Origin of the sequence: Pseudonocardia sp. CA-142604 (assembly GCF_050948475.1) — a bacterium.
GTDB lineage: Bacteria > Actinomycetota > Actinomycetes > Mycobacteriales > Pseudonocardiaceae > Pseudonocardia > Pseudonocardia alaniniphila.
The window spans coordinates 8,801,479-8,915,034 of sequence record NZ_CP192045.1 but is presented as its reverse complement, the minus strand read 5'-3'; the positions used below and the strand labels follow the sequence as shown (position 1 = coordinate 8,915,034).

The window sequence follows — 113,556 nt, the reverse complement described above, 5'->3', positions numbered from 1 at the left end:
GAACAAGGCCACCGGCGCCGAGATCGGCCGCATCCCGGTCGACTCCATCTACTCGCCGGTCCTGAAGGTGACCTACAAGGTCGAGGCCACCCGTGTCGAGCAGCGCACCGACTTCGACAAGCTGGTGCTCGACGTGGAGACCAAGCCCTCGATCACGCCCCGGGACGCGCTGGCCTCGGCCGGCAAGACCCTCGTCGAGCTGTTCGGCCTCGCGCGCGAGCTGAACGTCGACGCCGAGGGCATCGAGATCGGCCCGTCGCCGCAGGAGGCCGACACCATCGCGGCCTTCGCGATGCCGATCGAGGAGCTGGACCTCACCGTCCGCTCGTACAACTGCCTGAAGCGCGAGGGCATCCACACCGTGGGTGAGCTGGTGGGCCGCAGCGAGGCCGACCTGCTCGACATCCGCAACTTCGGTGCCAAGTCGATCGACGAGGTCAAGATGAAGCTCGTCGGCCTCGGGCTCGCGCTCAAGGACAGCCCGCCCGGATTCGACCCGTCGGCCGCTGCGACCGACTTCGGCTCCGAAACGTTCGACCCCGAGCACTTCGGGGATGACGGCCAGGACTACGCAGAAACGGAGCAGCTGTAGCCATGCCTCAGCCCACCAAGGGGCCTCGTCTCGGCGGGTCGCCTGCGCACCAGCGGCTGATCCTGGCCAACCTGGCCACCGCGCTGTTCGAGCACGGCCGGATCACCACCACCGAGGCCAAGGCCCGGCGGCTGCGGCCCTACGCCGAGCGCCTGATCACCAAGGCCAAGCGTGGCGACCTGCACAACCGTCGCGAGATCCAGAAGGTCATCCGCGACAAGACGGTCGTGCACCGGCTCATCGCCGACATCGGCCCGTTCTTCGCCGACCGCGACGGCGGTTACACCCGGATCACCAAGACGCTGCCGCGTAAGGGCGACAACGCCCCCATGGCCGTGATCGAGCTGGTCCAGCAGAAGACGGTCACCGACGAGGCGGATCGCGCTCGTCGTGTCGCGTCGTCGCAGCGGAAGCCTGCCACCCCGGCTCCGGCCGAGGCGGCTCCGGCTGCCGACGAGACGCAGGCGACCGACAAGACCGAGGCGGCCGAGTCCACCGCGGTCGAGACCGAGGCCACGAGCACCACGAGTGCTCCGGCCGAGGAGAGCGCCGCTCCGGCTGCCGAGTCCGGTCAGCCCGCGTCGAAGCGTGAGGACAACTCCACCGAGGAGTCCTGATAGTCGCGCAGCACCCGCACCACCCCGTCGAGCCCGCCGTCCTCCGTGACGGCGGGCTCGCGGGTCTTCCGGGGGATCTCGGGCCCGCGGAAGAGGCGACCCGTGAGCGGGAAGCGGGCGACTCGCGGAGGTTCCGGCTGGACGTCGCCTACGACGGCACCGACTTCTCGGGCTGGGCGATACAGCCGGCACGCCGCACGGTGTGCGGGGTGCTCACCGAGGCGCTCTCGACGGTGGTGCGGGCGCCCGTGCAGCTGACCGTCGCCGGGCGCACCGATGCCGGGGTGCACGCCACCGGCCAGGTGGCACACGCCGACCTCTCGGCCGACCTCGACGGGACGTGGCTGGTGCGGAGGCTCGCCCGGCTGCTGCCGTCCGACGTCCGGGTGCGGGCGGTCACCCCCGTTCCTGCGGCCTTCGACGCCCGGTTCTCGGCGCTGCGTCGCCACTACCGCTACCGGGTGGCCACCGCGCCGCACGGCGCGGAGCCGCTGCGTGCCCGTGACACGCTCTCCTGGCCGCATCCGCTGGATCTCGCGGCGGTCACGGACGCGTCCGAGCGGCTGCTCGGCGAGCACGACTTCGCCGCGTTCTGCAAGCGCCGCGAAGGAGCCACCACGGTGCGAGCGTTGCAGCGGTTGTCCTGGACGGAGGCCGGCGGCGGCGTCGTGGAGGCGGCCGTGTCCGCCGATGCGTTCTGCCACTCGATGGTGCGGAGCCTGGTCGGTGCGCTGCTCGACGTGGGCCGCGGGCGGCGCGCGGCGGCGTGGCCTGCCGAGCTGCTCACCCGCGGCGAGCGCGCGAGCGAGGTACCCGTCGCCCCGGCCCACGGCCTGACGCTGGCGGCCGTGGACTACCCGCCGGACACCGAGCTCGCCGCCCGCGCCGACGCCACCCGCCGCAAGCGCGTGCTCGGCGCGCAGTAGAGCACGGTGGGCGTGCTCGGCGCCGAGAGATCGTTCCGAGCTCTGGCGCCGGTGGCCCCTGGCAGTCACACTGTGCGCCCCACCCATTGATTGATCTTGTCGTCGACCAAGCGCGTAACTCCCTCGGGCGACCCCCCTATCCCCATGGGAGTGGGTGCTCTGCGCCCAGACCGTGATCGATCCGGCGTGTCCGGTATCCCGGCCCGCCCCCGTGCCTGCAGACCAGAACGGAGATGCCGTGCTCACCACGCCCCCCACGCGGCTGATCGCACCCGCCGACTCCGCGGTTCCGCCGTGCGCAGCGCCCGCGCACCCGGCAGCCATGACCGCGCACCAAGCAGGAACAGCGCCGGCTCACGGACCGGCAGCGTGCACCGTCACAACGGAACAGGTGGAGCGCGCAGTGCTCCAGCTTCGGGAGCGGCCCGGGATGTCGGCGGTGGAGCAGATCCACGCGATCCTGCGCGAGCTCGGCCTCACCGTCGCCCCGCCCGCGCGGTGAGAGTTCCCGTGCCGACTCTTCGTGCGATGCAGCTGGTACTGACGTGACTCCGGAGCCCGCGCCCGACATGGTGCCCACGTCGCGCGACTACGGCGAACGCGTGATCGCCGTGGAGCCGGGTGGCAACGAGCCGATCCCGGCCGAGGAGCGGCACGGCCGCCCGCGGCAGCTGTTCTGGACCTGGACCTCACCCAACCTCGAGTTCGCCACGATCTTCGTGGGCGTCCTGTCCGTACAGGCCTTCGGGCTCACGTTCGCCCAGGCCGTCGCGGCAGTGCTGCTCGGCAACGGCCTCGCGGCGATCGCGCACGGCGTGCTCTCGGCCCGCGGACCCCTGGCGGGCGTGCCCCAGATGGTGCTGGGCAGGCTCGCGTTCGGCTATCGGGGCAACGCCCTGCCGGCCGGACTGATGACGATCACGTCCGGGTTCGGCTGGTTCGCGGTCAACAGCGTCAGCGCAGCGTTCGCGCTGAACTCGCTCACCGGACTGCACCCGGCGACCTGGCTGGTGGTCGTCGTGCTCGTGCAGATCGGCATCGCGTTCGTCGGCCACAACCTCGTGCAGGTCTTCGAACGCTTCGCCTTCCCCGTCCTCGCGGTGGTGTTCGCGATCGGGGCGGTGATCGTGCTGGCGCAGTCGGACCCGTCGGCCGTGCCCGCCGGCGGAGGCACCGGAGGCGTCGGAGGGTTCCTGCTCACCGTCGGCGCCGTGTTCGGCTACACCGCGGGCTGGAGCCCGTACGCGGCCGACTACGCGCGTTACCTGCCGGCCGACTCCCCGCGCCTGCGCACAGGGCTGGCGGCAGGCCTCGGGCTGTTCGGCTCCACCACCGTGCTCATGATCGTGGGAGCGGGATCGGTGAGCGCAACCGCGGCAGCGGGCGTGCTGTCGGACAACCCGACCACGGCGTTCGTCGGCGTGCTCCCCGGGGTGCTCGCGAGCCTCACGCTGCTGGCCATCGCGCTCGGGGCGATCGCAGCCAACGTGCTGAACGTCTACTCGGGCGCGATGTCGTTCCTCAGCATGGGCGTGGACGTCCCGCTGCGGTGGGCCCGGGCTGTGGTGGCCGCGGCGTTCGGCGTGGTCGGCCTCGTCATCGCGCTGCTCGCGCTCGGCGATGCCGCCCACAGCTACGAGGGCTTCCTGCTGGTGATCGTCTACTGGATCGGGCCGTGGCTGGGCGTGGTGCTCACCGACCAGTACCTGCGCCGCAACCGGCTGCCGATCGAGCTGCTCTACGACCGCGGCCACCGCAACCCCGCGGGCATCGTGGCCCTCCTCGTGGGCATCGTCGTGTCCGTGCCGCTCTTCTCCAACCAGGTGCTGTTCGTCGGGCTGATCCCGCGTCTGGTGCCCGGCGTGGGCGACGTGACGTTCCTCGTCGGCATCGCGCTCTCGGCCGCCGTGTACGCGCTGCTGTTCCGGCGACAGGCGGGACGTGCACGAGCGCCTGTTGCGGGGGCGGACGGTAGCCGCGCAGAGTGAGCGGGTGACCACCCTGCCCGAACCGGCGGTGTCCGACCCCGCCGTGTTGCTCGACGTCGCGTTCGGTGAGGCCGAAGCCGGCCTCGCCGCGGGCGGCATCCCCATCGGCGCGGCCCTGTTCGCCGCCGACGGCACGCTGCTGGGACGCGGGCACAACCGCCGTGTCCAGGACGACGACCCGTCGATGCACGCCGAGACCGCCGCGTTCCGAGCTGCCGGCAGGCAACGCGACTACCGTTCGACGATCATGGTGACGACGCTGTCGCCGTGCTGGTACTGCTCGGGGCTCGTGCGTCAGTTCGGCATCGGCACGGTGCTCATCGGCGAGGCTCGTACCTTCCACGGCGGCCACGACTGGCTGGCCGAGCACGGGGTCTCCATCACGGTGCTCGACGACGACCGCTGCGTCGAGCTCATGACCGACTTCATCGCCACCCGTCCGGACCTGTGGCACGAGGACATCGGGGAGCCCTCATGATTCCGACGATCGACCTGGCTGCGTGGCGCAGCGGTGACGCAGGCGTCGGTCCCGCCGTCGATGCCGCTCTGCAGCAGGCCGGGTTCCTGCTGGTCACGGGCCATGGCGTGGACGACGCTCTGCGTACCGAGGTGCGCGCGGCTGCACGGGCGTTCTTCGCGCTGCCCGCCGAGGTGAAGGCCCGCTACGCCGTGCGGATCGGCGGGCGCGGCTGGCTCGCGCCGGGGGTGGAGGCCAACGGAAACGTCGAGGGGGTGGAGACGCCGCCGGATCTGAAGGAGTCCTTCGCGGTCGGGCCGGCCACGCCCACCGGTGATCCGAAGGTCGACGACGTGTGGTTCCTGCCGAACGTGTGGCCGCCCGAGGTGCCGGAACTGGAGCGCGCGGTCGGCCGCTACGTGGCTGCGATGACGACGGTGTCGCGCGAGCTGCTGGAGCTGTGCGCGGATGCGCTGGGCCTGCAGCGGGAGACGCTCACCGCGTTGGCAGGCCACCCGACATGGACGTTCAACATCAACCGGTATCCGCCGCTCACCGAGGTCGGCCCGCCCGAGCCGGGGCAGTTCCGGATCGGATCGCACACCGACTTCGGCACGGTCACCGTGTTGGACCGGGAGCCGGGTGCGGGGGGTCTGCAGGTCGACATCGAGGGCATCGGCTGGACCGACGCGCCGTACGACCGATCCGCATTCACGGTCAACATCGGCGACCTGCTCGAACACTGGACGGGCATGCGCTGGCGCTCCGGACGGCACCGCGTACTGCCGCCGCAGCTCGAGTCGCCGGACGAGGAGCTCATCTCGCTGGTGTTCTTCTTCGAGCTCGACCACGACGCGCTGGTCACCCCGCTGGCGCCGCCGATCGGCCGCCGCGCGGACCTGGCTCCGGTCGTCTCGGCCCCGTTCCTGCGGGAACGGCTCGACGCCATCTCGGTCGGGTAGGGGCCGCCAGTTCTTCCGAACGGCCACGGTGGGGCGACCTGCGCGGTTAGCGTCTGGCCGTGCCCCGACCGAGCGCCGTGCGGGCTCCCGCCACCCGCGACCAGGCCGACGCGTACCGGTTCGGCCTGCGCCGCATGGAGGCTGCGCTGGTCCGCGGCGATCCCGTGCCGTTGCACGAGCAGATCCGGTCGCAACGCCGCGCCGCGATGGCCGGTGTGGCGCTGGGGCTGCTCGGGATCTGTGTCGCGGCCCTGTTCGCGCGGATGGCTCCGAGTCCGAGGTGGACCGACGCCGCCGTGGTCGTCGGGGCCGACTCCGGGGCGATGTACGTGGTGGCGCACGGGCCCGACCGGCTCGTCCCGGTCGCCAACCTCCCCGCCGCCCGTCTCGTACTCGCGGCACTGCGCTCCGGTGGCAGCACCGACGCCGACCCGGCGAAGGCCACGCCCGTCACGGTGCCGGACAACTCCCTCGACGGAGCCCCACGCACCCCGACCGCCGCGGTCCCGGGCGCGGTTGCCGTCCGGCCGGACTCGACCGTGCCACCCCGGTGGGCGGTGTGTGACCGGACCATGGCCGACGGCGCGCTCGTCGGCACCACCGTGGTGGCGGGCATGCCGACAGCCCCGGAGCCGATGCCGGCGAACGACGGGGTGCTGCTCGACGGGCCCGACGGTGTGACATGGCTGGTGACCGGCGGCCGCCGCCACCGCGTCGACGCAGGCGACGGGAGGGTGCTCGCCGCGTTCGGGCTCACCGCCCGCGTGCCCCGGGCTGCCGCTCCCGATCTGGTGTCGCTGCTGCCCGAGGGAGTCGCCTTGGCCACGCCCGAGGTGGCAGGCCGGGGCAGTCCCGCTCCGGTCGGCCTGCCCGGGCGGATCGGTGACGTCCTGACGACCCGGCCGGTGGGTGGTGAGCAGCGGCATTTCGTCGTGCTGACGGGTGGCCTGCAAGAGGTGCCGGACGTGCTGGCCGAACTGCTGCGCGTGGCTGCGGGACAGGCACGGGACATCCCCGTCGGCACCGACGAGCTGGCCACGGCCACGTTCGTCGGCGATCTCGCCGTCGAGGGCTGGCCTCTCGGCGCCCCACGGCTGCGCGAACCCACGGATGCGCCGGTGGTGTGCTGGACGTGGACCGCCGACGGGGAGCCGTCCGGTGCTGTGTGGGCGGGCGGAGCGGAGCCGGCACAGTCGCAGCCGGTGAGCCTGGCGCAGGCCGACGGGTCAGGGCCGAAGGTGGACGCCGTCGTCGTGGGCTCCGGCGGTGCGGTACGGGCGACCGGACCGGGACGCTCGCCCGGCGGCGGGCCGTTGTGGCTGGTGTCGGCCACCGGGGTCGCGTTCGGAGTGGCCGACGACGCCACTGCCGCCGCTCTCGGAATCACCTCCGCGGAGCCCGCGCCGGAGGCCGTGCTGCGGTTGCTCCCGAGCGGCCCGGCTCTGGATCTCGCGGCGGCGGGCCGCATGGTGGATGTCCTGCCGGCGGGCTGAGCCTGTCCCTGGCGCGGAGGGGCCGCGAGCGGACGCCGGTCAGCGGGTGCGCCGCGGGCGGTTGCGCAGCAGCACCGCGGCCATCGCGCCGGCCGCCAGCAGCAGGCAGGCCGCCGCGAGGTCGAACGGCGGGCTCGCCGGTTCCGGCGCAGCAGAGTGCGGCGCGGTGCCGAGCAGTGGCGCGACCGACCGCGCGGTGGGCCGTTCGGCGGCCGGTTCGAGCACGGCGGGCACGGCCGTGAGCGCGCTGACGGGGTCGATCACACCGTGGCCCAGCCGGTCGTCGTGGCCACCTGCCGGTCGGCGGGCCGTGGCGATGATGCGGTCGGCCACCTGTCGAGCGGTCAGGTCGGGGAAGCGTTCGCGCACGAGCGCGGCCAGGCCGGCCACCCACCGTGCGGCGAAGCTCGTGCCGTCGCCGCCCGAGCCCGTGGTGCCGCCACCGACGGCCAGCGAGCGCAGCCCGGTGCCGGGAGCGGCGACGTCCACCCACGGGCCGGGCACCGTGAACGGCGCAGCGCGGTCGTCCGGGCCGACGGCCCCCACGGCGAGCAGCGTCTCGTCGTACCAGCCCGGGAGCGACACCTGGCCCGTGTCTCGGTCGGTGCACGAGCCCGTGCCCACGTTCCCGGCCGCCGCCACGACCACGACATCGGCCTCCACGGCGTAGCGGAGTGCGGCGTGCAGTTGGGCGCCCGCCGTGGCCGCCAGGTCGGCGCGCAAGCACACCGCTCCCGAGATGTTGATGACGTCGGTGCCTTCGCGGACCGCCAGCACCACAGCCTCCGCAAGGGTGCGGGTGTCGCCCGCCGGACGTGTGGTGCCGCCTGGGGCGGAGACCTCGAACGACGAGCTCGACTGGCGGATCGCGAGCAGGTGTGCGCCGGGCGCGATGCCGATCGGTGTGCTGCCACGGCCGGTCGGTTCGGCTGCCGCGGCGAGCAGCCCGGCCACGGCGGTGCCGTGCCCGTCGCAGTCGTCGAGACCGTCGCCGCCGGTGAGGTAGTCCCCGCCGCCACGCAGCCGGCCGCCGAGCAGCCGGTGCGGGAAGACACCGGTGTCGATCACGGCGATGAGCACGCCGCGGCCGGTGGCCAGCCGATGGACCTCGCGCAGCTGGAGACGGGTGGCGGTCGCGTCGTCGGCGGGTCGGCCGTCAGCCGCGGGAGGGGTGCAGCGCTGTGGCGGGCGGAGACCGGGTGCGGCCCCGGGCGGACGGCCGCTCGGAGGCTCGACGCCGACCGGGGGTGGCGCCGGGTCGGCCGCGGCGGGGACCGGAACCCCGGTGAGCGCGAGCGCCGCGACGATCGCGCACACCGCCCGTCTCACAGGCCCCGGACCAGCCGGAACAGATCCATCGTCGCGAATGCCAGCGGGATCGCGGCAGCGATGAGCAGACCTTCCAGCAGGTCGACCGCCCGTCGGGAGACGGGGGAGCCCAGCGGGGTGCTGCGGCCGAGCGTGAGTGCGCCTGCTGCCGCGGCGACGAGCAGCGCTGCCGCGATAGCGAGCCGGAACGCCGTGCCCGCGTGCACGGCTGCCATGACAGCAAGCCCGACGCCCGCGGCGATCGCGCTCGTCAGCAGGATCCGGACCGGGCCCCTGTCGGCGAAGCTGCGCGCGCGGAGGCCGAGCACCGCCACGACGACCGTGGCGAAGACCGGGCCCGCCCAGCCGCCTGCCGCGGCTGCCGGCAGCGCGGCACCTGCCGTGACCACGGCACATCCGCCGACCAGCCCGGCGAGGTAGCCGCGGGCCAGGTCGGCCCGCTCCGCGAGCTCGTCGGGCGGGAGTAGATCCGGCCCGTCGTCGGCGTCCACGAGCTCACTCCCATCGGCCGGAACGACCGGACGGGGCAACCCGGCGAGCCGCAGCGCCACCCGCGGCAGCACGGGGCCGATGGCAAGGCCGACCGCACCGACGGCCGTGGCCGCGGCGGCTGGGGTGACGCCGAATCGCAGGATCACGAGAGCGGCCACGCCCACAGGTACGGCTGCCACGACGATGCCGACGAGCACCGGAGCCACCACACGCAGCGCGATCTGAGCCACCGCGGCCGTGGTGCCCGCCGCCACGGTGGCCAGCAGCAGCTGCGCTGCTCCACCGGACGCGGACAGTGCCGCCCACCCTGCCGCGCCCCCGAGTGCGACGGCTGCCAGCGCGGCCGCACCGGCGGCCGGATGCACCGATCCGCCGTCCTGCTCGTCGGCACGGCGGGCCAGGCGAGCCGCCAGGGCCACGGTGGCCACCGCGCCCAGTGCCGCGACCACTGCAGCCGGCGTCCGGGTGGCGCCCGGTGCGCCCGCCAGCACTGCCGCCGCGGCAAGCGCCACCGCGAGCACCGCCCCCGCCGCGAACCGCCGGTCGCCGGACGTGGCGGAGGCCGCCGTGGCCGCCAGCGCGTCCACCGGGTCGTCGAAGACGGGCGAAGCCGGGGCCGGGCCCTCCGGGGCGATGCGCAGCAGATCGCCGTCGAGCACGCCGAGGTCGGTGAGAGTGGCTTCCGGCGGCAGCGGCCCCCCGGCTACTCCCGACAGCCGCCACGGCAGGGGGCGCAGGCCGAACACCGGCTCGCCGATCAGCTCCAGCACCATCGGCACCAGCTCCGCCACCGGCACGTCGGCGGGCAGCGCCACGTCGACCCGGGCACGTGGGGCGAGCACCGTGAGCCGGCAGTAGGCCGCATCGGCGGCGGGCGCGCGCATGGTCGTTTCTCTCCCCCCGAGCGACGGGACAACTTCTCCGGAACGGCCCCGGCGGCCCCCGTCGGCTGCCTAGCATCGCAGCGCCGAGGCCCCGGGCGGGCCCGTTCGGTGGAAGTCGTCAGGGGTCGGCGGCAACGGCGGGGAGGGGTGCCGATGGGCACGGTGGGGGTCGTCCGGCCGAGGCGTCTGCCGCCGCGGATGCCCGGCGGAGAGCTCACGCTCGAACCGCCCCCGGAACCCGAGCGGATCGTTCCCGCGGGTGTGCCGGCTCGGTTGTTGCCGGTCGTGATGCTCCTCGGGTCCGTCGGTTTCGTCGCCGTGCTCGGGGTCGGCAACCCGACGTCGTGGCTGTTCGGTGGCATGTTCGCGATCTCGACGCTCAGCATGATGCTCACCGGTGCCGGCCGCGGCGGAGCGGAGCGGTCGGCAGGCCTCGACGAGGACCGGCGCGACTACCTGCGTTACCTGTCGGTGCTGCGCCGCCGGGTGCGGGGCATCGCGGCGGACCAGCGCACCGTGCTCGAGTCGGTGCACCCGGATCCGGCGGCCTGGCCCGCGGTACTCGCGGCCGGTCGCCTCTGGGAACGCCGGGCCGCAGATCCGGACTTCGGGCAGCTGCGCATCGGACGTGGGGCACAGCGGCTGGCCACGCGGCTCGTCTCCCCGCAGACCGGGCCGGTCGAGGGCCTCGAGCCGGTCACCGCGCTCGCCCTGCGCCGGTTCCTGCTCGGCCACGCCGTCGTGCCCGACCTGCCGGTCGCCCTGTCGCTGCGGGCCAGCTCCACGGTGTGGCTGAAACCGGCCGACCCCGCCGCGGGACTCGGGCCTGCCCGCGCGCTCGCCCGCGCCGTCGTCGCCCAGTACGCGCTCTGGCACAGCCCGTCCGATGCGCTGCTCGCCGTCGTCGCGCCGCCCACCCTCGCACCGGAGTGGGAGTGGGTGAAGTGGCTGCCGCACGTCGGCCACCCACGCCGTCGCGACGCCGTCGGTCCGCTGCGGATGATCTCCGCCGACGCCGACGACGTGCGCCGCTGGTGGGTGAGCGAACTCGCAGGCAGGCCCGCCGGACCGGGGATGGGCGAGCCGCACCTGCTCGTCGTCGTCGACGAGGTGGCCGAGGGGCCGGGCCCGTGGGCGGGCGTCGCCGGGGTCACGGTGCTGCGGGTCGGCGCGCCACCGGGGCGGCGCCCTGGTCCGTCTGTCGTGCGGCTGCTCGTGGGGCACGACGGGCTGCACCGCGTCGGCGGCGATCAGGCGCCGCATGCCGGCGACGAGCAGCCGGCGCTGATCGGGCGGCCGGACGGGCTGGGCGTTGCCGAGGCGCGTGCACTCGCGCGGCGGCTCGCCCGCTACCGGCCCGGAGGTGCGGAGCCGGTGGGCGAAGCGACCCCGCGCACCGCGCCGGGCCTGCCCGCCCTGCTCGGGCTGGAGCCCGGCCAGGCGGGCATCGCGGCGCTACGCGCTCGCTGGGCCCGCTCCGAGACCCACCGGCTCCGCGTCCCGATCGGGGTGGACGAGCGCGGCGGCCCGGTCATGCTCGATCTCAAGGAATCGGCGCAGGGCGGCAGCGGGCCACACGGGCTGTGCGTCGGCGCCACCGGGTCGGGCAAGAGCGAGCTGCTCCGCACGCTCGTGCTCGGTCTCGCGGCCACGCACTCGCCCGCCGAGCTGAACCTCGTGCTCGTCGACTTCAAGGGCGGGGCAACCTTCCTCGGGCTGGCCGGGCTGCCGCACGTCTCGGCGGTGATCACCAACCTCGCCGACGAGCTGACACTGGCCGACCGCATGGCCGACGCGCTGGCCGGTGAGATCACCCGCCGCCAGGAGCTGCTGCGATCGGCGGGCAACCTCGTCGGGGTCGCCGAATACGCCGCGGCGCGCCGGGCGGGGGCCGATCTACCGCCGCTGCCGGCGCTGTTCGTCGTGGTCGACGAGTTCTCCGAGCTGCTCACCCAGCGTCCCGAACTGATCGAGCTGCTCGTCACGATCGGCAGGCTCGGTCGCTCTCTCGGAATCCACCTGTTGCTCGCGTCCCAGCGCCTCGAGGAGGGACGGCTGCGCGGGCTGGAGTCGCATCTGTCGTACCGGATCGCCCTACGTACGTTCTCCGCATCGGAGTCCCGTGCGGTGCTCGGCGTGCCCGATGCCCACCAGCTCCCGTCAGCGCCCGGGTCGGCCTTCCTCGCCACGGGCACCGACGAGCTCGTGCGGTTCCGCGCCGCCTACGTGTCGGGTCCGGGCAGCGCACCAGTGCGAGGGGGAGGGGTGGCGGGGCAGACCGCCGCGTATCCGTTCCGGGCCGGCCCGGTTCCGGTGATCGCCCCGGTGGAGCCCGCCGCGCCTGCCGAGGAATCCGACGGGCCCACCGTGCTCGACACCGTGATCGCGGCGATGGCCGGCCAGGGCCCAGCGGCCCACCGTGTCTGGCTCCCGCCGCTCGAGGTCCCGCCGCCGTTGGACGAGGTGCTGGGCCCGATCCGCGCGGTGCCCGGTCGACGGCCGATGGCTCGCCGGGCGGTGCCGCTCCGCGTGCCCGTCGGTCTGATCGACCGGCCCTACCAGCAGCGCCGCGACCCCCTCGTGATCGACCTGGCCGGTGGGTCCGGGCACCTCGCTGTGGTCGGCGGCCCGCGCACGGGCAAGTCCACCGCGCTGGCCACCGCCGTGCTCGGGCTCGCGCTCACGCACACACCCGACGAGCTGGGTGTGCACGTACTCGACTTCGGTGGCGGAGCGCTCCTTCCGCTCGCCGCTCTCCCGCACGTCGGCACGGTCGCCGCACGCCAGGAGACCGACCTCGTCCGGCGTACCGTCGCGGAGCTCACCGCTGTGCTCGCTCGCCGCGAACGCCTCTTCCGCGAGGCCGGGATCGCCTCGGTCGAGGAGTTCCGGGCCCGCCGCGCAGCCGGTGCTCACCCGGGCGAGCCCTGCACCGACCTCCTGCTCGTCGTCGACGGGTACCTCACGCTGCGCGGCGAGTTCGACGACCTCGAGGCGCGGCTGCTCCCGCTGGCCGCACAGGGCCTGTCCTACGGGCTGCACCTCGCGGTGTCGGCCACGCGGTGGAGCGAGTTGCGCCCTGCTCTGAAGGACCTACTCGGTGGCCGCATCGAGCTGCGGCTCGGGGAGCCTGCGGAGTCCGAGGTCGACCGTCGCCGAGCCGCCGAGGTCCCGGCCCGGCCCGCACACGGTCTCGCGCCCGATGGGGCCCCGGCCGTCGTCGCCGCGCCCCAGCTCAGCACCGGGGCCACCGATCAGGCCGCGCTGGTCGCCGCGGTCGCCGCGGCATGGCCCGGCCCGGGTTTCGCACCGGTCCGCTTGCTGCCCGAACGCATTGACCACGACGCGCTTCCGCCTGCACCGCCCGGGTCGGCCGGAATACCGATCGGCGTGGACGAGGAGGGGCTCGACCGCGTGGAGCTCGACCTCGCCGCGGAACCCCACCTGCTGTGTTTCGCCGACGCCGAGAGCGGCAAGACCAACCTGCTGCGCCTCGTCGCGCGGGGAGTCATCGCCCGGCACGGGCCGGAGGCCGCTCGGATCGTGGTCGTCGACCACCGCCGCGCGTTGCTCGGCGTGGTGCCGGAGAGCCATCTGATCGGCTACGCGAGCACAGCAGGCGCCACCGCCGAAGCCGCCCGTGACGTGGCGGCCTCGCTTCGTCGCAGGATGCCCGGCCCCGACGTGACGCCGCGGGCCCTGCGGGAGCGCAGCTGGTGGACCGGGCCCGAGGTCTACGTGCTCGTCGACGACTACGACCTGGTGGCGCCCGGCGGCGGTGCCGAGCACCCACTGCTGCCGCTGGTGGAGTTCCTGCCGCAGGCCAAGGACGTGGGCCTGCACCTGATCGTCGCCCGTCGTTGCGGCGGTGCGAGCCGCGCGCTGTTCGACCCGTTGCTGGGGCGGCTGCGTGAGCTCGGTGCGCCCGGGTTGGTGATGAACGGCAGCTCGGACGAGGGCGCGCTGGTGGAGTCCGTCAAACCCTCGCCCCTGCCTCCCGGCCGGGCCACCTTCTTCGACCGGCGGCGCGGGGCCCGGCGGGTCCAGCTCGCCTGGCTACCGCCGGATACGGGGGACGAGCCGTGAGCCGCAAGGTCCGCCGGCGCGCGAGCCGGGTCGCCGGTAGCAACGTCCATGGCGCAGGCTCTGCTGCAGCCGGGGATCGTGAGCCTCAGCGGCCGCCGGCGTGGGGGCGGGCCGTGGGTGGTTGGGCGGCGCTCTGGTCGATCCGCGAGACCGCGCCCCGCGCTACCGGAGCGCTGCGGCCTGCGCCACCGATCGCCGCGCCATGAGCGGCACGCCGGTCCGCGTCGCCGTTCAGCTCGGCAGCACCACCGCGCGGATGGCGGGCGCCGGTAGCGACGGGGAGCCGTGGTTGATGGCGCGCCCAACGGCTCCCGGTGCCACCGTGGCATCCCTGCTGGCTGAGCTCGCACCGGCGCCCGAGGAGCTCGTTCTCGTCCACCCGGCGAGCTGGCCATCGTCGCGGATCGCGTCCTGGTTGGGCGAGTGCGCGGGGCTCGGCAGGCAGGTCCGAGCCGTCCCGGCCCCGCTCGCCGCCGCGGGGCTCGGCGCCGTGGCAGTGCTCGACGTCGGACGGACCACGGCGGAGGCCACGCGTTGGGACGCGGCCGGGCGCCTGCTCGCCGTCACGTCCCGACCGGTGGGTGGGGTCGATCTGGACGCGGTGCTGATGCAGCTGCTCCGACTTCCACAGGGGGACCCGACCGCGAGGGCGGAGGCGCAGCGGGTGCGGGAGGCCCTGTCCCTGCTGCCCGAGGTCTGGACGCAGGCCCCGGATCCGGTCCGGGTGGTCGTCGACGAGGTGCGCGAACCGCTGGCGAGGGGCCTCGCTGTGGCGATCGATGCCCTGCGCGAGGTGGTGTACCGCACCGGACCGGCACGGGTGCTGCTCGTCGGCGGGGTCGCACGCACCCCGTTGCTCGCGGAGCTGCTCGACGAGGCCGGGATCGGCGGCGAGGTCGCTGTGGCGCCGCGGCCCGACGTCGCCGCGGTGCTCGGGGCGCTGATGCTGCCCGGCGCGGTCGGCCGGGCGGCGCCCATACGCGGGGCTGCCCTGTCCGGCTCGCCCTCCGTCGGTCACGAACGGGCCGCAGAGCCGTTCGTGACCCGCAGGTTGCCGCCACCGCCTCCTCGCGCTCGCGGGCCGCTGCGTGCGGTCCTGCTGCTCGTCGCGGCCGCCGGTGTCGTCGCAGGCCTGCTCGGCGTGGGCACTCTGTTGCCATCGCCGTCGGCCGCGGTGCCGGCCGGGGTGCTGGTGCAGTACGGCTACCGGTTGGACGTGCCGTCGGGGTGGGAGCACACCGGCGGCCTGCCTGAACGGCGTCGCACCCTGCTCACCCCGGCCGGGGCACCGGAGGGCAGCGATCTCATCGCGATCGAGCGGAGTCCGCTCGGCTACGACACCGGTGCCGAGCCCGAGCGAGCGCGGGCGGAGCTGCGGGCGGAGTTCGACGCGGCCGTGGCGGGCAGGTCCCCGCTCTCGGACTTCCGCATCACCAGCGTCGGAGGGCGCGAGGTCGCCACCTACCGGCAGCAGGAGGCAGGCCCCACGGTCGTGGAGTGGTTCGTGCTCCTCGACGGTGACGCTCAGCTCAGCGTCGGCTGCCGGCAGACGGCGTCCGGGAGGGCAGCGGTGCGGGCGGCCTGCGCCGTCGTCGTCGCCTCGGTGCGACGGGCCTGAGCAGGCGAGCAGCCCGCTCGCGTCCTGCCGTTCGCACCCGCACACGATCTCGCTGGTTCGGCCCCGCGCCGTCGTCACCCCTGCGACGGTGGCCCGGCAGCAGATGGCTGGAACGGGAACAGGGGTGATCGACATGGCCGACGGGTTCGGCACCACCGTCGAGGAGATGCAACGGGCCGGGAGGCACGTGTTCGCGGTGAACGACGCCGTGCAGGCCGATCTCGCCACGTTGCGCGGCAGGCTCGCCCCGTTGGCGGGGGCATGGCGGGGAGAGGCATCCACGGCGTTCACGGCGCTGATGGCGCGATGGGACGCCGACGCCCGCGCCTTGAACGAGGCCCTGCGCACGATCGGAGAGGCGATACAGGGCACGGGCGCGAGCTATCAGGCACAGGAGGAGCAGCGCACCGGAGAGCTGTCCTCGATCCGTGCGGCGCTGGGCTGAGGGGAGCGAGCAATGCCTGAGATCAAGGTCACGTTCGGGGCGCTGGAAGTGGCGCGGACGGACGTCGGCACCACCGCCGGCCGCATCTCCGGCCAGCTGGAGGAGCTCAAACGGTTCCTGGCACCGATGGTCGCAGGCTGGGAGGGGCAGGCGGCCACCGAGTACCAGGCCACCCAGCGCCGGTGGGACACGGCCGCGGCCGATCTGGCGGCGGTGCTCGCCCAGATCGGGGTGGCCCTCGGCACGGCCAACGAGAGCTATCAGCAGGTCGAGCGGGCCAACGCGGCCCGCTGGAGGTAGCGTCAACAGCAACGGAACAGGGTGCCCGGCGGTTGGAGGGGGCGTTTTGACCCCGCTTCAGACCGGCGGGTACCCTCGTTCTTCGATGTGCGGTGGGTGGAGACCCGTGGTCGCTTTCAACGGCGGCCCGCACGGCCCCATCCGGGCCCGGCGCCTTCCTCCGCACCCGCGACCAGAGGCAGCTCCCGAGCATTCGACGAGCACACGACAGCGACGAGGTAGGTCCGTGCCCACGTACAGCCCCAAGCCCGGCGAGATCACCCGCGCCTGGCACGTGATCGATGCTACGGACGTGGTGCTCGGCCGCCTCGCCACGCACGCCGCCACACTCCTGCGCGGCAAGCACAAGCCGACGTATGCCCCGCACATGGACACCGGTGACTTCGTCATCATCGTCAACGCGGAGAAGATCGCCGTCTCCGGCAACAAGCGGGACGACAAGTTCGTCTACCGCCACAGCGGCTTCCCAGGTGGTCTCCGCCAGCGCTCGGTCGGCGAGATGATCGAGAAGCACCCCGACCGCCTCGTCGAGAAGGCGATCAAGGGCATGCTGCCGAAGAACCGCCTCGGCCGGGCCATGAGCAAGAAGCTGAAGGTCTACGCCGGGCCCGACCACCCGCACGCCGCGCAGCAGCCGGCCGCGTTCGAGATCACCCAGGTCGCGCAGTGACCACCGCAGAGAACGAAGAGGGACAGCCCGTGACCACCCCCCCGGAGCCCGGGAGCGAGGCCGCCGAGACGGCAGCCGCCGAGATCGAGGCCGTCGAGGAAGCCGCGCTCGCCGCGGACCACGCCGACGAGTACGACGTCGACTCCGAGGTGGAGATCGACTCCGACATCGACGCGGTGCCCGCCATTCCGGCGGTGTTCTCCGACCGGCCGATCCAGACCGTCGGCCGCCGCAAGGAGGCCGTCGTCCGCGTCCGGTTGGTGCCGGGCAGCGGGGTGTTCCGCCTCAACGGCAAGTCGCTCGAGGAGTACTTCCCCAACAAGCTGCACCAGCAGCTGATCCGGGAGCCGCTCGTCACGGTCGAGAAGACCGAGCGCTTCGACATCTACGCCAACCTCAATGGTGGTGGCACCTCGGGTCAGGCCGGCGCGCTGCGCCTGGCGGTCGCCCGTGCGCTGATCGAGGCCGACCCCGACGACCGCCCGCCGCTCAAGAAGGCCGGCTTCCTCACCCGTGACCCGCGCGTCATCGAGCGCAAGAAGTACGGCCTCAAGAAGGCCCGCAAGGCTCCTCAGTACAGCAAGCGCTGACCCATTGGGCGAGCGACGTCTGTTCGGTACCGACGGCGTTCGCGGACTGGCCAACGGCGACCTGCTCACTCCTGAGCTCGCTGTCGCGTTGTCCGCGTCCGCTGCGCGGGTGCTCGCCGAACGGGACCGTTCCCATCGGCCGGTGGCCGTGGTCGGGCGGGATCCGCGGGCGAGCGGAGAGATGCTGGAGGCCGCGGTCGTCGCGGGCCTGACGTCGGCCGGAGCCGATGCGGTACGCGTCGGGGTGTTACCCACCCCGGCGGTCGCCTTCCTGGTCGGGTCGCTCGGCGCCGACCTCGGCGTGATGATCTCCGCGTCGCACAACGCGATGCCGGACAACGGCATCAAGCTCTTCGCGGCGGGTGGCCACAAGCTCCCCGACGCGGTCGAGAGTGCGGTCGAGGAGGGCCTCGACACCCGCGGTGAGCGTCCGACCGGTGCGCGGATCGGCCGTGTCCACGACCTCGTGGACGCCGCTGACCGGTATCGCGATCACCTCATCGCCGCCACACCGGGCTCGCTCGCCGGTCTTCGCGTCGTGGTCGACTGTGCGCACGGTGCGGCATCCGTCGTGGCGCCCGCGGCGTACCGCAGGGCCGGGGCCGAGGTCATCGCGGTGCACGCCGACCCCGACGGCCTCAACATCAACGACGGCGTCGGGTCCACCCACCTCGGGCCGCTCCAGAAGGCCGTTCGTGAGCACGCTGCCGATCTCGGTATCGCTCACGACGGCGACGCCGACCGCTGCCTGGCCGTCGACGCCACGGGCGCCGAGGTCGACGGCGACCAGATCATGGCCGTGCTCGCTCTCGCCATGCGAGAGGCCGGTGAGCTCACCCATGACACCCTCGTCACCACGGTGATGAGCAACCTCGGCCTGCATCTCACGATGCAGGAGGCGGGTATCGCGGTACGCACCACCCAGGTCGGCGACCGGTACGTCCTCGAGGAGCTGCGGACGGGCGGGTTCAGCCTCGGCGGCGAGCAGTCCGGGCACGTCGTGCTGCCGCAGCACTCCACCACCGGCGACGGCCTGCTCACCGCGCTGCGGCTGATGGCGCGGATGACGGCCACGGGTTCGTCGCTCGCCGAGCTCACCTCGGTGGTGACGCCGCTGCCGCAGGTGCTGCGCAACGTGCAGGTGGCCGACAAGGCCGCGGTCGCCGGCTCCGACGCGGTGCGTGAGGCCGTCGAGGCCGCGCAGGCGGAGCTGGGTGGCACCGGACGCGTGCTGCTGCGCCCGTCCGGCACCGAGCAGCTGGTGCGGGTAATGGTCGAGGCACCCACCGCGGAGGTCGCGGAGGCCGTCGCGCTGCGGCTGGCCGACGTCGTCGCCGCCGCGCACTGATTCTCCCGTTCCGCCCCGCCTGGCCGGATCAGTGCGGCACGATCGCGTCGTGCCGCCCGAGCTGCGCCTGCAACCTGATCGGCTGCGATCCCACGCGTTCACGGCCGCCGGTCTCTCCGAGGACCTGCGCGGGGTGCTGCCGCCATCTTCCGGCGACGCGGCCGGCGGCCCGGCCCTCGTGGCCGAGCACGAACGGCTGCGCGCGGTCCTGCTCGGTGCCGTCCGCGAACTGACAGAGCTCAGTGCCGCGCTCGCCGGTGCAGCCACCGCGTCGGCGTCCGCCGACGGCGCGGTCGCCTCGACGATGCTCCGGATCCAGGATGCGCTCGGCGCCGCACGCCCGGCGTCGTCGTCCGGCGGGGAGTGGACATGACCCGGCCGGTCCCACCGCCCGGTCCCGCCGACCCAGTCGATGCCGAGACCCTGTCCCGTACGGCGCGGTGGTGGGCTGAGCTCGGCGACACTCTTGCCGACATAGGGCGCCGCGTCGGCCGGTTGTCCGAGCAGATCAGCCACGACTGGCCGGACGGCCGTGGCCTCGAGTGGGCGGAGCGGGTCGGGCGGCTGGGTCAGGAGCTGAGCCGGGAGGCCGGATCGGCTGCCGAGCTGGGTGAGGCGTACGCGCGACAGGCCTCGGATCCCGTCCGCTTGGGCCTGCCGTCCTCGAGGATTCCCGGGATGCGCCTCGGCGGCACGGAGGCGCAGCGCGCCGACAGCGAGCGAGGGATGCGTATCGCCCAGCTTCCCGCGGAGGACCCGGGGACCAACTAACCGCCCTACGCCCGAATCCCTTCCGGCGAGTCGCTCCTTCGCGTGCGCGAGTCGGCATCCTGCCTGCCCGAATTGCCCCTTTCGGCTGGGCGAGTCGCCCTTTCGGCTGCCCGACCGCTTGCGAGAGTCGCGTTGCCCAGTGGCCTGGGTCTCGGGAGCCGGCCGGGCCTGCGGGCCATGTTCGACGTCAGCCAACCGGAAATAGGCCGGGCTCTTCGTGTCGGCGAAGAGCCGCACCGGCACTGAGATCTTGCCCAGCCGCTCGTCGGCGACGAACGCCCCGACGCACTCCACTTCACGCGGGATCGTGTGCGCCGCCTCCACCCGACGGCGGACTGAGGTAGCCGGATCGGCGGTGGGGTCAGCCGGGCCTGGCGAGATCCACGGCCCGCTCCGCGATTCCGTAGACGGTGGCGTTGGCCGACGCGATGGAGGGCATGACGGAGGCGTCGGCCACCTGCGGCCCGTTCCGGCTGTGCGACAGTCGCGACCCGCTGGGCCCGGCCGGCTCCGATGCCTCCCTGCGCGAGGTCGCCCGTCCGGCGGTGCGAGCCGCCCGTTCCAGCCGTGCCGGTCGCCCATCCTGGTTGCGCGAGCCGCTTGTTCCAGCGGGGCGAGTCGCTTGTCCAGTTCCGGGATCGCCTGTCCTGGTTGCGCGCGTCTCTCGATCCCGGTCCTGCGGGCCTCCCATTCCGGGAGTGCGAATCGCCGGTTCCCGGTCCCGATCGTGCGAGTCGCCCGCCGGGCAGCGCGATTCGCACGTTTGCGAGCGTGAGTCGCCGGCCCTGATTGCGCGAGTTGCGGTCTGCCGGTGCGGGATCAGCGGCGGTCGGCGAGCGTGGTGCCGGGGACTTTCCCGTCGATGAGCATGTCGACGCGGTCCTCGTCGCATAGGTGGTGCAGCAGGAAGGCCGTGACCAGGGCGCGGGCGAGGCGGCGTGCCTTGGCGTCGGGGTTGCCCGAGAGCACGAAGTCGCTCCAGTGCAGGCCTTCGAGGAACCCGGTGTGGGTGGCCTTGGAGAGCGTGCGCAACCAGACGGGTCCGCCTGCTGCCGCCGCGATGGGCTCGGCGTGCCCGGCGGCGGGCGCGACGGTGTCCTTGCCCGCGGCGAGGTGCAGTACGGGGATCGTGAGAGCACGGGCGGCGTCGATGGCGGAGGGCCGCGTCTGCGCAACCGCGATCGTGACGACAGCCCGGACGCGTGGACGGTCTTGCGCCGCCAGCATCGCGATCCCGCCGCCGATCCCGTGACCGGCGAGTGCGGTGCGGCGGGAGTCCACGCTGATCCGACCCTCGCCGAGCCGTACCCCGGCGCAGACGTCGAGCGTGGTGCGCAGGTCGGTGGCGAACCCGGCGTGGCTCGGCAACGGGCCACGGTGGCTCGACGGGGCGGCCGCCACGATGCCCCAGGACGCGAGGTGCCGCAGCAGGTCGGCGTAGCGCTCGGCGGGCTGCAGCCAGTCGTGCCCGAACGCGACGGCGGGCAGCCCCAGCCCCTCCTCCGGCGCGAACACGACGCCCGGAATGCCGACCATGCCGAGGTTGCCACGCAGCACCTGGTGCGGCCCGGGCCGCGAGAGCTGCTCCAGCGCCTCCTTGGCGTTGCGCATCTCCGGTGGCCGGGCGAACGGGCGGGTCCGGGTCACAGCGCAGCACCGTAGTCCTAGCGACGTCGGGCGGGCGAACGCAACGCGGCGACGGTGCATCGTGCGAGCGACAACCGACGACGCCAGTCGCTTTCTCCGCTACTCGTCGATGCGGAAGGGGATGCGTTCGGTGACTTCGCTCGGTGCGTCGTGCCCGAGCCGGCGGTTGATCGCATCGGCGCCTCGGACTCCGAGTAGGCAGCCGCCGACACCGGCGGGGATGGCGGCGAGGAACAGCAGGAAGTCGAGCCAGGTCCATGCGGGGAGCGCGAACCCTCAGTCGCCCCCGACTGCGCCGCGTTATCGATACGCCACTGACCAGCGGTTCCGCACTGCCGGTGCATGCCTCGTCCTGGCGTATCGCAGGGCGGTCTGCGCTACCGACGGTTCGGGGGCGGCGACGCGCTACTGAGCCGCGCTTGTTCGGAGCAGGTCGTCTGGATCGGGCGATTCGCGGATTTAGCGGGTGGCTCGGGACATCGTCGGTGTTCTCGCCCTCACGCCATCCTGACGCGGGTCATCCGGCGCTCGTGCCCATCCGCGTCCTACGCTCCGGACATGCCACCGAGAGATGGCCGATGAGGGGCGTCTGGACGGCCCAGCAGGTGCGGGAGTCGGAAGCCGTGCTCCTGGGCCGCACGGCCGAGGGCGCGCTCATGCGGCGTGCTGCGTTCGGGCTCGCGGTACATGCACGCCGGATGCTCGCGCGGAGTGGACAGGTGAGCGGCCGTCGGGTGGCGCTCCTCGTCGGCGCAGGCAACAACGGCGGCGACGCGCTCTGGGCCGGGGTGGAGCTGCGCAGGCGCGGTGTCGGCGTCACTGCAGTGCTGCTCGACGCGGCCCGCGCCCATCCTGAAGGTCTCGCCGCGCTGCGCCGTGCGGGTGGCCGTTTCGTCGACGTGGACGCCGGCCTGGTGGCCGCGCTCGGGGCCGACCTGGTGATAGACGGCATCGTCGGCATCTCCGGGCGCGGGCCACTGCGCGAGCCCGCGGCGCGCCTGGTCGCCGCGGTGGACCACGCTGGCGTGCCCGTGCTGGCCGTCGACCTGCCCAGCGGTGTGGACCCCGACACCGGCGCGGTCGACGGCCCTGCCGTCACGGCCACGGCGACCGTCACGTTCGGTGCGCTCAAGCCGGTGCATGTGCTCGCAGCCCACCGGTGTGGTGAGGTGCACCTGGTCGACATCGGGCTCAGCCCGCTGTTGCCCGAGCCGTACGCCGAGATCCTCGACCCGGCCGACGTCGCCGCTCGCTGGCCCGTCCCCGGCCCGGCGGACGACAAATACACCCAGGGCGTGGTCGGTATCGCCGCCGGCTCGGCGACCTACCCCGGCGCTGCAGTGCTGTCCGCCGGCGCGGCCGCCCTCGCCACGAGCGGCATGGTCCGTTTCGCCGGAACCGCAGCCTCGCTCGTCCGGGACCCGTGGCCGGAGATCGTCGCCACCGATTCGATCGTCGACGCTGGGCAGACCCAGGCGTGGGCTGTCGGTCCGGGTATCGGCACGGACGAGGCCGGCTTTGCCGTGCTGTCCGAGGCCATCGGGCGGAACGTTCCACTCTGCATCGACGCCGACGGGATCTCCCTGCTCGCCGTGCACGCCGATCTCCGTGCGGCGCTGCGGGGGAGGCCGGTACTGATCACGCCGCACGACCGCGAGTTCGCGCGCATCGCGGGTGAGGTCGGCAGCGACCGGGTCGCGGCCGCCCGCCGGGCTGCGGCCGAACTGGGCATCACCGTGCTGCTCAAGGGCAACGCCACCGTGGTTGCCGATCCAGGTGGACGCGCGCTGGTGCACCCGTCGACGTCCTCATGGGCGGCAACCGCCGGTTCCGGAGACGTGCTCACCGGGATCATCGGTGCGCTGCTGGCCGCCGGGCTCGAGCCGTGGTGGGCGGGGGGATGCGCGACCCACGTGCACGGGCTCGCATCCGTGCTGGCCGCACGCGGCGCGCCGGCCCCGGCGTCGAGGCTGCAGGCGGCGATTCCGGCGGCGATCCGCGCGATCCGAGGTGTATGAGTTCCTACCGGCGGCCGACGTCTCGCGGACCGAGCCGGGCCGACTCGCGGGTGGAGTTCGGGCGACTCGCGGGCGGGTTTCTGGGCGACTCGCGCTTGGGAAGTGGCGATTCGGATCCGGACGACTCGCGCGCGGATTCGGGGGACCCGCGAACCAGCGCCGGGCAGCTCGCGGGCAGAGGGTTCGGAGGGCTTGCGGACCGGTGGCCACGCCTCTCGCGGGCAGGGCTCGGGCGTCTCGCCGACCGGTGCTGGCTGGTCGGTGGGTTCGGGCAGCTCTCGGACCAGCACCGGGCCACTCACGAACCGGATTTGGGCCACCTGCGGACCGGTGTTGGTCGTCTCGCCGGTGGGATGTGGGCGGCTCGTGGACCGGTGCCGGGCGGCTCGCGCTCGGGAAGTGGGCGACGGCAGACGGCGTTGGGGGGTGGTCGGCGGGATGTGGGCGGCTCACGGACCGGTGCCGGGCGGCGGACCGACGGGTTTCGGTGGCTCGCGGACGGTGCCGGGCGACCTGCGGGTGGGATATGGGCGGCTCGCAGGGGTGCGAGGGCTGGCGGGCGGCTCGCCGGGTTGTCGGTGGCCGGGGGGATCTCGGCCGATCTGGGATCCGATCATCGCTCTGTCCGCGATGTGACGGTCATGGATGAGATGATGAGGACGTGGTCGATCTGCCGGTGAGCGCGCGTGCCGAGGCCGTCGTCGATCTCGACGCCATCCGGCACAACATCGAGGTCCTGCGGGCCGCCACGGCTCCCGGCGCGGCTGTGATGGCCGTCGTGAAGTCGGATGGTTACGGCCACGGCGCCGTAGCCGTCGGTCGCGCCGCCCTGGAGGCCGGGGCCACCTGGCTGGGCGTGTGCACCCTCGAGGAGGCCATGCAGCTGCGGCATGGCGGGATCACCGCGCCGGTGCTGTGCTGGCTGCACCTCCCGGACGACGACTTCACCGAGGCGGTGGGGGCGGGCGTCGACGTGTCGATCTCGTCACGCCGCCATCTAGCCGGGGTGCTGGCCGGTGCGCGCCGCGCGGGGCGACCTGCCCGGTTGCATCTGAAGGCCGACACGGGGGCCACCCGTGGTGGCGCCCAGCCCGCCGACTGGCCCGACCTGCTCGACGATGCCACGAAGGCCGTTGCCGACGGGATCGCCGAGGTCGTCGCGGTCTGGTCCCACCTGGCAAACGCCGACGTCCCGGATCACCCGAGCAACGACCTGCAGAAAGCCCGGCTCACCGCGGCGTGGCAAGGAGCCAAGGACCGCGGCCTGTCGCCGATCCGGCATCTCGCCAACTCCGCGGCCACGCTCACCCGGCCCGACATGCACTTCGACCTCGTGCGTCCTGGTATCGCCGTCTACGGGCTCGACCCGTTGGACCGCCAGATGGCACGCAGCCCGTTGCGACCCGCGATGACGCTCCGGTGCAAGGTGGCGCTGGTGAAGCGGGTACCGGCAGGAGAGGGCGTCTCCTACGGCCATGAATGGACCACACCGCGCGAGACCACTCTCGCGCTGCTCCCGATCGGCTACGCGGACGGCGTGCCTCGCAGGCTCGGGCGCGACGGGCGCATGCAGGTGCTGCTCGGCGGTGTCGTCCGTCCCGTCGTCGGCAGGGTGTGCATGGACCAGGTGATGGTGGACTGCGGCGACGACCCGGTCCGTGAGGGGGATGCCGCGGTGCTCTTCGGTTCAGGTGACCACGGCGAGCCGACCGCCCAGGACTGGGCGGACGAGCTAGGCACGATCCACTACGAGATCGTCACGGGCCTCCACTGGCGCCGCATCACCCGCACCGTCGTCGGCGCCGAGGTGCCGTCGTGAACCGGGGGCAGATCTGGGGTGCTGCCGCCGGAGCGGCGGGTGCAGCCGTCACAGGGGTTGCTGTTGGCGTAGCCGCGCGCAAGCGGTCGCAGATCGCCGCTGAGCGCCGCCGTCTCGCCACCCAGCTCGCCGAGATCGAGCCAGGGCCCGGAAGCGGTCCTGTGAGCGAGGCGTCCTCGGTCACAGCCGACGACGGTGTGCGGCTCTCGTGCGAGGAGGTCGAGGCGCCGGGCGGCAATCCGTCGCTCACGGTCGTGCTCGTCCACGGGTTCGCGCTCGACCGTCGCACCTGGCACTTCCAGCGGCGGTCCCTCCCCATGCTCACGGACCCCGCCGTGCGGCTCGTGCTCTACGACCAGCGCAGCCACGGCCGGTCCGAGCGGGCTCCGCGGGAGAGCTGCACGATCGAGCAGCTCGGCCACGATCTCGACGCCGTCATCCGGGCGCTCGCACCCGAGGGGCCCCTCGTGCTCGTGGGCCACTCGATGGGCGGCATGACGATCATGGCGCTCGCGGAGCAGAATCCTGCGTTGTTCGCCGAACGCGTGGCCGGTGTGGCGCTGGTGTCCACGTCAGCGGGTGAGGTGGCCAGTGGTGGGCTCTCCGGCACTCTGCTGTCGCGGCACAACCCGCTCACCCGCGTCGTCGGGATGGCGGCCCGGCTCCAGCCGAAGCTCGTCGAGGGTGTCCGTAAGGCAGCGGGCGACGTGATCTGGGCGATCACGCGCAGCTTCGCCTACGGCGACAGAAACGTCGCGCCCTGCCTGGTCGACCTCGTCGACGAGATGATCAGCGCCAACGCGGTCGATGCGCTCACCGACTTCGCCGACACGGTCGGCAGCCACAACCGGGTCGCCGCGCTGCCCGCGCTCGCCACCTGCGAGCTGCTCGTCGCGGCAGGCGATGCCGATCGCGTCATCCCGTTCTCCCACAGCGACGTGATCGCGGCCGAACTGCCGGACGTCACGCTCGTGCGGTTCGACGGGGTGGGGCATCTGCCGATGCTGGAGCAGCCGGCAGCCATGGACGAGGCGCTGGTCGACCTGCTGCGCCGCAGCGCGGTCCGGAGCGCGCCCAACGGGCTGCGGCGGCGCGCATGACGAAGCAGGCGAAGGACCCGATCGAGCTCGACGTCGAGATGGAGCTGCCGGGGGCCGCCGACACCGAGGAGCTCGGCGAGCGGCTGGCCGGCGGGCTCAAGGCAGGCGACCTGGTGGTGCTGTCGGGGCCGTTGGGGGCTGGCAAGACCGTCCTCGTCCGGGGCCTGGCGCGCGGGCTGGGCGTGGCCGGTCCGATCACGTCGCCGACGTTCGTGATCGCCCGTGAGCACCGTCCGCTCCCCGGCGGGGCGGGCGTGCCGCTCGTGCACGTCGACGCCTACCGGCTCGGCGGTGCCGCGGAGCTGGACGACCTCGACCTCGACACCGACCTGGCAGAGGCGGTGGTGGCCGTCGAGTGGGGCGAGGGCGTGGCCGAGCGGCTCGCGGAGCGCCACCTGCTGGTGCGGATCACCCGCCGCCCCGACGACGTACGGGTCGCGAGCGTCCATCGGGTGGAGGCGGCGTGATCGACACGGTCATCTTCGACTGGGGCGGAACGCTCACCCCATGGGCCACCGTCGACCACCTCGCCGGTTGGCGGCGCCTCGCCGACGTCCTGCACGCCGACGACCCCGACCGCGCCGAGGTGTTCGCGGCCGCGCTCTTGGCTGCCGACGAGGCCCGCTGGATGACGGTGCGCGACGAGCACCGTGCGTTCACGCTGGCCCACGTGCTGGCCGACGCGGCCGACGGCGCCGACCACCCGCGCGAGCGGTACGAGGCCGCGCTCGAGGCGTACCGCGAGTACTGGGTGCAGTACACGGCCACCGACCCGGACGCCGCTCCGATGCTGGCCGCGCTTCGCGAGCGCGGTCTCAAGCTCGGGGTGCTGTCGTCCACGGCCTGGCCCCGGGAATGGCACGAGGAGCTCTTCCGCCGCGACGGCGTGCTGGATCTCTTCGACGCGTGCGTGTGGACCAGCGAGCTGCCCTGGACGAAGCCGCACCCCACCGCCTTCCACGCCGCCATGAGCGCCGTCGGGGCCACCGACCCCGCTCGCTGCGTGTACGTGGGCGACCGGCCCTACGACGACATCAGCGGGGCCAAGGGGGTGGGCATGCGTGCGGTGCTCGTGCCGCACTCGGACATCCCGGCTGTGCAGCACGTGGCGGTGGACGTGCAGCCCGACGGCGTGATCCAGCGCCTCGCCGACCTCCCGGAGTTGCTCGCCGACTGGTGAGCGTCGCTCCCGCGCCACGGAGCCGGGGCTGCCCCGTCCGACCGGCCTCGGGGGCACGCTCGTAGGCTCGACGTGTGCTCGTGCTTGCTCTTGACACTGCGACGCCCGCCGTCACGGCGGGCGTCGTCGAGCTGACGGGCAATGCCGTCGTCGAGCGATCCGTCCGGGTTGCGCACGACGCCCGCAAGCACGCCGAGCTCCTCATGCCGGAGGTGCTGGGCGTCTGCGCCGACGCCGGTGTGGCGATGCGCGATGTCGACGCCGTCGTCACCGGCACCGGGCCCGGCCCGTTCACCGGCCTGCGCGTCGGTATGGTCACCGCCGCCGCGCTCGGTGACGCCCTCGGCATCCCGGTCCACGGCGTCTGCTCGCTGGACGCGATCGCCGCTGCGTCGCTCGCCGGGGGTCCCGTTCCGGACGGCCCCCTTCTCGTCGTCACCGATGCCCGTCGGCGTGAGGTCTACTGGGCGCTCTACGACGGCGAGGGCGGCCGTATCAGCGGTCCGCATGTCGAGACCCCCGCCGTCCTGACGGCCCGCGTCGACGGCCTGGGCGCCGTCGCCGCAGCGGGTGGCTCGGCCGCGCTCGTCGGCCTGCCCGAGTGGGAGCCGGCGTCACCGTCGCCCGCCGGGCTGGTTGCGGTGGCCGCTCCCGTGCTGCGCTCCGGGGTGCTCCCGGGCCCCCTCGAGCCGCTCTACCTGCGTCGACCCGACGCCGTGGAGCCCGGCGCCCGCAAGCGGGTGAGCGAACCCGCGGGCAGGAGTGCCGGATGACGGCCACCGTGCCTGCGATCGACGCGCTGCGCCTGGCTGATGCGGAGCGTTGCGCGGAGCTGGAGAAGCTGCTCTTCCCCGGCGACGACCCGTGGAGCGCGCCGGCGTTCCGTGAGGAGCTGCGCGCGGGCCACCACTACCTCGCCGCGCGCGACGGCGATCGGCTCGTGGGCTACGCCGGGCTCGCGTTCGTGGCCGGTCCACCGTTCGCGGAGGCGGAGATCCACACCATCGGTGTCGACCCGGAGTACCAGCGGCGCGGGATCGGTCGGGAGCTGCTGCGCGGACTGCTCGCGGTGGCCGACGCGGAGCGTGCCACGGTGTTCCTGGAGGTCCGCACCGACAACGAGGCGGCCCGACGGCTGTACGAGGACGAGGGGTTCACGGTGGTCGGCCTGCGCAAGCGGTACTACCGGCCCAGCGGGGCCGACGCCCACACGATGCGGCGGGAGCCGGCAGCATGATCGTTCTCGGTATCGAGACCTCCTGCGACGAGACCGGTGTCGGGGTGGTGCGCGCCGAGCCGGGCGGGAGCGTCACGCTCCTGGCCAACGAGGTGGCCTCCAGCGTGGAGGAGCACGCGCGCTTCGGTGGGGTCGTTCCCGAGGTCGCCTCGCGGGCGCACCTGCAGGCGATGGTGCCCGCCGTGCACCGCGCGCTCGCCACCGCCGGGGTGACCGGCCGCGACGTCGAGGCCGTGGCCGTCACAGCGGGTCCGGGGCTCACCGGAGCCCTGCTCGTCGGCGTCGCAGCCGCCAAGGCCTACGCCGCCGCGTGGGACGTGCCGCTGTACGGGGTCAACCACCTCGCCGCGCACGTCGCCGTCGACACGCTGCAGCACGGGCCCCTGCCGCCGTGCCTGGCGCTGCTGGTGTCCGGCGGCCACTCGAGCCTCCTCGACGTCCCCGATCTCGCCGGGCCGGTCACCCCGCTGGGTGCCACGATCGACGACGCCGCCGGCGAGGCGTTCGACAAGGTGGCGCGGCTACTCGGGCTGCCGTTCCCCGGCGGTCCGCACATCGACCGCGTGGCCAGGGACGGCGACCGGGGCGCCGTGGCGTTCCCGCGCGGCCTCACCGGGCCCCGCGACGCCCCGTTCGACTTCTCCTTCTCCGGGCTCAAGACGGCTGTCGCGCGGCACGTCGAGGCGCTGGAACGGGCGGGCACGCCGGTGCCGGTCGCCGACGTGGCCGCGAGCTTCCAGGAGGCCGTGGTCGACGTCCTCACGGCGAAGGCCGTGCGGGCCGCCCGGGAGCGGGGGATGGACACGGTGCTGCTCGGCGGTGGGGTCGCCGCCAACTCCAGGCTGCGCGAGCTGGCGCAGGAGCGCTGCGCCGCGGCGGGCATCGCGCTGCGGGTGCCGCGGCCGGGGTTGTGCACCGACAACGGGGCCATGGTCGCCGCGCTGGGCGCGCACCTGCTCGTGGCGGGCGCGCAACCTTCGTCGCTCGAACTGCCGGCCGACTCGTCGCTCCCGGTCACCGAAGTTCTGGTCTGATCGCCGGGTTTTCGTACCCTTTCCGAATTGGTTCCAACCTTTCCGGATGCGGTTTCCGTGCGGACTGATCGACCGCATTGATTACGGAACCGAGACATCTCACGCGAATTGCGGGCGATGTAGATCCCATCGCCTTGACACCCCGATCGTCCCAGCTACCGTTGGTCGTTCAATGCTCAACAATCAGTGATGGGAGTCGGAAATGAGTGCGGCCCTCAATACCGACGATCTGCGTGGAACGCGGTCATTCGTTCCGCTGGATCGGTCGCTGCGTCGATTGCACGGCGCTGCGGTGGTGCGGATCCTCTTCGGCGTTCTCTGGGTGATAGACGCCGTTTTCAAGTGGCTCCCCGGTTTCATCCAGGGCCAGACCCTCGGTCACGAGCTCGATGAGTCGAAGGTCCCGGTCCCGGTGCTGCATCAGTGGGTGCAGATGTGGCACGGTGCTGCCTCGTCGAGCCCGGGAGCGTTCGCCGTCGTCACTGCCATCGTCGAGTCGCTGATCGCAGTGGCCCTGATCCTCGGGTTCCTCTCGAATCTCACGTTCATCGTCACCGCTGTGTGGTCCTTCGGCATCTGGACCTCCGCGGAGCACCTGCACATGCCGTTCACAACGGGCATGACAGATCTCGGGCCGTCGATCGGCTACATCTTCGCCGCGCTCGCGTTGTTCTTCGCCGGAGCGGGAGCCACCTGGAGCGTGGACGCGGTGATCCGCCCGCGCCTGGGACGCCTCGCGCCCCTCGCCGGCTCGGCCGGCTGACAGCGGCCCACCGGCATTGCCGGGGCCGTGGCCGGCATCGCCGCCGGCCACGGACCATGCCGATCAGTCCCGATCAATCACTGACGTGACGCAGCAGCCGCAGCTCGTCGTCGGTGAGGCGCAGCTCCAGCATCGGGAGCAGATCGGCCAGTTGCTCGGTGGTGCGGGCGCTGGCAATGGGAGCGGCCACGGTGGGCTGGTCGGCCAGCCAGGCCAGCGAGACAGCGGCGACGGGCACGTTGTGACCGGCCGCGATCTCGTCGAGCACCGCCAGCACGCGCAGCCCGCGGTCGTCCAGGTACTCGCGCGCTCCCTCGGCACGGACGCTCTCGACGGTGGTGTCCGGCCGGTACTTGCCGGTCAGGAAGCCCTTGGCCAGCCCGAAGTACGGCAGGCACGCCAGGTCCTGCTCGGCGAGCAGCGGCGCGAGGGACGTCTCGAAGTCGGCCCGCTCGAGCAGGTTGTAGTGCGGTTGCAGGGCGACGTAGCGCGTGAGCCCGTCGCGGTCGGAGATCTCCAGTGCGGAGCGCAGCCGCTCGGCCGTGAAGTTGGACGCGCCGATCGCCCTGACCTTGCCCGCCCGGACCAGGCTGTCGAAGGCGTCGAGGGTTTCCTCCTGCGCGGTGTCCGGGTCGTCACGGTGTGCGTAGTAGAGGTCGATCCGGTCGGTCTGCAGCCGGCGCAGCGAGTCCTCCACCGCCGCCGTGATGTTGGCGCGCGAGAGCCCTGGCCGCTCGGGCCACGAGCCGACCTTCGTGGCGATCACCATGTCGTCGCGGTTGCCGCGGGCGGCCAGCCACTCGCCGATGATCGTCTCGGACTCACCGCCCGAGTTGCCGGGCGCTCTCCACATGTACGAGTCGGCCGTGTCGACGAAGTTCCCGCCCGCCGACACGTACGCATCGAGGACCGCGAACGAGGTGTCCCGGTCCGCCGACCAACCGAACACGTTGCCGCCCAGACATAGCCGGGTCACATCCAGGTCAGAGCCGATCTTCGCCATGCTTGCGACTCTACGACCGTGTGCGGATACGAGTGCCGCAGCACTCGTATCCGCACACAGTTCACGCCTTGTTCAGTCCGGGCTTGCGGTCCTCCACCACGAACGTCCCCCGGGTCTCGACGGGGGCGCCGGGCTGCTTCACGAACGGCACGACGCGGAAGTCGGAGGTGACCTCGTTCGGCGTGAACCGCGTGCGCACGTAGCCGCGACGGTTGTTGTAGAAGTGGATGTGCGGGTTGTCGGCGAGCGTGCCCTCCGTGGTGGAGCTGGTCTCCGAGCCGTCGCCGCCCGACGTGATCGAGCTCGACACGAGCTCGGATCCGATGACCGGAGCCGCCGGGTCGTCGAAGCGCTGCTTGATGTCGGCCGCCCAGTGCGCGTGGACGTCACCGGTCAGCACCAGCAGGTTGCGCGCCTTCGCTGCGGTCCAGGAGTCCACCACGCGGTCGCGCGAACCCGGGTAACCGTCCCAGGCATCGGGGTTGAAGCCGCGCCCGGCGCCGGGGGTGAAGTCGACCTGGGAGAAGAACACCTGCTGGCCGAGTACGTCCCAGCGGGCCTGGGAACGCCGGAACTCCTCGGCGATCCACTTCTCCTGCTCCGAGCCGGGCAGCGAGCGTGCCGGGTCGGTGCGGTCGGTGCAGTCGGTGTTGAACTTGTCGTCGCACGGCTGGTCGCCGCGGTACTGGCGGGTGTCGAGCATGTGGAAGCTCGCCATCCGGCCCCACGAGACCGTGCGGTAGAGCCGCATGTCGATGCCCTTGGGGCGCTGGGCCTTGCGCAGCGGCATGTTCTCCCAGTACGCGCGCAGTGCCGCTTCGCGCCGGGCGAGGAAGTTGGGCTGCGGGGTCTCCGGGTGCTCAGGCACCTCGTCGGCCCAGTTGTTGTCGACCTCGTGGTCGTCGAAGACGACGAGCCAGGGCGCGACGGCGTGGGCGGCCTGCAGGTCGGCGTCGGTCTTGTACTGCGCGTAGCGCTGGCGGTAGTTCCCGAGGGTCTCGGTCTCCGGGCCGATGTGGTCGCGCACGTTCCCGCCGGGTGCTTTGTAGTCGCCCGCGGCGTACTCGTACTGGTAGTCGCCCAGGTGCAGGATGAGCTCCGGCTCGTCCTCGGCGAGGCGGGCGTAGGCGGTGAAGTAGCCGTGCTCGTACTGCGAGCACGACGTGAAGCACATGGTCAGCTGCTGCATCGCCGAGGCGGGCGGCGCGGTGCGGGTGCGGCCGGCAGGGGAGACGGCCGTCCCGGAGCGGAACCGGTAGAAGTACTCCCGTCCCGCCTTCAGGCCGGCCAGCTCGACGTGCACGCTGTGGCCCAGCTCCGAACCGGTGGTCTCGACACCCCGGCGCACGATGTCCCGGAAGCCCTCGTCGGAGGCGAGCTCCCACTCGACGTCGGTCTTCCGGTCGCCCATCCCACCGAGTCCGTCCTCGGCCAGCGGGTCGGGCGCGAGGCGCGTCCACAACACCATCCCGTCCGGCGTGGGCTCCCCGGACGCGACGCCGAGCGTGAACGGGTCGCCGGCGGGAGCGGCTGCCGCCGGTCCGGCGAGTCCGGTGAGGAGGGTGCCGGGCACGGCGAGCACGGCGGAGGCGGTCAGCCCCGCCCTCAGCACGCCGCGCCGGCTGAAGTTGAAGTTACGCACCGATGTGGTGGGAGGTACGTCTGTGGTCACGGCGAGCAGCGTTGATCATCCTGTCGTGCGCCGGATGGCGCCGACGGCACCGGCCGGTGAACGGGAGGCGAGGTTTGCTCGTTCCGTACGCCTTCGTCCGATCTACTCCTGCCCTCCGAATTTCGGCCCCTGCGCTGCTCTGCGCGTTCGCGGTGTCGCGCGGGATCGGGACGCCGACCGCCCGACTTCAGCGCGATCACTCGCCTGTGACCAGCGATGACGTCATCAGGGGGATGCCGTTGTGGCTCACAGCTACCACTTCGTGTCATAGCGGGCACCGGCGTTGAGAGGCTGGCACTCTCATGGGTAGAGTGCCAAACGCACGGCCAGGATGTTCCGGCACCCGCGACGACGGGACCTCCGATGGCTGTCGTCCCTGAACATGTAGGCGAAGGCACGTACCCCAGGAAGGGGAGGTCATCGGCGTGGCAAACATCAAGCCGCTCGAGGACAAGATCGTCGTCCAGGCCAGCGAGGCGGAGACCACGACCGCGTCCGGCATCGTCATCCCCGACACCGCCAAGGAGAAGCCCCAGGAGGGCAAGGTCCTGGCTGTCGGCCCGGGCCGGATCGACGACAACGGCAACCGCGTTCCGCTGGACGTCGCTGTCGGCGACGTCGTCATCTACTCGAAGTACGGCGGCACCGAGGTCAAGTACAACGGCGAGGAGTACCTCATCCTCTCCGCGCGTGACGTCCTCGCGGTCGTCAACTGACGCAGGCAGTTCTGTAGCCGCCGCCCCGGCGGTCCCTCGACCGAGCGGGCCACCGGGGCGGCGCTGTTTCCGGAGAACCAAGAAAGGCAGGACATGCCGAAGCAGATCAGCTTCGACGAGGCGGCGCGGCGCTCGCTCGAGCGCGGAGTGAACCAGCTGGCCGACGCGGTCAAGGTGACTCTCGGCCCGCGTGGCCGTCACGTCGTGCTGGACAAGAAGTTCGGTGGGCCGACCGTCACCAACGACGGCGTCACCATCGCGCGCGAGATCGACCTCGACGACCCCTTCGAGAACCTGGGCGCCCAGCTCGCGAAGACCGTCGCCACCAAGACCAACGACGTCGCCGGTGACGGCACCACCACCGCCACCGTGCTCGCCCAGGCCATGGTGGCCGCCGGGCTGCGCAACGTGGCCGCCGGCGCCAACCCGACCGCGCTGGGCCGTGGCATCTCCGCCGCCGCCGAGAAGGTCGCCGAGGTCCTGAAGGCCAAGGCGATCCCGGTCGACGACAAGGAGCACATCGCGCAGGTCGGCACGATCGCCTCCCGTGAGGCCGAGATCGGCAACCTGATCAGCGAGGCGCTCAAGACCGTCGGCAAGGACGGCGTGATCACCATCGAGGAGGGCTCCACGCTCGCCACCGAGCTGGAGATCACCGAGGGCCTGCAGTTCGACAAGGGCTACCTCTCGCCGTACTTCGTCACCGACGCGGAGTCGATGGAAGGCGTGCTGGAGGACCCCTATGTCCTGCTGCACCGCGAGAAGATCAGCGCGATCGCCGACCTGCTCCCGCTGCTGGAGAAGGTGCTCGCCGACGGCAAGCCACTGCTGATCGTCGCGGAGGACGTCGAGGGCGAGGCGCTGTCCACGCTGGTCGTCAACTCGATCCGCAAGACGATCAAGGTCGTCGCGGTCAAGTCGCCGTTCTTCGGTGACCGCCGCAAGGCCTTCATGGACGACCTCGCCGTCGCCACCGGCGGCACGGTCATCAACCCGGAGGTCGGGCTCAAGCTGTCCGAGGCCGGGCTGGACCTGCTGGGCAAGGTGCGCCGCGCCGTCATCACGAAGGACGCCACCACCCTCGTCGAGGGCGCTGGTTCGAAGGAGGCCATCGAGGGGCGCATCGCGCAGCTCAAGGCCGAGATCGAGGCCACCGACTCGGACTGGGACCGCGAGAAGCTGCAGGAGCGCTTGGCCAAGCTCTCCGGCGGTGTCGCCGTCATCAAGGTCGGCGCCGCCACCGAGACCGCGCTCAAGGAGCGCAAGCACCGCATCGAGGACGCGGTGTCGGCCACCCGGGCCGCGGTCGAGGAGGGCATCGTCCCCGGCGGCGGTGCCTCGCTGGTGCACGCGGCCGCTGAGCTCGAGGGCGGCCTCGGACTGACCGGCGACGAGGCCACCGGTGTGGCGGTCGTCCGCCGGGCGCTCACGGCCCCGCTGTACTGGATCGCCGCCAACGGCGGTCTCGAGGGCGCGGTTGTGATCGGCAAGGTCGCCGACCTGGAGTGGGGCCACGGCTTCAACGCTGCCACCCTCACCTATGGCGACCTGATGGCCGACGGTGTGGTCGACCCCGTCAAGGTCACGCGGTCCGCGGTGGTCAACGCCGCGTCGATCGCCCGGATGGTGCTCACCACGGAGAGCGCTGTCGTCGACAAGCCGGAGCCGCCGGAGCCTGTCGCTGCGGGTGGCCACGGCCACGGCCACGGGCACTGACCGACCGGTTACTCCGCAACGGCGGGCCGACCCTCACCGGGTCGGCCCGCCGTTCGTCGTTGTGTCTCAGTTCGCGCGACTGTGCCTACGGCGGGAGCGCTCGCCGGGCATACGCAGCCTCCGGTCGCGACCGCGGATGATCTCTTCGCGCTCGGACTCCGACAGGCCACCCCAGACGCCGTAGGGCTCATGCGCGGTCAGCGCGTGCCGGCGACACTGCTCGAGGACGGGGCAGTGGTGGCAGACCATCTTCGCCCGCGCCTCACGGTTGGCCCGTGCTGGTCCGCGCTCTCCTTCGGGGTGGAAGAAGAACGCGCTGTCCATCCCGCGGCACGCACCGTGCATCTGCCATTCCCAGATCTCCGTGACCGGGAGCGGAAGCCGTCGGGTGTCCGCCACGTCACTCACCTCGCCCTGTTCACGCGCTCATCTTCGACACACGCGGTGTGCCCATCGTAGACCGCGTCAAACGTTGTTCAATGGCTAATCTCAGCTTGCCCCGCCCCGTCGTGACCAGCACGATGAGCCCGTGCAGCCTGAAGCGTGGCCTCCGGCACCCGGCGCCGCGGAGCCGTGGCTGAGCGTGGCCGCCGCGGCGCGCAGGCTCGGCGTCGCACCGGCCACGCTCCGCACCTGGGACCGTCGCTACGGGATCGGACCCACCGGGCACACCCCCGGCCGTCATCGGCGCTACTCAGCGGAGGACCTCGCCCGCCTCGAGCTCATGCAGCGCGCGCTGGTGCGCGGAGCGTCTCCCGCGGATGCCGCGGCGTACGCGATGTCCGCAGTGCGGTCTCCTGCCGGCGCCCTACTCGCCGCTGTGGCGGGTAACGGCGGAGCGCCGGCCCGGCCGTCCCACGGCCACAGCGGGCGCGACGAGAACGACAGCAGTGACAACAACAGCAGTGACAACGGCTGTGACGACGGCAGCAACGACAGCAATGGCGACAACGGCAACGGCGACGCCGGCCGTGTCCGCGTGGGTGGTCGGGTGCTGCGCCTCCCCGGCGCCGGGCGGGCGGCCCGGGGCCTGGGGCGGGCCGCGCTCGCACTCGACGCCCCCACGGTCTACAGGCTGCTGGAGGAGGCCGTCGCGACGGCCGGTGCCGAGTCCGCGTGGGACGACGTCGTCCGGCCCGTCCTCGCAGCGATCGGCGAGAGATGGGCGCACAACGGATCCGGCGTCGAGATCGAGCATCTCGTCAGCGAGTGCGTTCATCCCGTCTTCGGGGCCCGCGCCGCCGCGCTCCGGCCCACGGCTCCCGACGCGCGTCCGATACTGCTGGGCGCGATGCCCGGCGAGTTGCACACGCTGCCCCTGGTGGCGCTTTCTGCGGCCCTGGCCGAACGGGGCGTGGTCTGTCGGGGTCTGGGCGCGAACGTGCCTCTGGAGGCCCTTGTGGCGGCGATCCGGCGCACGGCTCCCGTCGCCGTCGTGCTGTGGGCCCAGCAACCCGGTGCGGCCGACGCGGACGTGCTGGAGTCGCTGCCCCGTACCAGGCCACGGTTTCGCACATTCGTCGCCGGACCGGGCTGGGACGACGTCGAGCTGCCGGAGCGGACCGCGCGCCTGCCCTCGCTGCGCGCGGCGACCGCGACGATCAGCGACGCGGTACTGGTGTGACAGCGGTGGCCGCGCCGCCCCGTCTCGCGGCGGTGGCCTTCGGTGCCGAGCCCGGTGCGCCGGTCCGGGTCCGGTCCGGCGCGACGGCGCTCGACCGCTGGTGTGTGGCGGTGGCCCTCGGTGGGCAGGGCCGCTACGCCGCGGCGGCCGCCGTTCTGGAGCCACTGCTGGTGCGGCCCGGTGTCCCGGTGGCGGTGGCGGCGCACGCGGCCGTCACCCTTGCGGCCCATCGTCGCCAGCTCGGCGGGCACGTCGCCGCCCGCCCGTACGACGCGCTGGGTCTGCGTCTGGCCTGCTCCGTTCGGGACGACCCGCACGGTCTCGCGCTCGCGGCGCGGGTCGATGCGCTGGTCGGGCTGGCCGCCGATGCGGTCGGCACCGCCGCGCCGGAAACCGCGAAACGCCTGCTCTACAGAGCGAACGAGCTACTCGAAAGAGCGAATGCGCAGGTCACGGTTAACGATGGCGGCGACCACTCCGACTGGGCTGCCGTGGGGGACGAGGCGCGCAGCAACTGGTCGTGGCGGCCGTCCGTCCGGCTGGGATGGGTGCGCGCCGAGTTGGCGCTGGCCTGCGGCGACGCCGCAGGCGCCGTCGAGCCGGCACGGGCCGCCCTCAAGTTGGCGCGCGTGTCGGGATCGGTTCGTCACGTGCTCAAGTCCCAGATCGTGCTTGCGGTCGCTGAAGCGGTCGCCGGTGCGAGTTCGACAAAGGCCGTCGCGGAGCTCGATGCGGCGGCGGAGTCGGCCGGGCAATATCAACTGCTTCCACTCGTGTGGCCGGCACGGCTGGCTGCAGCTGATCTTCTCGGGCACGGCGCCACAGCGGCGCGAGACGCAAACGACGGTGTTACCAAGATCTCTCAGAAAGCGGTGAGCGACAGGGTCGACGGCGCGGCACGCCGACGACACGCCGCACTCGCCACGTTGAGCGTCATTCAGCAGCGCGCAGACCCGATCGGTAGGCGCCTGCTGGGGGAGTCGTACCGGGTACCTGCTCCACCCCCGGTAATGTAATTAGTCCATTCGGTCTTACGTCACCCACATGACCAGTGCCACTCGGCGCAACTCTCCCGAATGGAGGGCACAAACCGGCCCTGATCGTGTCAAGGTGAGCCTGTCTCCCGCCGATGAGGGGGGTGACACATCACCCGGCTGCAGGAAGCTGCAGGAAGGAATCGTCGTGACGACGGTACTCATCTGCGACGATCGTCGCAGCGTCCGCGAAGGCCTGACCCGCGTGATGTCCGCGGTGCCGGGGGTGCACCGGATCGATTGCGTTGCGCATGGGGACGAACTGCTGGCCCGGTTCTCCCGGCAGCCGGTGGACGTGGTCCTGGTCGGCACCCAGCGGGCGGTGCCCACGGGTGTCGAGGCCACGAGGCGGCTGGTCGCCGCCCACCCGCAGGCGAACGTGATCGTGTTCGGAGCCCCCGACGACGCGGGCAGCATCGCCGCCGCCATCGCCGGCGGCGCCCGGGGTTACCTCCGCTGGGACGCGTCGCGTCCGGAATTGGTGGCTGCACTCGCGCACACCCTGGCGAGCACGGCCGTGCCCACACCGCGGGCACCCACCGATCCCGGGGTCCAGCTCACCGAGCGCGAGCTGCAGGTGCTGCGCGGCATGAGCCAGGGCAAGAGCAATGGCCAGATCGGACGAGAGCTCTACCTCTCCGAGGACACGGTCAAGACCCACGCTCGGCGGCTGTTCCGCAAGCTCGGGGTCCGCGACCGCGCTCAGGCGGTTGCCCACGGGTTCCGCCGGGGCCTCGTCTCCTGAGCGTTCCGACCGGCCCTGCTGTCCCGGTGACCGGTGTCCCTCCACGCACTTTGCACTTCCCCGGATGCGTACCCGGGTTGACCGAGCGGGCGACGTGGCTGCCTACGCGCAGCCACGCGCCCTTCGCTGCGGTGATCGCTCCCGCGGCGTCGCAGACCGCCATTCGGGTGGTTCTGCCCTGAGCATGAATCGCCGGGCGTCCCGGCGCGTCTCCTCCCTCGGGAGGATCCCATCCCGGACCGCCACCCTCCTTCGCTACGGTGGTCGGCACTGAGGACACGGTTGAGCACTGTCCGTGATGAGCCTCACGAACGGATGATGACGAACATGTTCAGTAACGCCCGGGCGACTGTGTGCGATGAGTGAGACGACAGACGTTCCCGACGAGCTGGTGAGCCGTGCCATGGGCGGCGACCCGGAGTCCGTCGGGCGCTTGATCGCCATCATCCGGCCCATGGTCGTGCGCTATTGCCGAGCGCGGCTCGGCCGGATGGACCGGTCATCGGTCTCGGCCGATGATGTCGCGCAGGAGGTGTGTTTGGCCGTGCTCACGGCCTTGCCCGGGTACCGAGTCCAGGGCCGTCCGTTCCTAGCGTTCGTCTATGGCATTGCGTCACACAAAGTAATCGACGCGCACCGCGCCGCAACGCGGAACCGTTCCGAACCTGTCGCGGACGTGCCTGACTCGGTCGAGTCCGCGGACGGTCCGGAACAGCGTGTGCTTCGCGTCGAGCTCTCCGACGAGATGGGTCGGTTGCTCGACACGCTCCCCGAGAAACAGCGAGAGATACTTGTGCTGCGCGTGGTGGTCGGGCTGTCCGCCGAGGAGACGGCGGAGGCTGTCGGTTCCACCCCGGGCGCTGTCCGTGTGGCCCAGCACCGGGCACTGTCCCGCCTGCGCAAGTCGATGCCAGAGGAGGAGGTGGTGTGAGTGCGTGACGATACATACGGCCCCGGTCGGAATCCGTTCGAACACCGCCGCCCGCGCCACAGCAGCAACGGGCATCGGCCCGCCCATATGCAGACGCGTCCGGTCCCGATGGACGAGATCGGCGAACCGGTCGACCTCGTCGCGGTCCAGGCCGACGACGAACTGATCAACGCTCTGGCCGCCGGCATGACGGTGAGCTCCCCGGGACGCGGCGGCTACGGCGCCGACGACCGCGTCGCCGCCATCCTGGCCGCATGGAAGGCCGACGTCGACGTCGACCCGATCCCCGAACTCATCGACACCGACACCGCCGTGGCCACCGTCCGGGCCGCCCGGCGACCGGGCCGCCGAGCCCGGCACCTCGCCCCGGTGGCCGCCGCCGCGGCTTTCGTCGTGCTGGCCATCGGCGCCGTCTCCGTCGGCTCCTACAACGCGCAGCCCGATGACGCGTTGTGGGGTGTGTCGAAGGTGCTCTACAGCCAACGGGCGGAGTCGGTCGAGGCCGCGGTCCGTGTCGAGGCGCGCATCACCAAGGCGAAGGAGGCGCTCGTCGCCGGCCAGCCCGTGGCCGCGGCACAGGAGCTCCAACAGGCGCGGGCGGACCTCTCCGTCGTGCGTCCCGAGGAGGGGCGCAACGAGCTCACGCAGGTGCAGGAGTTCCTCGTCGCCAAGGCGGCGGAGACCCCTAACGGCACGCCGACCGACCCCGGCACCCCGCTGTCCACACAACCGTCCCGACCGGTGCCGCCCGGTGCCGCGATCCAACGGCCTGGCAGGTCCAGCAGTACGGAACCGCCGCAGCCGTCCGGCACGCAGGTTCCGCCTTCGTCGGCGTCGGTTCTTCAGGGAGTCCCGGCGTCACCGGCTTCGGGAAGCTCCACCCCGTCCACGGGAGAGAGCTCGTCGCGCGATCCCCGCCACCAACGCGGCGGTCCCGGCCCCGACGGTTCGAGCGCCGACCCGAGGCGGCAGCTGTCGCCCGCGTCGCCCGGCGACCCGACGGGACCGCCGTCGAACCCGGCAGGTGTCACCACGGCTCCGCAGGCCCCGCCGCCGAGCACCGGCGCCGGCGCCCCGAACAGCCCGGAGACCACCACCCGCCCGCAGACGCCCCCGGCCACCGCCGAGGGCGATCCGCAGGGTTCGAGCTCCACTCGGCCGGGGCAGAGCACCGGTGGATCGACCAGCTCCACCCAGAGCATGGGTGGCGCGCCGAGCCCCGACCGGGACCCGGATGGGCAGCACACCTCGAACCGCGGTGAAGGCGGGCTCACGGGCACCACGGCGGCCGGTTCCGATTCGGAACCGCCCACCAGCACCGTCAGCTGAGACCCGAAACGGCGACGGCCCCGATCCATTCGGATCGGGGCCGTCGCCGTTGTGCGTGACGTCAGGAGTCCGACAGCACCGCGTCGGCGTAGCCGCGGCAGTACTCCCAGGTGACGTAGCTGGTGGGGTCGGGGTCGAAGGCAGGCTCGTGAGGCCGCATCTGCCCCTCGTCCAGCAGTTGCTGGAGGCTCGCCCGCAGCAGGCTCCACTCGTGGAAGTGCTGCTCGCCGCAGTCGCCGCAGTCGACGACGATGCCGCGCACGCCACGGGCCTCCAGCAGAGCCTGGTAGACCGCGAGGTCGGCGAGGTCGGCCACCACCTCGTCGCGCTCGGCCTCGGTCAACCCGTCCTGCTCGCCGCCCTCAGGACCGTCGAGGGAGAGGGCGGGATCATGCGGGTCACCGGCGAACGGGTCCGGCGGCAGGGCATCAGGTGACACAGGTGCGACGATACCCGCACCGGGCACCGGGTGGATCGTGCGCACCAGGTTCACCGCGGCGGGGATGGTGCGGATGTACCGGACTGTGGTGATGGACTCGGCGCGGCCGGGGTCCGCGGTATGGGCGGCGCGGATACGATGTCGGGAAATCTCCCCGCCGCCCGGAGCTCCGCGCAGCGGTGGAGGCGCAGGGATCGACGGGATGGTGCAGATGACCAGCGAGGCCGCAGGACTGCCCCCGAAGTTCGCGATGCTCGGCCTGACGTTCGACGATGTGCTGCTGCTCCCGGCTGAGTCCGATGTCGTTCCCAGTTCGGTCGACACGAGCACGCAGATCACGCGCCGGGTGCGGATCCGGGTGCCGCTCGTGTCGTCGCCGATGGACACGGTCACCGAGTCGCGGATGGCCATCGCGATGGCCCGGGCGGGTGGGCTCGGTGTGCTCCACCGCAACCTGTCCCCCGAGGAGCAGACGGCCCAGGTGGAGGTCGTGAAGCGCTCCGAGGCGGGGATGGTGACCGACCCGGTCACCTGTGCGCCGGACGCCACCTTGGCCGACGTCGACGCGCTGTGCGCGAAGTTCCGCATCTCGGGGGTGCCCGTCACCGACGCGGGCGGGCACCTCGTCGGCATCATCACCAACCGCGACATGCGGTTCGAGATGGACCACAGCCGCCCCGTCCACGAGGTGATGACGCACGCCCCGCTGATCACGGCCAGGGTGGGCGTCACCGCCGAGGCAGCGCTGGGGCTGCTGCGCCGGCACAAGCTCGAGAAGCTGCCGATCATCGACGGCGACGGCATCCTGCGCGGCCTGATCACGATCAAGGACTTCAACAAGACCGAGAAGTACCCGCTCGCCACCAAGGACCCGGACGGGCGCCTCGTCGTCGCCGCTGCGATCGGCGTCGGCGAGGAGGGCTACTCGCGGGCGATGCAGCTCGTCGAGGCCGGGGTCGACATCTTGATGGTGGACACCGCCCACGGGCACTCCCGGCGGGTGCTGGAGACCGTCGCGAAGCTACGGGCCGAGGTCGGGCACCACGTCGACGTGGTGGGCGGCAATGTGGCCACCAGAGCCGGCGCGCAGGCGCTCGTCGAGGCCGGGGCGGACGCCGTGAAGGTGGGCGTCGGGCCGGGCTCGATCTGCACCACCCGTGTCGTGGCCGGTGTCGGGGCGCCGCAGATCACCGCGATCTACGAGGCCTCGCTCGCCTGCGCGCCCGCGGGCGTCCCGGTGATCGGCGACGGTGGCATCCAGTACTCCGGCGACATCGCCAAGGCGATCGCAGCCGGTGCGTCGTCGGTGATGCTCGGGAGCCTGCTGGCGGGCACCGCGGAGTCGCCCGGCGAGCTGATTCTGGTGGGTGGCAAGCAGTTCAAGACCTACCGCGGCATGGGCTCGCTCGGGGCGATGCGGTCGCGCGGCGGGGAGGGCGGCGGCAAGTCCTACTCGAAGGACCGCTACGCCCAGGACGACGTGCTCAGCGAGGACAAGCTGGTGCCCGAGGGCATCGAGGGCCGCACCCCGTTCCGGGGGCCGCTCGGGCAGGTCGCACACCAGCTCGTCGGTGGCCTGCGGTCCGGCATGGGGTACGCGGGGGCGCAGACGATCGAGCAGCTCCAGCAGGCGCAGCTCGTCCGGATCACCGCCGCGGGGCTCAAGGAGAGCCACCCGCACGACATCACGATGACGGTCGAGGCACCCAACTACGTAGCCCGTTAGAGGTTCGCGGAAGAGCCTGTCTACGCTGGTCATCCGTGCGTGACCTCGTGGAGATCGGGATGGGCCGGGAGGCCCGTCGTAGCTACGACCTGTCTCAGGTCGAGATCGTGCCGTCGCGGCGCACCCGCAGCTCTCAGGAGGTGTCCACCGCCTGGCAGCTCGACGCGTACCCGTTCGAGATCCCACTGGTGACCCACCCGACCGACGCGATCGTCTCGCCGGCGAGCGCCGTGCGGATCGGGCAGCTGGGCGGGCTGGCGGTGCTCAACGCCGAGGGCCTCTGGGCCCGGCACGCCGATGCGCAGGGGGCGCTGGAGCGGGTGCTCGACGCCGCGGGCAACGAGGACCCCTCGGCTGCCGTGCAGCTGCTGCAGGAACTGCACGCCGCTCCGATCCAGCCCGCGCTGCTCGCGGAGGCGCTCAAGACGGTGGGCGAGGCCGGGGTCACCGTGGCCGCGCGCGTGAGCCCGCAGCGGGCCCGGGAGCTCACCCCCGACCTGCTTGCCGCGGGCGTCGAGATCCTGGTGGTGCAGGGCACGATCATCTCCGCCGAGCACGTCTCGGGCGGGGAGCCGCTGAACCTGAAGGAGTTCATCAACTCCCTCGACGTGCCCGTCGTCGCCGGTGGGGTGGGCGACTACCGCACGGCGATGCACCTGATGCGCACCGGCGCGGCCGGGGTGATCGTGGGGTACGGCGAGTCGTCGGCCACCACCACTGACGACGTGCTCGGGATCGGCGTGCCGATGGCCACGGCGATCGTCGACGCGGCCGCGGCCCGCCGCGACTACCTCGACGAGACCGGCGGCCGCTACGTCCACGTGATCGCCGACGGCGGGATGACCGGCTCGGGCGACATGGCGAAGGCCATCGCCTGCGGGGCCGACGCCGTGATGCTGGGCGAGCAGTTGGCCGAGGCGTCCGAGGCACCCGGGCAGGGCCTGTACTGGACCTCCGCCGCCGCCCACCCGTCCCTGCCGCGTTCGGAGGTCACCGGTTTCCCACCCGGTGAACGTGACCTCCAGACGCTGCTCTTCGGCCCCTCCAGCAGCCCCTACGGCCTGGTGAACCTCTTCGGTGCCCTGCGGCGGGCGATGGCGAAGACGGGCTACTCGGACCTCAAGGAGTTCCAGCGCGTGGGGCTCACCGTCAGGGGGTGAGGTAGGCGCCGTCAGGGTCGCGGCGCGGGTCCGGTGTGGAGGTGCTCACTGCGCCAGCCGCTCGGAGTCATCGTGAACCGCCGCCGGAACGCCCGCTCGAACGACCGGGGATCGAGGAACCCGACGGCCGCGGCAATGGCCGATATCGTCCGCCGGTCGTGCTCCCGGTCGGACAACATGGCCTGTGCCGCTTGCAGCCGTTCCTCGCGAAGGTACGCACCAGGCGTGGTCCCGATCCGCTCGAACAGGGTGTACGCGTGGCTGACCGACACGTGGTGGCGCCGCGCCAGTTCGTCGACCCGCAGGTGTGGGTCGCCCAGATGTTCGCGGACGTGCGTCCGCATCATCTCGAGTAACAGCCCTTCGGGGCCGTCCCCGCCCGGCACGGACGGGGTGGCGCCCCGCAGCGCCATCGCGAGCAGTTCGATCGCGGCCCGCCCGGCGTCGAGTCGCTGCGGCGTGGTGAGGTCGTCCGCAACCTCGAACAGACGATCCAGGTAGGCGGACAGCATCTGCATGGCCGGGGCGGACGGGTCCACGCTGCGTGCACAGCCTTCGGTGAGCTCTGCGGTGCCGAGCGGGAGCAACTCGCGGGAGAAACGCAAGCTCATGCGCCAGGTCTCGGTCGGCGAGATCCGCTCGTAGCGGCTACACGCTTCGGTGAGCACCCCGGCACCGGCAGCCGGCTCGGCGCAGCGGTCGTGCTGGCGGACGCAGCCCCGGCCGGCCACGTACACACAGAAGAGCATCAGGTTGCCGGCTGACGCTCGTGCTGCCATCCGGTCGGTCCGGACCGACGACATCTGCGCCCAATGCGTCCGCGTGAGTGCCACGGTCTCGCCCAGTGCGTGGCTCGCCGCTCGCCCGCGGAAGCCGGGAGCCGTTCGGGCGATCACCGGGATGGAGAACTCTCCGGCGGCGTCTTCCAACTCCTCACCGGAGAACTCGAGAATCTGCACGGCCCTGAGGCTAGTTTCGGGCTATCCGCCCTGGTAGGTGGACTACGAGTGCTCTTGGTACCACCCGGACGGCCAGTATTTGATCAGCCGGTCGTGACGAGCAGGGGCGCCAACCAGGATGGCGACGCTGCTCAGTAGTGGTCCTTGCCGTTGTCCGCGATCTTGTTGAAGACGCGGCGCTCGGTCTTCATGTCGCAGACCGACACCTGCACGGCTGCGCGGAGCAGATCCTGAGCTGCGACTCTTCAGCGGGGAACAGGAACCGTTGCACGCTCGGCCAGAAGTCGTGTCCGCTCGTTGACTACTCTGGAGTTGTGCAGCCCTCCACCGTCCTCGTCGTCGACTACGGGGCTCAGTACGCCCAGTTGATCGCCCGCAGGGTGCGTGAGGCGCAGGTGTACTCGGAGATCGTGGCCGGCGACACACCGGTCGAGGAGATCGTGGCGCGCAAGCCCGCCGCCGTGATCCTGTCCGGCGGACCGTCGAGCGTCTACGAGCCCGGAGCGCCCCGGATCGACCCCGCCCTGTTCTCGGCGGGCATTCCGGTGATGGGCCTCTGCTACGGCTTCCAGGCGATGGCGCAGGCCCTCGGCGGGGAAGTCGCCCAGGACGGCACGCGTGAGTACGGACGCACGGTGCTCACGGTCTGCGAGGCCGCGAGCGTGCTGCACGACGGGCTGCCGGGGAGCCATCCGGTGTGGATGAGCCACGGCGACTCCGTGGTGCGTGCGCCCGATGGCTTCACGGTCACGGCGTCGTCCGAGCGTGCGGCGGTGGCGGCCTTCGAGGACACGGATCGGCGCCTGGCGGGCGTCCAGTATCACCCGGAGGTCGGGCACTCGCCCTACGGACAGGATGTGCTGAGACGCTTCCTGTACGACATCGCCGGCATCGCCCCCGGCTGGACCACTTCGTCGATCATCAACGACACGATCGACGCGGTTCGAGCGCAGGTAGGCGAGGGCAGGGCGATCTGCGGGCTGTCCGGCGGTGTCGACTCCGCCGTCGCTGCGGCGCTCGTGCAGCGGGCCATCGGTGATCGCCTCACTTGCGTGTTCGTCGACCACGGGCTGCTGCGGGCCGGCGAGCGGGAGCAGGTGGAGCGCGACTTCGTCGCCGCCACGGGCGCCAAGCTCCACACGGTCGACGCGCAGAAGCGCTTCCTCGACGCCCTCGCCGGGGTCACCGACCCCGAGGAGAAGCGCAAGATCATCGGACGTGAGTTCATCCGGGTCTTCGAAGCGGCCACAGCAGAGGTGACGGCCGAGGAACACTGGATCGATGCGGGCTCCGCCGGCGCTGCGCCCGTGGGCTTCCTCGTGCAGGGCACCCTCTACCCCGACGTCGTCGAGTCCGGCGGTGGCTCGGGCACGGCCACGATCAAGAGCCACCACAACGTCGGTGGGCTGCCCGACGACATCGAGTTCGATCTGGTCGAGCCGCTGCGGGCGCTGTTCAAGGACGAGGTGCGCAAGGTCGGCGCCGAGCTCGGGCTGCCCGACGCGATCGTCTCGCGCCAGCCGTTCCCGGGGCCGGGGCTGGGCATCCGGATCATCGGCGAGGTCACCCACGACCGGCTCGAGACGCTGCGGGCCGCCGACGCGATCGCGCGCGAGGAGCTCACCGCCGCCGGTCTCGACCGCACGATCTGGCAGTGCCCTGTGGTGCTGCTCGCTGACGTCCGCAGCGTCGGGGTGCAGGGCGACGGGCGCACATACGGCCACCCCGTCGTGCTCCGCCCGGTGTCCAGCGAGGACGCCATGACCGCGGACTGGACCCGCCTGCCATACGACGTCCTGGAACGTATCTCGACACGGATCACCAACGAGGTCGCGGAGGTCAATCGCGTGGTTCTCGACGTCACGAGCAAGCCGCCGGGCACGATCGAGTGGGAGTAGAGATCCCGGCGGAGCGGCCCGGCCGCCTCGCCGATGCGCTGCGCAACGGACGGTTCGCCGTCACCGCCGAGATCGGGCCCCCGCGGGGCGCCGACGTGGACGAGATCCGCGAGTCCGCGGCTTTGCTGCGGGACTGGGTCGACGCCGCGAACATCACCGACAACCAGGGTGCCCAGGTGCGGGTGTCCAGTTTCGCCGGCAGCGTCGTCGCGCTCGCCGAGGGTCTCGAGCCGGTCATGCAGATGACCTGCCGGGACCGCAACCGGATCGCCCTGCAGTCCGACCTGCTCTCGGCGGGTGCCCTGGGCATCCCCAACCTCGTGCTGATGACCGGCGACCGGCCAGAACGCGGCGACCATGCCGACGCCACGCCGGTGTTCGACCTGAGTTCGAGCAGCCTCATGACCACGGCACGCATGCTGCGGGACGAAGGCAGGCTGCTGTCCGGCCGCGTCATCGACCCGGCGCCGCGGTTCCTGCTCGGTGCCGTCGACACCGGAGCGGGTGTCCCCGACCGGCTCGAGCAGAAGGTGGCCGACGGCGCCGAGTTCGTGCAGACCCAGTTCGTGTTCGACGTCGACGAGTTCGCCATCTGGATGGAGAAGGTGCGCGACCTCGGGCTCGACACGAAGTGCGGGATCCTCGCGGGCGTCGGGCCCATCCGGTCGCTGCGGGCGCTCGAGTTCATGGCGGGCATCCCCGGCGTGATCATTCCGCCAGCCTTCGAACGCAGGCTGCGTGGAGTGCCGGTCGACCGGGTCGCCGCCGAAGGCATGGCGGCGTGCGCTGAGACCGTGGCTGCGCTGCGTGAGGTCACCGGCGTTGCCGGGGTGCATGTGATGGCCGTCGGCTACGAGCGGGGCGTGCCGGAGATCCTGGCGGCAGCCGGGTTGGAGCCGACTCACCGGGCGTGAGGGCGCACCGCGTCGAAACGACGAGGGCGGCACCCGGGTTCTCGAACCCTGGTGCCGCCCTGCGCGGCCGCTGCTCCCCCGAGCACGGCCTCCCGGTCCCGGCGACCCCCATCGGCCGGTCCCGGTCGATATTCAGCTGGTGCCGCGTCCCCTGAGGCTCCCGACCAGCAGCAGGAGCCCGATCACCGTGGCCCCGGCGGCAAGCAGCCACCGCGGGTCGAACCCGGCGAGCGACGGCACCTCACCGACGAACGCCGATGCCGCCATTCCCAGCGAGAGCACGCCGACCAGCAGGGTCGCCAGGTCCGGGCCGCGGCGCCGGGTGGCGGTGCCGGACTTCCCGGTCGTCGCCTGCTGCTCGTTCCAACTCTGCTCAGCCACGGTGCACCTCCACACTTCCCGCACCCGACTCGATCGACAGAATGAGCGGGCGTCCCGACGCGACACCGTCGGCGCCCAGGTCGTTGGCGACGGCGAGGTGTGCCCCCGGGCCCGACTCCTCGCGGGTGCCGAACTCGACGCTTCCCACTCCGGTGGTGCTGGTCAGGCTCAGGTCGGCATTCCGGGGCACCCACACCTCGACGTCACCCACCCCGAGCGTGATGCTCGACCGCACCGGGCTCGAGTTGCCGCCGGGCTGGGTCGTCAGATCGAGGTTGCGCAGATCGAGCGCGATCTCACCGGCAGTGCGCTGGTAGCTGGGCTGCAGCGCCGCCACGGTGGTGGGGGCCTCGCGCAGCTCGCCGAACCCGTTGCCCTGCCAGCGGTCGAGCGGCGCAGCCACCATCGCCCAGGTCAGTGCGCCGAGGAGCACGGCGATCGGGATCAGGCCCCGGCCGGATCGGACGAACGCGCCGATCACCAGGCCGGCTCCGATCACCGCCAGCACCACCCCGAGCAGCACCGGCAGGTTGGCCAGCGAGAGCACCCCGGCCAGGAGCATGATCACGGCGGTGATCCCGCCGGCGAGCAGGGCGAGACCGAGGGTCACGGGCGTGACGGGCAGCCGGCGCGGCGCCGGCTCCTGCGGTGGAGCGACCGGTGACGGCTCGGGAAGATCCCAGGCGAACGGGGCGGCCCCCAGCGGGTCCCACGCCGGAGGAGTGGGCGCTGCCGAAGCGCTGCTGGTGCCGGGAGCCTCCTTGTTCAGGGAGACGCCGGGCGTGGTCGTGGTGGGCGCCTCGGCGGAGTGCGCCGTCGCAGGTCCGCTCTGTCCGCGATGGCTCCGGCTGCGGTGCAGCAGGAACAACAGGACCGCGACGGCCAGCGTGGGCAGCAGGATGTTGCGCTCGCCGCCGAAGATCGATCCGAGGGTCACGAACGCCGCGACCACCAGGCCGATGACCATGATCGTCCGCGGCGAACGGGCCGTCGAGGGTGCGCCGGGGGCGGCCGGCTCCTCGGGCAGGAGGAACCAACCGGCGATGTAGAGCGCCGCGCCGATTCCGGAGAACGCCGCCACCACGAAGCCGACCCGGACCAGTGTCGGGTCGATGTCGTAGCGCCGGGCGATTGCCGCGGCAACGCCCGCCACCTGCCGGTCGTCACGCGGGCGGGCGGGCCGGGTCTCCCACATCTCCCGCAGCGTGTTCTGCACGTCGGTCCCGTTCATTGTTCTTCTGCCTCCATGGGAGACAGCTTGATGGTCATGCGGACCCTGGGGCATGGGGGATGGCCCCGAGCCGTCCCGGAGCTTTCCCCGATGTCCCGCTCCTCCCGGCATGTGACCATAAGTGCGTGACCACGGTTACCCCACCGCCTGCGCCGCCGCCGGTGTCGCCCGCCCCGCCGCTCGCCCGCAGGCGCAACGGCCGGTTCGTCGCGGGAGTGGCCGGTGGTGTCGCCGACCATCTCGGCGTCAGGGTGCTCTGGGTACGCGCGGCCTTCGTCCTGCTCGCCGGCATCAACGGCGCCGGCGTGCTGGCCTACGGGCTGCTCTGGATCTTCCTGCGGCAGGAGTCGGCCGACGTCCAGCGGGTGCTCGGACGCAGCGAGCGCCAGCAGGCGATGGGGCTCGCGGCCCTCGGTATCGGTGCGGGCCTCGCCGCCGCGGCGGTCGGCAGCAACGTCGTGGGCTGGATCGTCGGCCCGCTCGGTGTCGCGGCTGTCGGGGCGGCGGTCGTGTGGCGGGAGGCCGACGAGGCACAGCGGCGCCGGTGGACGGCAGGGGCGCGGTCGGGGGTCACCGGCATGGCGGGCGGAGGCCGCACGGCCCTGCTGCGGTTGATCGCCGGGGCCGTGTTCGTGGCCAGCGGGATCGGAGTGTTCCTGCTCGGCAACCTGGATCTGTCGCAGGTGCAGTTCGGGCTCCTGGCTGTGTTCGCGACCCTGCTCGGCGTGGGCGTGCTGACCGTCCCGTGGTGGGTGCGGCTGATGCGGGAGCTCGGCGAGGAGCGGCGGGAGCGCATCATCGAGGCGGAGCGGGCGGAGATCGCCGCGCACCTGCACGACTCGGTGCTGCAGACCCTCGCGCTCATCCAGCGCCAGTCCGACGAGCCGCGCGAGGTGCTGCGGCTGGCCCGGGGCCAGGAGCGCGAGCTGCGGCACTGGCTCTACGGGCCCACGGGCTACGGGCGGTCCGCGCGCGCGTCCGGTGAGCCCACCCTCGACTCGGGCCTCGCCGCTGCGATCACCGCGGCCGCGGCCGAGGTGGAGGACACCTACGCGATCAACGTCCGGCCTGTGGTGGTGGGCGACCGGCCGCTCGACGACGGCTTGCGAGCACTCGTGCTCGCCGCCCGCGAGGCGATGGTCAACGCCGCGAAGCACGCCAAGGTGGGCGAGGTGAGCGCATACGTCGAGGTCGAGCCCACCGAGGTGCACGTGTTCGTCCGTGACCGCGGCATCGGTTTCGACCCGGACGCCGTTTCCGACGACCGGCACGGCCTCGCCGACTCGATCCACGGCAGGATGAAGCGGCACGGAGGTGCGGTCCGGCTGCGGAGCACCCCGGGCGAGGGCACCGAGGTGCATTTGAGCATGCCGGTGGACGGACCGGCCGACACGGAGCCCGAGCCGGAGGCCCAGGCCCAGAAGGAAGCGACGACATGACCGACACCCCCGATGTGGCGACGGGTGCCGAGGAGACCGGGATGATCCGGGTGTTCCTGGTCGATGACCACGGCCTGTTCCGGTCCGGGGTTCGCGCGGAGCTGGACCGCCGCGTGCCCGACGTCACGGTGGTGGGCGAGGCCGGTTCCGTTGACGAGGCGGTGGCCGCGATCCGCCACCTGCGGCCGGACGTGGTGCTGCTCGACGTCCACATGCCCGACGGTGGCGGTGCCGAGGTGCTGCGGCAACTGCGGCCCGAACTGCCGGACGTGGTGTTCCTGGCGCTGAGCGTGTCCGACGCAGCCGAGGACGTCATCGCCGTGATCCGGGCCGGGGCGCGTGGCTACGTCACCAAGACGATCTCGGGCAGCGAGCTCGCCGACGCCGTGCGGCGGGTGAAGTCGGGAGATGCGGTGTTCTCGCCACGACTCGCGGGATTCGTGCTCGACGTGTTCTCGGAGCGGCCCGGAGCGGCTCCGCCCGGCGACCCCGAGCTCGACCTGCTCACTCGGCGGGAGCGCGACGTGCTGCGTCTGCTCGCGCGCGGCTACGCGTACAAGGAGATCGCCGGGGAGCTCTTCATCTCGGTGAAGACGGTGGAGACGCACGTGTCGAGCGTGCTGCGCAAGACCCAGCTGTCCAACCGGTACGAGCTGTCACGGTGGGCCTCGGACCGGCGGCTGGTGTAGCCGCCGGTCCGGGCAACCGGGCGGTCAGCCGCCGAGCAGACCCGCAGCGACCTTGCCGATACCACCGAGGAGACCACCGGACGACTTCCCGCTGTCGCCGCCGCGGCTGTTTCCGCCGTCGTCGTCGCTGCCACGGTTGTCGTTCCGGTCGTCATCGCCGCGACTGTTGCGGCTGTCATCGTCACGGTTGTCCGACGACGACTCGTCATCGCGCTGGGGAGCGGAGTCCTGGTCGGAGTCGTCGGAGCGGAGCAGACCCGTGACGGGCGAAAGCGTCTGGTCGACGTCGTCGACGAGGCCAGTCACAACACCCTGGGACTCGTCGTCACCGTCTGTGGCGGTGGACGGGGTGGAGTCCGAGCTGTCGCCGCTGCTGCGGGCGTTGCTGTCATCGGTGAAGCCGGAGCCTCGGTCGTCCGAGCGGGAGGAGCCCCCGTCGTCCGAGCCGGAGTTCTGCGTGGTGCTGGGGGCCGATGTGGAGGTGTCATCCTCCGCGCCCGCGATGCCCGCGGGCACGCCGGCGACCGCACTCGGGAACGCGACGGGCGTCCAGGACGTGGGCGGCGCCGTGCCGGCGTCGAGCACGTCGCCGGCCGCGGCGGAGTCGACGACCCCCGAGGCGGACAGGACGGGCGCCTCCGGCTGGCTCGAGGTGAGCCGGCCCTGGCCCGGGTAGCTGCTGTTCGTGGTGGCGCCCTGCGCCTCGGTGCCGGTGGGCGCGACCTCGCTGAGCACTGCGGCTCCGACCACCGATCCGACGGCGAGGATCGCGCCGGCCGCCACGGCACCGCGCTTGACCGCCGTCTTCTTCGCGGTAGGCGCGGGATCGGCGGCGGCGGGCACATCGGCCTTCGGCGGGTCGATCTGCTGGTGGCCCCGGGGCTGTACGGGCCGGTCGACCGTGTGCGGGGCCCGCCCCTCGCGACGCAGCAGGCTTCCCACGGAGACGCCTGTGGTGGCCGTCTCGGTCACAACCGGAAGCTTCGTGGTGACAGCGGCGTTACGGCTCAGTAGATCCGCGACGGTGACCACACCGGCAGGAGCCATCCGAGGTCCGCCTCGGGACACCATCTGAGCCACTGTGCTACGTCCTCCCTTTGAGTGAACGGACGAGCGAATGTCTACCGGATGTCGATTCGGGGTACCAAGTGTCAATCGTCCGCTCGACGTCTTTCACCCAAATGGAGTATTTCCGTTCGGCGACGACTACCGACCGCTCACCTGATCGAGACGACTTGGAAGCCCTCTGCGAGGCTCCCATCTGGCATTTCGTAGCGCCGGGCCCATCCCTCGCTCCACGGCCGGATCGTGCCTTCCAGGTCCATGTGCGACGTCTGTGATCGGTGCTCCCGCAGCGCGGCGATCTTACGGTCGAACGTGGCTGTCACGTCGACGATGTGATTGATGCGCTCGTCCGGCGCTCCCATGAGCCACAGCTCGCCGACCGTCCACGCCTCGAGCCCTTCCTCCTGCAGGAGCTCCGGGTGGGCGAACGGGTTGCGGGCGTCGGGGTAGACGGCAGCGAGCGCGGCTTCCCCCGCAGCCCGATGGTCGGGGTGGGACGCGCCGAGGCGGGGCCAGGAGATCTCCGGGGACTGCGCCAGCACCCGCTGCGGCCGGGCCTTGCGGATCTCGCGGCTGATGTCGCGGCGCAGCTCGATCGTCGGCGTCAACCTGCCATCGGGATAACGGAGGAAGCGGACCTCCTTCACCCCGAGCGCTGCGGCGGCGGCCTGCTGCTCGGTCTCCCGTAACGGGCCCATCGCCTCGCGCGGGGTGTCGTCGTAGCCACCTGCGTCGCCGGACGTGCAGATGCAGTAGGTGACCTCGATGCCGGCCGTCGTCCATGCGGCGACCGTGCCGCCCGCGCCGAAGTCGACATCGTCAGGATGGGCCGTGACGACGAGTGCGCGTTCGACGTCGTCGCGGACGCCGACGCGTGGCCGACCGGAATCAGCGTGGGGCATGGTCACCGGCGAACCCTACGGCCGCCTGCGCGGCCGCCACACTCGACGGTGGCCCGCGGGCCTGATCAGGGCAGGCTGCGGAAGCGGGTGCGGGTGGAGTCGAGCGCCTGCTTCGCGTAGAGACCGGCGCCGCCGCCCAGCACGAGGCCGATCAGGTCGATCGGCACCGAGCTCGAGGTGGTCATCAGCAGGCCCAGCAACGCGACCCCCGCGGTGCCGCCCGCCACCTTCCAGCGGCTGTTCACGTAGTCGACGGTGGTGCCGCCGGACAGGCCGCGCTTCTTCGCGGCATTGTTCAACATGGCCAGGTAGCCGACGTGGCCCAGCGCCGCGAGAAGCCCGACGAGAGCGACTACCGCTGCGACGATCCCGAACACCGTGCCCATGCCGTCAACAGTGCCACGAAAAGGCCCCGCGGGGGGCGGGTGGCGCCGGGATAGACCCGGTAGGACGCCCCTCAGCGCCCGCCGAGGCGCCCGCGGCCCAGACGCAGCAGCAGCATCCCGAGCTCGCGGCCCTCGGCGCCGAGGTCGCGGAACCGCGCGAGCACCGTCATCTCCCGGTTGTAGACGATCCGCGGGCCACCGGCGGCCATCCTGGCGCGGCCGATCCGCCGTGAGACCTGCGTTCGGCGTTTCACCAGCCGGAGGATCTCGGCGTCGAGGTGGTCGATCTCGACACGCAGCGCCTGGATCTCCTCCTCGGCGGGGATGTCGCTCGCCGGATCGTCCAGATCGCTGCCGTCGGCAGGCGCGGTGCTGTTCTCCGTCGTCACGGTCAATCTCTCTTCCAGGTGACCGGGCCCCGGCCCGTGACGCGAGAACGCCCCGGGTCCTGAGGACTCCGGGGCGTCGTGGGGGCTGATCAGCTGGCCACGGGCACCGGTGTCCGGTACCCGTAGAAAAATCGATGGCTGATCAGTGGCACAGCTGCAGTGTGCCACAGCCGGGCGCGTCAGAGGGCGGCGGTACTCTTCGAACACGATGAGCGCGCTGTTCGAACTGCCGACCGAGAATCCCGTCCACGCCCGCACCGAGCGCGGTGCGGCGCTGCTGGAGGGGCTCAACCCGCGACAGCGCGAGGCGGTGGTCCATGCCGGTTCGCCGCTGTTGATCGTCGCGGGGGCGGGCTCGGGCAAGACGCGCGTGCTCACCCACCGCATCGCCTGGCTGCTGGCCGAGCGCGGGGTGCACCCCGGCGAGATCATGTCGATCACCTTCACCAACAAGGCCGCCGCCGAGATGAAGGAGCGCGTCGACGCTCTGGTCGGCCGCCGCGCCAACGCGATGTGGGTGTCGACGTTCCACTCGATGTGCGTGCGGATCCTGCGCCGCGAGGCGCAGCACCTCGGCGTGCGCAGCGCGTTCTCCGTCTACGACGCCGACGACACCCGCAGGCTGGTCGGGCTCGTCGCGCGCGACCTGGAGCTCGATCCCAAGAAGTTCGCCGCGCGTGGGCTCGCCGCCCAGATCTCCAACCTCAAGAACGAGCTGCTCTCGGCCGACGACGCCGCCGAGCGCGCCACCAACGACTACGAGCGCAAGGTCGCCGAGGTCTACGCCGTCTACCAGACCAGGCTGCGCACGGCCAACGCGTTCGACTTCGACGACCTCATCATGGAGACGGTCTCGCTGCTCCAGCGCCTGCCCGCGGTCGCGGAGTACTACCGGCGCCGCTTCCGGCACGTGCTGGTCGACGAGTACCAGGACACCAACCACGCGCAGTACAGCCTGGTGCGCGAGCTGGTGGCCCCCGCGGCCGACGGCGAGCAGCCGGGCGAGCTGTGCGTGGTGGGCGACTCCGACCAGTCGATCTACGCGTTCCGCGGCGCCAGCATCCGCAACATCATCGAGTTCGAGCAGGACTTCCCGAACGCCCGCACGATCCTGCTGGAGCAGAACTACCGCTCCACCCAGCGCATCCTCACGGCGGCCAACGCCGTGATCGCGCGCAACCCGGACCGCCGCGACAAGCGCCTGTGGTCCGAGCAGGGCGACGGTCACAAGGTCACCGGCTACGTCGCCGACAACGAGCACGACGAGGCCGCGTTCGTGGCGCAGGAGATCGACCGCCTCGTCGATTCCGGTGAGATCCGCAACTCCGACGTGGCCGTGTTCTACCGCACCAACTCCCAGTCCCGTGTCTTCGAGGACGTGTTCCTGCGCGTGGGGCTGCCGTACAAGGTGGTGGGCGGCGTGCGGTTCTACGAGCGGCGCGAGGTCCGCGATGCGCTGGCCTACCTGCGCGTGCTGTCCAACCCGGAGGACACCGTCAGCCTCCGGCGCATCCTCAACGTGCCCAAGCGGGGCATCGGCGACCGCGCCGAGGAGCTGGTGGCCGCCTACGGCGACCGGGAACGCATCTCGTTCGCCGCCGCGCTTCGGGTCGCCGCCGAGCAGCCCGAGCGGATCCCCGGCCTGGTCACCCGCTCGCAGCGCTGCATCGCGGCGTTCGTGCGCCTCCTCGACGAGCTCGCCGAGCTGGTGGAGCGCGGCGAGGAGACCGCCGAGCTGCTGGAGGCCGTCTACGCGAAGACGGGCTACACGGCCGAGCTGGAGGCCAGCGAGGACCCACAGGACGGGTCGAGGCGGGAGAACCTCGCCGAGCTCGTCACCGTCGCCCGGGAGTTCGCGGGCGACGCCGCTGTGGCCGACCTCGACGACTCCGACGTGGCTGTCGGCGCGCCCCCACCCGGCTCCCTGGCCGCTTTCCTCGAGCGAGTGGCGCTGGTGGCCGACGCCGACTCGATCCCGGACAACGACGAGGGCATGGTCACGCTGATGACCTTGCACACCGCCAAGGGCCTGGAGTTCCCGGTCGTGTTCCTCACCGGCTGGGAGGACGGCGTGTTCCCGCACATGCGGGCCATGGGCGACCCGGCGGAGCTCGCCGAGGAGCGGCGGCTGGCCTACGTCGGCATCACGCGTGCGCAGGAGAGGCTCTACCTGACCAGGGCGATGATCCGCTCGTCGTTCGGGCAGCCGAATGCCAACCCGGCATCGCGGTTCCTCGCCGAGGTGCCGGACGACCTGGTCGACTGGCGCCGCTCCGAGCCGGAGCGTTCGGCCCCCGTGGGGCGGTTCGGGTTCGGCCGCCGTGCGGGTGCCACCGATCGGGGCGACTGGCGGGTGCCGGAGCGCAAGCTCACCGCGTCCATCCACCTCGAGGTGGGCGACCGCGTCAGCCACGACAAGTACGGTCTCGGCACCGTGACCGCCTCCGACGGCGCGGGCGCCCGGGCCACCGTCACCATCGACTTCGGAAGTGCGGGCACCGTGCGGCTGATGCTCATCGGTGGGGTGCCGCTCCAGAAGCTGTAAGTCGCCGGAGCGGGCGGGCGGCGAGAGCTAGAAGTCGATGCCCCGCTTGCGCAGCCAGGGGATCGGGTTGATCTTCGAGCCGTCCTCGTCCCAGATCTCCAGGTGCAGGTGCGGGCCGGTGGAGTAGCCGCGGTTGCCGATCTCGGCGATCTCCTCGCCGGCCTCCACCTTCTCGCCCTTGTCCACGAACATGCGGTTGACGTGGCCGTACACGCTCTGGCTGCCGTCGGTGTGGCGCAGCACGACCCAGAGGCCGAAGCCGGTGGCCGGGCCGGCTTCCTCGACAACGCCGTCGGTGAGGGCGTAGATCGGGGTGCCGATGGGGCCTGCGATGTCGATGCCGAAGTGGGACGTGCCCCACCGGGCTCCGAACATCGACGTGAGGCGGCCGACGGCGGGGCGTACGAACGCGAGATCGCCGTAGAGGTGGGCCTCGGAGGCGCCGTGGGACAGCGCTGACTTGATGATCGCCGCCTGGCGGGCGAGCTCGCGGCCGAGGTCGACGGCCTTCGCGAGGTTCTGGACGTCGACCTGGGAGGCGGGGTCCAGCTGCGTCAGCGTGAACTGGTCGGGGAGCAGCTGGTCGCCACCGATGGCGTCGACAGCGGCGTTCGGGGTGCTGACCTCGGTGACGTCGGCGACGGGCACCAGCGCGCTGACGGCCTGCGGGGCGACGGTGCTGAGGGGCGACACCAAGGTCTGTCCTGCCGCGACGACCGCGCCTGCGGCGACGGCCGCGACGGTGGCCCGCCCGCGCAGGGATGCGGCGGGTGGCGCCGGAAGACGGTGCCCGCTCGGGACCGCGACGACACGCTGGCGCGTCGCACGATCGGGGTTGTCCGCCTGGGCGCCGCTCGGGGAGCGGTGGCGCGCCAAGTCCTGCCCTTCTCGACGAATAACCGGTGCATCCATGCCGGTCGCGACCGCGTGGGCTGGGGATCCCTCAGCGGCGATCGGGGTCGCCGCTGTTGCTGTCGTGACCGCTCCGTGACTCGGACGTCGCGAAACGTAGCGGGGGCGTGGGCATCGGGCAAATCTGACGCGGCGTGTCGGACGTTGATGCGGGCGCTATCAGGACGCGGGGGACGCAGGCTCACCGAGCGTGTCCGTCAGGGGCTTCGGGCGCTCTTGACCTCGGCTCTCCCGGTAATAACGGTGGTCCGAACGAGTGAGCGCGTCGGCTACCCAGTGCAGCGTTCGCGCATCGATCGGCATCGACAAGTGACCGACATCACGTAGTTCGAGCTCTTCTACGTCGAGGTCCGGATGTATCAGGCGACCGTTTCGTTGGGGCACGACCATCTGGTCGAGCCGGCTCCACACCACGAGGAACCGGGTGGAGCACCCCGGCGACGGGCGGGCGAGCTCCCCGAGCAGCTCCGAGCCGGGCCGCAGCTGGCGGCCCAGCGGGGTCGGCATCAGATGTGCGGTCAGCGTGCCGCGATGCGGGCTCCCGAGCGTCACGAGCGTGTCGACGGCGGCCGAGCCACCCATCCGCTGGACGTAGTAGCGCGCGATCATCCCGCCCAGCGAGTGGCCGACGATGTGCACCTTGTCGGCGCCGGTGAGCTCGCGCAGCTGCTCCACATGGGTCCGCAGCTGGTGGGCCGCGGTGCGGATGTCGCCGGTGAAGAGGCTGTAGTTCACCGCGTGTACGGCTCCGAAGCCGCGCCGGCGCAGGGACCTGCGGAAGAGGGTGAACACCGACCTGTTGTCCATGATGCCGTGGACCAGCAGAATCGGAGTGCCCGCCGCCTCGAGGTCGGTGACCATCAGGCTGCGCCGCGCCGGGGGGAGCGAGTCGGTGCGGTAACCGCTGGGTTCGACGAGCTGCTCACGCAGGAGCCCCGCGGGGTAGACCACCATGTGGGCGGCGGCCCACGCCCACTCGATGGCGAGGCCGCGCAGCCCGGCCGGAACGCAGAACGTACGTGCGACGTAGGCGCCCGCTCGACCGAGTTCCAGCGCGGTCGTCTGTGCCGCCGCGGCCATCGTGGCCAGGCGGTCCAGTCCAGCGTGGACGAACGCCATAGAACGACGGTAGGTGACGGATGCCGAAAGCGCCGGTCCCGGATCGTGCATCGGAGCACCGAACCGATTCCGGGGGCAGGGGTGACTGCGGTCACCAGGGCAGCACAGGGGCGGCTCGAACGGCGTCGCTAGGGTCGCCCTAGCAGGGGTTCCGCGGGCTCCAGGCCCGCCGCGGACCAGCGCAGTGGGGATTCTGAGGAGAGCCAGTGGACCTGTACGAGTACCAGGCGAAGGACCTCTTCGCCGCCCACGGAGTCCCGGTTCTGCCGGGTCGGACGGTGGAGACACCCGAGGAGGCGCAGTCGGCGGCGTCCCAGCTCGGCACGGCCGTCGTCGTCAAGGCCCAGGTGAAGACGGGCGGGCGCGGCAAGGCGGGCGGCGTGAAGCTGGCCAAGACGCCGGAGGAGGCCAAGGAGAGGGCCGAGGCGATCCTCGGCATGGACATCAAGGGCCACACGGTGCACCGCGTGCTCGTGACCGAGGCGAGTGACATCGCCGAGGAGTACTACTTCTCCTTCCTGCTCGACCGGTCGAACCGCACGTTCCTCGCCATGTGCTCCGCCGAAGGCGGCATGGAGATCGAGCAGCTCGCCGTGGAGCGTCCGGAGGCGCTGGCGCGCATCCCCGTGGACCCGATCGCGGGCGTCGACCGGGCCAAGGCGGACGAGATCGTGGCGCAGGGGAAGATCCCGGCCGAGGTCGCCGACCAGGCCGCGGATGCAATCGTGAAGCTGTGGGAGACCTTCGTCTCCGAGGACGCCACCCTGGTGGAGGTCAACCCCCTCGTCCGTGACCCTCAGGGCAACATCGTCGCCCTGGACGGGAAGGTCACGCTCGACGAGAACGCCGGCTTCCGGCACCCGGGCCACGCCGACCTGGTGGACAAGCGCACCGAGGACCCGCTGGAAGCGAAGGCCAAGGCCAAGGACCTCAACTACGTCAAGCTCGACGGCGAGGTCGGCATCATCGGCAACGGCGCGGGCTTGGTCATGTCGACCCTGGACGTCGTGGCCTACGCGGGTGAGAAGCACGGCGGCGTGAAGCCGGCCAACTTCCTCGACATCGGCGGCGGCGCCTCGGCCGAGGTCATGGCCGCCGGGCTGGACGTCATCCTGGGCGACCCGGACGTCAAGAGCGTGTTCGTGAACGTCTTCGGTGGCATCACGGCCTGCGACGCGGTCGCGAACGGCATCGTCGAGGCGCTGAAGATCCTCGGCGACTCGGCGACCAAGCCGCTGGTCGTGCGGCTGGACGGCAACAACGTGCTCGAGGGCCGCCGGATCCTCGACGAGGCGAACCACCCACTGGTCACCCAGGTGGACACGATGGACAACGCGGCCGATCGCGCCGCTCAGCTTGCGGCTTCGGGAGCCTGAACATGTCGATCTTCCTCAACGAGAACAGCCGGGTCATCGTGCAGGGCATCACCGGCTCCGAGGGCACCAAGCACACCGCGAAGATGCTGGCCGCGGGCACGAACATCGTCGGCGGCGTGAACGCGCGCAAGGCCGGCACCAGCGTGTCGATCGGCGGGAAGGACCTCACCGTGTTCGGCACGGTCGAGGAGGCCATGAAGGAGACCGGCGCCGATGTCAGCGTCGTGTTCGTCCCCCCGCGTTTCGCCAAGGACGCGGTGATCGAGGCGATCGACGCCGAGATCGGCCTCGCGGTCGTCATCACCGAGGGCATCCCGGTACACGACTCGGCCTACTTCTGGGCACACGCGGTAGCGAAGGGCAACCACACCCGGATCATCGGCCCGAACTGCCCGGGAATCATCAGCCCCGGCAAGTCCAACGCGGGCATCATCCCGGCCGACATCGCAGGCGAGGGCCCCATCGGGCTCGTGTCCAAGTCGGGCACGCTGACCTATCAGATGATGTACGAGCTGCGGGAGATCGGTTTCTCCACCGCGATCGGTATCGGTGGTGACCCGGTGATCGGCACCACCCACATCGACGCGCTCGCCGCGTTCGAGGCCGACCCCGACACCGCCGCGATCGTGATGATCGGCGAGATCGGCGGCGACGCCGAGGAGCGGGCGGCCGACTTCATCAAGGCCAACGTGCGCAAGCCCGTGGTCGGCTACGTCGCAGGCTTCACCGCCCCGGAGGGCAAGACCATGGGCCACGCCGGCGCCATCGTGTCCGGCTCCGCCGGCACCGCGCAGGCCAAGAAGGAGGCCCTGGAGGCCGCGGGCGTCAAGGTCGGCAAGACCCCCAGCGAGACGGCCGCACTCATGCGGGAGCTCATCGCCGCGCGCTAGTGTCGCGGAAACGGGGTTCCTTGCCCGGATCCGGTGTCCAGCCGGATGCATCGCAAGGCGGAGGAGGCGCCGATACCGCTGTCGTATCGGCGCCGACGACAACGCCGCGAGGCGCCGCCTGGGCCGCTGGAGGCGGGTAAGACAACCTCGTTTCCTCGACACCAGGAACAGATCCGGGGAGCATGCGTTCCGGTCGCGGAACGCAGCTCTCCGGCGGCGGACCTGGGCGAACTTCCCATCCCGCCTTCGTCGCCGACATGAGCTAGCGTTTCGAGCCATCACCTGCGACGGACCGCGGGTCCGCACCGAGGGAGTTCGTTTCATGAGTCAGCAGCCCGGGACACCCGGGACACCGGCCCACGGCGTCTCGTCGCCAGCGGGGTCGCCCCCGGCCACGGCTACAGGGTCGACGTCGGCCGAGTCGTCGGCGACGTCGGCCGCGGAGCCGGCCGGCCGGACGGCCCCCGCGGCCGAGCCTCAGCTCGCGCCCGGCCCGGCGCGGCTGCTCGCGCTCGTCGCGGCAGGTCTGGGTGTGGTGATCTACCTGCTCGGCTTCTTCGACGAGGTGGGTTTCGCCGCATCGGTCATCGCGCCACTTCTGGTGGGCGGCGGTCTGCTGGCCGGCGCGGCCTTGCTGCCGAAGGTCGGACGCGTGCTCGTGCCCGCCGCTGTCGCGGTGGCCACCGGCACCCTGCTGGTCCTGCAGCTCGTAGCGACCGGCGCCTCGTCCACCACCGCGGTGGTCGTGCTGGTGCTCGCGATCCTGGAGACCGCGGCCGTCGTCGGCGCGGTGCTGCTCGACGCCGACCTCGTCAAGGCTCCGGCGCCCCGGCCGCGCCAGGCGCCGAGCTACCCGCAACAGCAACAGCAGCAGAGCTACGGCGGCGGTCAGTACCCGCAGGGGTACGGCCAGCAGGGTCAGTACGGGCAGTACGGGGCCGCCCAGGGCGGCTACGGCCCGCAGGGCGGCTACAGCGGCCAGCAGCCCGGCTACGGGCAGCAGGCGCCCTACGGTGCCCAGCAGCCCGGGTACGGCCAGCAGGGCTACGCCGGCCAGCCCGGCTACGGCCAGGGCCAGCAGCCTCCCGCCCAGGGTGGCTGGGGCCACCAGGCGCCCGGCCAGCCCGAGCCCGGTGCCCGGCCCGGAGGCGGTCCCAGCTGGTACGGAGGCGGTGGCGCCCCTGACGCCGGGGCCGACACGCCGTCGTCGCCCGGCACCCCGGCCGCTGCGCCCGGCGCCTCCGACGTCACCTCGGCGTACCCGCAGAGCGAGTCCGCTGCGCAGCCGTGGAAGGAGCCGTCGGCGGAGGGACGTCACGAGCAGCGCGGTGACACGTCCGACCCGGATGACGGGCCCGTCGAGCAGACCCGCTTCATCCAGCCCGGCGAGCGGCCGCCCAACTGACGGTCGGCGCTGCGGCCGGTCCACCGACAGTGGATCGCGCCGAGCGCTCCCGGCGTGCCTGTCCGTTCGGGCGGCATGCCGCTGAGACCCTGGTGCGGTGACCCGCACACTCGCCGGCCCTGGAACCGACCCGGATCCGGACGGTCCGAACGACCTTCCGGATCCCGGCGGCGTCGCGGGCCTGGACCGCCTGCGCCTGCTGCTGGCCGGCGCCATGGGCACGGTCATCTTCAGCTACGCGCTGCTGGTGCCGGCTGGGGCCTTCGTCATCGCGACGGGCGACGGCAGCCTGACACTCGACGGGGCGTTCGCCGCCGCGATCCCGCTGTGGCTGGCCGCGCACCAGATCCCGCTCACGCTTGGCGGCCAGCCGCTCAGCGTGCTGCCCCTGCTACCGACGGCCGTGGTCGCCGTGGTCATCGCTGTCGGGGCGAAGTGGGCGGCGCGGCGGCTCGGGTGTCGTTTCCGTTCGGACGCCGGAGCGGTGCTCGCCAGCATCGCCGGGGCACATGCCTCGGTCGCCGTGCTGGGCAGCGCGTTGCTCCCGCGTGCCGCCGAGGTGGCCGTGACGCCGTGGTCCGCGATGGTCGGGGGCGGTCTCGTCGCAGCCGCGGCCGCGGCCGTCGGGGTGGTACGGGCCTGTGGGGTGCCCGCGGAATGGCTTGCGCGCCTTCCCAGCTGGTTCCGGCCGGCGCTGCGTGGCACCGCGGTCGCGCTCACCGGGCTGGTGCTCGCCGGTTCCGTGGCCCTCTTCGCCGGTCTGGTGCTGGGTGCGGGGCATATCGCCGCCGCGTACGAGACGCTCGCCCCCGGTTTCGGCGCGGGCATAGGCCTCACGCTGCTCGCGCTCGCGTACCTGCCCAACGCCGTCGTCGCCGGGATGAGCTGGGTGCTCGGCCCCGGGATCGCGGTCGGCACGGGCGTCACCACCCCGCTCGCCGCGTATCCGGGAGAGCGGTCGAACTTCCCGCTGCTGGCCGCCCTCCCGACGTCCGCGCCACCCGTGTGGGTCGCCGCGGCGTTCGTCCTGCCCGTGGCCGTGGGGGTGCTGGCCGGACGCGCCTGCGTCACCACGGCAGCTGCCGCCGACCGGTTGCGCGCCGTCGGTGCGACAGCCGTCGCCACCGCGCTCGTCGCCGGGCTGCTGGCGTGGCTGGCCGGGGGGAGGCTGGGTGCGGGGCCGTTCGACCCGGTGCGGCTCTCCGGTGAGCTGGTGGTGCCCGCTGTCCTGCTCTGGGTCGGGCTGCCGATGGTGGTCGTGGCGCTGATCCGAAGCCGCCGGGACGAGTCTGAAGGGACGGAAGAAGCGCACGCCGACGACGCCGGGCGGGGCCGGGCGCGTGCGGCGTCTGCGCAGCCGAAGCCCGAGCAGCGCGGGCACGCACCGGTCAAGTCCGAGACCACGGATGCCCAGGACGTCGCCGCGAAGGACGAGGAACCGGCCCGGACGGAGACCGAGACCGCCGAGGACGAGCCGGTGGGGAAGGACGGGGACGAGGCCGCGGCCGACGAGGCGGGCGTCCGTGACGAGGACCGGGAGGACGAGGACCCTCCGGACGGGGATGCTGCGAGCGAGGTGTCCGCGTCCGACGGTGAGGAAGCCGACAACGGCGACACCGAACGGGACGAGGCCGCCACGCAACGGCGCGGAGACGCCCGGACCGACGAGGAGCCCGCGCCGCAACGAGCCCTGCCCCAGCGGGTGGGCCCGCGCCGGGTGCCACCGGCGCGCACCGCGAAGCGCCCGGAGCGCAGGCGGGGCCGCGAGATCCCCGGCCGGCGCGATGCCGGCGCTGCCGACGGGCCTGAGAAGAAGCGCTGGTGGAGCAAGGGGCAGCAGTCCGACGCCCCGGATCGGGAGCCTGCCCCCGACGACACCTCGGAGCAGCCTGCTCCCGGTCCGCGGGGCCCGCGCACGGTCGGGGAGCTCGTTGCTCAGCGCGAGCGGGAGGCGGCCCGGCGGGCGGCGGCGGAGGACAAGAACCGGGGCTCCGACGACCCGTCTGACGAGGGCTGAGCTCGTTCCTGTCGTCCCGCTTCCGGATCCGTAGGGTTCCGGGCTGCGGTGCTGCGCGTTGCTCGACGTGCGGCCGGGCGGCGCACGTCGACGGTGGGGCGCGGTGTGCACCCCGTGGTGCCCTCCGGAGGCGGTGTGACCTGCGCCGCGGCCTACCCTGGAGGTTGTCACCCGATCGCCGTCCTGCCGAGGAGTCAGCGCTTGCCCGCATCGCCGAGCGGTACCTACCGGGTGGAGCTCCCCGTTCCGGCCCGTGTGGTCGTCCTGGTCTCCGGCTCCGGCACGCTGTTGCAGGCGCTCCTCGACGCCGCGGCCGACAGCACCTACCCGGCCCGCGTGGTCGCCGTCGGGGCGGACCGTGGCGGTATCGAGGGGCTGGCCCGCGCCGAGCGCGCCGGTGTACCCACGTTCACGGTGCGCTTGGCCGACCACGCCGACCGTGGCGCGTGGGACGCCGCGATGGCCAAAGCCGTCGCCGAGCATCGTCCCGACCTCGTGGTCAGCGCCGGATTCATGAAGATCCTCGGTCCGGATTTTCTCGGCAGCATCGCCAGCCCGATGATCAACACCCACCCCGCGCTGCTCCCCGCTTTCCCCGGCACCCGCGGGGTGGCCGACGCGCTCGCGTACGGCGTCAAGGTCACCGGGGCCACCCTGCACATCGTGGACGACAGGGTCGACACGGGACCGGTGCTGGCGCAGGCCGCGGTTCCCGTCGAACCTGGGGACAGCGTCGACTCGCTGCACGAACGAATCAAGATCGAGGAGCGGCGGTTGCTCGTGAGCACCGTCGCCGCGCTGGCCCGGCAGGGAGCCACCGTGACCGGACGAGAGGTGACCATCCCGTGAGCTCCGCCGAGACCCCTGCTCGTCGTCCCGTACGACGGGCGCTGATCAGCGTCTATGACAAGACGGGCGTGGCGGACCTGGCCACCGGCCTCCACTCGCTCGGTGTCGAGATCGTGTCCACCGGCTCCACCGCGCAGCGCGTCGCCGACGCCGGCGTGCCCGTCACACCGGTCGAGGAGCTCACCGGCTTCCCGGAGTGCCTCGACGGCCGGGTCAAGACCCTGCACCCCCGGGTCCACGCCGGGCTGCTCGCCGACACGCGGCGCCCTGAGCACGTCGAGCAGCTCAGAGAGCTCGACATCGCTCCGTTCGACCTGCTGGTGTCGAACCTCTACCCGTTCACGGAGACGGTCGCGTCGGGCGCCACGCCTGCCGAATGCGTGGAGCAGATCGACATCGGTGGGCCCGCGATGGTCCGGGCAGCGGCGAAGAACCACGACAGCGTGGCCGTCGTCGTCGAGCCCGCCCGCTACGACTGGGTGCTCGAGCAGGTGAAGAACGGCGGCTTCGAGCTCGCCGAGCGGCGGCTGCTCGCCGTGGCGGCGTTCCGGCACACCGCCACCTACGACATCGCGGTGGCGTCCTGGATGGGCAACGTCCTCGCGCCCGACCCCGAGGCCGGTGTGTTCCCGTCCTGGGTCGGGGCCTCCTGGGAGCGTGCCGCCACGCTTCGCTATGGCGAGAACCCGCACCAGAGCGCCGCGCTGTACGTCTCGGGGCAGCCCGGGCTCGCCGCTGCGGAGCAGCTGCACGGCAAGGAGATGTCCTACAACAACTACGCCGACGCCGACGCCGCGTGGCGCGCCGCCCACGACCACGACCAGCCCTGCGTCGCGATCATCAAGCACGCCAACCCGTGCGGCATCGCCCTCGGCACCGACATCGCCGACGCCCACCGCAAGGCCCACGCCACCGACCCCGTCAGCGCCTACGGCGGCGTGATCGCGGTGAACCGCGAGGTGAGCGTGGAGATGGCGGAGCAGGTGGCCGAGGTGTTCACCGAGGTCCTCCTGGCGCCGTCGTACGCCGACGGAGCGCTCGAGGTGCTCACCGGCAGGAAGAACATCCGCGTGCTGCGGCTGCCGGTCGCGCCGGACCGGGCGGGTGCCGAGATGCGCCCGATCTCCGGAGGGCTGCTGCTGCAGCAGCGCGACATCCTCGACGCGCCGGGCGACGACCCCTCCACCTGGACCCTCGCCACCGGCGACCCGGTGCCCGGCGACGTGCTGGCCGACCTCGCGTTCGCCTGGCGCGCGTGCCGCTCCGTGAAGTCGAACGCCATCCTGCTCGCCTCCGGGGGCGCTTCCGTCGGGGTCGGGATGGGGCAGGTCAACCGCGTGGACGCGGCCCGGTTGGCGGTGGCTCGGGCGGGCGACCGCGCTCGCGGCTCGGTGGCCGCCTCCGACGCCTACTTCCCGTTCCCCGACGGGCTCGAGGTGTTGCTCGAGGCGGGCGTGCGGGCGGTCGTGCAGCCGGGCGGCTCGGTGCGCGACAACCTGTCGACGGAGGCGGCGGCCAAGGCCGGCATCGCCCTCTACCTGACGGGCACGCGCCACTTCGCGCACTGACGCCCGCGGCCGCGCTGATCAGGCGAGGCGGGCGGCCCGCCAAGATCGCCGTGAGATGAGGTTGTGCGCCCTCTCAGGGGCGAAAAGCCGGATCTCGGAGCGGTTGCCTCTGCCCAGCGTGACCTCGGTGCTGCGGAGGCCGAGGCGGATTCCGTTGGCTCGGCCTCCGCAGCACCGGCCTGAGGTCAGGGGCGTGGCATGCTCCCGAAGAGCGACGCCCAGTGTTGCGCGGTGAGGTCGCGTGGTCGCGTCGAGGTGTCCAGTCCCTGCCTCGCGAGCCACGTTCGGATCGCAGGGTGTGCCCGCCGCAGGGTCGTGACCAGCCGGTCGCCGCTGAACGTCGTCCGGACCAGCTGCTGGTAGCGAGCGCGGTCCGCCCGGGCAACCAGCTCACGGTCCCGGCGCGTGACGACGAGGATCCCGCCGTCCACTCCGGGACGTGGCCGGAACGCGGCGGCCGGCACTCGTCCGGCGAGCCCGAACTCGTACCACGGCCACCAGCTCGCGGTGAGGAGCGTCGTGCCGCCTACCGCGGCACGCTTGCGTGCGACCTCCCACTGAAGCAGCAGCACGGCGGTGATCCAGTCCCGTTGCGCGAGGAGGTGGCGCAGGAGGGGGGTGGTGATGCCGAAGGGCACGTTGGACACGACGTGGTGCTCGCCGTCGAAGCGGAACCGCAGCATGTCGTCGTGGACGACGTGGACGCGGTGACCGAGAGAGCGGCGGAGGGCGGCAACACGTACCGGGTCCAGCTCGACGGCGGTGACGAGGCCCGGACGGGCGGCCAGATGCCGCGTCAGGGCTCCGTCGCCCGGGCCGAGCTCGAGGATCGCGCCCGGCGGAACCAGGCCGGCGATGCGGGCGGCTACCCGCCGGTCGGCGAGGAAGTTCTGGCCGAGCTCATGACGGCCGCCGAAGGAACGGTGATGGGTGGACGAGGGCATGGGTGACCTGCGCTTCGCGTCGATCGGGAAGGGATCCGGATCGGACGGCGCGCGGAGCAGCCCCGGGTGTCGGCGGGGCGAGAGTCAGCGGCGCGGCGTCCGAGAGACGCGGCGCAGCTTTATGCAGTAGCCGTAACCCACGCAGACGACGTTATCGGCGGGGTCCAGCTGTTTTCGGCCGACGATCTGCACCGGCGGCGGCAGGGCCCGCAGGCCGAGGCGGGTACGAGCGGCGCGCTCGCCCGGGGCGGGGTCTATCCAACGGGTGAGCTGTGGGGGCCGGGGTTGAGCGTGACCAGCGGGAACGACTAAGCTTCGAACGTACGTTCGATGATGATCGCCGACTTCCCCGCGGCGTGACCCCTGGGGAGGCATGTGTGCCTGAAGCTGCGGCCACCGTCACGACGACGCGGGCTCCCCGGCCCGATCACGGGAGCCGGTTGGAGCTCGCCCGGGGTCTGTTGCGTCGCCTGGAGGGGCGTTCGGGGAGTGTTCGGCCTGCCCCCGTCACCGAGTCGGACGGTGGGGTGCTGCCGGTTGCCGAACCGCTGGCCCGGCTCCTGCCCGCCGGGGGGCTGCGGCGAGGGTCCACGGTCGCGCTCCCCGCCGTTCCCGGTGCCACTTCGCTGCTGTTCGCGCTGCTTACCGAGGCCTCCGCGGGCGGGGCGTGGGTGGGGGTCGTCGGCAGGCCGGGGCTCGGGCTCCTGGCCGCCGCCGAGGCGGGGGTGCAGCTGGAGCGGCTGGCGCTGGTGCCGGAGCCGGGCGCCGATCTGCTGGCGGTCACGATCGCGCTGCTGGACGGGATGGACGTCGTCGCGGTCTCGGGCGCGGCCCGCGCCGGTGTGCGCGCCGCCGACCGGCAACGGCTGGCGGCCAGGGCCCGGCAGCGGGGCGCGGTGCTGATGGCGCTCGGTTCCTGGCCGGGCGCCGACGTGGAGCTGAGCTGCAGCGACGTGCAGTGGCGGGGGCTGGATGCCGGCGCGGGCAGGCTGCGTTCCCGTCGGGTCGAGGTGCAGCTTCGGGGGCGGGCTGTCCCGCCGGGCACGCGTCCGGGGACGCTGCTGCTGCCGACGCAGGGGAATGCGGTGGCGGAGGCCGGGCAGAAGGTTGCGCGGCCGGCCGCGGTCGCCACCGTCGCGGACGAGCGGGCGGCGGGATGACCGGCGCGGGCGGGGCGAGGCGCGGTGGCCCGCTACCTCGCTGCAGCGGGTGCCCGTCGTGAGCGCGTCCGTCGTGCGGGTGCTCGCGCTGTGGTCGCCCGACTGGCCGGTCACGGCCGCGGCCATGGCCGCCCACGTCCCTCCGCACCGGCCGGCGGCTGTGGTCGTGGCCAATCGGGTGCTGGCTTGCTCAGCGGTCGCCCGCGCCCACGGGGTGCGCCGTGGCCTGCGACGGCGAGAGGCGCAGGCCCGGTGCCCGGAGCTGGTCGTGCTGGAGCGCGACCCCGACCGTGACGCCCGGGCCTTCGAACCGGTCGTGGCCGCGGCCGAGGAGCTCGCACCGGGGGTGGAGGTCGTGCGGCCGGGGCTGGTGGCGCTGGCGGCGCAGGGTCCGGTCGGGTGGTTCGGGGGCGAGCAGGCGGCCGCGGAGAAGCTGGTCGACCAGGTTGCTGCACGCACCGGCGTGGAGTGCCAGGTGGGCGTGGCCGACGGGCTGTTCGCCGCGGTGCTCGCGGCGCGCCGCGGCTTGGCTGTCGCGCCGGGCGACACCCCGGCGTTCCTCGCCCCGCTCGGCGTCGAGGAGCTGGACCGCGAGCCCGACGTCGACCGTTCCGAACTGGTCGGGCTGCTGCGCCGGCTCGGACTGCGCAGCCTGGGGGCGCTCGCGGAGCTCGACGCCGAGGACGTCGCTTCCCGGTTCGGCGCCGACGCCGTGCTCTGCCACCGGCTCGCCCGCGGGCTCGACCCCCGTCCGCCGGTGCGGCGCACACCGCCGGAGGAGCTCGCGGTGGAGATCGAGCTGGACCCACCCGTCGATCGCGTCGACGCCGCTGCCTTCGCGGCCCGCGGTCTGGCCGAGCGGCTGCACCGCGCTCTGGCAGGCCACGGGCTCTCCTGCACGCGGCTGGGCGTCGCCGCCCGCACCGTGTCGGGGGAGGAGCTGCACCGGATCTGGCGCTGCGCCGAGCCGCTCACGCCGTCCGGCACCGTCGACCGGGTGCGCTGGCAGCTCGACGCCTGGCTCACCCGCTCACGCACCACGAGCGTCGACGGCCCGGGCGCGGTGTGCCGGTTGTGGCTGGTGCCGGAGGAGACGGTCACCGCCGGGGCGCTTCAGCTCGGGTTGTGGGGCGACGTCGGGGAGACCGACGAACGGGCCGGGCGGGCGCTGGTGCGGGTACAGGCGCTCCTGGGGCCGGAGTCGGTGTTCACCGCGGTGCTGGTGGGTGGGCGAGATCCTGCCGAGCAGGTGCGGCTGGTGCCCTGGGGCGACGATCGGAGGCTCGACTCCGGGCCGATGCCGCCGTCGCCCCTGGCCACCGGCGAGGTCGGAGGGGCAGGCCCGGCGTCCCAGGCGGGTGCGCGGGCGACGGGCCCGGCGCGAGGGGCGGCCAGGCCGGGCGCGATCCCCACCGAGCTGCCCCCGCAGGCGGATACGGGACAGCCGCGGGGAGCACCGCCTGCTGCCGGTGCGGACGTCGTGCCCACGGATCCGACGCAGCAGGTCGGCGCCGTCGCCGACTCCTGGCGTTCCGCGGCGCCGGCGGGATGGCCGGAGGACATGGTGCGGCTCACCGGGCGGGTCTCCGCTGCCGACGTGGCCGCCGAGGAGGGGAAGGGGCGCACTACCAACCGGCGACGCCGGGTCCCCGCCCCGCGGCGCAGCACCGGTCGTCCCGCGGTGCCCGACCCACCGCCGTCCTGGCCGGGGCGGTTGCCCGCCCCGTCGCCGGCAACCGTGCCCCCGCAGCCCCTTCCCGCGGCGCTGGTCGACGCCACGGGGAGGCCGGTGCGGCTCACCGCGCCGGACATGTTGTCAGCGCCGCCGCACCGCCTCGTGGTGGACGACGGGACCCCGCAGGTGGTGCAGGGATGGGCGGGCCCCTGGCCGTTGCGCCAGCGGTGGTGGGTGGCCGATGCAGTGGAGGGCAGCAGGATGCAGATCGCCGTGGACGGCGGCGTCGCGCTGCTGCTGCTCGCCCGCGAAGGGGGGTGGTGGGTCACGGGCATCTACGACTGACCCGTGGCGTGCGCGGATACGAGTGCGGGAGCTCGTATCCGCGCACGGGCCATCAGGCCACCGATGGCGGCGGCTCCGCGGCCCCCGTCATGAACGCCACCGCCTCCGACATCGTGTGCGACTGCGGGGTGATCACCGTGGCGCGCCTGCCGAGCCGCTGGATGTGGATCCGGTCGGCGATCTCGAACACGTGCGGCATGTTGTGGCTGATCAGGATGACCGGCAGGCCGCGGTCACGCACGTCGCGGATGAGCTGCAGCACGCGGTTGCTCTCCCTGACCCCGAGGGCCGCGGTCGGCTCGTCGAGGATCATGACCTTGCTCCCGAACGCCGCCGAGCGGGCCACGGCCACACCCTGCCGCTGCCCGCCGGACAGGCTTTCCACGGCCTGCCCGATGTTCTGCAGCGTGGCGATCCCCAGCTCGCTCATGTGCCGCTGGGCCTCTTCCCGCATCTTCTTGCGGTCCAGCATGCGGAACACCGAGCCGAGGATGCCGGGCTTGCGCACCTCGCGGCCGAGGAAGAGGTTGTCGGCGATGTCGAGCCCGGGCGAGACGGCAAGCGACTGGTACACGGTCTCGATGCCTGCCAGCCGGGCGTCCATCGGCGTCTTGAAGTGCACCTGCTTGCCGTCGAGGAAGATCTCGCCGCTGTCGGGGATGATCGCCCCGCACAGCGCCTTGATGAGGCTGGTCTTGCCCGCGCCGTTGTCGCCGATCACCGCGAGGATCTCCCCGGCGTACAGCTCGAGGTCGCCGCTGGCGATGGCCGTGACCATCCCGTACCGCTTGACCAGGCCTTTTGCCTGCAACACCGGCAGGCGTGGCGGTGCCTTCCCCGGGTGCGTGTCCGCGGGTGATCCGCCGGCAAGCGCGCTCTGCGCTGATGATTCGCTCGCACGCTCGCTCTGCGCTGATGATTCGCTCGCACGCTCGCTCATGCCTTCACCTTCCGGATCCACTGGTCGATGGAGACCGCGATGAGCACGAGGAGGCCGATCGCGCACCCCTGCCACACGACGTCCACACCACCGAGCTGCAGCCCGTTGCGGAAGACGCCGACGATGAGCGCACCGACCAACGTGCCGAGCACCAGCCCGCGCCCGCCGAACAGGCTCGTGCCGCCGAGGACCACGGCGGTGATGGAGTCGAGGTTGTACTCGACCCCGACGTTGGGGCTTGCCGAGGCGAGGCGCCCCATGAGGATCCAGGCGCCGATCGCGTAGAGCAGCCCGGCCACCGTGTACACCGAGAACAGCACGTGGCCGGTGCGGATGCCGGCCAGGCGTGCGGCCTCGATGTCGTCACCGGTTGCATAGACGTGCCGGCCCCACGCGGTGTTGGCGAGCGCGTACCAGAACACCGCGAAGAGCAGCAGCATGATGATCGAGCCGTAGGTGATGCGGAAGCCGCCGATGCCGAACGTGTTGCCCGTCCAGGTCATGATCGACGGCATGTCCGTGCCACGCACGGTCTCGCTCTGCGACACCACCGAGTTGAGCGAGAAGAAGATGCTCAACGTGCCGAGCGTGACGATGAACGGCGGCAGCTTCAGCCGCGTGACGAGCAGGCCGTTGATCGCCCCCATCGCGGTGCCGAGCACGAGGCCGATGATCAGTGCGAGCGCCCCGGGAACGCCGAGGTCGGTGGCGATGTTCGCCATCAGGATCGAGGAGAACACCGCGATCGCGCCGGCCGAGAGGTCGATGCCCGCGGTGAGGATGATCAGGGTCTGCCCCAGTGCCAGCACGGCGATGACGGTGACCTGGGCGAGCACGAGTCCGAGGTTCGTCGCCGAGAGGAACCGGCCGCTGACGATCGAGAACACGATGATCGCCAGCACCAGCACCGCGAGCGGGCCGAGGATCGGGTTGGCGTGCAGGACGTGCTGGATGCGCTGGAGTGGTGACTCCGTGCGGCGCTCCTCGAAGCCCGTGGCCCCGGTGTCCGGCACCGTGGCGGTTCCGCCGCCGGGGGACGTGTCGTTCGCCATGTGGATGCACTCCTTCGTGCGTCAGGCGCGTGACGGGAGCCGGGGGATCAGCCCCAGCAGTTGGCGGCGCCGAAGGCGGTGTCCTTGGACGGGACGTTCGGCTGCGGCTGGTCGGTGATCAGCTCCACGCCCGTGTCGTAGAAGCTCTTGCCCGCCGTGGTCTCCGGCTTGGTGCCGTCCTTGGCGAACTTCGCGATCGCCTCGATGCCCAGGGAGGCCATCTTCAGGGGGTACTGCTGCGACGTGGCGCCGATCGCACCGGACTTCACGGCCTCGACGCCCGGGCAGCCACCGTCCACGGAGACGATCGTGACGTCGTTCTGCCTGCCGGCCGCCTTCAGCGCCTCGTACGCGCCTGCGGCTGCCGGCTCGTTGATCGTGTGGACGAGGTTGATCGAGGGGTCCTTCTGGAGCAGGTTCTCCATCGCGGTGCGCCCGCCCTCCTCGGCGCCGTCGGTGACGTCGTGCCCGACGATGCGCGGGTCGGACTCGTCGCCGATCCGGGTCTTGTCACCTACGTCCACGCCGAAGCCTTCGAGGAAGCCCTGGTCGCGCTGGACGTCGACGGACACCCCGTTGGGGCTGAGGTCGAGCATCGCGATCCTGGCCTGCTTGCCCTCGGACTCGAACTTCGCCTTCGCCCACTGCCCGATGAGCAGCCCTGCCTGGTAGTTGTCGGTGGCGAACGTGGCGTCTGCGGCGTCGGCCGGGTCGATCGGGGTGTCGAGCGCGATCACGAGCATGCCGGCCTGCCTGGCCCGGTCGAGCGTGGGCACGATGCCCTTGGAGTCGTTCGCGGTGATGAGGAAGCCGGCGGCTCCGGCCGAGATCAGGTTCTCGATGGCCTGTACCTGAGACTCGTTGTCGCCGTCCTGCTTGCCGGCGAAGGTCTGCAGCTGCACGCCCTGGGTGGCGGCCGCGGCCTGCGCACCCTCCTTCATCTTCACGAAGAACGGGTTGGTGTCGGTCTTGGTGATCAGTCCGATGACCGGCTGGCTCCCCCCGCCGGTTGCGCCGCCGTCACCGCCACCGCAGGCGGCGAGCGCGAGCGCCGCGGCCATCCCGGTGGCCAGAACGGTGGCCCTCCGTCCTGCTGCCCATACGTGGCTCATGTGCTGCGACCTCTCGTCATCATTGACATCTGGTTGCATACGTAGACAACGTTGTCAAACACTCTGGTCCAGCTCACGGTGCTTTCACAAGGCTTGATCGGAGCCCTTCGATAACGAATGGGCAACGGCAGAGGGTTCTTGACAACGTTGACGTGGAGTCCGACCATCCGGCCGGACCATGTCGCCGGAGCTGGTCGAGAGGAGAACCATGAGTCTCCGCGGGTCGCCGATCGGTGGGCGCCGGCCCACGATGCGCGACGTCGCGGCCCGGGCGCAGGTGAGCTTCAAGACCGTCTCCCGTGTCGTCAACGACGAGGGCGGCGTGTCGCCCCTGCTCGAACGGCGCGTCCGGAAGGCGATCGAGGAACTCGACTTCCGTCCGAACGTGGGAGCCCGCATCCTGCGCCGGTCGGATCGCAGGACGGCATCGATCGGGTTGCTGCTGGAGGACGTCGCCAACCCGTTCTCCGCCGCTGTGCAACGAGCCGTGGAGAACGAGGCGGACCGGCGCGGCGTGGTCGTCTACTCCGCGAGCCTCGACGAGGACCCTGCCCGCGAGCGCGCGCTCGCGAAGGCGTTCGGCGCCCGCAACGTCGACGGGCTGCTGCTCGTCCCGGCTGGGGACGACCAGTCGCACCTCGCCGCTGAGCTGCGGGCTGGCACGGCGATCGTCTGCCTCGACCGCGAGGCGAGCAACCTGCCGGTCGACTCGGTGGTGGCCACCAACGAGATCGGTGCAGCCGAGGGCGTGCGCCACCTCGCTGCGGCCGGCCACCGGCGCATTGCGTTCATCGGCGACCGGCGCACCGTCGCCACCGCCCGTCAGCGCCACTTGGGGTACTGCGAGGCCCTGCGCGGTTGCGGGTTGCCGCTGGATCCGGCACTGGTCGTGCAGGACGTGCGGGATACCTCCGCGGCCGACGGCGTCGTCACCGCCCTGCTCGGCCGTCCCGACCCGCCGACGGCGTTGTTCACCGCCCAGAACCTGGTGACGGTCGGCGCCGTGCGCGCGTTGCGGAGGATGGGGCTCGAACACACGGTCGCGCTGGTCGGGTTCGACGACTTCCTCCTGGCCGACCTGCTGAGCCCCGCCGTCACCGTGATCGCGCAGGACCCCACCGCGATCGGGCGGACCGCGGCCGGGTTGCTCTTCGCCCGCATCGACGGCGACACGGCGCCGCCGCAGTGCCGCCTCGTCCCCACCACCCTGATCCGGCGCGGCTCGGGCGAGATCCCGCCACCCTGACCCAGTCACCCTGACCTGACTGCCGATCGGACTGGCGTTGCCGTCGGCGGCAAGGTTTAGCGTCGGTGACATGCGGATCGGTGAGCTGGGCCGCCGCGCCGGGGTCAGCCCGCGGGCGCTGCGCCACTACGAGGAGCTGGGCCTGCTGGCCGCCCGGCGTCGCGCCAACGGCTACCGCGACTACGACGAGGGCGACCTGCGGGTCGTCGCCGAGATCCGGTCGCTGGTGGATCTCGGGTTCGCGCTCGAGGAGACCCGCCCGTTCGTCGAGTGCCTGCGAGCCGGGAACGCCACGGGCGCGAGCTGCCCGGACTCCCGAGCCGTGCAGCGGCGCAAGCTCGCCGAGGTAGACGAGTGGCTCGCGCGGCTGCAGACCGTCCGCGACGAGCTCGCCGACCGGCTCGGCGACCCGCCGACCCCGCGCTGCTCCATCACATCCGTCGCCTCAGGCCCCGAGGAGTTTCGATGATCGTCCCCGTCACCGACGCCACGTTCGACGAACTGGTGCTCCGCGCCGAGCTGCCCGTGCTGCTCGACTTCACGGCGGACTGGTGCCCGCCGTGCCGGATGATCGAGCCGGTGCTGCACCAGATCTCCGTCGAGCAGGAGGGGCGGTTGGTGGTTGCGCAGCTCGACGTCGACGCCAACCCCCTGACCGCTCGTGACGCCGGCGTGCTCGGGATGCCGACGCTCAACCTCTACGTCGACGGCCGGGTCGTCACGCAGGTGGTGGGTGCGCGGCCGAAAGCTGCTCTGATGCGTGCGATCGAGGAGCATCTGCCCGCCCAGGCACTCAGCGCCTGAGCCTTGGCCGACCGGCCCCGTCGTCATCGTCGGCGGGGCCGGGAACCCTGTCGTGTGACGAGTTCGCCTGGTCAGGCGGTTGAGCTGATCTTCGAACACATGTTCGATTGCATGCATGGGCTTCAACAACCCCGACATGCCGTGGCACGAGCTGGAGGCGACGCTCTCGGGACGTCCCCGCGACGGCGCGAGCCTCACCGGAGGGCCGGAGGTCGACGGCGGCGACAGCCCGGCGTGGTCGCGCAAGCGCGAGCCCTACACCCCGCCGGAGCTGCCCGAGCCGCAGAACCGCGTCCCGTACGCCGAGCTGCACTGCCACTCCAACTTCAGCTTCCTCGACGGCGCGAGCCATCCCGAGGAGCTGGTCGAGCAGGCGGCGCGGCTGGGTCTCGACGCGATCGCACTCACCGACCACGACGGCATGTACGGGGTGGTCCGGTTCGCCGAGGCCGCGGCCGAGCTGGGGGTCGGCACGGCCTTCGGGGCCGAGCTCTCCCTCGGGCTCACGGCCCCGCAGAACGGCGTGGCCGACCCGGAGGGCAGCCACCTGCTGCTGCTCGCCCGCCACCCCGAGGGCTACCGCTCGTTGTGCCGCACCATCAGCACCGCGCAGCTGCGTGGCAAGGAGAAGGGACGCCCGGTCTACGACTTCGACGAGGTCGTGGCCGACACCGCGGGGCAGGTGCTGGTGCTCACCGGGTGCCGCAAGGGCGCGGTGCGCCAGGCGCTGCGCACCGGCGGACGCGACGCCGCGGGCAAGGAGCTGCGCCGCCTCGTCGAGCGGTTCGGGGCCGACCACGTGGTCGTCGAGCTCACGCACCAGGCCCTGCCCACTGACACCGAGCGCAACGACGTCCTCGCCGAGCTCGCGCACGACGCCGGCCTGCCCGTCATCGCGTCCACGGCGGCCCACTACGCCACCCCGCACCGGTTCCCGCTGGCCACGGCGTTGGCGGCGGTACGGGCCCGGCGCGGCCTCGATGACGCCGACGGCTGGCTTCCTCCCGCTGGCACCGCCCACCTGCGTTCAGGGGCGGAGATGGCGGCCCGGTTCGACGAGCGCTATCCGGGTGCGGTGGCGCGGGCGGCGGCGCTGGGGGCGGAGTGTGCGTTCTCGATCGACCTGGTGGCGCCCGAGCTGCCGCCGTTCGACGTCCCGCCGGGGCACACGGAGGCGAGCTGGCTGCGGGAGCTGACCTATCGCGGAGTCGCCCGCCGCTACGGCAGCCATGCCGAGTACCCGGAGGCCGTGGAGACGGTCGAACGCGAACTGAAGATCATCGAGCAGAAGAACTTCCCCGGCTACTTCCTGATCGTCCACGACATCGTCGAGTTCTGCCGCCGCTCCGACATCCTCTGCCAGGGCCGGGGGTCGGCCGCCAACTCGGCCGTCTGCTTCGCGCTCGGCATCACCAACGTCGACGCCGTGGCCCACCGGCTGCTGTTCGAGCGTTTCCTGTCCCCGGCCCGTGACGGCTATCCCGACATCGACCTCGACATCGAGTCCGGCCGTCGCGAGGAGGCGATCCAGTACGTCTACCGCCGCCACGGCCGTGGATGCGCCGCACAGGTGGCCAACGTGATCACCTACCGGCCGCGCTCCGCCGTCCGCGACATGGCGAAGGCGCTGGGGTTCTCCCCGGGCCAGCAGGACGCGTGGAGCAAGCAGATCGAGCGCTGGCACGGCCCGGTGGACAACAACACGGCCACGGCTCCTGCCGGAATGCCCGACCAGGTCGTCGAGCTTGCCGACGAGCTGCTGGGCTTCCCCCGCCACCTCGGCATCCACTCCGGCGGCATGGTCATCTGCGACCGGCCCGTCTCCGAGGTGGTGCCCGTCGAGTGGGCCCGGATGGAGGGCCGCACCGTCGTCCAGTGGGACAAGGACGACTGCGCGGCCGCGGGCCTGGTCAAGTTCGACCTGCTCGGGCTGGGCATGCTCACCGCCCTGCACCTGATGATCGATCTGGTCGCCGAGCACCACGGCGAGAAGATCGAGCTCCACGAGCTGCCGCCCACCGACCCCGCCGTGTACGCGATGCTGCAGCGGGCCGACTCGATCGGGGTGTTCCAGGTGGAGTCGCGCGCGCAGATGGCCACGCTGCCCCGGCTGAAGCCGCGGGAGTTCTACGACCTGGTGGTCGAGGTGGCGCTGATCCGGCCCGGCCCCATCCAGGGCGGGTCGGTGCACCCCTACATCCGGCGCCGCAACGGGATCGACGAGGTCACCTACGACCACCCTCTGCTCAAGGGCGCGTTGCAGAAGACGCTCGGCGTGCCGCTGTTCCAGGAGCAGCTCATGCAGATCGCCGTTGACGTCGCAGGCTTCTCCGCGGCCGACGCCGACGAGTTGCGCCGCGCGATGGGCTCGAAGCGGTCGGAGGAGAAGATGGAGAGGCTCCGCGACCGGTTCTTCGCAGGCATGGCAGCCAACGGCATCACCGGTGAGGTGGCCGAGGGGATCTTCCGCAAGATGCTGGCGTTCGCCAACTTCGGGTTCCCGGAGAGCCACTCGATCAGCTTCGCGTCGCTCGTCTACTACAGCGCCTGGTTCAAGCACTACTACCCGGCGGCCTTCTGCGCGGCGTTGCTCAACTCCCAGCCCATGGGCTTCTACTCGCCACAGTCGCTGGTGGCCGACGCGAGCCGCCACGGAGTGCTCGCGCGCGGCCCGGACGTCAACCTCGGACGGGCCGAGGCGGTGCTCCAGGCGGATTCGCGCAGCACCGGTGGGCAAGCGATCCGGCTGGGCACGGCCGAGGTGCGGGGTGTCGGCCTGGAGCTGGCCGAGGAGATCGACGCGGAACGCGAGCGGGGCGGGCCCTACCGCGACCTCGCCGACCTGGCAGGCCGCGTACGGCTCACCGTGCCGCAGGCCGAGGCCCTGGCCACGGCGGGGGCGTTCGGGTGCTTCGGGGTCGACCGCCGTTCGGCGCTGTGGGCGGCGGGAGTGGTGGCCGCCGTGCGTCCCGAGCAGCTGCCCGGCACCGCCGTCGGGCTGGAGGCGCCCGCGCTGCCCGGCCTCACCGGCGTCGAGCTCACGGCGGCGGACGTGTGGGCCACGGGCGTCTCACCGGACAGCCACCCGATGCAGCACCTGCGGGAGCGGCTCGACGGTCTGGGCGCGGTGCGGATCGACGGGCTCGATGCGGTCGGCCGCAACCTCGTGGCAGGCGACCCGGAGCAGACGCCGCCGCGGGTGCTGGTCGCCGGGCTGGTCACCCACCGGCAGCGGCCCGCCACCGCGCGCGGGGTCACGTTCCTCAACCTCGAGGACGAGAGCGGCATGCTCAACGTCACCTGCTCGGAGGGGCTGTGGGCGCGCTACCGCACGGTGGCGATCAGCAGCACGGCGCTGCTGGTCCGCGGCCGGCTGGAACGCAGCCCGGAAGGCGTGCTCAACCTGGTGGCCGACCGGCTGCAGCGGCTGGCGCTCACCGTGCCGGTGAAGTCGCGCGACTTCCGCTGAAACGATCGTCGCGCCGGTTACCCGCTCGCTCGGACCGCTGTGGCAACCGCTGTTTCGCCGGGCCTGGAGCCCGCGGAGCCCCTCCACGTGCTGGAGCGGTAGTCCGCCCTGGCCAGGATCGCCTCCGCGTCGTCGATCGGCGGGTAGATCGCGACGGCGGTGATGGTGTGCTTGACGTCCTTCGCCTCCTGCCCGGTCTTGCGGACCGTGCGCTCCCGCCCGCTGGTCAGCACGGCCCCTGCAGCGCCGAGGTCGAGGCAGGTGACGTAGGGCTCGGTCGCGAACGGAACCTGCTGAAGGCCGAGGAGATCGGCGGCGACGTTGTGCCCGGCGAACTTGCCCTGCGGCATGGCGTGCTGGCAGCTCTGCATGACGGGGTGGCCGTCCAGCGCGAGCGCCGCTGAGGTGTCACCGGCTGCGTACACATCGGGAGCTCCCGTGACGCGCAGGTACTCGTCGACGTGCAGGCGCCCGAGCCGGTCGCGTTCACCGGGCACGTCCGCCGTCAACGGGCTGGCGGCCATGCCAGCCGTCCAGATCACGGTGCTCGCCGCGATCTCGCTCCCGTCGGAGAGCCGGACGCCGGCCGGACCCACGCTCTCGGCGCCCACGCCCAGTCGCTGTTCGACGCCGAGTTCGGCCAGCGCCTCGAGGATCTGCGGGCGGGGACCCTCGCCGAGCTCGGGGCCGACGACGTTCTCCCGCTCGACCAGCACGACGCGGACGGGCTCGGCCGCGTCGACCTGCGCGGCGACGTCGCGCAGTCTGCCCACCAGCTCGGTCGCCACCTCGATGCCGGTGAACCCGGCGCCGACGACGACGGCCGTGAAACGCCCAGCGCCGGGTGCTTCCGCCGGCAGCCGGTGCAGGTGGCTGTGCAGCCTCGCCGCGCCCGGCATCGTGTCGACGTCGAAGAGGTGTTCCGTGCCGAGCAGGTCCGGCCGGATGAGGCGGCTGCCGGCAGCGAGCACGAGCCGGTCGTAGGTCAGCTCGGTGGTGCTTCCGTCGCGACCGATGACATGCACGCGCCGCGCACCCGTGTCGATGCCCGTCACCGTGGCGGCCACTCTCCGGACGCCGATCGGCCCGAGTATCCGGTCGAGCGGCACGCGCATCCGGTCCGGGTCGGACTGGTACATCCGCGGCCGGATCACGATGTCGTCCCCGGCGGAGACCAGGGTGACGCGCAGGTCCGACGGGGACGCCCCGGCGGCTCGCCGAGCCCGCACAGCACCGGCCGCGGCCCAGACGCCGGCGAACCCACCACCGATGACCAGGACGTCAGACATCAAGTCCACCTTCCACCTGCCCGTGGCGTCAGCAGCGCGTGCACCGCCTGCTCGACGCCTCGACTCGTGCGTACGGACTCGATGCTAGGTAGTCAGATCGTGAACGGGCCCTTGCGACGGCCGGCATCACTGCTGGATCGGGGCCCCCATCGGCAAGGCCTCGCCACCGAGCTCCTGGCTCATCGCATCCACGAAGATGTAGGCGTAGATCGTGCAGACGACGAAGGTCGTGATGCCGCCGAGCGTGGCGAACAGCCGGTTGCCGTTCACCACGAAGCCGAGCACGAGCGCGAGAGTGGTGCACACGACGGCGAATCCGGCGGTGAACGCGAGCGGCAGCCGGAGCGTGGCCACGGTGAGTGTCGCGAAGACGATGAGCCACGACAGCACGAAGGTGGCCTCGACGTTCTGGATCTGGCCTGCCCGCAGCCCCGGTTCCGTGGCGATGCCGAACCAGCCGTTGATCACGCCCAGGAGCAGGAACCCCAAGCTCAGCCAGAACGCGGAGAAGGTGCCGAAGATCGCGGCCATCGCACCCTGCCCCACCCGCACCGCCCAGATGCATGCCACCAGCAGGAACAGGCCCGACGATGAGGTGACCGCCGGGATCATGCCGCCGGGCAGGGTGTCCGTGTCGAGGTAGCCGATGAGCCAGAGCCCCAGTGTGAGGCTGCCGGGAAGGAGGGCGGGCAGGCCGAGCAGTGCGGGGTTGCCGCCGCCGGCGGCCGACACGTCCGGCGCCACGCTGCCGGTCCGCGGCCGGGCGTCGCTCACGCTCATCCACTCGCTCCTCGTCGAGACGGCCGGGTCCTGGCGAAGAGATACGCCGGATGGGTCACATTGTGCGCCCGATGGCCCTATTTCGACACTGCTGCGTACCGAGCGAGATGCCGGTTGCCGCTCGCCGGAAAGGATTCGGTGGAGTGTTCATCCCGCGTGCATCGCGGGTGTACGCGGCGGGCCGCCGGCTGCCGGCGCGGACGGACAGGTGCGCCGAGGCCGGCCAGGCGATCGACGGCCCGCCGTCGGGGTCGCTTACTCGGGCGTGACCTCGGCCATCTCCGACCAGGCCTCCCCGTCCAGATCCTGGTAGTTGATCCGTGGCCGCTCCGAGACCATGGCAGGCATGAAGGCGAAGAAGTTCTTCGCGTGGTCGGTGGCGACGTGGGCGGCCCCCGCGTCCGCGTTCGCGAACACCTCGATCATCGCGAACTCGTTGGGGTCGTCGCCGTTCTGGAAGTAGTCGAAGGAGATGTTCCCCGGCTCGCTCCGCACGTCGGCCGTGTACTGCCTGATCCCGGCCAGCCACTCGTCGTGCTTTTCCGGTCGGATCTTTGCCCTCAGGACGATGAGAATCACGCGGAACCTCCATCGGCGTGGCGTTGAGTCGGCTGTCGGCACCGTCGCCGACCTGCTCACCGGGAGTCTGCCACGGGCGGGAGCGGCCATCAGGGAACGCCGGGACGCGCACAGGGAACCGTGGGCGTCGGGTGCGGGGGTGGATGGCAGGGTGGCTGCGTGCACGAGGACACCCGCTCCGGCGACACCGGCTACGACGACACCGAGCAGATCGATCTGGACCTGTCCGATGTGCGGGTGGGGGACGAGCCGTGGCGCCAGCGGCGGTTCATCCGCTGCCGGTTCGTCGACGCCGATCTCCGCGGCCTGGTCACCGAGTCGTGCACGTTCGACGAGTGCGATTTCACCGGCGCCGACCTCGGCGACTCCACCCACCGCGGCAGCGCGTTCCGCACGTGCACGATCCGGCGGGCCACCCTCGGCGGCTCATCCTTTCGCGGCTGCTCATTGCTCGGCACCTCGCTCATCGACTGCCGGCTGCGTCCGCTCGTCATGACCGACTGCGATCTCACGCTCGCGGCCCTCGGCCGGGCGGACCTGCGCAAGACCGACCTGTCCGGACTGCGGCTGCGTGAGGCGAACCTCGTCGAGGCCGACCTGCGGGAAGCCGACCTGCGGGGTGCCGATCTGACCGGGGCCCGGCTGCTGAACACCCGGCTCGAGGGCGCCGACCTGCGCGGCGCCCGCATCGGCGCCGACGGCCTCGTGCAGGCCAGGCTCTCCGGGGCCACCGTCGACGCCGAGCAGGCCATCGCCTTCGCCGCCGCCCACGGCCTCCGCATCGCCTGACCTCCACGCGCCGTCGCCCCGTGACGGCCGCGTCATGGACACACGACGTCGAACGTCGTCGCTGACGAACCGCGACATGTGTCCGTGTCGCCGGGTTGTCCGGCACGTAATGGTGGGACGAGCCGGGTTGGTACGCGGGCTGGGAGGATGGGGACGTGACGGCGACACTGATGGACGGCAAGGCGACTCTGAACGACATCCTGGGCGAGCTGGCGGGCCGGATCGAGAAGCTGCAGGCCGACGGTGTGACGCCGGGCCTGGGCACGCTCCTCGTCGGCGACGACCCAGGTTCGCACTCGTACGTCCGCGGCAAGCACCGCGACTGCGCGAAGGTCGGGATCACCTCGATCCAGAAGGAGCTGCCGGCCGACGCGACTCAGGCCGACGTCGAGCGGGCGATCGACGAGCTCAACGCCGATCCCGCCTGCACCGGGTTCATCGTGCAGCTGCCGCTTCCGCAGGGGCTCGACGCCGGCGCCGCCCTGGAGCGCATCGACCCGGCCAAGGACGCTGATGGCCTGGCGCCGGTGAGCCTCGGGCGGCTGGTGCTGGGTGAGCCCGGCCCGTTGCCGTGCACGCCGCGTGGAATCGTCGAGCTCTGCCGCCGCTACGGCGTGGAGCTGAAGGGCGCGCGTGTCACGGTGGTCGGCCGTGGTGTCACGGTCGGGCGTCCGCTCGGGCTGCTGCTCACCCGGCGCAGCGAGAACGCCACCGTGACGCTCTGCCACACCGGCACGCGCGACCTCGCCGCCGAGGTGCGTCGCGCGGACATCGTCGTCGCGGCGGCGGGTGTGCCGGGCCTGATCACGGCCGACATGGTCCGGCCGGGTGCCACGGTGCTCGACGTCGGCGTCACGCGCACCGACACGGGGCTCGTCGGCGACGTCGCTCCGGAGGTCCGGGAGGTCGCAGGCCTGCTCGCCCCGATGCCGGGCGGTGTCGGCCCGATGACTCGCGGGATGCTGTTGACGAATGTGGTGGAAGCGGCCGAACGCAGCTTGTCGAAGTGAGCATCAGTACCGAACGCAGCTTGTCGAAGTGAGCATCGAGACCGAGCGCAGCTTGTCGAAGTGAGCTTGGTCGTCTGAACCGAACGGAGCTGTCAGAGTGAGCATCGATGCCGGACGGGCAGCCGAGGCGTGAGCGTGGTCGACTTCCGCTCGCGGCTCCCGGTGCACGCACCGATGACCTTGGTGCTGGTCATCGCGGCGCTGGGCATGATGCGCGTGCTCACGCAGCACTGGCGCGAAGGGGCGGTGCTGCTCGGCGGCGCACTGATCGTGGCGGCCGTGCTGCGCGTCCTGCTCCCGGTGGACCGCGTCGGCCTGCTGGCGATTCGCAGCCGGCCGGTCGACGTCCTGTGCTACTCCGCCTTCGGCGTGGTCATCTCGGTGCTGGCGGTGACGATCACGCGCGGTTCGTTCGACTTCGGCTGATCGGCAGGGCAGCGTGGGCCCCGTGACCCGACGACTGCGCCCCCTGCTCCCCGCCGAACTCGATGACGACCAGCGTGCTCTGCTCGCGGCGTTGGACGCGCGACCGCGCCCCGTCGACCGCGCGGCTGACGGCAGCCTGCTCGGGCCGTTCGATGCGATGCTCCGTGCGCCGCGCAGCGGTGCGGCCCTGCAGGGTGTGGGGGCGGCGTTGCGCTACCAGGGCGTGCTGTCCGATCGGGTCCGCGAGCTCGCGACCCTGCTCGTGGCCGCGCACCACCGCGCTGCCTTCGAGTGGCACGCGCACGCACCGCTCGCACGGAGCGTCGGTCTGCCGGATGCGTTGGTCGAAGCAGTGCGGGTCGGCGACGCGGTCGAGCCGCACGACCCGGCGGAACGGGCAGCCGCCACGGCTGTCGGGCAGCTGCTCACCACTGGAGACGTCGACGATGCAGCGTGGGCGGAAGTCGTCGAGCGCCTCGGGGAGCCGGGCGCGGTGGAGCTGACCACGCTCGTCGGCTACTACTCGCTGCTCGCCCTGCAGATGCGGGTGCTCCGGGTGCCGCTCCCGGACGGTGCGGCGCCCGTCGAGTTCCCCGCTCGCTCGATGCGGGATTGATCGCGTCGGGTTCACCTGTCGATCCGTACTTCCCGGCATGATCTAGGCATGGCGGACCGTTCGGCACAGATCGTCGGCACGTTGGTGGAAGCGTTCTCGGACCTGATGGCGGCCGACCCGGCCGCGTTCCGCACGAAGTTCCGCAAGATGGCCGCCGACCCGTTCGCCTTCTACCGCGGCAGCGCATGCCTGTTCTACGCCGACGTGGCGGAGTCCGACGACCCGTGGGCCGACGAGCGGACGAGCCGCGTGTGGATCCAGGGTGACCTGCACGCCGAGAACTTCGGCACCTACATGGACGGCGACGGGGTGCTGATCTTCGACGTCAACGACTTCGACGAGGCGTACGTCGGGCACTTCACCTGGGACGTCACGCGTTTCGCTGCGAGTCTCGCGCTGCTGGGGTGGCGCAAGGCGATCTCGGACGACGACATCACGGTCCTCGTGCAGCGGTATGTGCGGGCGTATCTGGACCAGGTGCGGTGGTTCGTCGACCAGGCCGACGACCGCAGCTTCTCGCTGCGCCTGGGCACCACCGACGGTGTGGTGCACCAGGTGCTGCAGCTGGCCCGGCTGCGCACGCGGGTGGCCCTGCTCGACGGGATCACCGAGACGGAGGGCTTCGACCGGAGGCTGCGGGACGTGCCCGGCCTGCGCCGGCTGGACGACGGTGAGCGCGCCGCGGTGGTCGGCGCGGTGGAGCGCTACATCGAGACGATCCCGCCGTCGAAGCGGTTCCGCGGGGTGACGTACACGGTCAAGGACGTGGCGGGGCGTTCCGGGTTCGGCATCGGCAGCGCGGGCCTCCCCGCCTACACGGTGCTGATCGAGGGCTACAACCAGGCGCTGGACAACGACGTGGTGCTGTCGATGAAGCAGGGCAACGTCGCCGCGCCCTCCCGGGTGGTGACCGATCCGGCGATCGCAGCGGCGTTCCAGCACCACGGGCATCGCACGGTGCTGTCGCATCGCGCGTTGCAGGCCCACGCCGACCCGCTGCTGGGCTGGACGGATCTCGACGGGGTCGGGTTCGTGGTCAGCGAGGTGTCGCCCTACCAGGCCGACCTGGACTGGTCTGAGCTCACCGAGCCCTCGGAGATCGGGCCGGTGGTGGACTACCTGGGCCGCGCGACCGCGAAGGTGCACTGCGTGGCCGACTCCGATGCCGACCATTCGCTCGTCCCGTTCCAGACCGAGGAAGCGATCATGCGGGTGGTCGGCGGGCGCGCCGACGAGTTCGTGGCGTGGGTGGTGGACTTCGCCCACACCTACGCGGCGCAGGTGCGGGCCGACCATGCGCTGTTCGTCGACGCGTTCCGCGGCGGCGCGATCCCCGGGGTCGCGAGCACGTCCTGAGTCAGTGCGAGTAGTAGAGCGTGCGCACGAGGTCCTCGATCGACGGCTCGACGACGGAGACGTCGCGCAGCTCCACCTGCTGGGCGACGGTCCCGATCAGCTCGGCGGCCGTGGTGGCGCCCGGTGAGAACTCCAGGCGTTGCCGCAGCCCCTGGGCCTCCACCGTGACGTCGACGACGCCGGCCAGGCCGAGCAGCGGCGGCACGGGCTCCACCAGCTCGACGACCAGCACGCGATGGCCTGCGAAGCCCTGCCGCAGCGCGGCCAGCTCGTCGTCCACCAGCACGCGGCCCTGATCGATGACGACCACCCGCCGGCAGAGCCGTTCGACGTCGGGCAGGTCATGGGTGGTGAGCAGCAGCGTGACGTCCCCGCGCGCGTTCACCTCGGAGAGGAACGACCGCAGTCGCTCCTTGCTCGTCAGGTCGAGGCCGATCGTCGGCTCGTCGAGCACGAGGAGCTCGGGCGCGTGCAGCAGCGCCGCGGTGACCTCTCCGTGCATCCGCTGGCCCAGCGAGAGCTGCCGGACGGGTGTGCCGAGAAAGCTCGCCATGTCGAGCAGTTCGATGCACTCGTCGACCCGCTCCCGGTAGCGGGCTGCGGGCACGCGGTGGATCGCGGCGTGCAGGTCGAAGCTGTCCCGCAGCGGCAGATCCCACCACAGCTGGCTGCGCTGCCCGAACACCACACCGATGCGCCGGGCCAGCTCGCGGCGCCGGCGCACCGGGTCGAGCCCGCACACGCTCGCTCGCCCCGAGGTGGGCACGAGCACCCCGGTCAGCATCTTGATCGTGGTGGACTTACCGGCTCCGTTCGGGCCGAGGAAGCCCACCGCCTCCCCACGCGCGACGGAGATGGTCACGTCCTCGACCGCGGTGACGCGTTGCCTGCGCAGCCGGGTGCTGACCAGGAAGTCCCGGCGCAGCGCCTCCGTCTGGATGATCATGAACCCGTCCCCTGGTAGTGCCGTACGCCCGTGCGCCAGACAAGTCCTGCCCCGGCCACCGCCACCACCGCGACGAACGGGGAGCTCCACTGCAGCAGCTCGGGCAGCCCGAGCGGATCGGGCCGGCCCAGGAGCCCGAGCGCCGGGAAGTACGCCACGAACGCCGCGGGCACGGCGTAGCACATGACCCGTCGCAGCCAGGGGCCGTAGATCGTGATCGGGTAGGAGGTGGAGAAGTTCGACCCGTAGGTGACGGAGTTCGCGAACTCGCGACCGTCGACGAACCAGAACGAGACGGCGTTCGCTGCCACCCACATCGACGAGAGGATGACCGCCCCCGCGAGCGGGGCGATCACGGCGAGGGCCACGCGGGCCGGTGTCCAGTCGATGTCGAGGGTGACGAACGACCACACCAGCACGCCCAGTCCAGCGGCGACGCGGCCCAGCCGCTTCAGCGCGACGTCCGCCGACAGCAGCTGCGGCAGGGTGCCGAGCGGGCGCAGCAGCATGACGTCGAACTCGCCGGTGCGGATGTAGGTGGGCAGCTCCTCCACCTGGCCGACGGTGAGGTCGGCGAGCCCGAACGCCGTGGCGGAGAGGCCGTAGATCAGCACGACCTCCCCGGCCGAGAACCCGCCGAGCGAGCTGACCTGCGTGAACACGACGAGGATCACGATCAGCTCGATGTATTGCCCGATGAACTGCGCCACGACGTCGAGCGCGAACGACACCGGATAGGCGAGCTGGCTGCGGACGCGCGACGCGACGATCCGCGGGTAGATGCTCCTCGTGCCGACCCGGGGCTCAGCCACCTTGCACCACCAGTCGCCGCGTGCCGCGGGCCAGGACGGCTCGGCCGACCACGAGGAGCAGCGCGGCCCAGCCGAGCTGGACGGCGACCACACCGGGAGCGTTGCCGCGCTCGGTGAACACGTCGATCGGGCTCTGGAAGAGCGATGGGAACGGGGTCAGCCACAGCACCGTCCGCGCCCACTCCGGGAACCACGCCAACGGCATCACGAGGCCGCTCAGGACCCCGCCGACGACTCCCCAGACGGCGATCACGCCGCGCACGTCGAGCAGCCAGAAGGCGCTCGCGTTGAGCAGGAAACGGATCCCGAAGCTCACCACCACCGCGAGCGCGACGGACACGGCGAACCAGAGCCACGTGTCCGGCTGCTCGGGCCACCGGAACGGGAAGAACACCGCCCCGAACGCGGCGGGCGGGACCATGCGCAGCACGACGGCGTGGCAGGCACGGCCGAGGTCCGTGGAGAGCAGCGCGGCCTGCAGGTCCCAGGGGCGGCCCAGGTCGACGACGACATCGCCGGTCCGGACCCGCCGAGCCAGCTCCTGGTCGCCCCACAGCATCACGACGCTGATCAGGCCCTGGCCGAGCCAGACGTAGGTGATCGCGGTGGGCACGTCGTAGCCGGCGACCGTGCCGCGCTGGTCCAGCACGGCGACCAGCACAGCGGCCCGCAAGAGCCCGAACACGGTGTTGGTGGCGAGCCCGGCGAAGGTCGCCTGGCGATAGCTCGCGTATCGCCGGTAGCCCGCGACGACGAGCTGGGGATAGGGCGCGAGCACGTCCGTCGACGCTACGACCGGCCGCAACCGGTTTTCGCGCCTCGCGGGCTCAGACCAGGCCGGCGTCGTGGACGAGCAGCGCGATCTGGGTGCGGTTGCCGAGGTGGAGCTTCGTCAGCACGTGGGAGACGTGAGCCTTGACCGTCGCGACGGTCATGCCGAGCCCCTCCGCGATCTCCGCGTTGGAGCGTCCTCTGGCCACCTCGATCGCCACCTCGTGCTCGCGCGGGCTGAGCGCGCGCAGGGTGGCGCGGGCCTGCTCATGGGAGCCCGTCTCCGCGGTGACCCGGTCCATCAGCCGCCGGGTGACTCCCGGGGACAGGATGGGATCGCCCGCAGCCACCCGCCGGACGGCGTCGACGATCTGGGCGGGCGGGGTGTCCTTGAGCAGGAACCCGCTGGCGCCGGCGCGCAGTGCCCTGAGCACGTTCTCGTCGGTGTCGAACGTGGTCAGGACGACCACCTCGGGCGGTTGCGGCCGGGCCCGCAGGCGCCGGGTGGCGGCGATCCCGTTCACCCTCGGCATCCGCAGGTCCATCAGGACGACGTCCGGTGCGTGCGCATCGACCACCGCGGGTACCTCGTCGCCGTCGCCTGCCTCGCCGACCACCGAGATCCCGGCCGCTCCGTCCAGCATCATCGTGAGCGCACCGCGCACCAGGGGGTCGTCGTCGACGACGAGCACCCGCACTGTTCCGTCCGACCTGGTGATCACCCGGGCCACGGTAGCGCCGCGTGCAGCCGGAACTCGCCGTCCGGTGTCACCCCGTGACCGAGGCGCCCGCCCGCGAGCTGGGCCCGCTCGGCCAGGCCGACGAGACCCGTGCCGCTGCCGGGAGGCGAGTCCGGCGGCTGGTCGGGGAGGGGGTTGCGGATGTCGATCAGCAGGCCGTCGCCCGGGCCGCCGTCGACCTGGACGTGGACGGGCCTGCCCGGCGCGTGCTTGCGGGCGTTGGTCAGGCCCTCCTGGATGATCCGGTAGGCGGAACGTCCGGTGCCCTCCGGCGTGCTCGACGGGTCGGCGACCCAGTTGTCCACGTCGAGAGCCACCCCTGCGGCCCGGGACTCGTCGAGCAGCGCGGGCAGGTCGGTGAGCGTCGGCTGCGGAGCGTCGGCTGCGGGGTCGGTGCCGTCGGCGCGCAGTACCCCGATCACCTCGCGCAGCTCCTCCAACGCCTGGTGCACGCCCGCCCGGACGACGCCCGCCACCTTGGCGAGCTGCTCGGGTGAGGAGTCGGGGCGGTACTCCAGAGCGCCCGCCGACGCCGCCACCAGGGAGAGCCGGTGGGCCAGCACGTCGTGCATCTCGCGGGCGATCAGGGTGCGTTCGTGTGCACGCGCGGCGGCGACGCGCTGGGCCTGCTCGTCCTCGGCTCGGCGGGCTCGCTCCCGCAGCGACTCGATGAGCGCGCGCCGCGCCCGGGCGAAAGCACCCCACGCCACGAGCGCAGCATGCGTGACGAGCGCGAGGACGAGCCACCATTCGTAGGACAGTCCCGGCGCGGGTCGCAACAGGCCCTGGACCGCGTGAGCGGCGAGCCCGACCAACCCGACCCCGACCGCCGACGCGACCGGTCGCTCCCGGGCGATGTGCAGGGTTCCGATGGTGGACGGCGGGGTTGCGGCAGGCGAGAACGCGGCCAGGATCGCGAGCGCAACCGCGGCGGGGATCGGCCACCGCAGCAACAGGGGCAGCAGCGTGCACGCGAGGACTCCGACGATGATGTCCAGCGGAAGCACCGTGTTGCCGCTGCCCGCCCGACCGATGATCGTCAGCGTGACGAAAACCGTGCCGACCACGGTGAGGATCGCAATTCCGCGCGCGGACGCACAGCCGCTACCGTCCCGCTTCACGCCGCGGAGGGTAGGGCCGCAGGCGGCGACGGGAACACCGACAAAAGTCGAATCCGCGGCGGACTCCGACAAAAGTCGAACCCGGCGGCGACGGGAGTGGCACCCGCACGAGCGTCCGGCCGATGCCCGACCTGCCTGCCGCCCGCGACGCTCCCGCTGTGACCACATCAGGTAACCGCGGCGGCCCCTCCGGCCTGCAGACGCTGCTCGTCGACGTCGCGGCCCCGCTTGCCCTGTTCTACGGGCTGCACGCCGCAGGCGTCGACGACCTCACCGCACTCATGGTGGGGGGCGCTCCGCCCGCGATCAAGACCGTGGTGTCGATCGCGCGCGGGTGCCGCGTCGAGCCGGTGGCGTTGGCGGTTTTCGTCGCGATGACGGTGGGGACGGTCGCCTCGCTGATCACCGGCGATCCGCGTGAACTGCTGATGCGCAACGCCCTGCTGAGCCTGCCGTTCGGAGTCTGGACGCTCGCGAGCCTGTGGCTGCGCCGTCCGCTGACGTTCCGGGTCACGCAGACGCTGTTCCCGCACCGGGCCGACCTCATGGACGAACTGTGGGAGGGCGACCCACGTTTCCGGCGCGCCTGGCGGTTGGTCACCGTGTCGTGGGGTGGCGTGCTGCTCCTCGACTGCGTGCTGCGCGTCCTCATGGCCGCGACGCTGCCGGTGCCGGCCGTGCCGGCCCTCGACACCGCTCTCAGCGTCGTGACCCTCGTGGCCATGCAGGTCCCGACCCACGTCTTCCTCTACCGCTCCGGCTCGTGGCACCTGCTGTTCGGGCGTCGCCGGGCCCCGTCCATGAAGGAGTCCGTCGCATGACCACCACCACCCGACCCTCGACCCGTTCGGCGGCCCGGCGCGCCGCTGCCGTGGCGCTCGCCGTGCTGGCGCCCCTCGCGATCTGGGCCGTCGCCGTACCGGTGGCGGGGCTCGATCTCACGGCCACGCCGATCGGCGGCACGGCCACCCCGGTCGGCGCGCTCGCCGTGGTGGCCGGGGCGTTGTGCGCAGGCCTGTCCGGATGGGCTCTGCTCGCCGTGCTGGAACGCCGCGCCACGCGCCCCCGCCGGACGTGGACGGTGATCGCACTGGCGGTGCTAGGCCTATCGCTGGCCACACCACTGGCGGGAGCGACAGGGCCATCGCTGCTGGTCCTGCTGTCAATGCACCTAGCGGTAGGAGCAGTCCTCATAACGCTCCTATGAGCAGAAAGGAGCCGTAGTGCTGTCTGGAGACGCTCCCGACAGCACTACGGCTCCTGAATGCCCTTAGAAGGACTGGAGGGCGGCGTTCAGCGTTGCGCTTGGGCGCATCACCCCGTCCGTCTTCTTCCTGTCCACGTAGTAGTAGCCGCCCAGGTCCACCGGCTGGCCCTGTACCGCGTTCAGCTCGTCTACGATCGTCGTCTCGTCGGCGGTCAGGCTCTCGGCCAGCGGAGCAAAGATCTTCGCCAGCTCCGCGTCCTCGTCCTGCTCGGCGAGGGCCTGCGCCCAGTACAGCGCGATGTAGAAGTGGCTGCCGCGGTTGTCCAGCTCACCGGCCCGCCGCGAGGGCGACTTCCCGTTCTCGAGCAGCTTCCCGGTGGCGTCGTCGAGGGCCTTGCCCAGCAGCTTCGCGCGCGGGTTGTCGTCGGAGTCGGCCAGGAACTCCAGCGAGACGGCCAGCGCGAGGAACTCCCCGAGGGAGTCCCAGCGCAGGTGGTTCTCGCGCACCATCTGCTGCACGTGCTTCGGCGCCGAGCCGCCGGCCCCGGTCTCGAAGAGCCCGCCACCGTTCATCAGCGGGACGATCGAGAGCATCTTCGCGCTCGTGCCCAGCTCGAGGATCGGGAACAGGTCGGTGAGGTAGTCGCGCAGGACGTTGCCGGTGACGGAGATCGTGTCCTCGCCGCGCTTCGTGCGATCCAGCGTGTACCGCGTGGCCTCGGCGACGGGGAGGATCTCGATGGTCAGGCCGTCGGTGTCCTCCTCGGCCAGGTAGGCCCGCACCTTCTTGATGACCTCGGCGTCGTGGCCGCGGGTCTCGTCCAGCCAGAACACGGCAGGCGCGCCGGTGGCGCGGGCCCGGGAGACGGCGAGCTGCACCCAGTTGCGGATCGGGGCGTCCTTGGTCTGGCACGCGCGCCACAGGTCGCCCTCGGCCACCTCGTGCTCGAGCAGCGCCGATCCGGAGGCGTCCACGACCCGGACGGTGCCCGCCGCCGCGATCTCGAACGTCTTGTCGTGGCTGCCGTACTCCTCGGCCTTCTGCGCCATCAGCCCCACGTTCGGGACGGTGCCCATCGTGGCGGGGTCGAACGCGCCGTGCTGCCGGCAGAAGTCGACGGTCTCCGCGTACAGCGCGGCGTAGGACGAGTCCGGGATGACGAACTTGGTGTCCTGCAGCTCGCCCTTCGCGTTCCACATCTGCCCGGACGAGCGGATCGCGGCCGGCATCGAGGCGTCGATGATGACGTCGCTGGGGACGTGCAGGTTGGTGATCCCGCGGTCGGAGTCGACCATCGCGAGCCCGGGGCCGCTGTCGTACGCGGCGCTGATCGCCTTCTCGATGGCCTCGCGCTTCTCGGTGGGCAGCTTCTCGAGGGCGGTGAGCACGCTCGCGAGGCCGTCGTCGGGGTCGGCACCGACGGCGGCGAGGTCGTCGCCGTACTGCGCGAAGACGTCGGCGAAGTAGGCCTCGACCGCGTGGCCGAACAGGATGGGGTCGGAGACCTTCATCATCGTGGCCTTGACGTGCACGGAGAACAGCACGCCCTTGTCACGGGCGTCGGCGACCTGCTCGGCGAGGAAGGCCGTCAGATCCTGCTTGCGCATGACCGCCGCGTCGAGGATCTCCCCGGGCAGCACGGCGAGCGAGGGCTTCAGCACGGTGACGGTGCCGTCGGCCGCCACGTGCTCGATGCGCAGCTCGGCGCCGTCGTCGAAGGTGACCGACCGCTCGGAGTGGCGGAAGTCGCCGTCGCTCATCGTGGAGACGTGCGAGGTGGAGTCGCCCGACCACTTGCCCATCGAGTGGGGGTGCTTTCGGGCGAAGTTCTTGACCGAGGCAGGCGCCCGGCGGTCGGAGTTGCCCTCGCGCAGGACCGGGTTGACCGCGCTGCCCTTGACCGTGTCGTAGGCGGCCCGCGCGGCCTTCTCCTCGTCGGTGCGGGGGTCCTCGGGGTAGTCCGGGACGTCGTAGCCCGCGCCCTGCAGCTCCTTGATGGCCGCCTTCAGCTGCGGGATCGACGCGCTGATGTTGGGGAGCTTGATGATGTTGGCCTCGGGCGTCTTCGCCAGCTCGCCGAGCTCGCTGAGCGCGTCGGGCACGCGCTGGGCGTCGGTCAGCCGGTCGGGGAACTGCGCGAGGATGCGGGCGGCGAGCGAGATGTCACGCGTCTCGACATCCACCCCGGCCTTGCCGGCGAAGGCCTCGATGATCGGTAGGAACGAGTGCGTGGCGAGCGCCGGGGCCTCGTCCGTGTACGTGTAGATGACCTTCATCGTTGTTTCGGGCCTGCCTCGGGACTGGTCGGACCTGGGTCGCGGAGCGCGCTGCTCCCTCTCGACACGCTATCCCTTGCACAACACGACCGGGGGAGTGCGTCGCACGACATGGTGGTCACTACGCCGACATCACAGTGATCGAAGATCATCGGTGGGATCCGGGTGGTCGTTCCGCTACCGTTGGTACACCTCACCGTCCCCGGGAGACGCGGCCGTGGCCTCAAGGTTCAAGATTCCGAAGCTAGAGAAGTCGACGTTCCGAGGGTGGACGTTCGTGCTGATCGCGGGCGTGCTTCTCGCGTTCCTGGCCATCATCGACCGTGGTGGCATCAACGATCAGTCGGTCGACGCCGACGGGTCCACCGGCTGCCAGCTCGAGGTGGCGGCCGACCAGCTCAACGTGCGGGCCGCGCCCGACCAGGACTCCGCCCTGCTCAGGACGCTCGTGCGTGGCGACCGCGTCGACGGCACCCGGATCGTCACCAACGGGTTCCGCGAGCTGGAGGGCAACCAGTGGGCGGCTGACCAGTTCCTGACCCCGCTCCCGGACACCAACTGCGCTTGAGGGACGCTGCGGGCGTGCGCACCGTTAGCTCGGTCAACGTCAACGGGGTCCGGGCGGCCGCCGCGAAGGGGCTCCTGCGCTGGCTGACCGGCACGTCCGCCGACATCGTCTGCCTGCAGGAGACACGCGCGCAGCTCGACGAGCTGCCGCCTGCGATGCTCGCCGGCTGGCACCTCGCCTACGCCCCGTGCGAGAGCACTCGCGGGCGCAACGGCGTCGGTGTGCTCACGAGAGAGCAGCCCGAGGCCGTCAGGGTGGGCATCGGCGAGGCGGAGTTCGACGGCGCCGGGCGCTATCTCGAGGTCGACCTGCCCGGCCTCACCATCGCGTCCCTCTACCTGCCCAACGGCACCGTCGGCACGCCGAGGCAGGCGGAGAAGAACCGCTTCCTCGCGCTCTTCGCCCCCTACCTCGCCGAGCGGCGGGAGAAGGTGGCCGCGGAGGACCGCGAGATGCTGGTCTGCGGCGACTGGAACATCGCGCCGACGGAGGCCGACATCCGCAACTGGCGGGGCAACGTCAAGAACTCGGGGTTCCTGCCCCACGAGCGGGAGTGGATGGCTGCGCTCTTCGAGAGCGGCTGGGTGGACGTGGTGCGGGCCCTGCACCCCGGCGTCGACGGGCCGTACTCGTGGTGGTCCTACCGGGGGCGGGCCTTCGACAACGACACGGGATGGCGCATCGACCACCACGTCGCAACGCCTGAGCTGGCCGCCCGCGCCGTCTCCGCTGTGGTGGAGCGGGCACCGAGCCACGGTGAGCGCTGGTCGGACCACGCGCCGGTGACCATCGTGTACGCATCATGAACCCGGTCAGCCCCACGCGCGTCATCGGCGGCCGCTACGTCGTGCTCGGCGAGCTCGGCCGCGGTGGCATGGGAATCGTGTGGCGCGCCGAGGACCGCGTGATGGGCCGGCAGGTGGCGGTGAAGGAGCTCCACCTCCCCGAGGGGCACAGCGCCGAGGACCGGCGCTCGTTCCGGGAGCGGCTGCTTCGTGAGGCGCGCACGGCCGGCCGGCTCAACGACCCCGGCATCGTCACCGTCTACGACGTCGTCACCGACGACGGGATCGACCACATCGTGATGGAGCTGGTGGAGGCGCCCACCCTCGCCGATGTGGTGCAGCGCCACGGGCCACTCGACGAGCGTTCGGCCGCGTCCGTGGCCCAGCAGCTGCTCAGCGCGCTGCGCACCGCGCACGAGAGCGGGGTGGTGCACCGTGACGTCAAGCCCAGCAACGTCATGCTCGGCCCGGGCAGCCGGGTGCGGCTCGCCGACTTCGGGATCGCCCAGGCCGTCGACGACCCGGGACTGACCACCACCGGTTCGGTCATCGGCTCACCCAGCTATCTCTCGCCGGAGCGGCTGGAGGGAGCGCAGGCGACTCCGGCATCGGACCTCTGGGCGGCAGGCGCCACGCTGTTCTACGCGGTTCACGGCACCGGGCCGTTCAGCCGGGAGACGACGGCGGCCACGATCGCCGCGGTGCTGCACGCCGACGTACCGAGCACCCGCACCCGGGGGCCGCTCGGGGCGGTCATCTCGGGGCTCCTGCAACGCTCCCCGCAGGCCCGGCTCAGCGGGGTGCAGGCCGCTGCCCTCCTCTCGGCGCCGGGCACGGAGACCACACCGCTGTTCCACGGGCCCCCCTCCACCCCGGCCGCGGCATCGGCGACGTCCGCCCGGCGACGCTGGGTGTGGCCCGTGGTGGCGCTGGTGCTGGGAGCGGTGCTGGGCTTGGCCGGGGGGCTCGCGCTGGCCAGGGCGGGGGTTCTCGCCCCGTCCGGACCGGACGTCACCACGTTGACCTACGGCCCGGGCGGCGACCTGCCGGACTTCGGTTCGAGGTTCCGGGCGTGCCTGCAGGGCCAGCTCGCCCCGGGGCGAGCGTTCCCCTCCGGCTCCACCGTGAGCTGCGACGGTCCGCACGACCTCGAGGTGTTCCAGACCTTCGACCCCTTCGGCCCACAGCGCGCCCTGCCCTACCCCGGACGCCCGCAGCTCGCTTCCTACGCGGCAGAGGCGTGCACGCTGGTGTTCGACTCGGGAGTGGTCACCGGGCCCGGCAAGGATCGGCTCGCCGTGGCGGCTCTGGTGCCGTCGCAGGCGGCGTTCGAGACGCCCGTCGGGACCTCGTCGAGCTTCACGAACCGGGACGTGATCTGCCTGCTGCGCTCCGCCGACGGCAGCCAGATCACCGGCACCCGCGTCGCGGACGACTCCTAGGGCCGGTCGTCCGCGTAATCGGCCGGACAGCATCGGGCCGCCGTGGTGGGATGCGGCGATGAGCACCGCCTCCCACCGCAACGTCGACCTCGTGGTTGCCGCCCTCACCACGGGCGGCGCCGACCCCTCCCGGATCGCCAGGCTGCAGGTCCTGCCCGACGCCGTCACCACCGCCGCGGCCGCCGCGGCGGCACTGCACGTCGAGGTCGGGCAGATCGCCAACTCGCTCGTGTTCGAGATGTCCGGCGGCGTCCCGCTGCTCGTGCTCACCTCCGGCGCGCACCGGGTGGACACGGGCAAGGTCGCGGCCATCCTCGGCGTGGAGCGGGTGCGGCGGGCCTCGCCGGAGTTCGTGCGCGCGGCCACCGGGCAGGCGATCGGTGGCGTGGCACCGGTCGGGCACCCGGCACCCCTGCGCACGCTCGTGGACCGGGCGCTCGCGCCTTTCGACGAGGTCTGGGCTGCGGGAGGGATCGCGCACGCCGTGTTCCCCACCACCTTCGACGAGCTCGTGGCCGTCACCGGAGGGGAGCCCGCCGACGTGGCATGACGGACATCGGTGACGAACCGGGTAAGGGCAGGCTATCCTCCGGCCGCCCTGTTGATCTGTCCCAGGAGGCACCGTGCCCGCCATTCCCGTCCAACCCGCCGCCGCGCACATCACGCGCCGCAGGCTGCTGACCGGCGCGGGGGCGTTGGGCGCTCTCGGTCTGCTCACGGCCTGCGGCGGCGGTACCGGCACCACGGCGGCGCCGTCGGCCCCGGGTGCGGCAGGCTTCCCGATCACGGTCGAGCACCGCAACGGGACGACGCAGATCCCTGCCCCGCCCCAGCGGGTCGTCACCATCGGGTACAGCGACCAGGACCCGGTGCTCGCACTCGGCGTGCGTCCGGTCGGGGTCACCGACTGGTACGGCGACCACCCCTACGCCACGTGGCCGTGGGCGCAGGACGAGCTCGGTGACGCGAAGCCCTCGGTGATGAACCGCGGCACGTTCACCGGCACGCCGGAGTACCAATACGAGGAGATCGCCGCGCTGGCCCCCGACCTGATCATCGGGCTCTACACCAGCATCGACGCCACCCAGTACGAGACGCTCTCGCGCATCGCGCCCACCGTCGGGCCGCCCGCGGGATTCCCCGAGTGGGGTGCGCCGTGGCAGGAGTACACGCGGCTGGCCGGCCGCGCACTCGGCCGTTCCGAGCGTGCCGAGGAGCTGATCGGCGGGATCGACGCCCAGCTGGCCGCGGCCCGCGCCGCGCACCCGGAGTTCGAGGGCCGCACGGCCGTGGTCGCCGAGCGCAACGAACCCGGCATCTCCTTCGTCCGGTCGCCCAATGACCAGCGCTCCCAGCTGATCGCCGCCCTCGGGTTCACGATCCCGCCCGAGATCGGTCAGCTCGCAGGCGACCAGGACGGCGCGACGATCAGCGACGAGCAGATGGGTCTGCTCGACCGCGACGTACTGCTGTGGAACACCGGCTACACGCCCGAGGTGCGCCCGGAGATCGAGGCCGCGCCGCTCTACTCGCAGATGGCCGTGGTGCGGGCCGGGCGGTCGCTGTTCGTGGAGGATCCGCTGGTCTCGGCCGCGTGGACGTGGGGCACGGTGCTGAGCCTGCCGAGCGTCATCGACGCGCTCGTGGCGCAGCTCGACGCGGTGGTCACCTGAGACGCGGCCGCGTCTGTGAGCAAGGTGGCGCCCGTCACCCTGGCCGGTGGGGCAGCCGGTCGACCGGGCTCCATCCCGCGACCTAGTGTTCAGGAGTGTCTGATTTCGTGAGCGTGCCGGAGCCGCCGGCGTCCGCCTCCGCCCTGCGTCGAGCACTGCGCCGGGTCCGCGACGGTGTCGCCCTCGACGTCACCGAGGCGTCCGTGCTGTTGGCCGCCCGCGGGGCGGAGCTCGACGAGCTCCTGACCGCGGCGTCCCGGGTGCGTGACGCCGGGCTGGTCGCCGAGGGCCGTCCGGGCGTGGTGACGTACTCGCGGAAGGTGTTCATCCCGCTCACCCGCCTCTGCCGCGACCGCTGCCACTACTGCACCTTCGCCACGGTCCCGCACCGGCTGCCCGCCGCGTTCCTCGAGCGCGACGAGGTGCTGGAGATTGCCAGGGCCGGCGCCGCCGCCGGTTGCAAGGAAGCCCTGTTCACCCTCGGCGACCGCCCGGAAGACCGCTGGCCCGCGGCCAGGGAGTGGCTCGAGGCGCGTGGCTACGGTTCCACGCTCGACTACGTCCGGGCCTGCGCGATCGCCGTGCTGGAGGAGACGGGGCTGCTCCCGCACCTCAACCCCGGTGTCATGAGCTGGGCGGAGCTCACGCGGCTCAAGCCGGTGGCGCCGAGCATGGGCATGATGCTCGAGACCACGGCCACGAGGCTGTGGTCCGAGCCGGGCGGCCCGCATTACGGCAGCCCGGACAAGGACCCCGCGGTGCGGCTGCGCACCCTCACCGACGCCGGACGAGTGGGCGTCCCGTTCACCACCGGCATCCTCATCGGGATCGGCGAGAAGCGCACCGAGCGGGCCGAGTCGATCTTCGCGATCCGGTCGGCCGCCCGGGCGCACGGCCACATCCAGGAAGTGATCGTCCAGAACTTCCGCGCCAAGCCCGACACGGCGATGGCGAACGACCCGGACGCCGACCTCGAGGATCTGGCCGCCACCATCGCCGTCGCGCGGATCGTGCTCGGCCCGAAGATGCGGGTGCAGGCGCCGCCGAACCTCGTCGGTGACGAGTTCGCGCTGATGCTCCGGGCGGGCATCGACGACTGGGGCGGTGTGTCGCCCGTCACCGCCGACCACGTCAACCCCGAGCGGCCGTGGCCTGCGATCGACGAGCTGGCCGCCCGGTCGGCCGCTGCCGGGTTCACGCTGCGCGAGCGGCTCACCGCGTACCCGAAGTACGTGCTGGCCGGGTCGCCCTGGATCGACACGCGCCTGCACGCGCACGTCGCCGCGCTCGCCGACCCGGAGACCGGACTGGCGAACGCCAGCGCCGCGGTGCGGGGGCGGCCGTGGCAGGAGCCCGACGGCGGGTTCGAGTCCAGCGGCCGGATCGACCTCAACACCGCCATCGACTCCGAGGGACGCACGGAGGACCGGCGCGGCGACTTCGAGTCGGTGTACGGCGACTGGGACGAGCTGCGCTCCGAGCTCGCAGCGCACCAGCAGAAGGCCCCGGAGCGGCTCGACTCCGACGTCCGCGCCGGGCTCGCGCTCGCTGCGTCCGATCCGGCCGCGCTGCTCGACCCGGCGAACGAGGCGGCGGCGATGGCCGTGCTCACCGCGGACGGCCCGGCCCTCGACGAGCTCGCCAGGCTCGCCGACCAGCTGCGCGCCGACGTCGTGGGTGACTCGGTGTCCTACGTGGTCAACCGCAACATCAACTTCTCGAACGTCTGCTACGTGGGGTGCCGGTTCTGCGCGTTCGCGCAGCGCGAGCGCGACGCCGACGCGTTCCGGCTCTCGCTCGACGAGGTGGCCGCCCGAGCCGTGGAGGCCGCGGAGGACGGCGCCACCGAAGTGTGCATGCAGGGCGGGATCGACCCTCAGCTGCCCGTGTCCTTCTACGCCGACCTGGTGCGCGCCGTGAAGGCCGCGGTGCCCGGCATGCACGTGCACGCGTTCAGCCCGATGGAGATCGTCAGCGCATCCGCCAAGGCGGGCGTCTCGATCGAGGAGTGGCTCACCGAGCTGCGCGATGCCGGGCTGGGCTCGATCCCCGGCACCGCCGCCGAGATCCTCGACGACGAGGTGCGCTGGGTGCTCACCAAGGGCAAGCTGCCCGCCGCCCAGTGGCTCGAGGTCGTCGGCACGGCGCACCGCCTCGGCATCCCGTCGTCGTCGACGATGATGTACGGCCACGTCGACGAGCCGCGGCACTGGCTCGGCCACCTGCGCACCCTCGCGACCCTGCAGGACACGTCCCTCGAAGCGGGCGCGGCGTCGTTCACCGAGTTCGTCCCGCTCCCGTTCGTGCACCACAACGCGCCGATCTACCTCGCGGGAATCGCGCGCCCCGGGCCCACCACGCGTGACAACCGGGCCGTGCACGCGTTCGCCCGCCTCGCCCTGCACGGTCGCATCGACCACGTGCAGTGCTCGTGGGTGAAGCTCGGCGACGACCTCTCCGCGGAGATCCTGCAGGGCGGCGCCGACGACATGGGCGGCACGCTCATGGAGGAGACGATCAGCCGGATGGCGGGTTCGGAGAACGGTTCGGCGCGCACGGTGGCCGAGCTGGCGGCGATCGCGGCCAAGGCGGGACGTCCGGTGCGGCAGCGCAGCACCACCTACCGCGAGCCGGTGGAGCGGTTGGTGCCTGCGCAGCCGTCGGGTCCGCGGTTGCTCCCGCTGACCACGGCCTGATCGCGGCAGACGACGGCGACGACGGACGGCACCGCCCACCGCGTGGCGACGCGCGCTCACGGCCGCGCGCGGCCCACCAGCGGCGATGGTCGTATCGTGGGGGCATGGGCGTTCTCGGTGAGCTCTTCCCCGGTCCGAAGATCCGTGACGAGTCCGGCGAGTCCGGCAACGGGCAGGAGTGGGAGCTCGGCCCGATCGACCTCGACAACCGCACCGTCGAGGTCCGCCGGGTCGAGCCGGCCCCGCAGGAAGAGGCTCCCGGCCCCGAGTCGGAGGACTGAGCCTTCCCTTGACGACATCGGAGGGAAGCGGGATGAGCCGTCCGCTGGAAGGCCTGCACGTCGTCGAGTGCGCGAGTTTCGTCGCGGGACCGACCGGTGGGATGACGCTGGCCCAGTTGGGAGCCGACGTCGTGCGCGTCGATCCGGTGGGCGGCGGCAGTGACTACCGCCGCTGGCCCGTGGCAGGCAACGGCACCGGCGGGGCGGAGGCCGAGTCGTACTACTGGGCCTCACTCAACAAGGGCAAGCGTTCGGTCGCGATCGACCTGCGGACCCCGGCGGGCCGCGAGCTGCTCACCGCCCTGGTCACCGCGCCGGGGCCGGACCGCGGCGTGCTCGTCGACAACGTGGTCGGACGGCGGTGGATGGCCAACGATGTGCTCGCCGCCCGGCGGCCCGACCTGATCCACGTCCGCGTACAGGGCTACCCCGACGGGCGGCCGGCCGTCGACTACACCGTCAACGCCGAGGTGGGCATCCCGCAGATCACGGGCCCGGAGGAGGGCGGCGCGCCCGTCAACCACGTGCTGCCGGCCTGGGACTTCACGACCGGCCTCAGCGTCTCTACCGCTGTGCTCGCGGCGCTGTACGACCGGGCGCGCACCGGTCGGGGCGCCTACGTCGAGCTCGCGCTGTCCGACGTGGCGCTGGCCGGCGTCGCGAACCTCGGCTGGTTGTCGGAGGCCGCCGAGCGTGGCCGGGAGCGGCCGCGGCACGGCAACCACGTGTACGGCAGCTTCGGCGTCGACTTCGCCTGCTCCGACGGACAGCGGGTGATGGTGGTCGCGCTGACCGAGGGCCAGTGGGACGCGCTGCGCAAGGTGACCGGCACGGCCGGTGTGTTCGACGCGCTGGAGACGGCACTCTCCGCCGACCTCACCCAGGAGGCCGAGCGCTACCGGCTGCGGGAGACGATCGCGGCGATCCTGCGGCCGTGGTTCGCCGCGCGGAACCTCGCGCAGGTCAGCGAGGAGCTCGACGCCGCGCGGGTGCTGTGGGGCCGCTACCGCGGCATGACCGAGGTGGTCGCCGCCCACCGGGAGGGGGCCCACCCGGTGCTCGTCGACATGACCCTCCCCGGCGGGGCTGGTGCGATCACCGCCCGGTCACCGATGCGGTGGAACGGCGGCCACGGCGGCCCAGGGGAGGCGCCCGAGCTCGGGCGGGACACCGAGCAGGTCCTCGCCGAGCTGCTCGGCCTCGACGCCGCCGAGATCGGCAAGCTGATGGACGCAGGCACCGTCGCGGATGCGGGCCGACACTCGGCGTGACGCGGGGCACCGGCCTGATACCCGGTGGACGTCGGTTGCGAGAATCGAGGCATGACTGCCGCCACCGACCGCCGTCCGCGGGTGCTCTCCGGCATCCAGCCGACCGCGGAGTCGTTCCACCTCGGTAACTACCTCGGTGCGGTGCGGCAGTGGGTCGCCATGCAGGACGACCACGACGCGTTCTACTTCATCCCTGACCTGCACGCGATCACGGTGGAGTACGACCCCACGACGCTCGCTGCCCGCACGCGCAACGCCGCCGCGCAGCTGCTGGCCCTCGGTCTCGACCCGGACCGTTGCACGCTCTTCGTGCAGTCCCACGTGCCCGAGCACCCGCGGCTGGCATGGGTGCTCGGGTGCCTCACGGGGTTCGGCGAGGCGAGCCGCATGACGCAGTTCAAGGACAAGTCCGCTCGCCAGGGTGCCGACCGGGCCACGGTCGGCCTGTTCACCTACCCGATCCTGCAGGCCTCCGACATCCTGCTCTACCAGCCCGACCACGTGCCGGTCGGCGAGGACCAGCGCCAGCACGTCGAGCTCACCCGCGACCTCGCCCAGCGGTTCAACTCGCGCTTCGGCAAGGCACTCACCGTGCCCCAGCCCTACATCCCCGCGGGTGCCGCCAAGATCCAGGACCTGCAGGACCCCACGGCGAAGATGAGCAAGTCGGCGTCCAGCCCGTCCGGGATCGTGGAACTGCTCGACGACCCGAAGGTGAGTGCGAAGAAGATCCGCTCCGCCGTCACCGACGCCGAGCGGGAGATCCGGTACGACCCGGAGACCAAGCCCGGGGTCTCGAACCTCCTGACGATCTACTCCGCGCTCACCGACCGGAAGGTCTCCGAGCTGGAGGAGGCGTACGCGGGCAAGGGCTACGGCGACCTGAAGAAGGACCTCGCCGACGTCGTCGCCGACTTCGTTGAGCCGCTGCGAGAACGGGTACGGACGTACTTGGACGATCCGGCCGAGCTCGACCGGGTGCTTGCTGCTGGCGCCTCCCGGGCACGGGAGGTCGCCGGCGCGACACTGACCGACGTCCACGAGAAGATCGGGTTCTTGCCACCGACCGGATGAGGTGACGAGCGTGGCCGCCCCAGCAGCCCAGACGAACGCAGGCGAGAAAGACGCTGGGGCGAAGGGCGGCCCCTCGAAGGTGCAGCGGCTCCGGGAGCGCTACGAGTGGCTCGACCATCTCATGCGCGCCGGGGCGCGCTACAGCGCGCGTAACGGCGACCACTACGCCGCGGCCATCACGTACTTCAGTGTCCTGTCACTGGTGCCGCTCGTGATGGTGGCGTTCGCCGCCGCCGGGTACGTGCTGTTCCTCCGGCCGGAACTGCTGGCCGAGCTGCAGGCCGGGATCGCGAAGAACGTGCCTGCGGGGCTGGAGAGCGTGATCATGCCGATCATCAACGGCGCGATCGCGTCCCGCAACGCGGTGGGCATCATCGGCCTGCTTGCCGCCCTCTACTCCGGCATCGGCTGGATGTCCAACCTGCGGGATGCGCTGTCGGCCCAGTGGGGGCAGGTCCCGACCGCCCCGCCGCTGATCAAGCGCCTGCTCTTCGACCTGCTCACGCTCCTGGGCCTCGGCCTGGCCCTGGTTGCCTCCTTCGCGATCACCGGTCTGGCGTCCGGGTTCGTCGTGACGCTGCTCAGGCTCGTGGGGCTCGCCGACGAGGGCTGGGCGCCGGTCATGTTCACCGTGATCGGAGTCGCGCTCGGGCTGCTGGCGAACTGGCTGATCTTCCTCTGGGTGATCGCCCGCCTGCCCCGTCAGCACGCCACGCTGCGGAGCGCGGCCAAGGCGGCGGTGCTGGGCGCGATCGGTTTCGAGGTGCTCAAGCAGGTGATGACCTACTACCTCGGCGCCGTCACCAGCTCGCCGAGTGGAGCGATCTTCGGCCCGCTCCTCGGTCTGCTCGTGTTCGCCTACTTCGTCTCGCGGTTCATCCTCCTCGTCACGGCGTGGGCGGCCACCTCCCGGGAGAACGAGGAGGAGGAGCCCACTCCGGTGCCCCCGCCCGCCGTGATCAGGCCCGCGGTCACGGTGCGATCCGGCCCGACCGGCGGCACGGCCCTCGGTCTGCTCGGCGCGGGCCTCGTCACCGGCCTGGTCGGCAGCCGCTTCCTCCCGGGTCGCCGCCGCTGATCCGAGAGCCGTCCGTCCCGAAGGGCGAGCCGCACTCCGAGCTCAGCGGCGGGACCGGCGGCGCAGGGTCAGCAGGACGGCGGTCGCGCCGGCCGCGACGGCGAGCCCGATCGGCAGCACGGGCACCACCGCTGCGTGGCTCGGCTCCCGCGCCGTCACGTCCGGGACGACGGCGGGCGGGTTCATCACCGGGGGAGTCTCCACCGGTGTCCGGTCGACGAGGGTGCCGACCGGCTCGGCATCCGCCGGCTGCGCGAAGCCCCAGTCCAGCAGCGCCGCGGCCTGCTTCCACAACGGCACGGGATGCTGCTCGCCGCGTACGAGGGCGACCACCAGCCGTCGTCCGTTGCGTTCCGCGGCGCCGACGATGGTGTGGCGGGCAGCGTCCGTGAATCCCGTCTTGTCGCCGAGCGCCCCCGGGTACTGCCCGAGCAGATGGCTCGTGTTGCTCACCACGAACCCGGGCCTGTCGCCGTATCCCGGGAAGTCCACGCTGCGGGTGGCGATCGTGCTGGCGAACAACGGCTCGCGCATCGCGACGCGGAAGAGCAGCGCGAGGTCGTAGGCCGACGTCGACATCCCCGGCCCGTCCAGGCCGGACACCGACGCCGGCAACGTGTCCAGCGCACCGAGCTCACCGGCGACGGCGGCCATGCGCGCCCGTGTCAGGGCGTCGCCACCCTGGGCACGGGCGAGGGCCTGCGCGGTGTCGTTGCCGGAGTTGAGCAGCAGACCGGCCAGAAGCTGGCGAACGGTGTAGTGACCGCCGGGACCGATGCCCGCCTTGCTGCCCTCGATCTGCTGGTCCTCCGCCGTGCCGTCGACCACGGCGTCCGGGTCGAGGTTGCGCACCGCGACGATCGCCGTGAGCACCTTGAGGGTCGAGGCGGGCCGGTGGCGCGCGTGCGGCGCCCGGGCGGCCAGCACGGCACCGGAGTCCATGTCCGCGAGCACCCATGAGGGGGCGCCCACCTGCGGCGCGCCTGTCGTCCCGGCCTCACCGCAGGTCCCGAGTTGGGGGCCGCCCACCGGTTCGGCAGGCCACGGCAAGGGCTCGACGGCGGCAACGAGCTCTTCGCGGGCGAACGGCGGAGGCGGTGCTTGCTGGCCCGCGCATCCCGGGGCCGGCGTCACGGGCGCGACAAGGGCAGCCACCACCGCGATGATGCCCAGAAGTTGCACGCCGTGACTCTACGATCGCTCCACGCCGCGGTGGGTCACCCGAGGAGCGGCTTCCCCGGTCGGCAGGCCGAACCACCCGTTGTCGCCGCCATGAACCGGGACAAATGTGACGGGAGCTGCGCCAACCGGGCGAACACGGGGCCGAGAGAGTCGGCGGCCCGCACCCCGGGATCGCGCGACTCGCGGGTCTGGGGCGGGCGACTCGCCGGGCAGCGTTTCTTGCTACCCGGGAAGCGCGCGAGCCCCTATCATGATCAACGCCGATCGGGTGCTTGCGAGGTGGGAAGGTGCCGCCCGCAGGCTGGTTGCTGCACGTGACCTTGTGCTCACTGAACGGAGCCGACGATTCGGTCACGCCGCTGATTCCTTTCTGTGAACTGATCAATCGCTCGGCTACGGTCCCCTCCGGCATGCCGTCCGTGATCGGTCATGCCGGAACAGGAGGCCTTCTTCAGTGCGGATCAGACGTGGATTCGTGCTGGCAGCTGCCGTGCTGACCAGCGCGCTGGTGGTGGTGGGCTGTGCCCGCGACACCGGGACCAGCCAGCCCGCCGGCGGCGGTGGGACCAATGCGGGTGCGTGCGCGCGGAACTCCGCGCCGTCCGCCCCTGGCGGCGGCTCCGCGAGCCCGGCGCCTGCGCTGCCGAACGCCGACGCGAGCGGCCTCAAGGTCGGTCTGGCCTTCGACATCGGCGGCCGCGGCGACGCGTCCTTCAACGACGCCGCAGGCGCAGGCCTCGACCGGGCCATCAGCGAGCTCGGTCTCGCCAAGGCCAACACCAAGGAGCTCACCGCAGGCCCGAACGAGAGCGAGGACGCCGCGGCCACCCGGCTGCGCCAGCTCGCGAGCGAGGGCTACAACCCGATCATCGCGGTCGGCTTCAAGTACGCCACCGCGCTGAAGACCGTCGCGGCCGAGAGCCCGAACACCCAGTTCGCGATCGTCGACGACAGCTCGGTCGAGCTGCCGAACGTCACTCCGCTGGTGTTCGCCGAGGAGCAGGGCTCCTTCCTGGTGGGCGTCGCCGCCGCGCTCAAGACGCAGACGTGCAAGATCGGGTTCGTCGGCGGGGTCGAGCAGCCGCTGATCCAGAAGTTCCAGGCCGGCTACGTGCAGGGTGCGAAGGCCGTGGCGCCCGACATCCAGGTCGACGTCGACTACCTCACCCCCGCCGGTGACTTCACCGGCTTCAGCGACCCCGCCAAGGGGCAGGTGGTGGCCACCGGTCAGCTCGACGGCGGCGCCGACGTGATCTACCACGCCGCGGGAGCGTCGGGACAGGGCGTGTTCCAGGCCGTGAAGGCCGCGGGCAAGTCCGCCATCGGCGTCGACTCGGACCAGTACAACATCCCGGGCCTCGCCGACGTGAAGGACGTGATCATCACGTCGATGCTGAAGCGCGTGGACGTGGCGGTCTTCGACTACATCAACGCCGCGGCGGCCGGGAACCTCAGCACCCTGCCCGACACCTTCGACCTGAAGGTGGACGGAGTCGGGTACGCCACCTCGGGCGGCAAGGTCGACGACATCAAGGCCCAGCTCGACGCGTACAAGGCCGCGATCATCAGCGGCGCGGTCTCCGTGCAGACCACGCCCACGTCGTCCTGACCCCGGGGCACCTGTCGGGGGCCGGAGTCGCCTAGGCGGCCCCGGCCCCCGAACCACGTCCCCCTTCGAAAGGCTCCAGCCATGGCCACGAGCATGGCCACGAGTGCGGCCGAATACGCCGTCGAGCTCACCGGTATCACGAAGCGTTTCCCCGGCGTGGTCGCCAACGACGACATCCACCTGCAGGTCCGCCGCGGCGAGGTGCATGCCCTCTGCGGCGAGAACGGCGCAGGCAAGTCCACGCTGATGAAGATCCTCTACGGGATGCAGCAGCCCGACGAGGGCACGATCTCGGTCGACGGTCGGACCGTGCGGTTCCGATCCCCGTCCGACGCGATCAAGGCCGGGATCGGCATGGTGCACCAGCACTTCATGCTGGCCGACAACTTCACGGTGGCGGAGAACATCCTTCTCGGGGCCGAGGGGCTGCTCGGTATCGGCGGCGCGGCCCGCCGCCGGATCGCCGAGCTCGCCGCCACGGTGGGCCTCGAGGTCGAGCCCCGTGTCCTCGTCGAGCGCCTCGGAGTGGCCGACCGCCAGCGCGTCGAGATCATCAAGGTTCTCTACCGCGGCGCCCGCACCGTGATCCTCGACGAGCCGACCGCCGTGCTCGTGCCCCAGGAGGTCGACGAGCTGTTCGACACCCTGCGCACCATGCGCGCCGACGGTTTCACGTTCCTGTTCATCTCCCACAAGCTCGACGAGGTGCGTGCCATCGCCGACTCGATCACGGTCATCCGCCGCGGCACGTCCGTCGGCACGGCCGACCCGGCCTCGGTGACCAGCCGCCAGCTCGCCGAGATGATGGTCGGGAGCGAGCTACCCAGCCCGGAGACCCGCGACTCCACGGTCACCGACCGCGAGGTGCTGCGCGTCGAAGGGCTGGAACTGGCGGGCGAGAGCGGCGCGCGGCCGGTGCTTGCGGGGATCGACCTCGTGGTGCACGCCGGTGAGGTGCTCGGGATCGCGGGTGTCGAGGGCAACGGCCAGACCGAGCTCGTCGAGACGATCATGGGGATGCGCCGGGCGAGCGCGGGCACGGTGGTGCTGGGCGGCCGGGACCTCAGCCAGGCCAGCACCCTCGCGCGGCGAGAGGCCGGCATCGGCTACGTGCCCGAGGACCGCACGCGCCACGGACTCCTCGCCACCCAGTCGCTGTGGGCGAACCGCATGCTCGGCCATCAGAGCCGGCCGCCGGTGTCCCGGGGCGGGTTCCTCGGCCTGCTCGACCGGGCGGCCGCCCGGCGCGACACCGAGCGGATCGTCGCGGAGTTCGACGTCCGCACGCCGAGCGTCGACGTGCCGGCCGCCGCGCTGTCCGGCGGCAACCAGCAGAAGCTCGTGGTCGGCCGGGAGCTCTCGGGCGACCCGGTGCTGCTGATCGCGTCGCACCCGACCCGCGGCGTCGACGTCGGGGCGCAGGCGGGCATCTGGGAGGAGCTGCGCCGGGCCAGGGCTCGCGGGCTCGCGGTGCTGCTGATCAGCGCCGACCTCGACGAGCTGATCGGGCTCTCCGACACGATCAAGGTGATGCTGCGCGGCACGTTGGTCGCCGATGCCGACCCTGCGACCGTCACACCCGAGGAGCTCGGCGCGGCGATGACCGGCGCCGACGACTCCGAGGCGGTGCCGGCATGAACCGCGTCCGCACGGTGCTGCTGCCACCCGCGCTGGCGATCGTCTTCGCGGCGCTGCTGTGCGCCGTCGCGCTGCTGATCAGCGGCGACTCGCCGATCACCGCGCTGACGGTCATGATCACGCAGGTCGGTGAGGGCACCACGGCCGTCGACATCATCAACAGCGGCGCCATCTACTACATCGCGGCACTGGCCGTGGCGATCGGCTTCCAGATGAAGCTGTTCAACATCGGCATCGAGGGCCAGTACCGGCTGGCGGCCTGCGTGGCCGCGATCGTCGGCGGCTCGCTCGTGCTGCCGCCGGTGCTGCACACGCTCGTGATCATCGTGGTCGCAGCCGTGGTGGGCGCGGCGTGGGCGGGTATCGCCGCTTTGCTCAAGGCCTACCGCGGTGTCAGCGAGGTGATCTCGACGATCATGCTGAACTTCATCGCGACCGGCCTGATCGCCTACCTCATCCGGCCCGACTCGTTCGGCGTGCTCCAGGGCAACAACATCTCCACCGCCCCGATCGAGCCGAGCGGGCAGTTCCCCGGGGTCTCGTTCGGCACGAGCGGCACGCTCTTCGGGATGGTCGCCGTGGCCGCGCTGCTCGGGCTCGGCTACTGGTTCCTGCTCAACCGCACGCGGTTCGGGTTCGAGCTCAAGGCATCGGGGGAGTCGCCGACGGCCGCCACGGCGGGCGGGGTCGACGCCCGGCGCATGGTGATCATCGCGCTGGTGCTCTCCGGTGCGGTCGCGGGCCTGGCCGGGCTCCCCGAGCTGCTCGGGCGCGACTTCGCCTACACGCTCACCTCGCCGCAGGGCTACGGGTTCACCGGCATCGCGGTCGCCCTGCTCGGCCGCAACCACCCGCTCGGCATCGCGCTCGGGGCGCTGCTCTGGGCGTTCCTGGACAAGTCGGCCCTCGCACTCGACAACGTCGGCGTGCCACGGGAGATCGTGCTGATCATGCAGGGGTCGGTGGTGCTGTCCGTGGTCATCGCGTACGAGATCGTGCGGCGCTACGAGCTCGCCGCCGAGCAGCGCAGGGTGGCGGCGCAGCTGCGCAGCGCCCCGGCCGTGGAAGCTCGGACCGAGACGGTGGCGTCATGACGGCCCTGACCACAGCGCCGGTGGCGGCCCCGCCCCCGGCCGCGCCACAGCGGCGCCGCGTCCCGTCGTGGGCCCGTGCACTGATCGTCGTGGCCGTCGGCGTGGTGATCCTCTCGATCACGGCCACTCTGACCGGGCAGTACCAGCTGACCTCTCGCGGCACCACGCAGGCGGCCGTGCTGCTGCTGCTCCCGATCTTGTTCGCCGGGCTCGGCGGGCTGTGGTCCGAGCGCGCGGGCGTGATCAACATCGGTCTCGAGGGCATGATGATCCTCGGCACCTGGGGCGCGGCCTGGGCCGGATACCAGTGGGGGCCGTGGGCTGCGGTGCTCGGCGGCCTCGTCTTCGGCGCCCTCGGCGGGCTGCTGCACGCCGTCGCCACGGTGACGTTCAACGTCAACCACATCGTGTCCGGCGTCGCGATCACGCTGCTCGGCATGGGCGTCACGAAGTACCTGTCCACGCTGCTCTTCGAGCCGATCTCGCAGAATCCGCGCCAGTCCCCGCGGGTCGAGGCGTTCGACACCTTCTCCGTGCAACCGGTGGCCGACGGTCTGGCGTCCGTCGAGTCGCAGCAACGGGTGCTGCTCTCGGACGTGGCGGGGCTTCTCGGCGGCCTGCTCAGCGGGCTCACGCCGCTCGTCATCATCGGGTTCGCGCTCGTGCCGATCAGCTACCTCGTGCTGTGGCGTACGCGCTTCGGGCTGCGGCTGCGCTCCTGCGGGGAGAACCCGGTGGCCGCCGAGTCGCTCGGGGTCAAGGTCGCCACCTACAAGTACGTCGCGGTGGTCGCGTCCGGCGCGCTCGCCGGCCTGGGCGGTGCGGCGCTGACGCTGAACCCCGGCCAGCTGGGCTACCTGGAGGGCCAGACCGGCGGCCGCGGGTACATCGGTCTCGCCGCGATGATCTTCGGCAACTGGCGCCCCGGCGGTCTGCTCGCGGGGTCGGCGCTCTTCGGTTACGTCGACGGTGTGCAGTTGCGGGCCGGCGGCGAGGCGGTGCACGGCCTCCTCTACGGCGCGACGATCCTGGCGGTCGGCCTCGCCGTGCTGTGGGTGGCGCGGCGAAGGTGGCGCGCGGCGCTGGTCGCCGCCGTCGTGGGTGCTGTGGTGTACGCCGTGTACTACTCGATCGACACGGTGCCACGCGAGTTCGCCGCCTACGCACCGCAGCTCGTCACGCTGCTGGTGCTCGCCGTGGCGTCCCAACGGCTACGGCCGCCTGCGGCCGACGGCGTCGAGTATCGGAGAGGTGAAGGTAGCCGAGGTTGATGATGACTGACGTCCCCTGGGACGCATTGCGCGAAGCGGCCGTCGCCGCGGCCGCGTCGGCCTACGCGCCGTACTCGCACCTGCAGGTCGGGGCGGCGGCCGTCTGCGACGACGGCCGCGTCGTCACCGGGTGCAACGTGGAGAACGCCTCGTACGGCCTCGGCCTCTGCGCCGAGTGCACGATGGCCGGGCAGCTGCGGCTCACGGGCGGGGGTCGCTTCGTCGCCGTGGCGTGCCGCTCCGGCACGGGGGAGCTGCTCATGCCGTGCGGGCGCTGCCGGCAGATCATCTACGAGTTCGGCGGCCCGGACTGCCTGGTCGACACCCCGCGCGGCATCCTCCCGATGCGGGAGGTGCTGCCGGACGCGTTCGGCCCCGCCGACCTCCCCGACCGGAGCTGAGCACGGGCCCCTGGGCCTCGCGATCGCCGGCCACGCGAGCCGCCGACCGGGCCTCCGGATCGGCACTGGCATCCTGAGGCTTCCTGATCCACGAGCACCGGAGGACCAGCGTGCCCGACGCCGTCCAGAGCATCAGCGCGGTCGAGGTCATCACCGCCAAACGGGACGGCGGGCGGTTGTCCGACGAGCAGATCGACTGGGTCGTCGCCGCTTACACCCGCGGGGACGTCGCCGACGAACAGATGGCCTCACTCGCGATGGCCATCCTCCTCAACGGCATGGACGCCGAGGAGATCTCGCGCTGGACGCAGGCGATGATCGACTCCGGGGACGTGCTGTCGATGCCGTCGATCGGGCGCCCCCTGGTCGACAAGCACTCGACCGGCGGCGTCGGCGACAAGATCACCCTTCCACTCGCGCCGCTCGTAGCGGCGTGCGGTGCGGCCGTGCCTCAGCTGTCCGGCCGCGGGCTCGGCCACACCGGCGGCACGCTGGACAAGCTGGAGTCGATCCCGGGCTGGCGGGCCTCGTTGTCGCTGGAGGAGATCGCCGCCCAGCTCGCCGAGGTCGGCGCGGTGGTCTGTGCGACCACCCCGACGCTGGCGCCGGCCGACCGCAAGCTCTACGCGCTC

At 72.1% G+C, this 113,556-nt stretch carries 105 protein-coding genes (2 of these 105 cut by a window edge); 75 read left to right on the top strand and 30 right to left on the bottom strand.

All coding sequences use genetic code 11. The features are described 5' to 3' along the window. The 8 genes from ACQPZQ_RS40475 to eccB all read left to right on the top strand — a co-directional run. Nucleotides 1-592 carry the 3' portion of a DNA-directed RNA polymerase subunit alpha gene (locus ACQPZQ_RS40475; protein WP_241037481.1) on the top strand. Its footprint begins 452 nt before the window's first position, so 592 of the gene's 1,044 nt are visible here — the last part of the coding sequence; its start codon lies off the left edge, out of view; its stop codon occupies nt 590-592. A 2-nt stretch (nt 593-594) separates the two neighbouring features. Then, nucleotides 595-1,209 carry a 50S ribosomal protein L17 gene (gene rplQ / locus ACQPZQ_RS40470; RefSeq protein WP_433289781.1) on the top strand — a complete coding sequence of 205 codons (615 nt, stop codon included), beginning with the start codon at nt 595-597 and terminating at the stop codon, nt 1,207-1,209. Nucleotides 1,210-1,346: 137 nt separating this feature from the next. Beyond that, nucleotides 1,347-2,135 carry a tRNA pseudouridine(38-40) synthase TruA gene (gene truA, locus ACQPZQ_RS40465; RefSeq protein ID WP_433299625.1) on the top strand — a complete coding sequence of 263 codons (789 nt, stop codon included), beginning with the start codon at nt 1,347-1,349 and terminating at the stop codon, nt 2,133-2,135. A 238-nt stretch (nt 2,136-2,373) separates the two neighbouring features. After that, a complete protein-coding gene (locus ACQPZQ_RS40460; protein WP_433289780.1) occupies nt 2,374-2,637 on the top strand; it encodes a hypothetical protein in 264 nt (87 codons plus the stop codon). Between the two features lie 43 nt (nt 2,638-2,680). Next, nucleotides 2,681-4,123, top strand: a complete 1,443-nt coding sequence (locus ACQPZQ_RS40455; protein ID WP_433289779.1) for a purine-cytosine permease family protein — start codon at nt 2,681-2,683, stop codon at nt 4,121-4,123. 13 nt (nt 4,124-4,136) lie between these two features. Next, the gene (locus tag ACQPZQ_RS40450; RefSeq protein ID WP_433299623.1) at nt 4,137-4,601 is read left to right on the top strand and encodes a nucleoside deaminase; all 465 of its coding nucleotides are present in this window, start codon (nt 4,137-4,139) and stop codon (nt 4,599-4,601) included. Next, nucleotides 4,598-5,542 (top strand): isopenicillin N synthase family dioxygenase, encoded by a 945-nt coding sequence (locus ACQPZQ_RS40445; RefSeq protein ID WP_433289778.1) that lies wholly within the window; start codon nt 4,598-4,600, stop codon nt 5,540-5,542. The genes ACQPZQ_RS40450 and ACQPZQ_RS40445 overlap by 4 nt, the downstream gene beginning before the upstream one ends. Before the next feature lie 59 nt (nt 5,543-5,601). Further along, the gene (gene eccB, locus ACQPZQ_RS40440) at nt 5,602-7,035 is read left to right on the top strand and encodes a type VII secretion protein EccB (RefSeq protein WP_433289777.1); all 1,434 of its coding nucleotides are present in this window, start codon (nt 5,602-5,604) and stop codon (nt 7,033-7,035) included. 39 nt (nt 7,036-7,074) lie between these two features. On the opposite strand, the gene mycP is transcribed toward eccB, so the two are convergent. Beyond that, complete coding sequence (gene mycP, locus ACQPZQ_RS40435) at nt 7,075-8,352, bottom strand: type VII secretion-associated serine protease mycosin (RefSeq protein ID WP_433289776.1); 1,278 nt, start codon at nt 8,350-8,352, stop codon at nt 7,075-7,077. Between the two features lie 8 nt (nt 8,353-8,360). Further along, nucleotides 8,361-9,740, bottom strand: coding sequence for a type VII secretion integral membrane protein EccD (gene eccD, locus ACQPZQ_RS40430; protein WP_433289775.1), 1,380 nt, complete (start codon nt 9,738-9,740; stop codon nt 8,361-8,363). Between the two features lie 153 nt (nt 9,741-9,893). Between eccD and eccCa the strand changes: the two genes are divergently transcribed. The 9 genes from eccCa (at nt 9,894) to ACQPZQ_RS40385 (ending at nt 19,568) form a co-directional block, all read left to right on the top strand. Then, a complete protein-coding gene (gene eccCa / locus ACQPZQ_RS40425) occupies nt 9,894-13,826 on the top strand; it encodes a type VII secretion protein EccCa (RefSeq protein WP_433289774.1) in 3,933 nt (1,310 codons plus the stop codon). Nucleotides 13,827-14,028: 202 nt separating this feature from the next. Next, nucleotides 14,029-15,444, top strand: coding sequence for a type VII secretion-associated protein (locus ACQPZQ_RS40420; RefSeq protein WP_433289773.1), 1,416 nt, complete (start codon nt 14,029-14,031; stop codon nt 15,442-15,444). Between the two features lie 133 nt (nt 15,445-15,577). Beyond that, nucleotides 15,578-15,889, top strand: coding sequence for a WXG100 family type VII secretion target (locus ACQPZQ_RS40415; RefSeq protein WP_241037490.1), 312 nt, complete (start codon nt 15,578-15,580; stop codon nt 15,887-15,889). Nucleotides 15,890-15,901: 12 nt separating this feature from the next. Beyond that, the gene (locus ACQPZQ_RS40410; RefSeq protein ID WP_241037491.1) at nt 15,902-16,189 is read left to right on the top strand and encodes a WXG100 family type VII secretion target; all 288 of its coding nucleotides are present in this window, start codon (nt 15,902-15,904) and stop codon (nt 16,187-16,189) included. A gap of 226 nt (nt 16,190-16,415) precedes the next feature. Further along, nucleotides 16,416-16,859, top strand: coding sequence for a 50S ribosomal protein L13 (gene rplM / locus ACQPZQ_RS40405; protein ID WP_241037492.1), 444 nt, complete (start codon nt 16,416-16,418; stop codon nt 16,857-16,859). 155 nt (nt 16,860-17,014) lie between these two features. Beyond that, nucleotides 17,015-17,449, top strand: coding sequence for a 30S ribosomal protein S9 (gene rpsI / locus ACQPZQ_RS40400; protein ID WP_433299621.1), 435 nt, complete (start codon nt 17,015-17,017; stop codon nt 17,447-17,449). A 4-nt stretch (nt 17,450-17,453) separates the two neighbouring features. Then, nucleotides 17,454-18,797 carry a phosphoglucosamine mutase gene (gene glmM / locus ACQPZQ_RS40395; RefSeq protein ID WP_433289772.1) on the top strand — a complete coding sequence of 448 codons (1,344 nt, stop codon included), beginning with the start codon at nt 17,454-17,456 and terminating at the stop codon, nt 18,795-18,797. 49 nt (nt 18,798-18,846) lie between these two features. After that, the gene (locus tag ACQPZQ_RS40390) at nt 18,847-19,170 is read left to right on the top strand and encodes a hypothetical protein (protein ID WP_433289771.1); all 324 of its coding nucleotides are present in this window, start codon (nt 18,847-18,849) and stop codon (nt 19,168-19,170) included. Further along, nucleotides 19,167-19,568 carry a hypothetical protein gene (locus tag ACQPZQ_RS40385; protein WP_433289770.1) on the top strand — a complete coding sequence of 134 codons (402 nt, stop codon included), beginning with the start codon at nt 19,167-19,169 and terminating at the stop codon, nt 19,566-19,568. The genes ACQPZQ_RS40390 and ACQPZQ_RS40385 overlap by 4 nt, the downstream gene beginning before the upstream one ends. A gap of 819 nt (nt 19,569-20,387) precedes the next feature. Here ACQPZQ_RS40385 and ACQPZQ_RS40380 read toward each other — a convergent pair. Next, complete coding sequence (locus ACQPZQ_RS40380) at nt 20,388-21,179, bottom strand: dienelactone hydrolase family protein (RefSeq protein WP_433299619.1); 792 nt, start codon at nt 21,177-21,179, stop codon at nt 20,388-20,390. A gap of 614 nt (nt 21,180-21,793) precedes the next feature. Between ACQPZQ_RS40380 and ACQPZQ_RS40375 the strand changes: the two genes are divergently transcribed. From ACQPZQ_RS40375 to ACQPZQ_RS40335, 9 genes are all read left to right on the top strand, one after another. Then, a complete protein-coding gene (locus ACQPZQ_RS40375; RefSeq protein ID WP_433289769.1) occupies nt 21,794-23,233 on the top strand; it encodes an NAD(P)H-hydrate epimerase in 1,440 nt (479 codons plus the stop codon). Nucleotides 23,234-23,894: 661 nt separating this feature from the next. Further along, the gene (alr, locus tag ACQPZQ_RS40370; RefSeq protein WP_433289768.1) at nt 23,895-25,052 is read left to right on the top strand and encodes an alanine racemase; all 1,158 of its coding nucleotides are present in this window, start codon (nt 23,895-23,897) and stop codon (nt 25,050-25,052) included. Continuing rightward, nucleotides 25,049-26,152: an alpha/beta fold hydrolase gene (locus ACQPZQ_RS40365; protein ID WP_433289767.1), complete on the top strand. Its 1,104-nt coding sequence runs from the start codon at nt 25,049-25,051 to the stop codon at nt 26,150-26,152. Before alr ends, ACQPZQ_RS40365 begins: the two co-directional genes overlap by 4 nt. Then, complete coding sequence (tsaE, locus tag ACQPZQ_RS40360; RefSeq protein ID WP_433289766.1) at nt 26,149-26,619, top strand: tRNA (adenosine(37)-N6)-threonylcarbamoyltransferase complex ATPase subunit type 1 TsaE; 471 nt, start codon at nt 26,149-26,151, stop codon at nt 26,617-26,619. Before ACQPZQ_RS40365 ends, tsaE begins: the two co-directional genes overlap by 4 nt. Then, nucleotides 26,616-27,332 (top strand): HAD family hydrolase, encoded by a 717-nt coding sequence (locus ACQPZQ_RS40355; protein ID WP_433289765.1) that lies wholly within the window; start codon nt 26,616-26,618, stop codon nt 27,330-27,332. The genes tsaE and ACQPZQ_RS40355 overlap by 4 nt, the downstream gene beginning before the upstream one ends. A 74-nt stretch (nt 27,333-27,406) precedes the next feature. After that, nucleotides 27,407-28,105: a tRNA (adenosine(37)-N6)-threonylcarbamoyltransferase complex dimerization subunit type 1 TsaB gene (gene tsaB, locus ACQPZQ_RS40350; protein WP_433289764.1), complete on the top strand. Its 699-nt coding sequence runs from the start codon at nt 27,407-27,409 to the stop codon at nt 28,103-28,105. Next, the gene (rimI, locus tag ACQPZQ_RS40345; protein WP_433289762.1) at nt 28,102-28,569 is read left to right on the top strand and encodes a ribosomal protein S18-alanine N-acetyltransferase; all 468 of its coding nucleotides are present in this window, start codon (nt 28,102-28,104) and stop codon (nt 28,567-28,569) included. Before tsaB ends, rimI begins: the two co-directional genes overlap by 4 nt. After that, nucleotides 28,566-29,603, top strand: coding sequence for a tRNA (adenosine(37)-N6)-threonylcarbamoyltransferase complex transferase subunit TsaD (tsaD, locus tag ACQPZQ_RS40340; RefSeq protein ID WP_433289761.1), 1,038 nt, complete (start codon nt 28,566-28,568; stop codon nt 29,601-29,603). Before rimI ends, tsaD begins: the two co-directional genes overlap by 4 nt. Before the next feature lie 202 nt (nt 29,604-29,805). Next, nucleotides 29,806-30,366 (top strand): TQO small subunit DoxD, encoded by a 561-nt coding sequence (locus tag ACQPZQ_RS40335; protein WP_433289760.1) that lies wholly within the window; start codon nt 29,806-29,808, stop codon nt 30,364-30,366. 73 nt (nt 30,367-30,439) lie between these two features. Here the strand turns inward: ACQPZQ_RS40335 and ACQPZQ_RS40330 are convergent, their stop codons facing one another. After that, complete coding sequence (locus ACQPZQ_RS40330) at nt 30,440-31,369, bottom strand: aldo/keto reductase (protein WP_433289759.1); 930 nt, start codon at nt 31,367-31,369, stop codon at nt 30,440-30,442. A gap of 61 nt (nt 31,370-31,430) precedes the next feature. Beyond that, nucleotides 31,431-33,041: an alkaline phosphatase D family protein gene (locus ACQPZQ_RS40325; RefSeq protein ID WP_433289758.1), complete on the bottom strand. Its 1,611-nt coding sequence runs from the start codon at nt 33,039-33,041 to the stop codon at nt 31,431-31,433. A gap of 425 nt (nt 33,042-33,466) precedes the next feature. Between ACQPZQ_RS40325 and groES the strand changes: the two genes are divergently transcribed. Continuing rightward, nucleotides 33,467-33,757: a co-chaperone GroES gene (groES, locus tag ACQPZQ_RS40320; protein ID WP_013677399.1), complete on the top strand. Its 291-nt coding sequence runs from the start codon at nt 33,467-33,469 to the stop codon at nt 33,755-33,757. A 93-nt stretch (nt 33,758-33,850) separates the two neighbouring features. Beyond that, nucleotides 33,851-35,473: a chaperonin GroEL gene (groL, locus tag ACQPZQ_RS40315; protein ID WP_433289757.1), complete on the top strand. Its 1,623-nt coding sequence runs from the start codon at nt 33,851-33,853 to the stop codon at nt 35,471-35,473. A gap of 66 nt (nt 35,474-35,539) precedes the next feature. On the opposite strand, the gene ACQPZQ_RS40310 is transcribed toward groL, so the two are convergent. Beyond that, nucleotides 35,540-35,872, bottom strand: coding sequence for a WhiB family transcriptional regulator (locus ACQPZQ_RS40310; protein ID WP_433289756.1), 333 nt, complete (start codon nt 35,870-35,872; stop codon nt 35,540-35,542). A 130-nt stretch (nt 35,873-36,002) separates the two neighbouring features. Between ACQPZQ_RS40310 and ACQPZQ_RS40305 the strand changes: the two genes are divergently transcribed. From ACQPZQ_RS40305 to ACQPZQ_RS40285, 5 genes are all read left to right on the top strand, one after another. Then, nucleotides 36,003-37,097 carry a MerR family transcriptional regulator gene (locus tag ACQPZQ_RS40305; RefSeq protein WP_433289755.1) on the top strand — a complete coding sequence of 365 codons (1,095 nt, stop codon included), beginning with the start codon at nt 36,003-36,005 and terminating at the stop codon, nt 37,095-37,097. Beyond that, nucleotides 37,094-38,113 carry a hypothetical protein gene (locus ACQPZQ_RS40300; RefSeq protein WP_433289754.1) on the top strand — a complete coding sequence of 340 codons (1,020 nt, stop codon included), beginning with the start codon at nt 37,094-37,096 and terminating at the stop codon, nt 38,111-38,113. The genes ACQPZQ_RS40305 and ACQPZQ_RS40300 overlap by 4 nt, the downstream gene beginning before the upstream one ends. Before the next feature lie 166 nt (nt 38,114-38,279). Then, nucleotides 38,280-38,876: a response regulator transcription factor gene (locus ACQPZQ_RS40295; protein WP_075942692.1), complete on the top strand. Its 597-nt coding sequence runs from the start codon at nt 38,280-38,282 to the stop codon at nt 38,874-38,876. 358 nt (nt 38,877-39,234) lie between these two features. Beyond that, on the top strand, nt 39,235-39,807 hold the full coding sequence (locus ACQPZQ_RS40290; RefSeq protein ID WP_433289753.1) for a sigma-70 family RNA polymerase sigma factor: 573 nt from the start codon (nt 39,235-39,237) through the stop codon (nt 39,805-39,807). Continuing rightward, nucleotides 39,808-41,136, top strand: a complete 1,329-nt coding sequence (locus ACQPZQ_RS40285; RefSeq protein ID WP_433289752.1) for an anti-sigma-D factor RsdA — start codon at nt 39,808-39,810, stop codon at nt 41,134-41,136. A gap of 61 nt (nt 41,137-41,197) precedes the next feature. Here the strand turns inward: ACQPZQ_RS40285 and ACQPZQ_RS40280 are convergent, their stop codons facing one another. Continuing rightward, nucleotides 41,198-41,575, bottom strand: a complete 378-nt coding sequence (locus ACQPZQ_RS40280) for a DUF5319 domain-containing protein (protein WP_241037527.1) — start codon at nt 41,573-41,575, stop codon at nt 41,198-41,200. Nucleotides 41,576-41,786: 211 nt separating this feature from the next. Between ACQPZQ_RS40280 and guaB the strand changes: the two genes are divergently transcribed. After that, nucleotides 41,787-43,301, top strand: coding sequence for an IMP dehydrogenase (guaB, locus tag ACQPZQ_RS40275; protein WP_433299617.1), 1,515 nt, complete (start codon nt 41,787-41,789; stop codon nt 43,299-43,301). Between the two features lie 35 nt (nt 43,302-43,336). Then, nucleotides 43,337-44,461 (top strand): GuaB3 family IMP dehydrogenase-related protein, encoded by a 1,125-nt coding sequence (locus ACQPZQ_RS40270; protein WP_241037530.1) that lies wholly within the window; start codon nt 43,337-43,339, stop codon nt 44,459-44,461. Nucleotides 44,462-44,472: 11 nt separating this feature from the next. Here ACQPZQ_RS40270 and ACQPZQ_RS40265 read toward each other — a convergent pair whose 3' ends face one another. Then, the gene (locus ACQPZQ_RS40265) at nt 44,473-45,420 is read right to left on the bottom strand and encodes a helix-turn-helix domain-containing protein (RefSeq protein WP_433289750.1); all 948 of its coding nucleotides are present in this window, start codon (nt 45,418-45,420) and stop codon (nt 44,473-44,475) included. Nucleotides 45,421-45,734: 314 nt separating this feature from the next. Here ACQPZQ_RS40265 and guaA point away from each other — a divergent pair, with 314 nt between their 5' ends. Both guaA and ACQPZQ_RS40255 read left to right on the top strand, forming a co-directional pair. Then, nucleotides 45,735-47,318 carry a glutamine-hydrolyzing GMP synthase gene (gene guaA, locus ACQPZQ_RS40260; RefSeq protein ID WP_433289749.1) on the top strand — a complete coding sequence of 528 codons (1,584 nt, stop codon included), beginning with the start codon at nt 45,735-45,737 and terminating at the stop codon, nt 47,316-47,318. Then, complete coding sequence (locus ACQPZQ_RS40255) at nt 47,309-48,232, top strand: methylenetetrahydrofolate reductase (protein WP_433289748.1); 924 nt, start codon at nt 47,309-47,311, stop codon at nt 48,230-48,232. The genes guaA and ACQPZQ_RS40255 overlap by 10 nt, the downstream gene beginning before the upstream one ends. Nucleotides 48,233-48,364: 132 nt before the next feature. Here the strand turns inward: ACQPZQ_RS40255 and ACQPZQ_RS40250 are convergent, their stop codons facing one another. Together ACQPZQ_RS40250 and ACQPZQ_RS40245 are read right to left on the bottom strand one after the other, a co-directional pair. Next, complete coding sequence (locus ACQPZQ_RS40250) at nt 48,365-48,613, bottom strand: hypothetical protein (protein ID WP_433289747.1); 249 nt, start codon at nt 48,611-48,613, stop codon at nt 48,365-48,367. Continuing rightward, nucleotides 48,606-49,844, bottom strand: coding sequence for a PspC domain-containing protein (locus tag ACQPZQ_RS40245; RefSeq protein ID WP_433289746.1), 1,239 nt, complete (start codon nt 49,842-49,844; stop codon nt 48,606-48,608). The genes ACQPZQ_RS40250 and ACQPZQ_RS40245 overlap by 8 nt, the downstream gene beginning before the upstream one ends. A gap of 125 nt (nt 49,845-49,969) precedes the next feature. Here ACQPZQ_RS40245 and ACQPZQ_RS40240 point away from each other — a divergent pair, with 125 nt between their 5' ends. Both ACQPZQ_RS40240 and ACQPZQ_RS40235 read left to right on the top strand, forming a co-directional pair. Next, nucleotides 49,970-51,283 (top strand): ATP-binding protein, encoded by a 1,314-nt coding sequence (locus ACQPZQ_RS40240; protein WP_433289745.1) that lies wholly within the window; start codon nt 49,970-49,972, stop codon nt 51,281-51,283. After that, nucleotides 51,280-51,972 carry a response regulator gene (locus ACQPZQ_RS40235; RefSeq protein WP_277398747.1) on the top strand — a complete coding sequence of 231 codons (693 nt, stop codon included), beginning with the start codon at nt 51,280-51,282 and terminating at the stop codon, nt 51,970-51,972. The genes ACQPZQ_RS40240 and ACQPZQ_RS40235 overlap by 4 nt, the downstream gene beginning before the upstream one ends. Nucleotides 51,973-51,996: 24 nt before the next feature. On the opposite strand, the gene ACQPZQ_RS40230 is transcribed toward ACQPZQ_RS40235, so the two are convergent. From ACQPZQ_RS40230 to ACQPZQ_RS40215, 4 genes are all read right to left on the bottom strand, one after another. Further along, a complete protein-coding gene (locus tag ACQPZQ_RS40230) occupies nt 51,997-53,019 on the bottom strand; it encodes a hypothetical protein (protein ID WP_433289744.1) in 1,023 nt (340 codons plus the stop codon). A 170-nt stretch (nt 53,020-53,189) separates the two neighbouring features. Continuing rightward, nucleotides 53,190-53,939: a PIG-L deacetylase family protein gene (locus tag ACQPZQ_RS40225; protein WP_433299615.1), complete on the bottom strand. Its 750-nt coding sequence runs from the start codon at nt 53,937-53,939 to the stop codon at nt 53,190-53,192. A gap of 65 nt (nt 53,940-54,004) precedes the next feature. Beyond that, the gene (locus ACQPZQ_RS40220; RefSeq protein ID WP_241037540.1) at nt 54,005-54,325 is read right to left on the bottom strand and encodes a hypothetical protein; all 321 of its coding nucleotides are present in this window, start codon (nt 54,323-54,325) and stop codon (nt 54,005-54,007) included. 71 nt (nt 54,326-54,396) lie between these two features. Further along, nucleotides 54,397-54,672: a chorismate mutase gene (locus tag ACQPZQ_RS40215; RefSeq protein WP_433299613.1), complete on the bottom strand. Its 276-nt coding sequence runs from the start codon at nt 54,670-54,672 to the stop codon at nt 54,397-54,399. Between the two features lie 250 nt (nt 54,673-54,922). Here ACQPZQ_RS40215 and pcrA point away from each other — a divergent pair, with 250 nt between their 5' ends. Further along, entirely contained in the window at nt 54,923-57,259 is a 2,337-nt protein-coding gene (pcrA, locus tag ACQPZQ_RS40210; protein WP_433289743.1) for a DNA helicase PcrA, read from the top strand. A gap of 27 nt (nt 57,260-57,286) precedes the next feature. Here pcrA and ACQPZQ_RS40205 read toward each other — a convergent pair whose 3' ends face one another. Then, nucleotides 57,287-58,135, bottom strand: coding sequence for a M23 family metallopeptidase (locus tag ACQPZQ_RS40205; RefSeq protein WP_433289742.1), 849 nt, complete (start codon nt 58,133-58,135; stop codon nt 57,287-57,289). A 195-nt stretch (nt 58,136-58,330) separates the two neighbouring features. Then, nucleotides 58,331-59,290 (bottom strand): esterase/lipase family protein, encoded by a 960-nt coding sequence (locus ACQPZQ_RS40200; RefSeq protein ID WP_433289741.1) that lies wholly within the window; start codon nt 59,288-59,290, stop codon nt 58,331-58,333. Nucleotides 59,291-59,496: 206 nt separating this feature from the next. Between ACQPZQ_RS40200 and sucC the strand changes: the two genes are divergently transcribed. From sucC to purH, 6 genes are all read left to right on the top strand, one after another. Next, nucleotides 59,497-60,666, top strand: coding sequence for an ADP-forming succinate--CoA ligase subunit beta (sucC, locus tag ACQPZQ_RS40195; RefSeq protein ID WP_433289740.1), 1,170 nt, complete (start codon nt 59,497-59,499; stop codon nt 60,664-60,666). A gap of 2 nt (nt 60,667-60,668) precedes the next feature. Beyond that, nucleotides 60,669-61,556 (top strand): succinate--CoA ligase subunit alpha, encoded by an 888-nt coding sequence (sucD, locus tag ACQPZQ_RS40190; RefSeq protein ID WP_433289739.1) that lies wholly within the window; start codon nt 60,669-60,671, stop codon nt 61,554-61,556. Nucleotides 61,557-61,878: 322 nt separating this feature from the next. Next, nucleotides 61,879-62,961, top strand: coding sequence for a DUF5336 domain-containing protein (locus ACQPZQ_RS40185; protein WP_433289738.1), 1,083 nt, complete (start codon nt 61,879-61,881; stop codon nt 62,959-62,961). A gap of 97 nt (nt 62,962-63,058) precedes the next feature. Continuing rightward, on the top strand, nt 63,059-64,978 hold the full coding sequence (locus ACQPZQ_RS40180) for a cell division protein PerM (RefSeq protein ID WP_433289737.1): 1,920 nt from the start codon (nt 63,059-63,061) through the stop codon (nt 64,976-64,978). A gap of 231 nt (nt 64,979-65,209) precedes the next feature. After that, the gene (gene purN, locus ACQPZQ_RS40175) at nt 65,210-65,827 is read left to right on the top strand and encodes a phosphoribosylglycinamide formyltransferase (protein WP_433299611.1); all 618 of its coding nucleotides are present in this window, start codon (nt 65,210-65,212) and stop codon (nt 65,825-65,827) included. Continuing rightward, a complete protein-coding gene (purH, locus tag ACQPZQ_RS40170) occupies nt 65,824-67,395 on the top strand; it encodes a bifunctional phosphoribosylaminoimidazolecarboxamide formyltransferase/IMP cyclohydrolase (RefSeq protein WP_433289736.1) in 1,572 nt (523 codons plus the stop codon). Before purN ends, purH begins: the two co-directional genes overlap by 4 nt. Before the next feature lie 185 nt (nt 67,396-67,580). Here purH and erm read toward each other — a convergent pair whose 3' ends face one another. Further along, nucleotides 67,581-68,339, bottom strand: coding sequence for a 23S ribosomal RNA methyltransferase Erm (gene erm / locus ACQPZQ_RS40165; protein WP_433289735.1), 759 nt, complete (start codon nt 68,337-68,339; stop codon nt 67,581-67,583). A gap of 377 nt (nt 68,340-68,716) precedes the next feature. On the opposite strand from erm, the gene ACQPZQ_RS40160 reads away from it, so the two are divergent. Both ACQPZQ_RS40160 and ACQPZQ_RS40155 read left to right on the top strand, forming a co-directional pair. Continuing rightward, entirely contained in the window at nt 68,717-69,499 is a 783-nt protein-coding gene (locus tag ACQPZQ_RS40160; protein ID WP_433289734.1) for a hypothetical protein, read from the top strand. Between the two features lie 58 nt (nt 69,500-69,557). Continuing rightward, a complete protein-coding gene (locus ACQPZQ_RS40155) occupies nt 69,558-71,519 on the top strand; it encodes a DNA polymerase Y family protein (RefSeq protein ID WP_433289733.1) in 1,962 nt (653 codons plus the stop codon). 52 nt (nt 71,520-71,571) lie between these two features. On the opposite strand, the gene ACQPZQ_RS40150 is transcribed toward ACQPZQ_RS40155, so the two are convergent. From ACQPZQ_RS40150 to ACQPZQ_RS40140, 3 genes are all read right to left on the bottom strand, one after another. Beyond that, nucleotides 71,572-72,297: an ATP-binding cassette domain-containing protein gene (locus ACQPZQ_RS40150; protein ID WP_433299609.1), complete on the bottom strand. Its 726-nt coding sequence runs from the start codon at nt 72,295-72,297 to the stop codon at nt 71,572-71,574. 158 nt (nt 72,298-72,455) lie between these two features. Then, nucleotides 72,456-73,511, bottom strand: coding sequence for an ABC transporter permease (locus tag ACQPZQ_RS40145; protein WP_433289732.1), 1,056 nt, complete (start codon nt 73,509-73,511; stop codon nt 72,456-72,458). Between the two features lie 47 nt (nt 73,512-73,558). Next, entirely contained in the window at nt 73,559-74,623 is a 1,065-nt protein-coding gene (locus tag ACQPZQ_RS40140) for a substrate-binding domain-containing protein (RefSeq protein WP_433289731.1), read from the bottom strand. Between the two features lie 208 nt (nt 74,624-74,831). Between ACQPZQ_RS40140 and ACQPZQ_RS40135 the strand changes: the two genes are divergently transcribed. From ACQPZQ_RS40135 to ACQPZQ_RS40120, 4 genes are all read left to right on the top strand, one after another. After that, on the top strand, nt 74,832-75,869 hold the full coding sequence (locus tag ACQPZQ_RS40135) for a LacI family DNA-binding transcriptional regulator (protein ID WP_433289730.1): 1,038 nt from the start codon (nt 74,832-74,834) through the stop codon (nt 75,867-75,869). 70 nt (nt 75,870-75,939) lie between these two features. Then, nucleotides 75,940-76,338: a MerR family transcriptional regulator gene (locus ACQPZQ_RS40130; protein ID WP_433289729.1), complete on the top strand. Its 399-nt coding sequence runs from the start codon at nt 75,940-75,942 to the stop codon at nt 76,336-76,338. Next, nucleotides 76,335-76,673: a thioredoxin family protein gene (locus ACQPZQ_RS40125; RefSeq protein ID WP_433289728.1), complete on the top strand. Its 339-nt coding sequence runs from the start codon at nt 76,335-76,337 to the stop codon at nt 76,671-76,673. Before ACQPZQ_RS40130 ends, ACQPZQ_RS40125 begins: the two co-directional genes overlap by 4 nt. Before the next feature lie 115 nt (nt 76,674-76,788). Further along, entirely contained in the window at nt 76,789-80,142 is a 3,354-nt protein-coding gene (locus tag ACQPZQ_RS40120) for an error-prone DNA polymerase (protein ID WP_433289727.1), read from the top strand. A 17-nt stretch (nt 80,143-80,159) separates the two neighbouring features. Here the strand turns inward: ACQPZQ_RS40120 and ACQPZQ_RS40115 are convergent, their stop codons facing one another. The 3 genes from ACQPZQ_RS40115 to ACQPZQ_RS40105 all read right to left on the bottom strand — a co-directional run bounded on the left by ACQPZQ_RS40115 (nt 80,160) and on the right by ACQPZQ_RS40105 (nt 82,790). Next, nucleotides 80,160-81,431, bottom strand: coding sequence for an NAD(P)/FAD-dependent oxidoreductase (locus ACQPZQ_RS40115; protein WP_433289726.1), 1,272 nt, complete (start codon nt 81,429-81,431; stop codon nt 80,160-80,162). Nucleotides 81,432-81,557: 126 nt separating this feature from the next. Next, nucleotides 81,558-82,211, bottom strand: a complete 654-nt coding sequence (locus tag ACQPZQ_RS40110; RefSeq protein ID WP_433289724.1) for a GPR1/FUN34/YaaH family transporter — start codon at nt 82,209-82,211, stop codon at nt 81,558-81,560. 255 nt (nt 82,212-82,466) lie between these two features. Continuing rightward, a complete protein-coding gene (locus ACQPZQ_RS40105; RefSeq protein WP_241039778.1) occupies nt 82,467-82,790 on the bottom strand; it encodes a putative quinol monooxygenase in 324 nt (107 codons plus the stop codon). Between the two features lie 159 nt (nt 82,791-82,949). On the opposite strand from ACQPZQ_RS40105, the gene ACQPZQ_RS40100 reads away from it, so the two are divergent. From ACQPZQ_RS40100 to ACQPZQ_RS40080, 5 genes are all read left to right on the top strand, one after another. Beyond that, nucleotides 82,950-83,579 (top strand): pentapeptide repeat-containing protein, encoded by a 630-nt coding sequence (locus ACQPZQ_RS40100; protein ID WP_433289722.1) that lies wholly within the window; start codon nt 82,950-82,952, stop codon nt 83,577-83,579. A gap of 155 nt (nt 83,580-83,734) precedes the next feature. Further along, complete coding sequence (locus ACQPZQ_RS40095; RefSeq protein WP_433289721.1) at nt 83,735-84,589, top strand: bifunctional methylenetetrahydrofolate dehydrogenase/methenyltetrahydrofolate cyclohydrolase; 855 nt, start codon at nt 83,735-83,737, stop codon at nt 84,587-84,589. 129 nt (nt 84,590-84,718) lie between these two features. Next, on the top strand, nt 84,719-85,015 hold the full coding sequence (locus tag ACQPZQ_RS40090) for a DUF3017 domain-containing protein (RefSeq protein ID WP_433289720.1): 297 nt from the start codon (nt 84,719-84,721) through the stop codon (nt 85,013-85,015). A gap of 22 nt (nt 85,016-85,037) precedes the next feature. Further along, on the top strand, nt 85,038-85,631 hold the full coding sequence (locus tag ACQPZQ_RS40085) for a carboxymuconolactone decarboxylase family protein (protein WP_433289719.1): 594 nt from the start codon (nt 85,038-85,040) through the stop codon (nt 85,629-85,631). A gap of 48 nt (nt 85,632-85,679) precedes the next feature. Then, entirely contained in the window at nt 85,680-86,987 is a 1,308-nt protein-coding gene (locus ACQPZQ_RS40080; RefSeq protein WP_433289718.1) for a DUF2252 domain-containing protein, read from the top strand. Between the two features lies 1 nt (nt 86,988). Here the strand turns inward: ACQPZQ_RS40080 and ACQPZQ_RS40075 are convergent, their stop codons facing one another. From ACQPZQ_RS40075 to ACQPZQ_RS40055, 5 genes are read right to left on the bottom strand one after another with little or no spacing between them, the layout of a single operon-like run. Continuing rightward, the gene (locus ACQPZQ_RS40075) at nt 86,989-87,933 is read right to left on the bottom strand and encodes an ABC transporter ATP-binding protein (protein WP_433289717.1); all 945 of its coding nucleotides are present in this window, start codon (nt 87,931-87,933) and stop codon (nt 86,989-86,991) included. Continuing rightward, nucleotides 87,930-88,745: an ABC transporter permease gene (locus ACQPZQ_RS40070; RefSeq protein ID WP_433289716.1), complete on the bottom strand. Its 816-nt coding sequence runs from the start codon at nt 88,743-88,745 to the stop codon at nt 87,930-87,932. The genes ACQPZQ_RS40075 and ACQPZQ_RS40070 overlap by 4 nt, the downstream gene beginning before the upstream one ends. Continuing rightward, on the bottom strand, nt 88,738-89,523 hold the full coding sequence (locus ACQPZQ_RS40065; RefSeq protein ID WP_433289715.1) for an ABC transporter permease: 786 nt from the start codon (nt 89,521-89,523) through the stop codon (nt 88,738-88,740). The genes ACQPZQ_RS40070 and ACQPZQ_RS40065 overlap by 8 nt, the downstream gene beginning before the upstream one ends. A 49-nt stretch (nt 89,524-89,572) precedes the next feature. Next, nucleotides 89,573-90,247, bottom strand: a complete 675-nt coding sequence (locus tag ACQPZQ_RS40060) for a response regulator (protein WP_379660540.1) — start codon at nt 90,245-90,247, stop codon at nt 89,573-89,575. Continuing rightward, on the bottom strand, nt 90,235-91,377 hold the full coding sequence (locus ACQPZQ_RS40055; protein WP_433289714.1) for a sensor histidine kinase: 1,143 nt from the start codon (nt 91,375-91,377) through the stop codon (nt 90,235-90,237). The genes ACQPZQ_RS40060 and ACQPZQ_RS40055 overlap by 13 nt, the downstream gene beginning before the upstream one ends. A 122-nt stretch (nt 91,378-91,499) precedes the next feature. Here ACQPZQ_RS40055 and ACQPZQ_RS40050 point away from each other — a divergent pair, with 122 nt between their 5' ends. Together ACQPZQ_RS40050 and ACQPZQ_RS40045 are read left to right on the top strand one after the other, a co-directional pair. Continuing rightward, nucleotides 91,500-92,198: a VC0807 family protein gene (locus tag ACQPZQ_RS40050; RefSeq protein ID WP_433289713.1), complete on the top strand. Its 699-nt coding sequence runs from the start codon at nt 91,500-91,502 to the stop codon at nt 92,196-92,198. Continuing rightward, nucleotides 92,195-92,584 (top strand): DUF6069 family protein, encoded by a 390-nt coding sequence (locus ACQPZQ_RS40045; RefSeq protein WP_433289712.1) that lies wholly within the window; start codon nt 92,195-92,197, stop codon nt 92,582-92,584. The genes ACQPZQ_RS40050 and ACQPZQ_RS40045 overlap by 4 nt, the downstream gene beginning before the upstream one ends. Nucleotides 92,585-92,647: 63 nt before the next feature. Here the strand turns inward: ACQPZQ_RS40045 and ACQPZQ_RS40040 are convergent, their stop codons facing one another. Further along, on the bottom strand, nt 92,648-94,861 hold the full coding sequence (locus ACQPZQ_RS40040; protein ID WP_433289711.1) for an NADP-dependent isocitrate dehydrogenase: 2,214 nt from the start codon (nt 94,859-94,861) through the stop codon (nt 92,648-92,650). Nucleotides 94,862-95,078: 217 nt separating this feature from the next. Here ACQPZQ_RS40040 and ACQPZQ_RS40035 point away from each other — a divergent pair, with 217 nt between their 5' ends. From ACQPZQ_RS40035 to yhjD, 10 genes are all read left to right on the top strand, one after another. After that, nucleotides 95,079-95,429: an SH3 domain-containing protein gene (locus ACQPZQ_RS40035; RefSeq protein WP_433289710.1), complete on the top strand. Its 351-nt coding sequence runs from the start codon at nt 95,079-95,081 to the stop codon at nt 95,427-95,429. Nucleotides 95,430-95,443: 14 nt separating this feature from the next. Continuing rightward, nucleotides 95,444-96,235, top strand: a complete 792-nt coding sequence (locus ACQPZQ_RS40030; RefSeq protein WP_433289709.1) for an exodeoxyribonuclease III — start codon at nt 95,444-95,446, stop codon at nt 96,233-96,235. After that, nucleotides 96,232-97,656, top strand: a complete 1,425-nt coding sequence (locus tag ACQPZQ_RS40025; protein ID WP_433289708.1) for a serine/threonine-protein kinase — start codon at nt 96,232-96,234, stop codon at nt 97,654-97,656. The genes ACQPZQ_RS40030 and ACQPZQ_RS40025 overlap by 4 nt, the downstream gene beginning before the upstream one ends. Nucleotides 97,657-97,714: 58 nt before the next feature. Then, entirely contained in the window at nt 97,715-98,206 is a 492-nt protein-coding gene (locus ACQPZQ_RS40020; RefSeq protein ID WP_433289707.1) for a YbaK/EbsC family protein, read from the top strand. A gap of 73 nt (nt 98,207-98,279) precedes the next feature. Next, a complete protein-coding gene (locus ACQPZQ_RS40015) occupies nt 98,280-99,329 on the top strand; it encodes an iron-siderophore ABC transporter substrate-binding protein (RefSeq protein ID WP_433289706.1) in 1,050 nt (349 codons plus the stop codon). Nucleotides 99,330-99,424: 95 nt separating this feature from the next. Continuing rightward, on the top strand, nt 99,425-102,025 hold the full coding sequence (locus tag ACQPZQ_RS40010; protein ID WP_433289705.1) for a bifunctional FO biosynthesis protein CofGH: 2,601 nt from the start codon (nt 99,425-99,427) through the stop codon (nt 102,023-102,025). A gap of 104 nt (nt 102,026-102,129) precedes the next feature. Next, the gene (locus ACQPZQ_RS40005) at nt 102,130-102,306 is read left to right on the top strand and encodes a hypothetical protein (RefSeq protein WP_433289704.1); all 177 of its coding nucleotides are present in this window, start codon (nt 102,130-102,132) and stop codon (nt 102,304-102,306) included. 32 nt (nt 102,307-102,338) lie between these two features. Further along, entirely contained in the window at nt 102,339-103,577 is a 1,239-nt protein-coding gene (locus ACQPZQ_RS40000; protein WP_433289703.1) for a CoA transferase, read from the top strand. A gap of 51 nt (nt 103,578-103,628) precedes the next feature. After that, nucleotides 103,629-104,651 (top strand): tryptophan--tRNA ligase, encoded by a 1,023-nt coding sequence (gene trpS / locus ACQPZQ_RS39995; RefSeq protein WP_433289702.1) that lies wholly within the window; start codon nt 103,629-103,631, stop codon nt 104,649-104,651. Between the two features lie 10 nt (nt 104,652-104,661). Further along, nucleotides 104,662-105,729, top strand: coding sequence for an inner membrane protein YhjD (gene yhjD, locus ACQPZQ_RS39990; protein WP_433289701.1), 1,068 nt, complete (start codon nt 104,662-104,664; stop codon nt 105,727-105,729). Nucleotides 105,730-105,771: 42 nt separating this feature from the next. Here yhjD and ACQPZQ_RS39985 read toward each other — a convergent pair whose 3' ends face one another. Continuing rightward, a complete protein-coding gene (locus ACQPZQ_RS39985) occupies nt 105,772-106,911 on the bottom strand; it encodes a D-alanyl-D-alanine carboxypeptidase family protein (RefSeq protein WP_433289700.1) in 1,140 nt (379 codons plus the stop codon). Between the two features lie 454 nt (nt 106,912-107,365). On the opposite strand from ACQPZQ_RS39985, the gene ACQPZQ_RS39980 reads away from it, so the two are divergent. From ACQPZQ_RS39980 to ACQPZQ_RS39955, 6 genes are all read left to right on the top strand, one after another. After that, nucleotides 107,366-108,520, top strand: coding sequence for a BMP family lipoprotein (locus tag ACQPZQ_RS39980; RefSeq protein WP_433289699.1), 1,155 nt, complete (start codon nt 107,366-107,368; stop codon nt 108,518-108,520). A gap of 81 nt (nt 108,521-108,601) precedes the next feature. Next, nucleotides 108,602-110,158 carry an ABC transporter ATP-binding protein gene (locus ACQPZQ_RS39975; RefSeq protein WP_433289698.1) on the top strand — a complete coding sequence of 519 codons (1,557 nt, stop codon included), beginning with the start codon at nt 108,602-108,604 and terminating at the stop codon, nt 110,156-110,158. Continuing rightward, on the top strand, nt 110,155-111,252 hold the full coding sequence (locus tag ACQPZQ_RS39970; protein ID WP_241039753.1) for an ABC transporter permease: 1,098 nt from the start codon (nt 110,155-110,157) through the stop codon (nt 111,250-111,252). Before ACQPZQ_RS39975 ends, ACQPZQ_RS39970 begins: the two co-directional genes overlap by 4 nt. Then, nucleotides 111,249-112,523, top strand: a complete 1,275-nt coding sequence (locus tag ACQPZQ_RS39965) for an ABC transporter permease (protein ID WP_433289697.1) — start codon at nt 111,249-111,251, stop codon at nt 112,521-112,523. Before ACQPZQ_RS39970 ends, ACQPZQ_RS39965 begins: the two co-directional genes overlap by 4 nt. Nucleotides 112,524-112,525: 2 nt before the next feature. Continuing rightward, nucleotides 112,526-112,924 (top strand): cytidine deaminase, encoded by a 399-nt coding sequence (locus tag ACQPZQ_RS39960; protein ID WP_241039751.1) that lies wholly within the window; start codon nt 112,526-112,528, stop codon nt 112,922-112,924. A gap of 110 nt (nt 112,925-113,034) precedes the next feature. Then, nucleotides 113,035-113,556, top strand: partial view of a thymidine phosphorylase gene (locus ACQPZQ_RS39955; RefSeq protein ID WP_433289696.1) — the 5' portion only. 777 nt of this gene lie beyond the right edge of the window; the window shows 522 of its 1,299 coding nt (coding positions 1-522); the start codon lies at nt 113,035-113,037; its stop codon lies beyond the right edge, outside the window.

Excerpts from the sequence above, each read along its gene's own strand:
- ACQPZQ_RS40410 (WP_241037491.1), top strand. The coding sequence starts at position 15,902 with ATGCCTGAGATCAAGGTCACGTTCGGGGCGCTGGAAGTGGCGCGGACG.
- ACQPZQ_RS40290 (WP_433289753.1), top strand. The coding sequence starts at position 39,235 with ATGAGTGAGACGACAGACGTTCCCGACGAGCTGGTGAGCCGTGCCATG.
- tsaD (WP_433289761.1), top strand. The coding sequence starts at position 28,566 with ATGATCGTTCTCGGTATCGAGACCTCCTGCGACGAGACCGGTGTCGGG.
- ACQPZQ_RS40080 (WP_433289718.1), top strand. The coding sequence starts at position 85,680 with ATGGCGGACCGTTCGGCACAGATCGTCGGCACGTTGGTGGAAGCGTTC.
- rimI (WP_433289762.1), top strand. The coding sequence starts at position 28,102 with ATGACGGCCACCGTGCCTGCGATCGACGCGCTGCGCCTGGCTGATGCG.
- ACQPZQ_RS39960 (WP_241039751.1), top strand. The coding sequence starts at position 112,526 with ATGACTGACGTCCCCTGGGACGCATTGCGCGAAGCGGCCGTCGCCGCG.
- ACQPZQ_RS40230 (WP_433289744.1), bottom strand. The coding sequence starts at position 53,019 with ATGGCTCCTGCCGGTGTGGTCACCGTCGCGGATCTACTGAGCCGTAAC.
- ACQPZQ_RS40445 (WP_433289778.1), top strand. The coding sequence starts at position 4,598 with ATGATTCCGACGATCGACCTGGCTGCGTGGCGCAGCGGTGACGCAGGC.
- groL (WP_433289757.1), top strand. The coding sequence starts at position 33,851 with ATGCCGAAGCAGATCAGCTTCGACGAGGCGGCGCGGCGCTCGCTCGAG.
- ACQPZQ_RS40000 (WP_433289703.1), top strand. The coding sequence starts at position 102,339 with ATGAGCCGTCCGCTGGAAGGCCTGCACGTCGTCGAGTGCGCGAGTTTC.
- ACQPZQ_RS40150 (WP_433299609.1), bottom strand. The coding sequence starts at position 72,297 with ATGGTCACGGCCATCGCCAGCGGCGACCTCGAGCTGTACGCCGGGGAG.
- ACQPZQ_RS40115 (WP_433289726.1), bottom strand. The coding sequence starts at position 81,431 with ATGTCTGACGTCCTGGTCATCGGTGGTGGGTTCGCCGGCGTCTGGGCC.
- ACQPZQ_RS39970 (WP_241039753.1), top strand. The coding sequence starts at position 110,155 with ATGAACCGCGTCCGCACGGTGCTGCTGCCACCCGCGCTGGCGATCGTC.
- ACQPZQ_RS40050 (WP_433289713.1), top strand. The coding sequence starts at position 91,500 with ATGCCCGACCTGCCTGCCGCCCGCGACGCTCCCGCTGTGACCACATCA.
- ACQPZQ_RS40005 (WP_433289704.1), top strand. The coding sequence starts at position 102,130 with ATGGGCGTTCTCGGTGAGCTCTTCCCCGGTCCGAAGATCCGTGACGAG.
- ACQPZQ_RS40120 (WP_433289727.1), top strand. The coding sequence starts at position 76,789 with ATGGGCTTCAACAACCCCGACATGCCGTGGCACGAGCTGGAGGCGACG.
- ACQPZQ_RS40125 (WP_433289728.1), top strand. The coding sequence starts at position 76,335 with ATGATCGTCCCCGTCACCGACGCCACGTTCGACGAACTGGTGCTCCGC.
- ACQPZQ_RS40130 (WP_433289729.1), top strand. The coding sequence starts at position 75,940 with ATGCGGATCGGTGAGCTGGGCCGCCGCGCCGGGGTCAGCCCGCGGGCG.
- sucD (WP_433289739.1), top strand. The coding sequence starts at position 60,669 with ATGTCGATCTTCCTCAACGAGAACAGCCGGGTCATCGTGCAGGGCATC.
- ACQPZQ_RS40040 (WP_433289711.1), bottom strand. The coding sequence starts at position 94,861 with ATGAAGGTCATCTACACGTACACGGACGAGGCCCCGGCGCTCGCCACG.
- ACQPZQ_RS40045 (WP_433289712.1), top strand. The coding sequence starts at position 92,195 with ATGACCACCACCACCCGACCCTCGACCCGTTCGGCGGCCCGGCGCGCC.
- ACQPZQ_RS40330 (WP_433289759.1), bottom strand. The coding sequence starts at position 31,369 with ATGGCGAAGATCGGCTCTGACCTGGATGTGACCCGGCTATGTCTGGGC.
- ACQPZQ_RS40145 (WP_433289732.1), bottom strand. The coding sequence starts at position 73,511 with ATGGCGAACGACACGTCCCCCGGCGGCGGAACCGCCACGGTGCCGGAC.
- ACQPZQ_RS39975 (WP_433289698.1), top strand. The coding sequence starts at position 108,602 with ATGGCCACGAGCATGGCCACGAGTGCGGCCGAATACGCCGTCGAGCTC.
- erm (WP_433289735.1), bottom strand. The coding sequence starts at position 68,339 with ATGCCCTCGTCCACCCATCACCGTTCCTTCGGCGGCCGTCATGAGCTC.
- ACQPZQ_RS40140 (WP_433289731.1), bottom strand. The coding sequence starts at position 74,623 with ATGAGCCACGTATGGGCAGCAGGACGGAGGGCCACCGTTCTGGCCACC.
- ACQPZQ_RS40075 (WP_433289717.1), bottom strand. The coding sequence starts at position 87,933 with ATGATCATCCAGACGGAGGCGCTGCGCCGGGACTTCCTGGTCAGCACC.
- ACQPZQ_RS40025 (WP_433289708.1), top strand. The coding sequence starts at position 96,232 with ATGAACCCGGTCAGCCCCACGCGCGTCATCGGCGGCCGCTACGTCGTG.
- ACQPZQ_RS40185 (WP_433289738.1), top strand. The coding sequence starts at position 61,879 with ATGAGTCAGCAGCCCGGGACACCCGGGACACCGGCCCACGGCGTCTCG.
- ACQPZQ_RS40110 (WP_433289724.1), bottom strand. The coding sequence starts at position 82,211 with ATGAGCGTGAGCGACGCCCGGCCGCGGACCGGCAGCGTGGCGCCGGAC.
- rplQ (WP_433289781.1), top strand. The coding sequence starts at position 595 with ATGCCTCAGCCCACCAAGGGGCCTCGTCTCGGCGGGTCGCCTGCGCAC.
- pcrA (WP_433289743.1), top strand. The coding sequence starts at position 54,923 with ATGAGCGCGCTGTTCGAACTGCCGACCGAGAATCCCGTCCACGCCCGC.
- ACQPZQ_RS39965 (WP_433289697.1), top strand. The coding sequence starts at position 111,249 with ATGACGGCCCTGACCACAGCGCCGGTGGCGGCCCCGCCCCCGGCCGCG.
- ACQPZQ_RS40375 (WP_433289769.1), top strand. The coding sequence starts at position 21,794 with ATGAGGGGCGTCTGGACGGCCCAGCAGGTGCGGGAGTCGGAAGCCGTG.
- ACQPZQ_RS40225 (WP_433299615.1), bottom strand. The coding sequence starts at position 53,939 with ATGCCCCACGCTGATTCCGGTCGGCCACGCGTCGGCGTCCGCGACGAC.
- eccCa (WP_433289774.1), top strand. The coding sequence starts at position 9,894 with ATGGGCACGGTGGGGGTCGTCCGGCCGAGGCGTCTGCCGCCGCGGATG.
- ACQPZQ_RS40415 (WP_241037490.1), top strand. The coding sequence starts at position 15,578 with ATGGCCGACGGGTTCGGCACCACCGTCGAGGAGATGCAACGGGCCGGG.
- guaB (WP_433299617.1), top strand. The coding sequence starts at position 41,787 with ATGACCAGCGAGGCCGCAGGACTGCCCCCGAAGTTCGCGATGCTCGGC.
- ACQPZQ_RS40200 (WP_433289741.1), bottom strand. The coding sequence starts at position 59,290 with ATGGCGTTCGTCCACGCTGGACTGGACCGCCTGGCCACGATGGCCGCG.
- ACQPZQ_RS40020 (WP_433289707.1), top strand. The coding sequence starts at position 97,715 with ATGAGCACCGCCTCCCACCGCAACGTCGACCTCGTGGTTGCCGCCCTC.
- ACQPZQ_RS40420 (WP_433289773.1), top strand. The coding sequence starts at position 14,029 with ATGAGCGGCACGCCGGTCCGCGTCGCCGTTCAGCTCGGCAGCACCACC.
- ACQPZQ_RS40135 (WP_433289730.1), top strand. The coding sequence starts at position 74,832 with ATGAGTCTCCGCGGGTCGCCGATCGGTGGGCGCCGGCCCACGATGCGC.
- ACQPZQ_RS40380 (WP_433299619.1), bottom strand. The coding sequence starts at position 21,179 with ATGCGCAACGCCAAGGAGGCGCTGGAGCAGCTCTCGCGGCCCGGGCCG.
- ACQPZQ_RS40220 (WP_241037540.1), bottom strand. The coding sequence starts at position 54,325 with ATGGGCACGGTGTTCGGGATCGTCGCAGCGGTAGTCGCTCTCGTCGGG.
- ACQPZQ_RS40335 (WP_433289760.1), top strand. The coding sequence starts at position 29,806 with ATGAGTGCGGCCCTCAATACCGACGATCTGCGTGGAACGCGGTCATTC.
- eccD (WP_433289775.1), bottom strand. The coding sequence starts at position 9,740 with ATGCGCGCGCCCGCCGCCGATGCGGCCTACTGCCGGCTCACGGTGCTC.
- tsaE (WP_433289766.1), top strand. The coding sequence starts at position 26,149 with ATGACGAAGCAGGCGAAGGACCCGATCGAGCTCGACGTCGAGATGGAG.
- ACQPZQ_RS40245 (WP_433289746.1), bottom strand. The coding sequence starts at position 49,844 with ATGAACGGGACCGACGTGCAGAACACGCTGCGGGAGATGTGGGAGACC.
- ACQPZQ_RS40385 (WP_433289770.1), top strand. The coding sequence starts at position 19,167 with ATGACCCGGCCGGTCCCACCGCCCGGTCCCGCCGACCCAGTCGATGCC.
- ACQPZQ_RS40235 (WP_277398747.1), top strand. The coding sequence starts at position 51,280 with ATGACCGACACCCCCGATGTGGCGACGGGTGCCGAGGAGACCGGGATG.
- trpS (WP_433289702.1), top strand. The coding sequence starts at position 103,629 with ATGACTGCCGCCACCGACCGCCGTCCGCGGGTGCTCTCCGGCATCCAG.